General features: G+C 68.2%; 121 protein-coding genes and 1 tRNA gene (1 of these 122 only partly in view). 46 read left to right on the forward strand and 76 right to left on the reverse strand.

Features of this window, described 5'->3' with window-relative positions; all coding sequences use genetic code 11:
* From ATK30_RS23195 to ATK30_RS23245, 11 genes are all read right to left on the reverse strand, one after another.
* Positions 1-276: the 5' portion of a gamma-glutamylcyclotransferase gene (locus ATK30_RS23195; RefSeq protein ID WP_101437402.1), read on the reverse strand. The gene continues 255 nt to the left of window position 1, outside the view; 276 of the gene's 531 nt are visible here — the first part of the coding sequence; it begins with the start codon at positions 274-276; the stop codon falls past the left edge of the window.
* Between the two features lie 92 nt (positions 277-368).
* On the reverse strand, positions 369-1466 hold the full coding sequence (locus ATK30_RS23200) for an S-(hydroxymethyl)mycothiol dehydrogenase (RefSeq protein WP_101437403.1): 1098 nt from the start codon (positions 1464-1466) through the stop codon (positions 369-371).
* Between the two features lie 141 nt (positions 1467-1607).
* A complete protein-coding gene (locus tag ATK30_RS23205) occupies positions 1608-2114 on the reverse strand; it encodes a DinB family protein (protein ID WP_244194702.1) in 507 nt (168 codons plus the stop codon).
* 43 nt (positions 2115-2157) lie between these two features.
* Positions 2158-3414, reverse strand: coding sequence for a peptidase C39 family protein (locus tag ATK30_RS23210; RefSeq protein ID WP_208637404.1), 1257 nt, complete (start codon positions 3412-3414; stop codon positions 2158-2160).
* A 74-nt stretch (positions 3415-3488) separates the two neighbouring features.
* A complete protein-coding gene (locus ATK30_RS23215) occupies positions 3489-3890 on the reverse strand; it encodes a PaaI family thioesterase (protein WP_101437404.1) in 402 nt (133 codons plus the stop codon).
* Positions 3891-3942: 52 nt separating this feature from the next.
* Complete coding sequence (locus tag ATK30_RS23220) at positions 3943-5658, reverse strand: TIGR03767 family metallophosphoesterase (RefSeq protein ID WP_101437405.1); 1716 nt, start codon at positions 5656-5658, stop codon at positions 3943-3945.
* 477 nt (positions 5659-6135) lie between these two features.
* A complete protein-coding gene (locus ATK30_RS23225; RefSeq protein WP_101437406.1) occupies positions 6136-6606 on the reverse strand; it encodes a hypothetical protein in 471 nt (156 codons plus the stop codon).
* 88 nt (positions 6607-6694) lie between these two features.
* Positions 6695-7513, reverse strand: coding sequence for a carbohydrate ABC transporter permease (locus ATK30_RS23230; RefSeq protein ID WP_167441984.1), 819 nt, complete (start codon positions 7511-7513; stop codon positions 6695-6697).
* Positions 7510-8421, reverse strand: coding sequence for a carbohydrate ABC transporter permease (locus ATK30_RS23235; protein WP_101437407.1), 912 nt, complete (start codon positions 8419-8421; stop codon positions 7510-7512). Before ATK30_RS23235 ends, ATK30_RS23230 begins: the two co-directional genes overlap by 4 nt.
* Positions 8418-9722: an ABC transporter substrate-binding protein gene (locus ATK30_RS23240; RefSeq protein ID WP_101437408.1), complete on the reverse strand. Its 1305-nt coding sequence runs from the start codon at positions 9720-9722 to the stop codon at positions 8418-8420. Before ATK30_RS23240 ends, ATK30_RS23235 begins: the two co-directional genes overlap by 4 nt.
* Positions 9723-9822: 100 nt before the next feature.
* Positions 9823-11451 (reverse strand): long-chain fatty acid--CoA ligase, encoded by a 1629-nt coding sequence (locus ATK30_RS23245; protein WP_101437409.1) that lies wholly within the window; start codon positions 11449-11451, stop codon positions 9823-9825.
* A gap of 461 nt (positions 11452-11912) precedes the next feature.
* Between ATK30_RS23245 and mihF the strand changes: the two genes are divergently transcribed.
* Together mihF and ATK30_RS23255 are read left to right on the forward strand one after the other, a co-directional pair.
* Positions 11913-12224, forward strand: coding sequence for an integration host factor, actinobacterial type (gene mihF, locus ATK30_RS23250; protein WP_050788348.1), 312 nt, complete (start codon positions 11913-11915; stop codon positions 12222-12224).
* Positions 12225-12315: 91 nt separating this feature from the next.
* Positions 12316-13482 carry an isochorismate synthase gene (locus ATK30_RS23255; RefSeq protein ID WP_101437410.1) on the forward strand — a complete coding sequence of 389 codons (1167 nt, stop codon included), beginning with the start codon at positions 12316-12318 and terminating at the stop codon, positions 13480-13482.
* A gap of 3 nt (positions 13483-13485) precedes the next feature.
* On the opposite strand, the gene ATK30_RS23260 is transcribed toward ATK30_RS23255, so the two are convergent.
* The 5 genes from ATK30_RS23260 to ATK30_RS23280 all read right to left on the reverse strand — a co-directional run bounded on the left by ATK30_RS23260 (position 13486) and on the right by ATK30_RS23280 (position 17594).
* A complete protein-coding gene (locus ATK30_RS23260; RefSeq protein WP_101437411.1) occupies positions 13486-14175 on the reverse strand; it encodes a 4'-phosphopantetheinyl transferase family protein in 690 nt (229 codons plus the stop codon).
* Positions 14176-14301: 126 nt separating this feature from the next.
* Entirely contained in the window at positions 14302-14628 is a 327-nt protein-coding gene (locus ATK30_RS23265) for a hypothetical protein (protein WP_009083750.1), read from the reverse strand.
* A gap of 46 nt (positions 14629-14674) precedes the next feature.
* The gene (locus tag ATK30_RS23270; RefSeq protein WP_101437412.1) at positions 14675-15322 is read right to left on the reverse strand and encodes a TetR/AcrR family transcriptional regulator; all 648 of its coding nucleotides are present in this window, start codon (positions 15320-15322) and stop codon (positions 14675-14677) included.
* Positions 15319-16854: an ATP-dependent acyl-CoA ligase gene (locus tag ATK30_RS23275; protein WP_101437413.1), complete on the reverse strand. Its 1536-nt coding sequence runs from the start codon at positions 16852-16854 to the stop codon at positions 15319-15321. The genes ATK30_RS23270 and ATK30_RS23275 overlap by 4 nt, the downstream gene beginning before the upstream one ends.
* Complete coding sequence (locus ATK30_RS23280) at positions 16851-17594, reverse strand: enoyl-CoA hydratase/isomerase family protein (protein ID WP_101437414.1); 744 nt, start codon at positions 17592-17594, stop codon at positions 16851-16853. Before ATK30_RS23280 ends, ATK30_RS23275 begins: the two co-directional genes overlap by 4 nt.
* Before the next feature lie 47 nt (positions 17595-17641).
* Between ATK30_RS23280 and ATK30_RS23285 the strand changes: the two genes are divergently transcribed.
* Positions 17642-19219 (forward strand): amidohydrolase, encoded by a 1578-nt coding sequence (locus ATK30_RS23285; protein WP_101437415.1) that lies wholly within the window; start codon positions 17642-17644, stop codon positions 19217-19219.
* A gap of 13 nt (positions 19220-19232) precedes the next feature.
* Here the strand turns inward: ATK30_RS23285 and ATK30_RS46310 are convergent, their stop codons facing one another.
* Positions 19233-19547 (reverse strand): TfoX/Sxy family protein, encoded by a 315-nt coding sequence (locus tag ATK30_RS46310; RefSeq protein WP_244194703.1) that lies wholly within the window; start codon positions 19545-19547, stop codon positions 19233-19235.
* A 43-nt stretch (positions 19548-19590) separates the two neighbouring features.
* Here ATK30_RS46310 and ATK30_RS23295 point away from each other — a divergent pair, with 43 nt between their 5' ends.
* The 6 genes from ATK30_RS23295 (at position 19591) to ATK30_RS23320 (ending at position 24064) form a co-directional block, all read left to right on the forward strand.
* Positions 19591-20031, forward strand: a complete 441-nt coding sequence (locus ATK30_RS23295; protein WP_101437416.1) for a GNAT family N-acetyltransferase — start codon at positions 19591-19593, stop codon at positions 20029-20031.
* A 41-nt stretch (positions 20032-20072) separates the two neighbouring features.
* On the forward strand, positions 20073-20756 hold the full coding sequence (locus tag ATK30_RS23300; RefSeq protein ID WP_101437417.1) for a metal-dependent transcriptional regulator: 684 nt from the start codon (positions 20073-20075) through the stop codon (positions 20754-20756).
* A 68-nt stretch (positions 20757-20824) separates the two neighbouring features.
* Positions 20825-21643, forward strand: a complete 819-nt coding sequence (locus ATK30_RS23305) for an LLM class flavin-dependent oxidoreductase (RefSeq protein ID WP_167441985.1) — start codon at positions 20825-20827, stop codon at positions 21641-21643.
* A 72-nt stretch (positions 21644-21715) separates the two neighbouring features.
* Complete coding sequence (locus ATK30_RS23310) at positions 21716-22066, forward strand: transcriptional regulator (RefSeq protein ID WP_101437419.1); 351 nt, start codon at positions 21716-21718, stop codon at positions 22064-22066.
* Between the two features lie 154 nt (positions 22067-22220).
* On the forward strand, positions 22221-23276 hold the full coding sequence (locus ATK30_RS23315) for an alcohol dehydrogenase catalytic domain-containing protein (RefSeq protein ID WP_101437420.1): 1056 nt from the start codon (positions 22221-22223) through the stop codon (positions 23274-23276).
* A gap of 164 nt (positions 23277-23440) precedes the next feature.
* On the forward strand, positions 23441-24064 hold the full coding sequence (locus tag ATK30_RS23320; protein ID WP_416332780.1) for an alpha-ketoglutarate-dependent dioxygenase AlkB family protein: 624 nt from the start codon (positions 23441-23443) through the stop codon (positions 24062-24064).
* Here ATK30_RS23320 and ATK30_RS23325 read toward each other — a convergent pair.
* From ATK30_RS23325 to ATK30_RS23345, 5 genes are read right to left on the reverse strand one after another with little or no spacing between them, the layout of a single operon-like run.
* Positions 24033-24908 (reverse strand): 5-oxoprolinase subunit C family protein, encoded by an 876-nt coding sequence (locus tag ATK30_RS23325; RefSeq protein WP_101437422.1) that lies wholly within the window; start codon positions 24906-24908, stop codon positions 24033-24035. The two genes, ATK30_RS23320 and ATK30_RS23325, sit on opposite strands and share 32 nt — an antisense overlap.
* The gene (locus tag ATK30_RS23330) at positions 24905-25510 is read right to left on the reverse strand and encodes a 5-oxoprolinase subunit B family protein (RefSeq protein WP_101437423.1); all 606 of its coding nucleotides are present in this window, start codon (positions 25508-25510) and stop codon (positions 24905-24907) included. Before ATK30_RS23330 ends, ATK30_RS23325 begins: the two co-directional genes overlap by 4 nt.
* Positions 25507-26256, reverse strand: coding sequence for a LamB/YcsF family protein (locus tag ATK30_RS23335; protein WP_101437424.1), 750 nt, complete (start codon positions 26254-26256; stop codon positions 25507-25509). Before ATK30_RS23335 ends, ATK30_RS23330 begins: the two co-directional genes overlap by 4 nt.
* Before the next feature lies 1 nt (position 26257).
* Complete coding sequence (locus ATK30_RS23340) at positions 26258-27082, reverse strand: putative hydro-lyase (RefSeq protein ID WP_101437425.1); 825 nt, start codon at positions 27080-27082, stop codon at positions 26258-26260.
* Positions 27079-28344, reverse strand: a complete 1266-nt coding sequence (locus tag ATK30_RS23345; RefSeq protein WP_101437426.1) for an MFS transporter — start codon at positions 28342-28344, stop codon at positions 27079-27081. Before ATK30_RS23345 ends, ATK30_RS23340 begins: the two co-directional genes overlap by 4 nt.
* Positions 28345-28492: 148 nt before the next feature.
* On the opposite strand from ATK30_RS23345, the gene ATK30_RS23350 reads away from it, so the two are divergent.
* On the forward strand, positions 28493-29179 hold the full coding sequence (locus ATK30_RS23350) for a GntR family transcriptional regulator (RefSeq protein ID WP_101437427.1): 687 nt from the start codon (positions 28493-28495) through the stop codon (positions 29177-29179).
* A 287-nt stretch (positions 29180-29466) separates the two neighbouring features.
* Here ATK30_RS23350 and ATK30_RS23355 read toward each other — a convergent pair whose 3' ends face one another.
* Positions 29467-30684 (reverse strand): glycoside hydrolase family 16 protein, encoded by a 1218-nt coding sequence (locus ATK30_RS23355; protein WP_101437428.1) that lies wholly within the window; start codon positions 30682-30684, stop codon positions 29467-29469.
* A gap of 350 nt (positions 30685-31034) precedes the next feature.
* Here ATK30_RS23355 and ATK30_RS23360 point away from each other — a divergent pair, with 350 nt between their 5' ends.
* Positions 31035-31667, forward strand: coding sequence for a DUF2306 domain-containing protein (locus tag ATK30_RS23360; protein ID WP_244194704.1), 633 nt, complete (start codon positions 31035-31037; stop codon positions 31665-31667).
* Positions 31668-31711: 44 nt separating this feature from the next.
* Here ATK30_RS23360 and ATK30_RS23365 read toward each other — a convergent pair whose 3' ends face one another.
* On the reverse strand, positions 31712-32857 hold the full coding sequence (locus ATK30_RS23365; RefSeq protein ID WP_101437429.1) for an acyl-CoA dehydrogenase family protein: 1146 nt from the start codon (positions 32855-32857) through the stop codon (positions 31712-31714).
* The gene (locus ATK30_RS23370; protein WP_101437430.1) at positions 32854-35205 is read right to left on the reverse strand and encodes a bifunctional salicylyl-CoA 5-hydroxylase/oxidoreductase; all 2352 of its coding nucleotides are present in this window, start codon (positions 35203-35205) and stop codon (positions 32854-32856) included. The genes ATK30_RS23365 and ATK30_RS23370 overlap by 4 nt, the downstream gene beginning before the upstream one ends.
* A 66-nt stretch (positions 35206-35271) precedes the next feature.
* Here ATK30_RS23370 and ATK30_RS23375 point away from each other — a divergent pair, with 66 nt between their 5' ends.
* Positions 35272-35664: a RidA family protein gene (locus ATK30_RS23375; protein WP_101441019.1), complete on the forward strand. Its 393-nt coding sequence runs from the start codon at positions 35272-35274 to the stop codon at positions 35662-35664.
* Here the strand turns inward: ATK30_RS23375 and ATK30_RS23380 are convergent.
* A complete protein-coding gene (locus ATK30_RS23380; protein ID WP_101437431.1) occupies positions 35654-36502 on the reverse strand; it encodes a PaaX family transcriptional regulator in 849 nt (282 codons plus the stop codon). The two genes, ATK30_RS23375 and ATK30_RS23380, sit on opposite strands and share 11 nt — an antisense overlap.
* A 40-nt stretch (positions 36503-36542) precedes the next feature.
* On the opposite strand from ATK30_RS23380, the gene ATK30_RS23385 reads away from it, so the two are divergent.
* Positions 36543-37214 carry a GNAT family N-acetyltransferase gene (locus ATK30_RS23385; protein ID WP_101437432.1) on the forward strand — a complete coding sequence of 224 codons (672 nt, stop codon included), beginning with the start codon at positions 36543-36545 and terminating at the stop codon, positions 37212-37214.
* A gap of 32 nt (positions 37215-37246) precedes the next feature.
* On the opposite strand, the gene ATK30_RS23390 is transcribed toward ATK30_RS23385, so the two are convergent.
* Positions 37247-37696 carry a MarR family winged helix-turn-helix transcriptional regulator gene (locus tag ATK30_RS23390; protein ID WP_101437433.1) on the reverse strand — a complete coding sequence of 150 codons (450 nt, stop codon included), beginning with the start codon at positions 37694-37696 and terminating at the stop codon, positions 37247-37249.
* Between the two features lie 83 nt (positions 37697-37779).
* Between ATK30_RS23390 and ATK30_RS23395 the strand changes: the two genes are divergently transcribed.
* Positions 37780-38184, forward strand: coding sequence for a nitroreductase family deazaflavin-dependent oxidoreductase (locus ATK30_RS23395; protein ID WP_101437434.1), 405 nt, complete (start codon positions 37780-37782; stop codon positions 38182-38184).
* Between the two features lie 104 nt (positions 38185-38288).
* On the opposite strand, the gene ATK30_RS23400 is transcribed toward ATK30_RS23395, so the two are convergent.
* Entirely contained in the window at positions 38289-39431 is a 1143-nt protein-coding gene (locus ATK30_RS23400; protein WP_101437435.1) for an FAD-binding oxidoreductase, read from the reverse strand.
* A gap of 70 nt (positions 39432-39501) precedes the next feature.
* Between ATK30_RS23400 and ATK30_RS23405 the strand changes: the two genes are divergently transcribed.
* From ATK30_RS23405 to ATK30_RS23420, 5 genes are all read left to right on the forward strand, one after another.
* On the forward strand, positions 39502-40377 hold the full coding sequence (locus tag ATK30_RS23405) for a LysR family transcriptional regulator (protein ID WP_101437436.1): 876 nt from the start codon (positions 39502-39504) through the stop codon (positions 40375-40377).
* A gap of 180 nt (positions 40378-40557) precedes the next feature.
* On the forward strand, positions 40558-40635 hold the full coding sequence (locus tag ATK30_RS47300; protein ID WP_369333442.1) for a tryptorubin family RiPP precursor: 78 nt from the start codon (positions 40558-40560) through the stop codon (positions 40633-40635).
* A gap of 76 nt (positions 40636-40711) precedes the next feature.
* Complete coding sequence (locus ATK30_RS23410; protein ID WP_244194705.1) at positions 40712-41755, forward strand: cytochrome P450; 1044 nt, start codon at positions 40712-40714, stop codon at positions 41753-41755.
* Positions 41756-41797: 42 nt separating this feature from the next.
* Positions 41798-42577: an oxygenase MpaB family protein gene (locus ATK30_RS23415; protein ID WP_101437437.1), complete on the forward strand. Its 780-nt coding sequence runs from the start codon at positions 41798-41800 to the stop codon at positions 42575-42577.
* Positions 42578-42654: 77 nt separating this feature from the next.
* Positions 42655-43620 carry a DNA polymerase domain-containing protein gene (locus ATK30_RS23420; protein ID WP_101437438.1) on the forward strand — a complete coding sequence of 322 codons (966 nt, stop codon included), beginning with the start codon at positions 42655-42657 and terminating at the stop codon, positions 43618-43620.
* On the opposite strand, the gene ATK30_RS23425 is transcribed toward ATK30_RS23420, so the two are convergent.
* From ATK30_RS23425 to ATK30_RS23435, 3 genes are read right to left on the reverse strand one after another with little or no spacing between them, the layout of a single operon-like run.
* Positions 43603-44340 (reverse strand): class I SAM-dependent methyltransferase, encoded by a 738-nt coding sequence (locus tag ATK30_RS23425; protein WP_101437439.1) that lies wholly within the window; start codon positions 44338-44340, stop codon positions 43603-43605. The genes ATK30_RS23420 and ATK30_RS23425 overlap by 18 nt on opposite strands.
* The gene (locus tag ATK30_RS23430; RefSeq protein WP_037811036.1) at positions 44337-44735 is read right to left on the reverse strand and encodes a 6-pyruvoyl trahydropterin synthase family protein; all 399 of its coding nucleotides are present in this window, start codon (positions 44733-44735) and stop codon (positions 44337-44339) included. Before ATK30_RS23430 ends, ATK30_RS23425 begins: the two co-directional genes overlap by 4 nt.
* An 11-nt stretch (positions 44736-44746) precedes the next feature.
* Positions 44747-45721, reverse strand: coding sequence for a zinc-dependent alcohol dehydrogenase (locus tag ATK30_RS23435; protein ID WP_101437440.1), 975 nt, complete (start codon positions 45719-45721; stop codon positions 44747-44749).
* 33 nt (positions 45722-45754) lie between these two features.
* Between ATK30_RS23435 and ATK30_RS23440 the strand changes: the two genes are divergently transcribed.
* Entirely contained in the window at positions 45755-46471 is a 717-nt protein-coding gene (locus tag ATK30_RS23440; RefSeq protein WP_101437441.1) for a CDP-alcohol phosphatidyltransferase family protein, read from the forward strand.
* A 379-nt stretch (positions 46472-46850) separates the two neighbouring features.
* Here the strand turns inward: ATK30_RS23440 and ATK30_RS23445 are convergent, their stop codons facing one another.
* The 7 genes from ATK30_RS23445 to ATK30_RS23475 all read right to left on the reverse strand — a co-directional run bounded on the left by ATK30_RS23445 (position 46851) and on the right by ATK30_RS23475 (position 52274).
* Positions 46851-47246, reverse strand: a complete 396-nt coding sequence (locus ATK30_RS23445; protein WP_101437442.1) for a VOC family protein — start codon at positions 47244-47246, stop codon at positions 46851-46853.
* Positions 47247-47305: 59 nt separating this feature from the next.
* Positions 47306-47428, reverse strand: a complete 123-nt coding sequence (locus tag ATK30_RS46910; RefSeq protein ID WP_279630013.1) for a hypothetical protein — start codon at positions 47426-47428, stop codon at positions 47306-47308.
* Positions 47429-47859: 431 nt separating this feature from the next.
* Positions 47860-48483 carry a TetR/AcrR family transcriptional regulator gene (locus ATK30_RS23455; RefSeq protein WP_101437443.1) on the reverse strand — a complete coding sequence of 208 codons (624 nt, stop codon included), beginning with the start codon at positions 48481-48483 and terminating at the stop codon, positions 47860-47862.
* Between the two features lies 1 nt (position 48484).
* On the reverse strand, positions 48485-49687 hold the full coding sequence (locus ATK30_RS23460; protein WP_101437444.1) for an NAD(P)/FAD-dependent oxidoreductase: 1203 nt from the start codon (positions 49685-49687) through the stop codon (positions 48485-48487).
* Complete coding sequence (locus ATK30_RS23465) at positions 49684-49875, reverse strand: ferredoxin (protein ID WP_037811043.1); 192 nt, start codon at positions 49873-49875, stop codon at positions 49684-49686. The genes ATK30_RS23460 and ATK30_RS23465 overlap by 4 nt, the downstream gene beginning before the upstream one ends.
* Positions 49875-51275 carry a fatty acid desaturase gene (locus tag ATK30_RS23470; protein WP_101437445.1) on the reverse strand — a complete coding sequence of 467 codons (1401 nt, stop codon included), beginning with the start codon at positions 51273-51275 and terminating at the stop codon, positions 49875-49877. The genes ATK30_RS23465 and ATK30_RS23470 overlap by 1 nt, the downstream gene beginning before the upstream one ends.
* A 123-nt stretch (positions 51276-51398) precedes the next feature.
* A complete protein-coding gene (locus ATK30_RS23475; protein WP_101441021.1) occupies positions 51399-52274 on the reverse strand; it encodes a LysR family transcriptional regulator in 876 nt (291 codons plus the stop codon).
* A gap of 130 nt (positions 52275-52404) precedes the next feature.
* On the opposite strand from ATK30_RS23475, the gene ATK30_RS23480 reads away from it, so the two are divergent.
* Genes ATK30_RS23480 through ATK30_RS23505 form a run of 6 tightly spaced genes read left to right on the forward strand, consistent with a single transcriptional unit; the run spans position 52405 to position 59160 of the window.
* The gene (locus ATK30_RS23480; RefSeq protein WP_101437446.1) at positions 52405-53577 is read left to right on the forward strand and encodes a CaiB/BaiF CoA transferase family protein; all 1173 of its coding nucleotides are present in this window, start codon (positions 52405-52407) and stop codon (positions 53575-53577) included.
* Positions 53578-53580: 3 nt separating this feature from the next.
* Positions 53581-54753 (forward strand): acyl-CoA dehydrogenase family protein, encoded by a 1173-nt coding sequence (locus ATK30_RS23485; protein WP_101437447.1) that lies wholly within the window; start codon positions 53581-53583, stop codon positions 54751-54753.
* Between the two features lie 13 nt (positions 54754-54766).
* Positions 54767-55930, forward strand: coding sequence for an acyl-CoA dehydrogenase family protein (locus ATK30_RS23490; protein WP_101437448.1), 1164 nt, complete (start codon positions 54767-54769; stop codon positions 55928-55930).
* A gap of 14 nt (positions 55931-55944) precedes the next feature.
* On the forward strand, positions 55945-56802 hold the full coding sequence (locus ATK30_RS23495) for a 3-hydroxyacyl-CoA dehydrogenase NAD-binding domain-containing protein (RefSeq protein WP_101437449.1): 858 nt from the start codon (positions 55945-55947) through the stop codon (positions 56800-56802).
* On the forward strand, positions 56799-58280 hold the full coding sequence (locus tag ATK30_RS23500) for a CoA transferase (protein ID WP_101437450.1): 1482 nt from the start codon (positions 56799-56801) through the stop codon (positions 58278-58280). The genes ATK30_RS23495 and ATK30_RS23500 overlap by 4 nt, the downstream gene beginning before the upstream one ends.
* A 1-nt stretch (position 58281) precedes the next feature.
* On the forward strand, positions 58282-59160 hold the full coding sequence (locus ATK30_RS23505; RefSeq protein WP_101437451.1) for an SMP-30/gluconolactonase/LRE family protein: 879 nt from the start codon (positions 58282-58284) through the stop codon (positions 59158-59160).
* Positions 59161-59498: 338 nt separating this feature from the next.
* Here the strand turns inward: ATK30_RS23505 and ATK30_RS23510 are convergent, their stop codons facing one another.
* Positions 59499-60098, reverse strand: coding sequence for a TetR/AcrR family transcriptional regulator (locus ATK30_RS23510; RefSeq protein ID WP_101437452.1), 600 nt, complete (start codon positions 60096-60098; stop codon positions 59499-59501).
* Between the two features lie 125 nt (positions 60099-60223).
* Between ATK30_RS23510 and ATK30_RS23515 the strand changes: the two genes are divergently transcribed.
* Complete coding sequence (locus ATK30_RS23515) at positions 60224-61216, forward strand: fumarylacetoacetate hydrolase family protein (RefSeq protein ID WP_101437453.1); 993 nt, start codon at positions 60224-60226, stop codon at positions 61214-61216.
* Between the two features lie 9 nt (positions 61217-61225).
* Entirely contained in the window at positions 61226-62176 is a 951-nt protein-coding gene (locus ATK30_RS23520; RefSeq protein WP_101437454.1) for an MBL fold metallo-hydrolase, read from the forward strand.
* Positions 62177-62180: 4 nt separating this feature from the next.
* On the opposite strand, the gene ATK30_RS23525 is transcribed toward ATK30_RS23520, so the two are convergent.
* On the reverse strand, positions 62181-62564 hold the full coding sequence (locus ATK30_RS23525; protein ID WP_167442211.1) for a hypothetical protein: 384 nt from the start codon (positions 62562-62564) through the stop codon (positions 62181-62183).
* Positions 62565-62657: 93 nt separating this feature from the next.
* On the reverse strand, positions 62658-63845 hold the full coding sequence (locus ATK30_RS23530; RefSeq protein WP_101437456.1) for a cytochrome P450: 1188 nt from the start codon (positions 63843-63845) through the stop codon (positions 62658-62660).
* 207 nt (positions 63846-64052) lie between these two features.
* On the opposite strand from ATK30_RS23530, the gene ATK30_RS23535 reads away from it, so the two are divergent.
* Positions 64053-64403, forward strand: coding sequence for an antibiotic biosynthesis monooxygenase family protein (locus tag ATK30_RS23535; protein WP_101437457.1), 351 nt, complete (start codon positions 64053-64055; stop codon positions 64401-64403).
* A 4-nt stretch (positions 64404-64407) separates the two neighbouring features.
* Here ATK30_RS23535 and ATK30_RS23540 read toward each other — a convergent pair whose 3' ends face one another.
* The gene (locus ATK30_RS23540) at positions 64408-65004 is read right to left on the reverse strand and encodes a TetR/AcrR family transcriptional regulator (protein WP_101437458.1); all 597 of its coding nucleotides are present in this window, start codon (positions 65002-65004) and stop codon (positions 64408-64410) included.
* Positions 65005-65102: 98 nt separating this feature from the next.
* On the opposite strand from ATK30_RS23540, the gene ATK30_RS23545 reads away from it, so the two are divergent.
* Both ATK30_RS23545 and ATK30_RS23550 read left to right on the forward strand, forming a co-directional pair.
* Complete coding sequence (locus ATK30_RS23545; RefSeq protein ID WP_101437459.1) at positions 65103-66122, forward strand: hypothetical protein; 1020 nt, start codon at positions 65103-65105, stop codon at positions 66120-66122.
* Positions 66123-66154: 32 nt separating this feature from the next.
* A complete protein-coding gene (locus ATK30_RS23550; protein WP_101437460.1) occupies positions 66155-67468 on the forward strand; it encodes an MFS transporter in 1314 nt (437 codons plus the stop codon).
* On the opposite strand, the gene ATK30_RS23555 is transcribed toward ATK30_RS23550, so the two are convergent.
* Together ATK30_RS23555 and ATK30_RS44720 are read right to left on the reverse strand one after the other, a co-directional pair.
* Complete coding sequence (locus ATK30_RS23555; RefSeq protein WP_101437461.1) at positions 67469-68137, reverse strand: TetR/AcrR family transcriptional regulator; 669 nt, start codon at positions 68135-68137, stop codon at positions 67469-67471.
* Between the two features lie 55 nt (positions 68138-68192).
* Positions 68193-68825 (reverse strand): TetR/AcrR family transcriptional regulator, encoded by a 633-nt coding sequence (locus ATK30_RS44720; protein WP_101437462.1) that lies wholly within the window; start codon positions 68823-68825, stop codon positions 68193-68195.
* Between the two features lie 109 nt (positions 68826-68934).
* Here ATK30_RS44720 and ATK30_RS23565 point away from each other — a divergent pair, with 109 nt between their 5' ends.
* A complete protein-coding gene (locus ATK30_RS23565) occupies positions 68935-69948 on the forward strand; it encodes a methyltransferase (protein ID WP_416332785.1) in 1014 nt (337 codons plus the stop codon).
* Here the strand turns inward: ATK30_RS23565 and ATK30_RS23570 are convergent.
* Complete coding sequence (locus ATK30_RS23570) at positions 69945-70505, reverse strand: TIGR03086 family metal-binding protein (protein ID WP_208637406.1); 561 nt, start codon at positions 70503-70505, stop codon at positions 69945-69947. The genes ATK30_RS23565 and ATK30_RS23570 overlap by 4 nt on opposite strands.
* Positions 70506-70571: 66 nt before the next feature.
* Between ATK30_RS23570 and ATK30_RS23575 the strand changes: the two genes are divergently transcribed.
* Complete coding sequence (locus ATK30_RS23575) at positions 70572-71540, forward strand: RNA polymerase subunit sigma-70 (RefSeq protein WP_416332786.1); 969 nt, start codon at positions 70572-70574, stop codon at positions 71538-71540.
* Positions 71534-72688: an AAA family ATPase gene (locus ATK30_RS23580; protein WP_101437464.1), complete on the forward strand. Its 1155-nt coding sequence runs from the start codon at positions 71534-71536 to the stop codon at positions 72686-72688. Before ATK30_RS23575 ends, ATK30_RS23580 begins: the two co-directional genes overlap by 7 nt.
* A gap of 56 nt (positions 72689-72744) precedes the next feature.
* Here the strand turns inward: ATK30_RS23580 and ftsW are convergent, their stop codons facing one another.
* The 3 genes from ftsW to ATK30_RS23595 all read right to left on the reverse strand — a co-directional run bounded on the left by ftsW (position 72745) and on the right by ATK30_RS23595 (position 77148).
* Positions 72745-74013, reverse strand: coding sequence for a putative lipid II flippase FtsW (ftsW, locus tag ATK30_RS23585; protein WP_101437465.1), 1269 nt, complete (start codon positions 74011-74013; stop codon positions 72745-72747).
* A 112-nt stretch (positions 74014-74125) separates the two neighbouring features.
* Complete coding sequence (locus ATK30_RS23590) at positions 74126-75442, reverse strand: LCP family protein (RefSeq protein WP_101437466.1); 1317 nt, start codon at positions 75440-75442, stop codon at positions 74126-74128.
* A gap of 86 nt (positions 75443-75528) precedes the next feature.
* Positions 75529-77148 carry an NRAMP family divalent metal transporter gene (locus ATK30_RS23595; protein WP_101437467.1) on the reverse strand — a complete coding sequence of 540 codons (1620 nt, stop codon included), beginning with the start codon at positions 77146-77148 and terminating at the stop codon, positions 75529-75531.
* 373 nt (positions 77149-77521) lie between these two features.
* Here ATK30_RS23595 and ATK30_RS23600 point away from each other — a divergent pair, with 373 nt between their 5' ends.
* Positions 77522-78022, forward strand: coding sequence for a pyridoxamine 5'-phosphate oxidase family protein (locus ATK30_RS23600; RefSeq protein ID WP_101437468.1), 501 nt, complete (start codon positions 77522-77524; stop codon positions 78020-78022).
* A gap of 80 nt (positions 78023-78102) precedes the next feature.
* The gene (locus tag ATK30_RS23605; RefSeq protein WP_101437469.1) at positions 78103-78972 is read left to right on the forward strand and encodes an SDR family oxidoreductase; all 870 of its coding nucleotides are present in this window, start codon (positions 78103-78105) and stop codon (positions 78970-78972) included.
* Here the strand turns inward: ATK30_RS23605 and ATK30_RS23610 are convergent.
* The gene (locus ATK30_RS23610) at positions 78893-80242 is read right to left on the reverse strand and encodes an MFS transporter (protein ID WP_101437470.1); all 1350 of its coding nucleotides are present in this window, start codon (positions 80240-80242) and stop codon (positions 78893-78895) included. The genes ATK30_RS23605 and ATK30_RS23610 overlap by 80 nt on opposite strands.
* Positions 80243-80345: 103 nt before the next feature.
* Here ATK30_RS23610 and ATK30_RS23615 point away from each other — a divergent pair, with 103 nt between their 5' ends.
* Entirely contained in the window at positions 80346-81299 is a 954-nt protein-coding gene (locus tag ATK30_RS23615) for an Lrp/AsnC family transcriptional regulator (RefSeq protein WP_167441987.1), read from the forward strand.
* Here the strand turns inward: ATK30_RS23615 and wzt are convergent.
* A complete protein-coding gene (gene wzt / locus ATK30_RS23620; protein WP_101437472.1) occupies positions 81282-82043 on the reverse strand; it encodes a galactan export ABC transporter ATP-binding subunit Wzt/RfbE in 762 nt (253 codons plus the stop codon). The two genes, ATK30_RS23615 and wzt, sit on opposite strands and share 18 nt — an antisense overlap.
* Before the next feature lie 70 nt (positions 82044-82113).
* Here wzt and ATK30_RS23625 point away from each other — a divergent pair, with 70 nt between their 5' ends.
* Positions 82114-82728 carry a TetR/AcrR family transcriptional regulator gene (locus ATK30_RS23625; RefSeq protein ID WP_101437473.1) on the forward strand — a complete coding sequence of 205 codons (615 nt, stop codon included), beginning with the start codon at positions 82114-82116 and terminating at the stop codon, positions 82726-82728.
* A gap of 16 nt (positions 82729-82744) precedes the next feature.
* Positions 82745-82817: transfer RNA gene (locus tag ATK30_RS23630), tRNA-Arg, on the forward strand.
* A 54-nt stretch (positions 82818-82871) separates the two neighbouring features.
* Here ATK30_RS23630 and ATK30_RS23635 read toward each other — a convergent pair.
* The 9 genes from ATK30_RS23635 to ATK30_RS23675 form a co-directional block, all read right to left on the reverse strand.
* Positions 82872-84032 (reverse strand): tyrosine-type recombinase/integrase, encoded by a 1161-nt coding sequence (locus tag ATK30_RS23635; RefSeq protein WP_101437474.1) that lies wholly within the window; start codon positions 84030-84032, stop codon positions 82872-82874.
* Positions 84032-84208 carry a helix-turn-helix transcriptional regulator gene (locus tag ATK30_RS23640; RefSeq protein ID WP_101437475.1) on the reverse strand — a complete coding sequence of 59 codons (177 nt, stop codon included), beginning with the start codon at positions 84206-84208 and terminating at the stop codon, positions 84032-84034. Before ATK30_RS23640 ends, ATK30_RS23635 begins: the two co-directional genes overlap by 1 nt.
* Entirely contained in the window at positions 84180-85550 is a 1371-nt protein-coding gene (locus tag ATK30_RS23645) for a replication initiator (RefSeq protein ID WP_101437476.1), read from the reverse strand. The genes ATK30_RS23640 and ATK30_RS23645 overlap by 29 nt, the downstream gene beginning before the upstream one ends.
* 92 nt (positions 85551-85642) lie before the next feature.
* Complete coding sequence (locus ATK30_RS23650) at positions 85643-86311, reverse strand: DUF2637 domain-containing protein (RefSeq protein WP_101437477.1); 669 nt, start codon at positions 86309-86311, stop codon at positions 85643-85645.
* Between the two features lie 9 nt (positions 86312-86320).
* Positions 86321-86548 carry a hypothetical protein gene (locus tag ATK30_RS23655; RefSeq protein WP_101437478.1) on the reverse strand — a complete coding sequence of 76 codons (228 nt, stop codon included), beginning with the start codon at positions 86546-86548 and terminating at the stop codon, positions 86321-86323.
* A gap of 25 nt (positions 86549-86573) precedes the next feature.
* On the reverse strand, positions 86574-86807 hold the full coding sequence (locus tag ATK30_RS23660; protein WP_101437479.1) for a hypothetical protein: 234 nt from the start codon (positions 86805-86807) through the stop codon (positions 86574-86576).
* Positions 86804-87226 carry a hypothetical protein gene (locus ATK30_RS23665; RefSeq protein ID WP_101437480.1) on the reverse strand — a complete coding sequence of 141 codons (423 nt, stop codon included), beginning with the start codon at positions 87224-87226 and terminating at the stop codon, positions 86804-86806. Before ATK30_RS23665 ends, ATK30_RS23660 begins: the two co-directional genes overlap by 4 nt.
* Complete coding sequence (locus ATK30_RS23670; RefSeq protein WP_101437481.1) at positions 87223-87444, reverse strand: hypothetical protein; 222 nt, start codon at positions 87442-87444, stop codon at positions 87223-87225. Before ATK30_RS23670 ends, ATK30_RS23665 begins: the two co-directional genes overlap by 4 nt.
* Before the next feature lie 4 nt (positions 87445-87448).
* Positions 87449-87826: a hypothetical protein gene (locus ATK30_RS23675; RefSeq protein ID WP_101437482.1), complete on the reverse strand. Its 378-nt coding sequence runs from the start codon at positions 87824-87826 to the stop codon at positions 87449-87451.
* 230 nt (positions 87827-88056) lie between these two features.
* On the opposite strand from ATK30_RS23675, the gene ATK30_RS23680 reads away from it, so the two are divergent.
* Positions 88057-89262, forward strand: coding sequence for an IS110 family RNA-guided transposase (locus ATK30_RS23680; RefSeq protein ID WP_037366834.1), 1206 nt, complete (start codon positions 88057-88059; stop codon positions 89260-89262).
* A gap of 8 nt (positions 89263-89270) precedes the next feature.
* Here ATK30_RS23680 and ATK30_RS23685 read toward each other — a convergent pair whose 3' ends face one another.
* From ATK30_RS23685 to ATK30_RS23700, 9 genes are all read right to left on the reverse strand, one after another.
* Entirely contained in the window at positions 89271-90647 is a 1377-nt protein-coding gene (locus ATK30_RS23685) for an FtsK/SpoIIIE domain-containing protein (protein WP_101437483.1), read from the reverse strand.
* A 102-nt stretch (positions 90648-90749) separates the two neighbouring features.
* The gene (locus ATK30_RS23690) at positions 90750-90932 is read right to left on the reverse strand and encodes a hypothetical protein (protein ID WP_101437484.1); all 183 of its coding nucleotides are present in this window, start codon (positions 90930-90932) and stop codon (positions 90750-90752) included.
* 3 nt (positions 90933-90935) lie between these two features.
* The gene (locus ATK30_RS23695) at positions 90936-91199 is read right to left on the reverse strand and encodes a hypothetical protein (protein WP_101437485.1); all 264 of its coding nucleotides are present in this window, start codon (positions 91197-91199) and stop codon (positions 90936-90938) included.
* Positions 91200-91204: 5 nt separating this feature from the next.
* Positions 91205-91372 carry a hypothetical protein gene (locus tag ATK30_RS45075; protein WP_158242487.1) on the reverse strand — a complete coding sequence of 56 codons (168 nt, stop codon included), beginning with the start codon at positions 91370-91372 and terminating at the stop codon, positions 91205-91207.
* Position 91373: 1 nt separating this feature from the next.
* Positions 91374-91538: a hypothetical protein gene (locus tag ATK30_RS45080; protein WP_158242488.1), complete on the reverse strand. Its 165-nt coding sequence runs from the start codon at positions 91536-91538 to the stop codon at positions 91374-91376.
* Entirely contained in the window at positions 91535-91669 is a 135-nt protein-coding gene (locus ATK30_RS46915) for a hypothetical protein (protein ID WP_279630014.1), read from the reverse strand. The genes ATK30_RS45080 and ATK30_RS46915 overlap by 4 nt, the downstream gene beginning before the upstream one ends.
* A gap of 106 nt (positions 91670-91775) precedes the next feature.
* A complete protein-coding gene (locus ATK30_RS45085; protein WP_158242489.1) occupies positions 91776-91946 on the reverse strand; it encodes a hypothetical protein in 171 nt (56 codons plus the stop codon).
* Entirely contained in the window at positions 91946-92125 is a 180-nt protein-coding gene (locus ATK30_RS44725) for a hypothetical protein (RefSeq protein WP_143271411.1), read from the reverse strand. Before ATK30_RS44725 ends, ATK30_RS45085 begins: the two co-directional genes overlap by 1 nt.
* Before the next feature lie 162 nt (positions 92126-92287).
* Positions 92288-92674, reverse strand: coding sequence for a hypothetical protein (locus ATK30_RS23700; RefSeq protein WP_101437486.1), 387 nt, complete (start codon positions 92672-92674; stop codon positions 92288-92290).
* Between the two features lie 141 nt (positions 92675-92815).
* On the opposite strand from ATK30_RS23700, the gene ATK30_RS23705 reads away from it, so the two are divergent.
* Entirely contained in the window at positions 92816-93643 is an 828-nt protein-coding gene (locus ATK30_RS23705; protein WP_101437487.1) for a sigma-70 RNA polymerase sigma factor region 4 domain-containing protein, read from the forward strand.
* A 4-nt stretch (positions 93644-93647) separates the two neighbouring features.
* The gene (locus ATK30_RS23710; RefSeq protein WP_101437488.1) at positions 93648-94442 is read left to right on the forward strand and encodes a PP2C family serine/threonine-protein phosphatase; all 795 of its coding nucleotides are present in this window, start codon (positions 93648-93650) and stop codon (positions 94440-94442) included.
* Positions 94443-94813: 371 nt separating this feature from the next.
* Here the strand turns inward: ATK30_RS23710 and ATK30_RS23715 are convergent, their stop codons facing one another.
* A complete protein-coding gene (locus ATK30_RS23715; protein ID WP_101437489.1) occupies positions 94814-95350 on the reverse strand; it encodes an HNH endonuclease in 537 nt (178 codons plus the stop codon).
* Between the two features lie 239 nt (positions 95351-95589).
* On the reverse strand, positions 95590-96795 hold the full coding sequence (locus tag ATK30_RS23720; protein WP_208637407.1) for a restriction endonuclease: 1206 nt from the start codon (positions 96793-96795) through the stop codon (positions 95590-95592).
* Between the two features lie 927 nt (positions 96796-97722).
* Between ATK30_RS23720 and ATK30_RS46315 the strand changes: the two genes are divergently transcribed.
* Entirely contained in the window at positions 97723-97854 is a 132-nt protein-coding gene (locus tag ATK30_RS46315) for a helix-turn-helix domain-containing protein (RefSeq protein ID WP_244194706.1), read from the forward strand.
* Between the two features lie 830 nt (positions 97855-98684).
* Here ATK30_RS46315 and ATK30_RS47305 read toward each other — a convergent pair.
* Positions 98685-98873 (reverse strand): acyl-CoA carboxylase subunit epsilon, encoded by a 189-nt coding sequence (locus ATK30_RS47305; RefSeq protein ID WP_101437491.1) that lies wholly within the window; start codon positions 98871-98873, stop codon positions 98685-98687.
* Complete coding sequence (locus tag ATK30_RS23740) at positions 98870-100435, reverse strand: acyl-CoA carboxylase subunit beta (protein WP_244194947.1); 1566 nt, start codon at positions 100433-100435, stop codon at positions 98870-98872. The genes ATK30_RS47305 and ATK30_RS23740 overlap by 4 nt, the downstream gene beginning before the upstream one ends.
* Before the next feature lie 184 nt (positions 100436-100619).
* Here ATK30_RS23740 and ATK30_RS23745 point away from each other — a divergent pair, with 184 nt between their 5' ends.
* Positions 100620-101834, forward strand: coding sequence for a cation:proton antiporter domain-containing protein (locus tag ATK30_RS23745; RefSeq protein WP_101441024.1), 1215 nt, complete (start codon positions 100620-100622; stop codon positions 101832-101834).
* On the opposite strand, the gene ATK30_RS23750 is transcribed toward ATK30_RS23745, so the two are convergent.
* From ATK30_RS23750 to ATK30_RS23765, 4 genes are all read right to left on the reverse strand, one after another.
* Complete coding sequence (locus ATK30_RS23750; RefSeq protein WP_101437493.1) at positions 101824-103359, reverse strand: hypothetical protein; 1536 nt, start codon at positions 103357-103359, stop codon at positions 101824-101826. The two genes, ATK30_RS23745 and ATK30_RS23750, sit on opposite strands and share 11 nt — an antisense overlap.
* A complete protein-coding gene (locus tag ATK30_RS23755; protein ID WP_101437494.1) occupies positions 103356-104117 on the reverse strand; it encodes an ABC transporter ATP-binding protein in 762 nt (253 codons plus the stop codon). Before ATK30_RS23755 ends, ATK30_RS23750 begins: the two co-directional genes overlap by 4 nt.
* Complete coding sequence (locus tag ATK30_RS23760) at positions 104114-105658, reverse strand: MDR family MFS transporter (protein ID WP_101437495.1); 1545 nt, start codon at positions 105656-105658, stop codon at positions 104114-104116. Before ATK30_RS23760 ends, ATK30_RS23755 begins: the two co-directional genes overlap by 4 nt.
* A 135-nt stretch (positions 105659-105793) precedes the next feature.
* A complete protein-coding gene (locus tag ATK30_RS23765; RefSeq protein ID WP_101437496.1) occupies positions 105794-106012 on the reverse strand; it encodes an AsnC family protein in 219 nt (72 codons plus the stop codon).
* Between the two features lie 154 nt (positions 106013-106166).
* Between ATK30_RS23765 and ATK30_RS23770 the strand changes: the two genes are divergently transcribed.
* Together ATK30_RS23770 and ATK30_RS23775 are read left to right on the forward strand one after the other, a co-directional pair.
* Positions 106167-107192 carry a methyltransferase gene (locus ATK30_RS23770; protein WP_101437497.1) on the forward strand — a complete coding sequence of 342 codons (1026 nt, stop codon included), beginning with the start codon at positions 106167-106169 and terminating at the stop codon, positions 107190-107192.
* A 2-nt stretch (positions 107193-107194) separates the two neighbouring features.
* Positions 107195-108760, forward strand: coding sequence for an FAD-dependent monooxygenase (locus tag ATK30_RS23775; RefSeq protein ID WP_158242490.1), 1566 nt, complete (start codon positions 107195-107197; stop codon positions 108758-108760).
* The last annotated feature ends 599 nt before the right edge of the window (positions 108761-109359 follow it).

Consider the following 109359-nt stretch of genomic DNA (forward strand, 5'->3'; position numbering starts at 1 on the left):
GTCCAGCACAGCCAGCTGTTCCGGCGTCGCGAACCAGACGAAGTGGTCCTCCGTCACGCCCGGCAGCGCGGTGAGCGTTGCCGGGCGCTGGCCGTCGCGTTGGCGCAGTCCGGCGGCCCACACCGCGGCGAGGCCGGTGCACTGGACGCGAGCCGCGACCACTGGTCCGGTCAGGCCGAGCTGGGTGCGCAGCCAGGTGATCTTCGACGGGCACGCGTTCGACCCGTACGCGAGCACGGGCGTGCGCGAACGCCACCCCGGCGGCGCGGTGTCCAATGCGTGGCCAGCGCCGTCGAGGTGGACGTACGAGCAGTCCGGCCGCGTGCCCGGGTACGGGTCGGCCGGATAGTCCGCGTCGGCGAAAAGAATCAGAACTCCACCACGCTGCGCAGCACGTCGCCGTGGTGCATTCGCTCGAAAGCCTGCTCCACGCCGTCGACGCCGATCCGTTCCGTGACGAACTTGTCCAGCGGCAGCCTGCCCTGCAGGTACAGGTCGACGAGCATCGGGAAGTCCCGCGACGGCAGGCAGTCGCCGTACCACGACGACTTCAGCGAACCGCCGCGCGAGAAGAAATCGATCAGCGGCAGGTCGTTGAGCTTCATGTCCGGTGTGGGCACGCCGACCAGCACGACGGTGCCGGCGAGGTCGCGACCGTAGAACGCCTGCCGCCAGGTCTCCGGACGGCCGACCGCGTCGATCACGACGTCCGGTCCGAACGAGTTCGTCGCGTCCTGCATCGCGGCCACCACGTCCTCCTCGCTCAGGCCGCGGCTGTTGACCATGTGCGTGGCCCCGAAGTCCTTGGCCCACTGCAGTTTCCGGTCGTCGGTGTCGATCGCGACGATCGTGGTGGCCCCGGCGAGGCGCGCGCCCGCGACGGCCGCGTCGCCGACGCCGCCGCAGCCGATCACCGCGACCGAATCGCCGCGCCCGACCGCGCCGGTGTTGATCGCCGCGCCCAGTCCGGCCATCACGCCGCAGCCCAGCAGCCCGGCGACGGCGGGTTCGGCCCGCTCGTCGACCTTGGTGCACTGTCCACTGTGGACGAGGGTTTTCTCGAGGAACGCTCCGACGCCGAGCGCGGGGGACAGCTTCGTGCCGTCGGTGAGCGTCATCGGCTGTTCGGCGTTGAAAGTCGAGAAGCAGTACCAGGGCTTGCCGCGTTTGCACGCCCGGCAGGTGCCGCAGACCGCGCGCCAGTTGAGGATCACGTAGTCGCCGGGCGCGAGATCGGTGACGCCCGCGCCGACCTTGTCCACCCGGCCCGCGGCCTCGTGCCCGAGCAGGAACGGGAACTCGTCGTTGATCCCGCCCTCGCGATAGTGCAGGTCGGTGTGGCACACCCCGCACGCCTGCACCGACACGACGGCCTCGCCCGGTCCGGGATCCGGGACCACGACCGTCTCGAGCGTGACCGGCTCACCCTTGGCCCGCGACACGACACCCTGGACCTCGTACGGCATGCGCACAACCCCTTACCCGCAACAGCGTTCTCGCGCGCAGCTAGTCCCAGCTGCCGCCCCACCACCACCCGCAACGGAGCGGCTTCGCCGCACAGTTAAACATCCGTCATGCGCATGTCGCCATAGCCCGGATCGGTTCCGCTACTCACCGGTCGCCCCGTCGAGCAGCTCGCGCACCACATCCAGCTGACCGACATGCCGGGCGTACTCCTGAAGCAGATGAAAGAGGATCCAGCTCAAGGCGGGCGGCCGTGCCGGGGAATCGAAGCGGTCGCGGCCGCGGGCGATGTCCTCCAGCCGCGCGCCGGACACGATCGCGCGGGAGGCCGCGCATTCCTCCAGGAAAAGCGCCCGAATCGACTCCGCCGATTCGTCCGCGCCGACCGACCACTTTCCGGTCTCGGGATCGCTCTCGCCCCAGACCGGATCCACGTTTTCGCCCGCGAAACCCCAGCGCAGCCATCGCCGTTCCACGAACGCGAGGTGCTTGAGCAGCTCGAGCGGGGTCCAGCCCGAAGGAAGCCTGCTGGTGCGCAGCTCGTCGTCGGACAGGCCGTCCAGCTTGCGCAGCAGCGTTGCCCGGTAGTAGTCGAGGTAAGCGAGGAGCAGTTCTCGGGGGTCCGACAGCGTATCCGGCGGCTCGGTCACGAGGGGCACCGTAGCTCCGGAACGGCCTGACGAACCAGCGGTTTTACGGCGTGATGAGGTAAACGATCCCGCCCGGCCCGCCCGCCACCGCGCCGGTCTCGGTGTGCCGCTTCGTGCGCTGCCAGATCTTCTCGAACTGGTCGCGCTTGTACACCGTGCGCACGCGGCCGTCGGAGCTGGACGCCGGGTCGTTCGCGATCACGTCGCCCGCCTGGGTGAAGCCGACGACGACCATCAGGTGCCCGGCCGTGCCGTAGCCCGCGCCGTCCAACTCGCTGGCCAGGAACGACTGCGAAGTGATCACCGGGATGCCGCGCGCGATGTAGTCCTCGAGTTCGTTGAGGTCGTGCAGTCGCGTGATGTGTCCGCGCAACCCGAGCGTTGCGGCGTACGCGGTGTTGAACGGCCAGTTGCCGGTGCCGTCGTACGCGTAGTCATAGGTGCCGCGCGCGGCGTAGACGACCGACCGGTCCTGGTAGTCCGCCGGGATCCAGTCCATCTGCTCCGCGGACGGCTTGCGGCCCCAGTATTCGGCGACCATCTCCGTCGACGTCGGGCTGCACCACGCTTCGCCGCCACCGCCGTACTGCGGGAACTGTCCTTTGTGGATGTTCTGGGCGAACGGCGGCACCTTCAGCTCGATGCCGCGCGCCCGGCCGGGCTTGGTGGTCTGGACGTCGAACCGGTCCGGAACGTTCGAGGTCATCGCGCCGAGCGAGGACAGCGTCGGCGTCGTCGGCGAACCCTGTTCTCGGTACAGCGTCACGCGCAGCTGGTACGAGCGCAGCGTGATGCCCGCCTTCGTGGCGAGCGTGTCGACGTCGACCGAGGCGTTGGCGTCGTCTTGCCCGTCGACGCTGGTGCGGTGGATGTCGCCGTCCCCGCTGGCCCAGCGGCCCATCGTGTACCAGGTGGTCTCGGCCCCCGCCGAAGTCCGGCCGCGAGCCTGCACCTCCAGCCACGTCTTCGCCGGGGTGCGCGCGTTCCACGACGCGATCAGCTGCGTCGCGTCGAAGCCCTGCCGGTAGCTCGGCGACGTCCAGGTGCCGTAGTCGTAGGTGCGCGTGGTGCCGAGCCCCGGTTCAGTGTGCACGACGCTGCCCGCCGGGTGCGTGATCCGCAGGCCGCCGTAACCGAAGCCGAGCCCGTCGAGCCGGCCCGCGAAGAACGAGCCGGACGACCATTCGTGGTAGTCGATGGCTTCGTCGTTACGCGCGTGCTGCGGTTCCGCGGCGGCCTGCGCCGCACCAGCCGTGAGCATGACGATGGACAGTAACGTGACCAACCCGCGAACCTGCATTCCGGCTCCGTCCCCAGACCCCAGTGGTAGCCAAAGATTTTCGCCTTCCGGAGCGGGTAAGTAAAGAGCCGCCGCTACAACACTGCTTGCGTCTGGGTGATTTTCGCGGCGAGCTTGCCGTCGTCGTCGTGGATTTCGGTCTCGACGACCACGACGCGGCGCCCGGCATGCAGTGGTCTGGACGACGCGGTGGCGTACCCCGAACGGACGCCGCGCAGGAAGTTCGTTTTGGACTCCAGTGTCGTCGTGCCCTGCGCGCCCTCGGGCAGATTGAGGAACGCGCAGACGGCGCCGGTCGAATCCGCCAGCGCCATCAGGACGCCGCCGTGCAGCACGCCGCCGAGCGTGCACAGTGATTCGTCCCACGCGATCCGGCTGCGGACCAGGTCCGCGCCGTGCTCCAGCACCTCGATGCCGAGCCGTTCGCTGAACGGCATCGTCTTGTGGAACAGTTGCGTGCCTTCGACGTCGGTCATGCCGAGCAGTCAACCGCAACCGGGTGCGTGGCGTCGATTACCTCGGGGGTAATCAACTGAGCGGGTTAGGCAGCAGCAGCTCGGTGTTGCGGTCGCCCGCCTCGCCGACGCGGCTGAGGTTCGCGTGGATGTCGTTGTAGGAGAACTCGCGGTACATCGAGGCGAGCGCGTCGGTGGTGCGGGCGGAGTAGTCCACGGCGTACGGGGCGTCGGCCTCGATGAGCGTGGTGAACAGCGAGAGCGTGCCGTCGTGGTTGTCGGCCAGTTCGATGATCCGCGCGTGCTGCGGGAAGTCGATGTGGCTGGCGGTGTTGATCTCCCAGAAGCTCTGCGCCGGGGTCTTGCCGACGTGCGGGGTGATCTTGTTGAGGTGGGTGTGCCCGTTGACCCAGGCCACGACGTTCGGGAAGCGTTGCAGCATCGCGACGAACGTGTCTCCGTTGAGCCGCGGGTCGAGCAGGTGGCGGGCGTCGGGCAGGAGGTTGCCCATGGTGCCGCTGGTGTGGTGGCTGAAGAGGACGAACAGCTCGTCGGTGACGGAATGGGTGACCTTGCGGCCGAAGAAGTCGTAGTAGGTCGAACTGTTCCGCTTGAGCGTCGCCTCGACCCAGTTGAACTGCGCGAGCCCGATCGAACCGTCGGCGAACCCGCCCTGCGTGGTGGTGTCGAGGCTGATTCCGGTGACGCCGGGTGCGATGCGGAAGGTGTAGTAGACGTTCAGGCCGTCGGAGTTGGCGTCGGTGAAGCCGTGCCCGACCGGTCCCGGCCCGGTGTTCTTCGCGGCCAGATGCGCCTTGACGAACTCCGAGGTGCTGAACGGACGCCGTCGCGGGTCCGGCGTGACCTCGCGGACGGTGCCGCCGCCGAACAGTTCGGCGAGCGGCACGCTCTGCCCGTTCTGGATGGCGGTGCCGAGCTTCCGCGCGCTGCTCTCGTCCTTGCCGATGACCTTGTATTTGCCGGTGTACCAGGCCTCAATGCCCGGAATGCCCTCCGGCAGCGTGCCGACGACGCTGTCGTCGTGGTTGCCGAACGTGCAGTACCAGGGCAGGTTCAGCCCGGGCGCGGTGAACGGCGCGATGCCGGCCTCGAGCAGGCCGGGGATCTGCGGGAAGCCCTTTTTGGTGTAGTCGTCGGCGAGCCGGGTGCCCGGGTTCCAGAATTCCGGGTTGCCGGACGCCTGGACGCCCTCGTAGCGGTTCGGGTCGCCGGAGTTGGGCGTGATCGCGCCGCCGTTGAGCGTGGTGAGGAACCAGTCGAGTTCGAGAAGCTCGTGATTGTCGGTGTTGTCGCCGGTGGTCATGACGAAGTCGAACTGCCGCCCGGTGAACGGCCCCGCGCCGAGACTGTTGACCCGCTTGACGAGCGCGCTGGTCGCGACCGTGCCGAGCGTTTCCTGCGGCCGGTGCGCGGACCCGATGAACGGATGCAGATACTCGAACCGGGCGGGCGATTCAGTGTCGGTGATATGCAGATCGGTGAACTGCACGAACGCCCCGAGCGCGGTCCGCCGGTCGTCGCGGCCGGACTTGCCCTCGACGAGATCCGACCGGACGGAGACCGGCCAGCCAGGCCCGGCGGACAACCGCGAGTACCCGGTGGGCGCACCGGAAGCAGCCTGGTCAAGCGTGGTCCCGGCGGTCCGGACAGCCCGCCGCGCGGTCCGGTTCAACGCACGGTCCAGCGCGTTGGCCGTCGGAGTGCAGAGCAGCAACCCCACTCCGGCCACGCCCGCGGTGGTGAACGCCCGCCTGGTCAGTTCCGCCATGTCTCACTCCCCGTCTCGCCGTGCCCCAGCACGCTCCCGGACGCCCATGACGCCTCGGTGAACTACTCCGGAGCAGAACGCGAAGCTCTCTCACATTCGCCGTGACAACGCGGGAGACTCTGTCACACGACGACGGGTGCCACTACCGCCGAACGGAGGGGGAGATCACCACCCACAGCCCGTCCCTGAGGGCCACTCTCACGGACCCTGATTCCCCCCAAGAGCCCCCTCGCGACCAACCGTCCCCCAAGAAGCCGCCGCCACCGCACCCAACAATCGAGGCACCCACACCACCCCCGCACCCCGATACGAAGCCTCCTCTGCGGTTCAGGGGTGCTTGTCAAGGCATCTTTCCCGCCTTGACAAGCACCCCTGAACCGTCAGCACAATCAAGCTTCGGGGTGCCCCACGCACACCCGCATGCAATGTCGCCGCCAGGCGACGAGCAGGCCCCAAGACCCCTCGGCAGTAGACCCCTCAGCAGTAGAACGCGCAGGTAGCCCCCACCGCGGACAACGACACGAAGAACCAGATCAAGAAGATCACCGCCGGGATCGCGGCCAAAATCCCGCACACCAGTCCGGCGATCCCCATCCCCTGCCCAGTCCACCCGGGCTTCCCGGCCTGCACCATCCCGGCCCAGGACAGCCCGATCGCCGTGATCGCCGCGACCACGTCGAAGAACGGGACCCAGAAGAAGATCAGCGCGACGATCCCGACCACCATGCCGCCCACCGCGAGCCCGCTCGTCTTCAGCGGCACGGCTCCCGGGTACGGGGCGGCGTACGGCGAGCCGTACATCGGCGCTCCATAGGGCACCGGCGCGGAGGAGTAGCCCGGCGCCGGCGTAGGCCCGGACGGATATCCGGGCGCGGGCACCGGACCGGACGGATGGCCCTGCGCCGGGTCCTGGCCGGGGTAGGGCTGCTGCTGATACGGGTCCGTCATGGGTGCACTCCTGCGACTGTGGCGACGGTGAGTCGTCGGCGGCTAACGGCGAAACGTTACGCGCGGTGGCCGGGCGATGTGACGGTTTTCAGCCTTTTAACCCAGATTCGGTGACGCCGCGCACCAGATAGCGCTGGAGAAACGCGAAGAGCACCACGATCGGGAGGATCGACAGCGCCGCGGCCAGGAACAGCAGGTTGAGCTGGGGGTTCTGTGCGGTCAGCAGTCCGGACAGGGCGACCTGCACCGTCCACGAGTCCGGCGACTGCGCGATGATCAGCGGCCACAGGAACGCGTTCCAGCTGCCGATCACGGTGATCACCGCGATCGCGGCGAAGAAGCCGCGCGAGTTCGGCACCACGATCTTGCGGAAGACGCCCCACCGGGACAGGCCGTCGACGCGGCCGGCGTCTTCGAGTTCCTTCGGGAAGTCCAGGAAATACTGCCGGAACAGGAAAACGCTGAACGCGCTGAACAGGCCCGGGATGACCAGGCCGCGGAAATCCGAAAGCCAGCCCAGCGTCGACACGACCACGAAACTCGGCACGAACGTCACCGACGTCGGGATCATCAGCGTCGCCAGCACCGCGTAGAACACCGGCTTCGAGTAGCGGTAGGGCACGCGCGCCAAGCCGTAGCCGGCGAGCGAGCACACGACCAGCAGGCCGACGGTCTGCAGCACCGCGACGACCACCGAGTTCACGATGCTGCGCGCGAACGGCACGTCCTGCTGGTCGAACAGCTTCGTGAAGTTCTCCCAGTGGATCTGCTTCGGCCACAGCGTCCAGCCGGGCGCGGTGATCTCCGCACGGGACGCGAGGCCGTTGCGCAGCAACAGGTAGAACGGCAGCAGGAAGAGGATCGCGGACACCGCGAGCGCCGTCCAGCGAAACACCGCGCGGATCATGTCGCGCTCCGATCGAACCGGAAAAGCCTGCCCTGCAGGAGAGTCACCACGGCGATGAGCAGCGCCAGGATGATCGCGCCCGCGCTGCCGCGGCCCAGATCCTGGCCGCCGGAGCCGAGCGACGTGTAATAGAGGTACACCAGCGGCGGCCGCGCGAACGGCGGATAACCCCGGGAATCGCCCATGATGTTGTAGAACTCGTCGAACGCCTGATAGGCGTTGATCAGGTTCAGCAGCAGCACGGCCACCGACGTCGCGCGCAGCTGCGGCAGCGTGATGTGCCGGAAAACCTGCCAGCCCGGCTTCGCGCCGTCGAGCCACGCCGCCTCGTACAGATGTCGCGGAATCCGTTGCAGCGCAGCGAGGAACAGGATCATGTAGAAGCCGAGCTGCAGCCACAGCCGAGCGGTCACCAGCACCACCCAATACAGCGGCGGGTGCACGGTGCCGGTCCACGCCACCGGGTCGATGCCGAAGACGCCGAGCACGGTGTTCGCGAGACCGTAGCGGACGCCGGAGAACAGCGACGTCTTCCAGATCAGCGACGCCACCACGTACGAACACGCGAACGGCAGGAAGAACACCGAGCGGAAGAACGCCCGCGCGAACCGCAATTGGTTCACGCCGACCGCCAAGGCGAGCGACAGCACGTACGTCAGCGGCACGATGAACAGCGCGAACACGCTGAATGTGCCCAGGCTCGCGACGAACGGGCCGTCGGAGAGCATGTGCGCGTAGTTGTCCAGTCCGACGAAGACGCTGGGGGTGACCGTATTGCGCGCGTCGAAGAACGACAGGTACAGGCTCCACCCGATCGGCACGTAGGCGAAGATCGCCAGGCCGAGCAGGAACGGACCCACGAACCCCCAGAACGCCACCGTGTCCCGGCTTTTCCGGGACAGCTTCATCCGAACAGGCGTTTCAGCTCGGCCTGCGCGACGGTGACCGCGGCCTTCGTCTGCGCCACCGGGTCCGCGCCCTCCTTGGCGATCTTCGCGACCGCGTCCGACAGCGCGGTGTTCGAGGTCTGCGTCCACACTGGACCGCCGATGAGGTGGCTGTTCTCCTTGACGAAGTTGACCACGTCGGCGGCCGGACCGCTCTGCAGCGTCTGTGCTTTGTCGATCAGGCTCTGCCGGGCGGGCACGTGGAAGCCGTAGCGGGTGGCGAACTCCAGCTGGTTGTCGGTCTGGTCGATCCACAGCCACTTCACGAACGCCTTGGCCTCGTTGACGTGCGCGCTCTTCGCGTTGACCATCGCGCCGTACGCGCCGACCGGAACGGACGGCTTGCCGCTGTCGTCCAGCTTCGGGAACGGCAGCACGCCGAAGTCGTCGTTGAGCGCGTCGCGGATCTTCGGGACGTTCCACAGCCCGGTCCACTGCATCGCGCAGAGCCCGTCGACGAACGCGCCCGGATCCGACCAGTCGGCGGGCGCGCCGAGCAGCAGGGAACCGCTGGTGTTCAACGCGCGCAGCTTGCTGAACGCGGCGGCCGCGCGCGGATCGTCGAAGCCGACCTCGCGGTTGTTGTTCTTCAGGTAGTCCAGTCCGGCAGACCACAGCAGCGGGCCGGTGAGCGTGCCGACACCGCCGTCATTGCCCGCGAAGAAGCCCTTCACGCCGTCCTTCGACAGCTTGCCCGCGGCGTCGATCAGCTCGTCCACCGTCTGCGGCGGCTGCACGCCGGCGGCCTGCAGCATGCTCTTGCGGTAGAAGAGGACCTGCGTGTCGGTGGCCTGCGGAATGCCGTAGACCTTGCCCTCCACGGTCTGCGCGGCGAGCACGGCGGGGCTGAAGTCGTTCTTGACCGGTCCGATGATGTCGTCGAGCGCCACCACCTGGTTCTGCCGGACCCAGTCGATCTTCACCTGCGCTTCGAAGACGTCCGGCACCGGGCTGTTCTGCAGCGCGGTGACGATCTTCGAATCGTAGTCGCCGGGGTTCCACACCACGTTGACCTTCGCGCCCGGATAGCTGGCCGCGTAGTTCTTGACGGCTTCCTGCACGCCGTCCTCGCCGTAGGCGTGGTACCACTGCTGCAGCGTGACCTTCGGGGCCTGCGACGGGGTCGAGACGCCCGCCGACATCGCCGTGGACGGCGGCGGATCCCCCGGCCGCCCGGTGTTCGACCCGCACGCGGCCGCGAGGCCGCCCAGTGCCGCCGTTCCCGCCAACGACAGGAACGCCCTCCTGCTCCGCTGCTGCATCCCCAGTTCTCCTCCGACGTGCTGGGAAGGGCTCCTTGCCCCGCACCAGATTCCCTCACGGAACCCTTCCCAGGCCGACAACTCGCCGGAGATTTACCGCTCAGAGGTGTGAGATGTCGAGCTTTCCCTCGGAGTAGGACGCGCGCAGCCGCTTCTTGTCGAACTTGCCGACACTCGTCTTGGGCACCTCCTCCACGAACGTCCAGTTCTCCGGCAGCTGCCACTTCGCGACCTTGTCCGACAGGTACTCGCGCAGTTCCTCAGCGGTGGCCTGCTGGCCTTCCTTGAGCACGACGGCGACCAGCGGGCGTTCGTCCCATTTCTCGTCCGGGATGCCGACCACCGCCGCCTCGGCGACCGCCGGATGCCCCATCACCGCGTTCTCCAGGTCCACCGACGAGATCCATTCGCCGCCGGACTTGATCACGTCCTTGGCGCGGTCGGTCAGGGTCAGGAAGCCGTCCGGGCTGATCTTGCCGACGTCGCCGGTGCGCAGCCAGCCGTCGTGGAACTTCTCCGGGTCGACGTCCGATCCGCCGTGGTAGGCGCCGGCGATCCACGGACCGGACACCTCCAGCTCGCCGACCGCCTCGTTGTCCCACGGCAGCTCCTCGCCGTTGTCGCCGATCAGCCGGGCCGCCACGGACGCCGGGAAGCGGCCCTGGGTGTAGCGGTAGGCCCAGCGCTCCTCGCCGGTCGAGCTGGCGGGCGGACGCGCGACGCTGCCCAGCGGCGACGTCTCGGTCATGCCCCACGCGTGCAGGATCGGCACGTGGTAGCGCTCCTCGAAGGCGTGCATCAGCGACGGCGGCGCGGCCGACCCGCCGACGACCACCTCGCGCACGTGGCTGATGTCCTGCGGGTTCGCGTCCAGGTGCGCGAGCAGGCCCTGCCAGATCGTCGGCACCGCGGCGGCGAAGGTCGGCTTCTCCGCGGCCAGCAGCGCGGCGATCGGGGCGGGCTGCAGGAACCGGTCCGGCATCAGCAGCGACGCGCCGACCATCATCGCCGCGTACGGCAGGCCCCACGACATCGCGTGGAACATCGGCACGATCGCGAGCGCGAGGTCTTCCTGGGCGAGCCGCATGCTGTCGGTCATGCAGACCTGCATCGAGTGCAGCCAGATCGATCGGTGCGAGTAGACGACGCCCTTCGGGTCACCCGTGGTGCCGGACGTGTAACACATCGCGGCCGCCGATCGCTCGTCGATCTCCGGCCAGTCGAACTCGTCGGGCTGCGCGGCCAGCAGCTCGTCGTAGGAATGCACGGTCACGCCCTCGGGCGCGGTGAGCGCGGACGCGTCGCCGTTGGCCACGATCACGTGCTTGACCGTCTTCATCCCCGGCAGGTTGCTCGCCAGCAGCGGCACGAGCGTGCCGTCGACGATGACGACGTGGTCCTCCGCGTGGTTCGCCACGAAGACCAGCTGCTCCGGGAACAGCCGGATGTTCAGCGTGTGCAGCACCGCGCCCATGGCGGGCACTGCCAGGTAGGCCGCGAGGTGCTCGGCGTTGTTCCACATGAACGTGCCGACCCGCTGGTCGCCGGTGACGCCGAGACCGCGCAGCGCGTTCGCCAGCCGCGCGGCGTGCTTGCCAAGCTCCGCGTAGGTCTCCCGGCGGGCTTCTGAACCGGTCCAGGTGACGACTTCGCTCTTGGCGTGCACCTTCGTGCCGTGGCGCAGCAGCTTCGCGAGCGACAGCTGTCCGTCCTGCATCGTGCTCAACATGGGTGACTCCCGTGGTGCTCGTTCGCCGGTGAACTGGGGTGCGCCCGACTCTAATGCGGAACCGCCGGATCGGGCACGAACAAGTTCGGTCACGGCTTGTCGGCCGTCTCCCGCCATCGGGTGGCGGCCCCACTGTTTCATGATCCACTTCTGTCGCGGTTTCTGTTGCGGGGCAAGAAAACGCGTTGTGTTAACTGCGTTGAAATACACTCTCGTTCGGGTGAGGTAATAGGGTCGAAAATGCGCCCTTCCGGGCCGTTTCCACAGGTCGCGAGGGGTCCCCTCGCGCAGGTCCGCCGCGCCCGTCGACGGGTGATAAGTGCGTGTCGGTTGCGCGGACCGCGCGCACGTGGCGTTTACTGGGGCCGTGGTAAGTGACGGCTGGCCAGCGCTTGCAGCTGCAAGCATCGGCTGAGACCGTCGGCCGCGAAAGCGGAGACCTGAGAGGAAAGGACATTACGTTGGCTCTGCCCACGTTGACTCCGGAGCAGCGCGCCGAGGCCCTCGCCAAGGCGGCAGAGGCTCGTAAGGCGCGCTCGGAGCTGCTCGCTTCGATCAAGTCCGGCAAGGAGAGCATCGAGTCGGTGCTCAAGCAGGCCAAGGAGAACAAGACCATCGGCAAGACGAAGGTCACGCAGCTCCTCAAGGCGGTGCCCGGCCTGGGCGCGGTCAAGGTCGCCGCGCTGCTCGAGCAGGCGGGGATCGACCCCGACCGCCGGGCCGCTGGCCTGGGCGAACGGCAGCGCGAAGCGCTGATCGACGCGCTCAAGTAACGCTGATCCGGCGGCCGCGGGGAAGGTGCGCGAGGTGTTGCACCGGCGACACTTTCCCCGCGGCGCTCCCGGATCCTGAGACGCTGGTGGAGTGACGACCAGTACCGCGCCGGCGACCCCGGCCGAGACCACCGTCCGCTACCAGCGTGGCGACTTCTTGTTCGCGACCGCCCGGCGCGCCCTGCTCGCCCGCGGCGCGCTCGGGACCGTCACCGACGCCGACCCTCGCCGCCTCGCCCGCTCGGCAGCCGCTGAGCTGGACCGATCCGGCGTGCCGCTCGCCGTCGGCGTGCTGCCGTTCGACACCGGACCCGGCGCTGCCTCGCCGGGGCACCTCGTGCTGCCCCGGACGGTGCATCGCGCCCAGGCGCAAGCCGAGGCCTCTGCCGCGCCGCCCGCCGCCGACCTGCCCGCCCCCGTGGCCACGCGGCGGCTCCCGTCCGCCGACGGCCACCGCGAGAACGTGCGGGCGGCCGTCGCCGCCCTGCGCGACCGTGATCTGCGCAAAGCCGTGCTGGCGCGTGCGCTCGAGCTGGAATTCGACGCGCCGATCCCGGTCGAGGCGATCGTGCGCAACCTCGCGCGCGGCAATCCGTGCCATTTCACTTACGCCGCCGAACTGCCCGGCGGGCGCACGCTCGTCGGGGCCACCCCTGAGCTGCTGCTTTCCCGGACTGGCGACTCCGTGTACACGACCCCGCACGCCGGGTCGATGCCTCGTTCGGCTGATCCGGAGACCGACCGGGCCAACGGCGAAGCCCTCCTCGCGTCCGCGAAGGACCGGGAAGAGCATGACCTGGTGATCGACTACGTCATCGAGTCGCTGCGGCCGTTCTGCCGCAAGCTCGACGTCCCCGCCGGCCCTGAGCTGGTCTCCACGCCCGCGATCTGGCATCTCCGGACGTCCATCACTGGCGAGCTGGCGGACCGTTCGGTGACCGCCCTCGACCTCGCCGCCGCGATGCACCCGACGCCGGCGGTCTGCGGCACCCCGACCGTCGCCGCGCGCGACCTCGTGCAGGAGCTGGAGCCGTTCGATCGCGGGTACTACGCGGGCGCGGTCGGCTGGGTCGACGCCGCGGGAGACGGGGAATGGGCCGTCGCGATCCGGTGCGCCGAAGTGGCCGAGAAGTCGATGCGGCTCTTCGCGGGCGGCGGCATCGTGCCCGCCTCGGACCCGGACACCGAGTACCAGGAGACGATCGCGAAGTTCCGCACGCTGCTCGGCGCGATGGGGCTGGACGACAGCGCCTCGTGAGGCTTACGGCAGCCAGTGCTCCTCGGTGACGCTCAGGCTGTCCGCGGTCAGCGCCGCCACCGCCGCCCGGTGCCCGTCGGCCGCCTTGAGGTCGGCGAGCCGGGTGCGCGCGGGGTCGAGTGCTTCGTCGCCGGACGCCACCAGTTCGGCGGGAGCGTCGTAGCGGGAGAACGTGATGCTCTGCAGCGGGATCTTCAGGCCCTTGCCGGTGGCCTTCATCACCGCTTCCTTGCGCGTCCAGTAGATGAAGAAGGCTGCCGAGCGCTCCTCGTCCGACAGGCCCGCGACAGCTTCCCGCTCGGCCGGGCTCAGCGCGTACTCCACGAGCGAGGCGTCCGCCCTGCGGGTGGCCGTTTCGACGTCGAGGCCTACTGGCACCCCGTCGGTGACCGCGAGACCGATCAGAGTGCCCGAATGCGAAATCGACAGCACCAGGTCCGAGCCCGGCACGCGCGGACGGCCGTGCGGTTTGCCGCAGTCGTCGCAGGTCGCGTCGAAGCGCACGGACTCGGCCGCGCCCCCGAGCCGTTCCGCGACGAGGGTCTTCGCGAGCACCCGGCCGGTCAGGAAACGGCGCTGGTCGATTTCGAGCCGGTACGCGTCGTAGCGGCCTCGTTCCAGGTCGTCCAGCAGCTTCAGGTAGCGATCCTCCGCGGCCAGCGGTTCGGACCAGCGCACCACGATTTCGGTCACCGGCGTACCCTCCCTCGTCCGCCTCCGATCTTGCCGGGGCGCGCCGAGGTTTGTCATGCCCCTATCCCGGACGCGGCGAAGGCCCCCTCGGAGTCCGAGAGGGCCTTCGCGGCTGGATAACGAGTGTTACGACTTGTCTTTGTTGCGCATCGCGATGGGGACCCCGGCTAGGTCCTCCTCGTTGCACAGCAATTTCACGTCGTAGTAGGGCGAACCCTGTCGCTCGTCGTAGTCTAGGTGGATCGCGAGGACGTCGAGCGGTTCTCCCAGCCACTCCTGCGCTTGGCGCAGCCATACTGCACAGCGCTCGAGCGCGCTGGGCAGGTCGTCGTCACGAAACTCGACTGGTCGATACGGCACGTCCTGGACCTGATCGCGCGGGTTTGAGGGTGCGGGCAGGCCAGGCGAGAGTCCCGAGTCGTCCAGTTCGAGTTGGATCGTTTGCTCAGTCACCCTTCGAGCGTCCCCCACGTTCGCCGTCTGAGCAAGGCGTACAGCGCTAAAAGCCCTCTTGGACAGGCAAGTCCCACACCTGGGCGACCACTTCGAGGCATTGCCGGAGGTCCTGCGCACGCACCGCGACCGGATGCCCGAGCACCCGCAAGGCCAGTTCCGCGTAGTGCGTGGCCAGGTCTTCGAGCTTGAGCGGGCCCTTCGGGGAATACCATCTGGCCACGCCGCTGCACATTTCCAGCAATGCGAGCCGCGTCACGGTCGGCTGTGCGGTGTGGAACACATTCGCCGCGGCTCCGTCTTCGATCGCCTTGGCCCAGTACCGCTCGTATTCGTCCCGCAGCGCGACCACTCGCGCACGCGCCGGAGCCGAGAGCGCGTCGACTTCGTTGTCCACCACCCGGGTTTCGCCCGGCTGGGCGGCATGCGCGAGGACGTGCAGCGCGACCAGCGTGCGCATCCGGACCACCGGATCGTCGCTGCCCGCGGTGGCCTTCGCGACCGCGTCGATCAGGCGGAGCAGCGAGGTCGTCATGATCTCGACGAGAAGATCTTCCTTGGTGCCCATGTAGTGGTAGAGCGTCGCCGAAGAAAGTTCGGCTTCCTGGGCCAGATCCCGGATGCCTGTGCCGTGGAAACCCTTGGTGGCGAACAGTTTCACGGCCGCCGCCCGTACTCGTTCGGCGCTGCTCACTGCCACTCCCCGGTGCTGCGGTCCCAGGAGCCGGCACGGAGGTCGGCGACCTTCCGCAGCTCGCCCTTCGCGACGCGTTCAGACGGGGTGCGTGGCAGGTCGTCCGCGAAGGTCCAGAACCTCGGCACCTTGAAGTACGCCAGCTGCCGCGCGCAGAACTCCGCCAGCTCCTCGGGCGACGGCCGGCCGTCGGAGCACACGACGTACGCCTTCACTTCCTCGCCGCGCAGCTCGTCCGGCACCGCGAGCACGGCCGCGAGCTGCACTTTCGGATGTTGCAGCAGCGCGCGCTCGACCTCGTCGGCGGAGATGTTCTCGCCGCTGCGCCGGATCATGTCCTTGGTGCGGCCGAGGTAGTAGACGCGGCCCTCGGCGTCCATCCGCGCGAGGTCGCCGGTGTGGAACCAGCCGCCGGCGAAGGCGCGTGCGGTCGCTTCGGGATCTTCGTGGTAACCGTGCATCAGCCCGATGCCGCGGATCAGCAGTTCGCCGGTTTCGCCGCGCGGTAACGGTTTCCCGTCCTCTCCGGCGATCATCACCTCGCGGTCGCGGGTCGGCCGTCCGATGCAGCCGGTGCCCACCGCGGCGTCGTGATCGGCCTCGGACACCCGGAGGTCGCCGCCGGTCTCGGTCATCCCGAACGCCTCGTACCACGGCACGCCCCAGCGTTCCTCCAGCTGAGCGTGCAGGTCGGGCGGGATCGCCGACGCGCTGATCGCGCGGACGCGGTGGTTCCGGTCGTCCGGATGCCGCGGCTGGCGCAGCAGCAGCGTGGGCATCAGGCCGAGGCAGTAGAACCAGGTGACCTCGTACTCGCGGACCTTCGCCCAGAAGGTGGACGGGTGGAAGCGGTCCAGCACGACGAGCGTCGCACCGGCGGCCAGCGCGAGCGCGACGTTCCACTGTGGATCGATGTAGTGGAACGGTTGGGCGGTAAGCAGAATGTCGTCTTCGCCGACGGCGGGGAAGCCGGTGGCGAGTCCGATCGCGAGCGTGGTCCAGTACCGGTGGGGCAGCACGCAGCCCTTCGGCGCGCCGGTCGTGCCGGAGGTGTACTGGATGTTGACCGGCTGTTCGGCGACCACCGATCGCGGCTCGCAGCACGTTTCCGACTGAAGCGCGTCCGGCGTGAGGACGCGTTCCACGGCCGTTTCCGGCGCGATTTTCTCCAGCAGTTCCACGAACTCTTCGGCGGCTACCGCGAGTCGTGCGCCGGAGTGGCGCAAGACGTGCGCGCCGTCGAATTCGCGGTAGTTGATGTTGACCGGGACCAGAATGGCGCCGAGTTTGGCGAGCGCGAGCCACAGGAGCGGGAATTCCGGCTCGTTGCGGAGCATCACCGCTACGCGATCGCCTGCCTGGACGCCGTGGTCTTGGAGCGCTTTCGCCAGGCGTCCGCTGCGGTCGTCGACCTCGGCGAAGGTGAATCGGGCGCCGGTGCTGTCGAAGATCCACGCCGTGCGCTCCGGCCAGAGCTGCGCGGCCCGCGTGACCAGGGCGACCAGGGTGTCGACGTTCTGCAGCGGCGTCACGCCCGGCTCCGGAACGCTTCGGTCGACTCGCGGACGGCGGCCGAGTGCTCGGTGATCAAAGCGTGGGTGACCTCGAGTTCCAGCGCCGAATCGAAGGCGTGGTCGATCCCGGCGTCCAGCGCCCGCTTCGCCATCGTGGCGGCCTCCGGCGGGTGATGCGCGATCTTTTCCGCCCAGCCGAGCGCGAACGGCATCAGCTCGTCCGCCGGGAGCGCGGCGTTGACGAGCCCGATGTCGTGCGCGCGACGGCCGTCGATCCGCTCGCCGAGCAGCAGCAGCTCCTTGGCCTTGACCGGCCCGACCAGCAGCGGGAGCAGCCTCGACGCGGCACCGGTGACGCTCAGCCCCAGCGACACCTCGGGGAACGCGAACACCGCGTTCTCGGCGGCCAGGATCAGGTCGCAGCCCAGCGCGAACTCCGCGCCCGCGCCGATCGCGTACCCGTGCACGGCGGCGATCACCGGCTGACGCAGCGCGCGCAGCCGGCGCGTGACGTCCTGGAGCCGCTCCAGCCTCGTCCGGGAGTCCCCCTCCGGGGTGGGTTCCTTCAGGTCGTGCCCGGCGCAGAAGGCGCGGCCGTTGCCCGACAGCAGCACGACGCGGGCGTCGCTGTGCGCGACCTCCTCCAGCGCGGTCAGGAAGTCGTCCACCAGCACGGGCGCGACGGCGTTGAGCCGCTCGGGCCGGTTCAGCCGGATCTGCGCGATGCCGCCTTCGACGGCCAGGTCCACGGTGCTCATGGAGGTGAGCCTAGACGTTCGATCGATCGATCGATAGTGTCGAAGGCATGCAGGTTGACGCGGTGTACGAGAACGCCAGGCTGGTCACCGGCGACACCGCGCTCGCGGTGCTGCACGGCCGGATCGTGGCGCTGGGGGACGACGCGCGCGAACTGTCCGCCCGCCGCCGCGTCGACCTCGGCGGGGGTTTCGTCGCCCCCGGCTTCCACGACGCGCACAACCACATGGCCTGGTTCGGCATGGGCCTGGACGACGTGCCGCTCAGCGACTGCCGCACCGTCGACGAGGTGTACGACGCGGTGGCGCGGCGCGCGGCCGAGCTGCCCGCCGGGAGCTGGGTCGTCGGCAGCGGTTACGACCAGAACAAACTCGCCGGCGGCGAGCATCCCGACCGGCACGGCCTGGATCGTGCCGCGCCCGGCATGCTCGTGCGGCTCAAGCACACGTCCGGCCACATGACGCTGGTCAACTCCGCGGTGCTCGACCAGCTTGACCTCGCGAACGTCCCCGTCGGCGGCGACGTGGTCCTGTCCTCGGACGGCTCGCCGACCGGTTTGCTGCGCGAGCAGGCGCAACTGCTGCTGCGCCCGCTGACGTACCCGACGCCGCTCGAATCGGTGATCCGGGGCCTTGACCGGGCGAGCCAGCAGTACCTGTCCGAGGGCATCACCAGCGTCCAGGAAGCCGGAATCGGCGGCGGCCTGGTCGGCGAAACACCCGCCGAGCTGGCCGCGTACCAGCTCGCGCGCGAACGCGGCGTCCTGCGAGTGCGCAGCACGGTGATGGTCGCCGCGAGCGTGCTGCACGACCTGTCCGACGGCGCCGGTTTCGGCCTGGACCTGGGCCTGCGCACCGGCCTCGGCGACGAGTGGCTGCGCATCGGCCCGATGAAGCTCTTCGCCGACGGCTCGCTGGTCGGCCGCACCTGCGCGATGCACGAACCGTTCGACGGCGAACCGGACAACCGCGGCTACTTCCAGGTGCCCGAGGACGAACTGGCGCGCACCATCCGCCAAGCGCACGACGCCGGCTGGCAAATCGCGACCCACGCCATCGGCGACCGAGCCATCACGGTCGTCCTCGACGCCTACGAAGCCGCCCTGGCCGCCAGCCCGCGCGCCGACCACCGGCACCGCATCGAGCACTGCGCCGTGCTCCCGCCCGCGGAGCTGACCCGGCTGGCGTCGCTGGGCCTGATCGCGTCCCCGCAGGGCCGGTTCGTGAACGAACTGGGCGACGGCATGCGCGCGGCACTCGGCGAAGCGCGGGTGCCGTGGTGCTACCGCCTCCGCAGCCTCCTCGACGCCGGATGCGTGCTGCCCGCCAGCTCAGACCGCCCCGTCGTCGACGGCGCCCCGCTGCTCGGCCTCGCCGACATGGTCCACCGCCGGACGTCCACCGGCGAACCGTTCTCGGTGGAGGAAGCGCTGACCCCGGCGGAGGCCCTGCGCGCCTACACGTACGGCTCGGCCTACGCGACCTTCGCGGAGAGCTATCTCGGCACGCTCGAGCCGGGGAAGCTCGCGGACTTCGTGGTGCTGTCCGCGGACCCACTGTCCACAGTGGAGGACGCGCGGGTGCTCGGCACCGCGGTGGGCGGCGAGCTCCGTTACGAGGCCGGGTGATCGAAATGCCGGTTCAGCTGCCTACGAATGCCATCGCCTCCCTCGCCACCGCACTCCACTCCAGCGGAGACTCCGGATCCATCGCGAACCACTCCTTCATCGGGACGCCCTTGTTCGCGTCGAAGCGCACGCCGTGGCCGCCCTCCACCAGCTCGTCCACCCGCGCCTTCGGCAGCTTCACCACGAGTTCGCCGCGTACGAACATCGCGAAGATCCGCCCGTGCACCTTCAGCGCGTGCGAACCGAAGCCGCGCCCTGGCCGGGGCGGCGTGACGCCTGGGCAGAGCTGCAGCTCGTCGACCAGGTCTTCGAACCGCTCTTCAGTCATTCCCGCACCGTAGCCGCCACCACCGACAAGAAAGGGGCGCCCGATGCCCGTTCGCGACGCCGTCTTCGAGGACGTCGAGGAAATCTGCAGCCTCATCGAGGAACACGCGGTCTACGAGGAGAAGCACGACCTCAAACTCGACCGCGCCGAGATGAGCGGTCACCTGTTCGGTCCGGAACCCAAGGCGTGGGTGCTGATGTGCACGCCGCCCGGACGCCCGGACGTCATCGCCGGGTTCGCCTTCTGCAGCTGGAATTTCTCCACGTGGGAGGGCCGTCCGGGCATCTGGCTCGACGACCTGTTCATCCGCCCGGAGCACCGCAGGCACGGGCTGGGCCGGGAACTGCTCGACGCACTGCGCGCCCGCACGACGGGCCGGGTCGAATGGGACATGCAGGCGGGCAACGCGAAAGCGGAGGCCTTTTACGCGCAGCTCGGCGCGGAGCCGGTGCCGGGCTGGATCCGCTACCGCTGGCGGCCCTGACCGGCCGACCCCCGCGGGCTGGGCCCCGTATCGTATGCGGCATGGGAGATGGTTCCGTCCGGAGGTCGTCGTCGGTCGAGGACTACGTGCGGGTGATCTACGGGCTGGTCGAGCGGGGCGAGGCGGTCACCAACGCGTCGCTGGCCGGTCGGCTTGAGGTGAGCCCGTCGTCGGCGTCGGGCATGGTCACGAAGCTTTCGCAGCTCGGCCTGGTCGCGCACGTGCCCTACCGCGGCATCGAGCTGACCTCGGAGGGACGGCAGCTCGCGCGGTCGGTGCTGCGCAGGCACCGGCTGATCGAGACCTATCTCGTCTCCGAACTCGGCTACACCTGGGACGAGGTGCACGCCGAGGCCGACGCGCTGGAACACGCCGTCTCCGACCGGCTCGTCGAGCGCATCGCGGCCAAGCTCGGCAACCCCGTGCGCGATCCGCACGGCGATCCGATCCCGGCTCCGGACGGCAGCGTCGAGGAACTCCCGATGCGCATTCTGGACGACCTGCCGCCCGGTGCGGTCGGCGAGATCGTCCGCGTCTGGGACACCGATCCGGACCTGCTGCGCTACCTCACCGAGCACGCGATCGGCCTCGGCGAACGCATCGAGGTGGTCGAGCGGCAGCCGTTCGGCGGGCCGATGGTGGTGAAGGTCGGCCAGCCGCCGGACGCGGCCACGCACGCCATCGGCAAGGAGATCGCGCAGGCGTTGTCGGTCACCCTGCGCTGAGGGGCGTACGCGCGAGTGTCGCTGCCGGGCGGATGTGCCCGGCCGTGTGTCCGCCGACGATGGTCGGCATGACCACTACCAAGCCGTTCCGCTTCGGCATCGTCGCCGGGTACGCCCCGGATCTGGAGTCCTGGACCGCGCAGGCCCGCCGGATCGAGGAACTGGGTCTCGACACGATGTTCGCGACCGACCCGGTCGGCGGGCTCGACCCGTTGACGCTCGTTCCGGCCGCCGCCGCGGTCACGAGCAAGCTCACCGTCGGCACCTTCGTGCTGGCCGATCCGTTCCGCGACGCCCGGAACCTCGCGTGGCAGGCCGGTTCGCTGCATCAGGCGACCGGCGGCCGCTTCCTGCTGGGGCTGGGCGTCGGCCATCCCGGAGCGGGCGAGCACGCCGCGACGCTGGGCCGCGAGTTCCTTTCGCCCGGCGAACGCGTCGCCCGGCTGGCCGACACGATCGAGGTGCTCGCGCAGCGCCCCGAGCGGCCCCGGCTCATGCTCGCGGCTTCCGGGCCCAAAATGCTCGCGCTCGCCGCGCGCACCGCCGACGTCGTGACGTTCGCCTGGGGACCGCGCACCACCGAGGAGCAGGCTGACTCCATTGTGGACACTTTTCGCTCGTTCGCGGGAGACCGGGACGTCGAAGTGGCGGTGAATCTCACCGCGATCGGGGACAAGCCTTCTCCCCGGCTCGCGCGCTACACCGGGGTCGACATACCTCAGCTGGTCGAGGAAAAAGCGGTCACCGTGGTACCAGAAAACCCTGACGCCGCTGGGGAAATGCTTCTCCGCTGGCGAGAGCGGTGGGGGATTTCCTGTGTCACGGTCAATTCCGGCTATGCGGAACCGTTCGCCGCGATTGCCCGGGCACTGTCCGCACAAGGGTGAAAGCCCTTCCGATCATGCGTTGTCCGGCCTACGCTCCGAGGTTTCCCAGCGACGTGGTTCGGAGCGTGTGCGATGACCGGTCAGCGAACACCGACGATCGACCGGGGGAGGACAAGCGGACGGGAGCTCGGGCAATTGCTCGAAACCGGCCCGTTCGCCGAAGCGCTGCGCGCGGCCATCCGGGCCCGCGGGCTCGGCCTGGAACGCATCAGATATCGGCTGCGGGGAAGGGGAACGACGGTTAGTCTCGCGACCTTGAGCCATTGGCAATCCGGACGCTGCCGCCCGGAACGCCCGGAATCGTTGCGAGCCTTGCGAAATCTCGAGCAGATCCTCGGCGTCCCGGACGGGTCGCTGCGCAGGCTGCTCGGCCCGCCGCGTCCGCGCGGCCAGTTCCATCAGCCGGGCCAGCCGCTCCCCTGAGCGCGCCCGGCCGCGGCGGACGGCGAAGCGCGCCGGCGTATCCCGACGCCCGCGCGCCGCCGTCCGCCGCGTTCGCCAAGGCCCGTCCCGTGAACGCGCCGGGCTTCGGCATCGCGCGCCGAGGCCGAAACCGGCGGCTTCTACGATCAGACCCATGCGTGCGGTCGTGATCGAAAAGTTCGGGGTGCTTCCGGAAGTGCGGGAAGTACCGGATCCGGTGACCCCCGACGGCGGGGTCGTCATTGCGGTCGAGGCGACCGGGGTGTGCCGCAGCGACTGGCACACCTGGCAGGGGCACGACGAGGCGGTCCAGTTGCCGCATGTGGCCGGGCACGAACTCGCCGGGCGGATCGTCGAGGTCGGCGCGGGCGTCAAGGGCTGGGCGAAAGGCGACCGGGTGACCGTCCCGTTCGTGTGCGCATGCGGCGTTTGCGCGCAGTGCGCTAAGGGCGACCAGCAGATCTGCGACGACGAGTTCCAGCCCGGCGCGACCCACTGGGGTTCGTTCGCCGAGCTGGTCGCCATCGAGCATGCCCAGACGAACCTGGTCGCGTTGCCGGACTCGATGTCGTCGGCGGAAGCTGCCGCACTCGGTTGCCGCTTCGGGACGGCTTTCCGCGCAGTGTTGCGCCAGGGCGGCGTACGCGCGGGGCAGTGGGTGTCTGTGTACGGCTGTGGCGGCGTAGGCATCTCCGCGGTCCTGCTCGCGGCCGCTGCGGGCGCGAAGGTGGTTGCGGTCGACGTCTCGCCGCAGGCGCGTGCGTTGGCGGAGCGTTCTGGCGCCGTGCTGAGTGTCGACGCCAGCGCGTTCGATGGGCCGGAGGCGCTGGCTGCGTACGTCCGTGAGCGCACTGAAGGCGGTACGCACGTGTCGCTGGACTGTCTCGGCTCTCCGACCACCTGTGCGGCTTCGGTGGGCAGCTTGCGCAAGCGCGGCCGACACGTGCAGGCCGGGTTGATGCCGCCGAGTCAGGGAGTGCCGCCGATTCCGATGCACCGGGTGGTCGGTGGCGAGCTGGAGATCGTCGGGATCCATGGGCTGCAGGCGTACGAATACCCCGAATTGCTCGGGGTGGTGGAGCGGTCGGGCATCGATCTGGCCGGGTTGATCGGCACGCGGATCGGGCTCGACGGGGTGCCAGCGGCACTCGCCGCGATGAGCGATCCGGTGCCTGCCCGGGCCGGAGTGACCGTCGTGGAGTTCGGGTGACGAATGGCGGCCGGCAACCGAGTCCGAGTTGTAGCTGACCGAGACCTGGCGGGACCCGCTGCGGTGTGGAATTCTCCGAAGCTTGGCGGCAAGTGGCGAGGGGAAACCGCCGCAGGAGCGCCCGTCCGGGTGACTCCTGCGGCCGCCGGCCGCGGAGCGGCGTGATGGAGCTGCTGCCGCGTCCGCGCCGGGAAATCGCACCGGGTGCGGTGCACGTCCCGGATTGGCTCACCGTTCAAGAACAACGCGACCTCGTCACGGCCTGTCGCGGCTGGCGCGGTTACCGGTCGACCCGGCTGCCGAACGGCGGGGTGATGTCGGTCCGCACGGTCTGTCTCGGCTGGCAGTGGCGGCCGTACCGCTACGACCGGCTGCGCGAGGACGGTTCGCCAGTCGAGCCGTTCCCGGACTGGCTGGCCGACCTCGGCCGCCGCGCGCTCGCCGACGCCTACGGCCGGCCAGCCGAGGACTACGAGCCCGACGTGGCGCTCGTGAACTACTACGACGCCACCTCCAAAATGGGCATGCACCAGGACAAAGACGAGCATTCGACGGAGCCGGTGGTCTCGCTGAGCCTCGGTGACACGTGCGTCTTCCGCTTCGGCAACACCGAGCACCGAAACCGGCCGTACACCGACGTCGAACTGCGCTCGGGCGACCTGTTCGTGTTCGGCGGCCCGTCGCGGCTGGCGTTCCACGGGGTGCCGAAAACCCTGCCCGGCACAGCGGATCCGGATCTTGGCCTGACCGGGAGGCTCAACCTGACGCTGCGGGTGTCCGGGCGGTGAACCGGACGCGTTGCCCGGGCCGGAGCTGGGCGGCGAGGTCCAGATCGTCCTCGTCGACGACGGCGGCGACGGGGTAACCGCCGGTCACCGGATGGTCGGCGAGGAACAGGATCGGCACTCCGGACGGCGGCACCTGGAGCGCGCCGGGAACGGCGGCTTCCGGGGCCAGCTCGCCGACGCGGGCGCGGGTCAGCGCCGGTCCGTCCAGCCGGACGCCGACGCGGTCGAGGTCGCTCGTCACGGTGTAGGCGCCAGTGAGCAAAGTGGACAGTGCGGACGGGGTGAACCAGTCCAGTCGCGGTCCGGGTTCCAGGCGCAGGATGGGTTCTTCGGCAAGCCGGGGCAGCGGGGCGAGATCGACACAGGGGGCACTCTGTACCACCGAGCCGATCGGCAGCGACGTTCCCGCTGAGAGGACGGGCGGGCCGAGTTTGCCCAGAGTGTCCGTGGCCCGTGCGCCGAGCACCGGCGGCACGTCGATTCCGCCGCGCACCGCGAGGTAGCTGCGCAGACCGAGCGCCGCGACGCCGAGTTCGAGTTCGTCTCCCGGGCGCAGGATGATCGGCGCGCCGACGGCGGCAGCCCGTCCGCCAGCGCGGATCGGCAGCCGCGCGCCGGTGACCGCGACGACTGCGTGCTCGGAAACCCGCAACCGCAGGCCACCGAGGGTGACCTCCAGCGCGGCGTGCGTTTCCGGGTTGCCGACGAGCCGGTTCGCCAGCTTCAGCGAACCTCGGTCGGCTGCGCCGGACCGCCCGACGCCGACTGCCGCGTACCCGGGCCGTCCGAGGTCTTGCACCGTCGCGAACGGGCCGGTCTCGAGGATCTCGATCTTCCCGGTCACCGGATCGCCTCGAACCGCACTCGGGTGCCCGGTACCAGCAGGTTCGGCTGCTCTCGCCCGACATCCCACACATCCGCGTCGCTGTGGCCGAGCAGATTCCAGCCACCGGGCGACGGATGCGGGTAGATCGCGCTGTATTCGCCGGCGATCGCCACCGCACCCGCTGGCACGCGCGTGCGCGGCGTGCTGCGGCGCGGCAGGTGCAACGCCGGATCGAGGCCGGTCAGGTAGGCGAAACCAGGCGCGAACCCACAGAACGCCGCGACGTAGATGGCCGCTGAATGTCGTTGTACGACCTCGGAAACCGACAGCCCGGTAGCCTCGGCGACGTCCGCCAGGTCGGCACCGTCGTAGCGCACCGGCAGGGTGACGGTGTCCGCCGAGCGCTCAGAAACGTCCACTGTGGACAGCGAAGTGAGCGAACGAGTCAACGCGGCGGAATCGGTGCGGGCCGGGTCGAACCGGACCAGCAGGGTGCGTGCGGCGGGGACGAGCTCGACGACGCCCTCGGGCTGGGCGGCTTCGCAGGCCGCCTGAAACCCGAGCACGTCATCGACCTCCACCAGCAACGCGGAACGGCCGTAGCGCAGCACTGTGCTCACACGAACGACCTCAGCACTACGCCGGACTCGGTGAGCAGTTCGCGAATCCGTCGGGCCAGCTCGACCGCGCCAGGCGTATCTCCGTGCACGCAAAGGGAATCCGCCCGCAGCGTGAGCTTGCCGCCTTCGGCGTCGACGACCTCGCCCGTGGTCGCCATGGTGAGCGCCCGCGCGGCGACTTCGTCAGCGTCGTGCAGCACCGCGCCTGGCAGTTTGCGCGACACCAGTCGTCCTTCCGGCGTGTACGCGCGATCGGCGAACGCTTCCGCATACGCAGGCACGCCCGCCGCTTGAGCCGCGCGCAGCATTTCGGAGTCCGGAGGACACAGCAGTGCTAGATCGGTGTGATAGCGCCGTACGCCTTCGACAAGCGCCGCCGCCTGCTCCGGATCGACAGCTGCGGTGTTGTACAACGCGCCGTGCGCCTTCACGTACCGCACGCAGCTGTGTGCCGCGCGCGCGAAGGCGTCGAGAGCGCCGATTTGGTACAGCACTTCGTCCGCGAGGTCTTCCGGCGCGATGTCGAGCGCGCGACGGCCGAAGCCGGCCAGGTCGCGGTAGCCGACGTGCGCGCCGATGGCGACGCCGCGTTCGGCCGCGCGTTCGCACACTCGCCGCATCACGCTGGCGTCGCCCGCGTGGAAGCCGCACGCGATGTTCGCGCTGGTCACGATGTCGAGCATGGCTTCGTCGTCGCCCATGGTCCAGGCGCCGAAGCCTTCGCCGAGGTCGCTGTTGAGGTCCATGTCATCCCACCTGGTAATCGCGATCGGGTTGGTCGGTCAAGAACATGTACCCGGGGGCGTGCGTGACGGCGAACGGCGGCCGCGACGCCATCAGCGCCGCCTGCGGGGTGACGCCGCAGGCCCAGAACACCGGCACGTCACCGGGTTCGGCGTCGACCGGATCGCCGAAATCCGGCCGGGCGAGGTCGGCGACGCCCAGTTCGGCCGGGTCGCCGACGTGCACCGGGGCGCCGTGCACCGCGGGCATCGCGGCGGTGACGCGCACGGCGTCCTCGACCAGGGTTTCCGGTATTTGCCGCATCGACACCACCATCGGGCCGCTCAGCCGTCCCGCCGGTTCGCACTGCCGGTTCGTCACGTACATCGAGACGTTGCGACCCTGCTCCACGTGCCGCAGCGGGATGCCCGCGGCGCGCAGCAACGTCTCGAAGCTGAAGCTGCAGCCGATGGAGAACGCGACCAGGTCACTGCGCCACACCCCGGTGGCGTCGGTGATTTCTCTGGTCAGCGCGCCGTTGTGCCAGACCCGGTAGCGCGGCAGGTCGGTGCGCAGGTCCGCTCCGGGCGCGAGCCGGGTCGTCGGGTCGCCGGGTTCGCTGACGTCGAGCACCGGGCACGGCCGCGGGTTGCGAGCGCAGAACTCGCGTACGTCGTCGGCCCAGTCCTCCGGGACGGCGATCAGATTGGTCTGTGCATAACCAGCCGCCCAGCCGGTGGTGGGGACTTCCAGGCCGGCACGGAAGAGGGAGCGGGCCTGGGCGGGGGACGTCGTGAGTGCTGCTGACGGTTCTAACCGGGATTGCCGCTCACGAGGCGCTGAGGTCATGACGGCACCTCCACCAGTTCCTTGCCTCGCGTTTCCGGCAGCCCGAGCAGCGCCGCCGCGGCGATGGCGTAACCCACCGCGCCGAGCACGATCGCGCCGCCCGCACCCAAAAAGCCCACCACCGCGGGGAAAGCGGCACCGACGGCGCGGCCGAAGTTGTAGGTGAAGCCTTGGCCGGTGGCGCGCAACTCGGTCGGGTACAGCTCGGCGAGGTACGCGCCGAAGCCGCTGAAAATCGCCGAAGTCGAGAAGCCGAGCGGGAAACTGATCAGCAGCATCAGGCCGTTCGCGCCGTAGGGCAGCTGCACGAACAGCACGATCAGCAGCGCGGAAATGACAGAGAACAGCAGGAACGTCTTCTTCCGGCCGAGCAGGTCGGTGAGGTAGCCGCCGCAGACGTAGCCGATGAACGCACCCGGGATCAGCAGCGCGAAGTAGCCGCCGGTGTTGACCACGGACAGGCCGCGGCTGCTCTGCAGGTACTTCGGCATCCAGGTGAACAGCGTGTAGTAGCCGCCCTGGACGCCGGTCGCGAGCAGCGCGGCGAAGACGGTGGTACGCAGGAGCTTCGGCCGGAAAATCCCGGCGAGCGAGCCTTTGACCTTGGCCGAAACCCGTCGTGCCGCTGCCTCCGGGGCGTCCTCCACGCTGCGCCGGACCCACAGCACGAGCAGCGCCGGAATGACGCCGACCCAGAACAGCACGCGCCACGCGATCGCCTGGTCGAGCACGCTGAACAGCACGGTGTAGACGAGCACCAGCAGGCCCCAGCCGACCGCCCACGCGCTCTGCACGAACGCCACCGTGCGGCCGCGGTACTTGGCCGAGCAGTACTCGGCGACCAGCGCGGCGCCGACCGCCCACTCGCCGCCGAATCCGAGCCCCTGCAGACCGCGGAAGATCAGCAGCGTTTCGAAGTTCGGCGCGAAACCGCAGAGCACCGTGAAGATCGTGTACATCGCGATGGTCAGCTGCAGCGTGCGGACGCGGCCGATGCGGTCGGCGAGCACGCCGGCACCGACGCCGCCGATCGCGGACACGACCAGCGTGACGGTGCTGAGCAGACCCGCTTCGCCGGACGTGATGCCGAAGTAGGCCGTGATCGCGGCCAGGCCGAAGGGGAGGGTCTGGTAGTCGAACGAATCGAGGCCGTAGCCGCCGAACGCGCCGAGGAAGGCGCGGCGGCCTTTGCGGCCGAGCGAGCGATACCAGCCGAACGGGCGGGCCGCGTTCGCGGTGCCGTCGGCGACGTTGACGTTCATAGGGCACCTCACAAGGTGGACGTACTCATGGTGGCACGAGTCACATGGCTGCTACCGTACGGATCGTTCAACAATCCCACAAGTCCCTCATTTTATTGTTCATCGTCCGCTGGCTACGCTGGGCGACGTGGTCACCGACGGAGAGCCGATGGGCCTGGAAGCGGATCGCGGCCTGCTCGGCCGGACGAGCACCGCGGAACGAGTCGCGGGCGTGCTGCGCACGCGCGTTTCGGAGGGGTACTTCCGGCCTGGAGTGCGGCTTTCGGAGCAGGACATCGTCAACGCGCTCGGGGTCTCGCGCAACACGCTCCGTGAGGCCTTCCGGCTGCTGACGCACGAACGGCTGCTGGTGCACGAGCTGAACCGCGGGGTGTTCGTGCGGGTGCCGAGTGTCGAGGACGTGCGCGACATCTACCGCGTCCGCAAGATCATCGAGTGCGCGGCGGTTCGTGACGTGACCGAGAAGCCGGCGGCGTTCGAGAAGATCGCCAGCACCGTCGCGGACGGTGACCGGGCGGCGAAGCATGCGCAGTGGCAGGACCTGGGGACTGCGAACATCCGTTTCCACGCGGAACTCGCGGCGCTCACCGGCAGCGAGCGCATCGTCGAGCTGATGCAGGCGCTCGCCGCGGAGCTGCGGCTGGTGTTCCACGTGATGGCGGACCCGCGCCGCTTTCATGAGCGGTATCTGCCGCGGAACCACGAAATCCTGGACGTGCTCGCGACCGGCGACGGGATCCGTACGGCGGAGATGCTCGCCGTCTACCTCGACGACGCCGAAGCGCAGTTGGTCGAGGCCTACGCGGAGTTGTCCGGGCTCGCCGAGGCTCGCTGACGGGTTCGGCCGCGACCGGCCGGTTTGCCCGGGAAGGCAGCGAGAATGGCCGTTCGGCCCCTCCTGTGCCCCGGAAGGCTCCACGGCGTACGCGGTCTGGCTACCGTCGGCAGTGGGCCGTGTGAAAGCCGCCCCGGGTGCCGGGACCCCCAGCCGACGCGCGGACGGCGGCCGATGGCCGGGCGGTCGACCTTGGTTCCCGCCCGGCCCGCGCGGTGTTCGCGGCGGGCCGTAGCCACCGGGGGGAGGTTACGGCCCGCCGTCCGCTCTTCGTCCACAGTGGACGGCTACTGGTTCACCGACCATTTCTGGTTGACGTTGCCGGTGCACGTCCACAGCTGCAGTTTCGTCCCGTTGGCCGAACTGACCCCGGCGGCGTCGAGGCATTTGTTCGCGTGCGGATTGACGATGTCGTGCGCCGCGGTCACGACCCACTGCTGCGCGTCGCTGTTGTTGCAGTCGTACATCTGCACTGGTGTGCCGTCGGCGGTGCCGGAGTATTTGACGTCCATGCACTTGCCGAGCGCGCGAATGGTCCCGTCGCCGCCGACGGTCCAGTCCTGCGCGGCGTTGCCGTTGCAGTCGGTGATCTGCAGCTGCGTGAAGTTCGCCGGATTGGCCCACGGCACGTCGACGCATTTGCCGCCGATGCCGATGATCCGGCCGGTCGACCCGCCGGTGCTGCTGGTGGTCACGTGCACGTAGTCGACGACCAGCTGCTGCGGGAACTGCGTGCTGCCGTCCGGATCGCCGGGCCAGTCGCCGCCGACCGCGAGGTTCAGGATCAGGTAGAAGGGATGGTCGAAGACCCAGCGGTTTCCGTTCAGATCGGCCGGGGTGCGGGTTTCGTAAGCGTTGCCGTCGACCGACCAGACGATTTTGTTCGGCGACCAATCGACGGCGTAAGTGTGGAAATCGTCGGCGAAGACGGGGCCGTTGTACGCCGCGCCGATGCCGCCCGCGCCGGAGTAACCGGGGCCGTGAATGGTGCCGTGCACGGTGTTCGGCTCGCGGCCGATGTTCTCCATGACGTCGATTTCGCCGTCGGTGGGCCAGTTTCCGCCGCCGAGCATCCAGAAGGCGGGCCACATGCCCTGGCCGCGCGGGATCTTCATCCGGGTTTCGACGTGGCCGTAGGCCTGGCTGAATTTCCCGGCGGTGTTGAGCCGGGCGGAGGTGTACTGGCAGGCGCCGTACCAGCAGGTGTGGCCGGAATTCTCGCGTTTGGCCGTGATCACCAGATGGCCTTGGCCGTCGAGCGCGCCGTTGGCGGCGCCCGCCGTGTACCACTGGCGTTCGTGGTTGTTGCCGTTGTTGTCGCCGGTTTCGTAGGTCCATTTCGACGCGTCGGCGGCGGCTCCGGCCGGGCCGTTGAAATCGTCGGTGAAACTGTCCGCGGCGGCCGCGGTGGGCGGGGCGAGCACAGCCGGGGCGGTCTGGAGGCCGAGCGCCAGCAGCGCGGCCGCGGCCAGGACGGCGGGGAGACGTCTGAGGAAACTGGACATGCGTTGTCACCTCGGTTTCGGGGAGGAACCTGGGACGAGGATGAACGCTTTGTTGTGGCGGGCAACAAAGTACGAGAAGTATGCCTGGTCTGGACCTCTGCGGCAATGGCCACCGAGGGTGCGGGGGTCACCTGGCCGAGGGTAAGGCTGTCCCCACCGCGGTGACGCCAGCCGGCACCATGGTTCGGCGGAAGCCCGCGTCCTACGTTCGGAAGTGCCAGCCGAGACCGGACGACAGGAGAGAGGCCGACATGACGGCGGGGACGGATCTTCGACCGACGCGGGCAACGCCCGCAGCGGAGCGAACGGTACGGGTCGAGCCGCGGAAGCACTGGTGGCGGCGACCATGGGTGGGGCCGCTGGGACTGGTGGTGGTCGCGTTCCTGGCGTACTCGCTGCCGCCGTATCTGGCGTTCGACCCGGCGCGGTCGCGGGTGCCGTCGACTTTCCCCGCGCACTACCTCTTCCTGGTGGGGCACGTGGTGTTCGGGTCGATCGCGATGGTGACCGCGTTACTGCAGATCTGGCCGTGGATCCGGCGGAAGCACCCGGTGCTGCACCGCTATTCGGGCCGCGCGTACGTGTTCGCTGGTGTGCTGCCGTCCGGGTTGCTGGCGTTGACGATCGGCGCGGCGACTCCGTACGGGCCGGTGACGCGGGCCAGCGACGTGCTGCTCGCGGTGCTCTGGCTCGGTACGACGTGGGCGGGCTTCCGCGCCGCTCGCGAACGCCGGTTCGGCGATCACCGGCGCTGGATGATCCGCAGTTTCGCGCTGACGATGTCGATCATTCTCAACCGGCTCATCGGCCCGGTCGCGGCGATCTTCCTGGCACCGCAGGTCGCCACCACCTTCGGCGGCAGCGAGATCGCGCTGACGCAGTCGATCGCGGCGCTCGGGGCGTGGGTGAGCTGGACGGTCGCGCTGATCGCGGCGCAGCTGTGGCTGGACCGGAAACCGAAACGCCGCGCGAGTGTTCAGTAGTTCGCTGTCCGCGCCGCCTGCAGGTCACCACACCGGCAGGCGGCTCATCCGCGTTGCTGCAGGGAACGCGCGATGATCGTCCGCTGGATCTCGGACGCGCCCTCGTAAATGCGCGGCGCGCGGACCTCTCGGTACAGATGCTCCAGCAAATGCCCTCGCCGCAGTGCGCGGGCACCGTGCAATTGCACCGCTTGATCCACCACGTATTGCGCGGTCTCGGTCGCGAACAACTTCGCCATTGCCGCACGGCCCGCCAGGTTCTGCTCCCCGGCGTCGTAAGCGGCTGCGGCGGCGTAAACCAGCAGGCGGCCGGCTTCCGTCCGCGTCGCCATTTCGGCGAGCGTGTGTGCGACCGTTTGCTGCTTCACCAACGGGCCGCCGAATGCCTCGCGCGAAGCGGTGTACTCGACGGTCGCGTCGAGGGCGGCTTGTGCCATGCCGACGGCGAAGGCGCCGACGCTCGGGCGGAACAGGTCCAAAGTTCGCATCGCTACGGCGAAACCGCGGTTTTCCTCGCCGAGCAGTTCGTCGCGATTTACCCGGACGCCGTCGAATACCACGGTGCCGATGGGGTGTGGGCTCACCAGGTCCAGGTGTTCCCCGCTGAGCCCAGCGCGGTCGCCGGGGACGACGAAGGCGCTGACTCCGCGGGAACCGGCGTCGGGAGTCGTGCGCGCGAAAACTGTGTAGAAGTCGGCTTCCGGGGCGTTCGAGATCCACATTTTGGTGCCGGTGAGCCGCCAGCCGTCGCCGTCTGGTTCGGCGGCCAGTTGCAGCGCGGCAGCATCCGATCCCGCATCTGGTTCGGTCAGCGCGAAGGCGGCGACGGCGTCACCAGCGGCGACGGCGGGGAGCCAGCGCTGGACCTGTTCGTCCAAACCGGACTGGAGCACGGGATAGCTGCCCAAGCCCTGCAACGCCAAGGCGGTCTCGGCTTCGGTGCTTTGCGTGGCTAGAGCTTCCCGCAGCAGGCACAGATCGGTCGCGGCCGCCTGCCGGGTCGGCTGTCCACTTTCGACCCCGGGGAACAGCCGGGCGAGCAAGCCGTGTGCGCCCATGGCCTTGAGCAGCGGACGGTTTACCGCGCCTTCGGTGCCGGCGGCGGCCAACTCGACGAGCTGTTCAGCGGCGATCTTCCGGACGGAAGCGGCGTACGCGGTCTGTTCCGGAGTGAAAGCGAATGCGTTCATCGGGCGTCCTCCGGTCGCCAGCGGGCATGGGCGGTCTGGTGGCCGCCGGTGCGGACCAGGTCTAGTCGCGGTTCCGGACCGTCGGTGCGGCCGGTCTGCGGCGGGCGTTTGCCCGCTGCCCACTGCTTCGGCCACGGGACCGGATACTCCTGCGCGGCGGCCGCGTGCAAAGTCCATTGTGGATTGAACAGGTGCGTCCGGCCGAGTGCGCACAGATCGGCCCGGCCGGCGAGGATGAGCGAGTTCACGTCGTCGTAAGAGGAAATCGCACCGACGGCGATCACTGCGGTGCCATAGCGACGGCCGACTTCGTTGCGGATCCGGTCGGCGTACGGCGTTTGGTAGCTGCGCCCGAACTTCGGCTTCTCCTCGCTGACCACCTGTCCGGTCGAGACATCGATCGCCGCCGCACCGTGTTCGGCGAAAGCCTGCGCGATGGCGACGGCCTCGTCGGCGTCGTTGCCGCCCTCGAACCAGTCCGTGGCGGAGATCCGGACGGTCAGCGGACGGTCGGCTGGCCATACCGCGCGCACCGCGTCGAAGACCTCCAGCGGGAAGCGCAGCCGGTTTTCCGGTGAGCCGCCATAGGAATCGGTGCGGTGGTTGGTCAGCGGAGACAGGAAGGACGACAGGAGGTAGCCGTGCGCGCAGTGCAGTTCCAGCAGGTCGAACCCGGCGCGCGCGGCGGCTTCCGCGGCCGAAACGAACTGGTCCCGGATCTCGCCCAGTTCGGCGACGGTCAGCTCGCGCGGCGTCTGGTTGTTCGGCGAGTACGGCAGCGCGGACGGCGCGCAGACCTCCCAGTTGCCTTCCGGCAGCGGGTCGTCGATGCCTTCCCACATCAGTTTCGTGGAGCCCTTGCGGCCCGAATGTCCCAGCTGCAACCCGATTTTCGCCGGGGTTTCGCGGTGCACGAACTCGACGATCCGCTTCCACGCGGCTTCCTGCTCGGAGGTGTAAAGCCCCGGGCAACCCGGCGTGATCCGGCCCTCGGCGGACACGCAGATCATCTCGGTCATGACCAGCCCGGCCCCGCCGAGCGCCTTGCTTCCCAAGTGCACCAGGTGGAATTCGCCGGGCACGCCGTCTACCGCGGAGTACATGTCCATCGGCGAAACGATGATCCGGTTCGGCAATTCCAGCGAACCGATCCGGACCGGCTGGAACATCGGCGGCGCAACGGAAGTTCCGAGCGAATCGGCGAACCACTGATCCAGCGAGGCGGCGAATTCCTTGTCTCGCAGCTTGAGGTTGTCGTAAGTGACGCGGCGGCTGCGGGTAAGCAGGTTGAACGCGAACTGCTCCGGCTCCTGATGCGTGTACTGCGCCAGATTCTCGAACCACTCGAGGCTCGCCTGCGCCGCACGCTGCGTGGACGCGACGACCGGCCGGCGCTCTTCTTCATACGCCGCAAGGGCTTCCGGAACACTCGGCTGTTCGTGCAGGCAAGCGGCGAGCGCGAGCGCGTCCTCCATGGCGAGCTTCGTGCCCGAGCCGATCGAGAAATGCGCGGTGTGCGCCGCGTCGCCGAGCAGCACGACGTTGTCGTGGACCCAGCTTTCGCAGCGGACCGTGCCGAACGTGGTCCACTTGGAGTTGTTGGCCAGCAGCTGATATCCGTCGAAAATGTCGCCGCACAGTTCGCGGATCAGCTCGATCGACTTCTCGTCGCTTTCCCCCGGGCCGAGTCCGGTGGCGGCGATCGGGCCGAATGCCCGCTGCCACACGTCCTCGTGCATCTCCAGGATGAAGGTGCTGCCGTCCCGGCCGTACGGATAGCCGTGGACCTGCATGACGCCGTGCGGAGTCTCGAGGACGTAGAACTTGAACGCGTCGAACACGAGGTCCGTGCCGAGCCAGATGTAGCGGCACTGCCGGGTTTCGACGGACGGCCGGAACGAATCGGCGAACGCCGTGCGCACGGCGGAATTCACGCCGTCCGCCGCGACCACGAGATCAGCGGAAGCGGCCAGCTCGGCCGGATCCGGCGCCAGACTGCGGAATCGGACATCAATGCCCATTTCGCGACACCGCCGCTGCAGGATCGCGAGCAGCCGTTTGCGGCTCATCGCGGCGAATCCGTGCCCGCCCGAGGTCGACACCGTGCCGCGGTAGTGCACGTCGATGTCGTCCCAGCGCGCGAACTCCCGGCTCATCGCCTCGTGCACGGCCGGGTCGGCGTGCTCGATGCCGCCGAGCGTCTCGTCGGAGAAGACGACCCCGAAGCCGAACGTGTCATCAGGCGCGTTGCGCTCCCAGACCGTGATCTCGTGGTCCGGGCCGAGTTGTTTCGCGAGCACGGCGAAGTAGAGACCCGCGGGTCCGCCGCCGACTACTGAAATCCGCACGCGACCCAGAGTATGTTGCCCGTCCTACGGTCGTCAAGAAGACGATAGATGGGTTACGCTCCCGGCATGGAGCGGATCAATCCCCCCGAGCTGGGCAAGCCGTCGGGGTTCTCGCACGCGGTGGCGGCGCAGGGCCGGCTGGTGTTCCTCGCCGGGCAGACCGCGCTGGACGGGGACAACCGGATCGTCGGCGACGGTGTCGTGGAGCAGTTCGAGCGCGCGCTCGGCAACCTGCTCACCGCTTTGCGCGCGGCCGGTGGTGAACCCGCGGACCTGTGCAGCTTGACCGTCTACATCGTCGACATGGACGACTACAAGGCGCACGCGCGCGAGATCGGCCGCGTGTGGAAGCGGCTGGTGGGCGCGGATTACCCGGCGATGGCGGGCATCGGCGTGAACCGGCTGTGGGACGTCGAGGCGCTGGTGGAAGTGCAGGGCTACGCGGTGGTCAACCGCTGAGCACCTGCCGCAGGTGCGTGCGCGCGGCTTCCTCGAGCCGGTCGTGCAGCGTGAAGAACACCTCCGCGGCCCGGATGCCGGACCAGCCCTCGGGCAGCAATTCCGCGGGCAGGCACGGGTCGAGGTACGGCATCCGCCGCCAGCCGGTGAGCACGCGCAGGTAATCGGCGAACGCTTCGTCCGTGGGCGTGGTGCGGCGGCGCTGCCACCGGCGCAGCGCCGGTTCGTGCTCTTCGAGGAACGCCGTGTACAGCTCGTCCAGCTGGTCGAGGTCCCACCACTCGCGCACCTTCTCGCGCGGGTCGCCGAAAGCGAGATGCTCGGCGCGGAACACGTCGGCGTACTCGGCCAGCCCGAGGCGCTCCAGCGTGCCAACGGTCGCCTCGTACAGGTGCGCCGGCGCGATCCACACGCCCGAAGAGGCGGTGCCGAAACCAAGCCGCGACAACTGCGTCCGCAGCACATGCCGCTTGTGCCGTTCGGCTTCCGGCACCGAAAACACCGCGAGCAGCCAGCCGTCGGCGAGCTTCGCGCGGTCGCGGCGGAAGATCCGTTCGTCGCCCTCGCGCAGCAAATCCAGTGCGGTACCGGACAATTCGTACCCGGCGGCTCCGTCGCGGCGCACCGCGTCGAGGACCCCGCGTCGTTTGAGCCGGGAAATCGACGACCGCACGGCGGGCTCGTCGACGCCGACCGCGGCGAGCAGATCGATCAGCGAGGCGACTGAAAGCCATTCGCCGCCCGCCTGGTGGTGGACGCCGTAGACCGACACAATGAGGTGCCGGGGCTGGGCCGCGCGCCCGTTGTCGGCATCGGCTGCTTCCGGTACGGCCGTCACCCGATCACCATAACAAGCGAGGGGTAGCATTTCCGGCGCGATGGCGTTTGTGAGCACTGCACCGTTGGTGAGCCGGCTGACCCGCCGCGGACGGCTGATGGCGAAACGCACCTGCGACCGCCGGGGACACGCCTTCGCGTTCGGCCGGTTCCTTTTCCGCACTCCCACCGCCTGGGAGTACGCGGCGGCGGTCGCGGGCGGCAGCGACGCGGCCGCGCAGCGCTGGCTCGGCTGGCTTCCCGAGTCCGTGGTGGCCGAGCCGATGCGCGGCGAGGCGTTGCGCGTGATTCCCGGCACCGGACCGGACTGGACCACGCCGGATCCGCATTCGGTGGACGTCGTCGCGATCGATCTCGTGGCGGGCCGCTGCGCCGGTCTCGTCAGCGTGCACGCGGGCGAGGACGGCGGCCCGGAGACCGGCGGTTATCTCGCGCCGGAGTATCGCGGACACGGATTCGGCCGCGACCTGTTCGCCGCCGGCCTGGTGCTGGCGCACGAGCATCTCGGGCTTTCGCGGGTGCGCGCGGGCGCGGAGGTCGGCAACGTCGCCAGCGGCCGTTCGCTGGAAGCCGCCGGCTTGCGCCGGGTGCCGGGACCGCCGCGGTACACCCTGCCGGACGGGCGGGGCTGCGAAGCCTGGTGGTATCAGCACGACGCGGCGTGGCCGCGGAAATGCGCGGGCCCGCAGGCACAGTGGCTAGTCCCCTCGTGAGTGGCGATCACGGTGAGAACCGTGATCGCCACTCACGAGCCATACTCCTCAAACACCCTCAACGTCCTGATCACCAGCGCCCGCTCGCTCGGACTCAACGGCGACAACGCCGCTTCCCACGCCTTCGCCCCCCGAGCGAGCCACGCGTCCACCGCCGGTCGCTTGTCCGCGTGGATGCTCACGATGGTGCGCCGCCGGTCGTCCGGGTCCTCGGTACGTTCCAGCACGCCTTGCCGGGACAGGTCGCCGATCATCAGACTCGCTGTGGTGGGCGCGATTTCGAGCCGTCCGGCGAGTTCGTTGACCGTCATCGGGCCGTCGAACAACAGATAGGCCAGCAGGGACAGATGCCGCGGCGCGAGCGCGACGTCGTCGAGTTCCGGAGGCGGCGGCGTTCGCTTCGCCCGGCCGACGATGCGGGGCATGAGCAGCAGCAGTTCGCGAACCCCGTCCTCGACGGTCGGGCCGGACTCGGTGGCCATGCCGCGACAGTACCCGCGCGTGTGTTGACAGCCCGAGGCGCGCGACTAGGTTTGTTGTTACATCATCAAACAGGGAGTCTCCGATGTCGGACTGGAACCAGCAGATCATCGACGAGTTCCGCGCGAACGCGGGCAAGGTCGGCGGCATGTTCGAGGGCAGGAACATGCTGCTGCTCACGCACACCGGCGCGAAAAGCGGCAAACAGCGGGTGAGCCCGCTGGTGTACACCACCGACGGCGACCGGATCGTGATCGCCGCGTCCAAGGGCGGCGCCGACACCAACCCGGACTGGTACCACAACCTCGTCGCGAACCCGTCCGTCACGGTCGAGATCGGCACCGAGAAGTTCCCGGCGACGGCGAAGCTCGTGGCCGATCGCGCCGAACGCGACCGGCTGTACGCCGGGATGGTCGCGCACGCCGAGGGTTTCGCGGATTACGAGAAGAAGACCGAGCGCGTGATCCCGGTCTTCGTTCTCGAGCGCTGAGTTGCTAATCCGGCCAAAAGCAGGCCGCCCCCACCTCGGCGCGTAACCGTTGCCAGGAAGTCATTAGGCCGTGACTGCGGTCGGATGAGCAATGATCGGCACAGTCAGCCCAGCGGCTGTCCGTAGACGAAGCTCCGCAACCGTCCAGTCGACATCGGATCCAGCGGAGCGAACAGCTTGGCGTGGGCGGCCCGCACGGTCGCCGCGTCCGGCTCGATCAGCGACAGCGCGCGCACGGTGTAGCGCGAATCGGCGGTGAAATCCGGCGTGGAGGAATGCTGGTACGCGCCGCCGAGCAGGTCGATGATCAGCACAGGCGGAATCGGGGCGTCCGGGCCGGCGTGGTCGAGCACAATGGTCAGCACGTCGTCCCGGAGCGTCGGCAGCACGCGGTTGTCGCCGAGGTACGAGTGCGGATGCGGCGGTTCCGCGGCGATCTGACCGGAGTCGGTGAACGGCATCGTGGTGAGGGTGTCCTGCAGCGGGCCGAGTGCGCGCAGCGGCGCGACGAGCTCGTCGCCGTCCGTGCCGAGGTAGGCCACGCGGATGTGTGCGATGTGCTTGCCCCGCAACGGTTCCGGCACCATCGGCAGGTCCGGGTAGGGCACCATCGCGACCGAGGTGCCGACGGTGTCCGGCAGGTCGGCGGTCCAGTCGCGCCAGGTGCGCAGGACGTCCGGGATCTTGGCGGTGTCGAAGTACAGTCCGCCGCCGTACAGCGTGGTCACCGGGACGAGGTCGAACTCCAGCGCCGTCACGATCCCGGCGTCGATCGGGCCGGTGGCGCGCGTGCCGTCGGGCCGGACGATCTCGGCGGAGCGGACGCGGTCCGAGGCCGGGCCGAAGTGCCGGCCGAGCAGGCCGAAACCGCCGCCGAGGGTGTAGCCGACCACGCCGACGCCCGGGGCCGAACCGCTCAGCGGCGCGAGTCCGTGCTCCGCGGCGGCGGTGATGACGCTGCCCCAGGTCGTTCCGGCTTCGACCCGAGCCACGGCGCGGTCCGGGTCGATGGTCACGCCGGTCATCCGGCGGGTCGAGATCAGCACGCCCTCGGCCGGTGCGCGCAGTCCGTGTCCGGTGGCTTGCACGGAAACCGGCAGGTCGCGTTCGGCGGCGAGGCGGACCGCGGCGGCGACGTCGTCCGCGCTGGTGGCGGCGACGACCAGCTGCGGGGCGGAGGTGATGCCGGTCTGGAACCCGGCGATCTCTTCGCGGTAACCGGCTTGCTCACGGGTGAACGTCTGCATGCCTTCAGCGTGCTTGCTGATCGGTGATAAGTCCAAGAGATACTAGTTCCGGTAGCTAGAATTACTGGTTATGGAACTGCACCAGCTCGAGTACTTCGTCGCGGTCGCTGAGGAAGCCAACTTCACGCGCGCGGCGGCGCGGATGCATGTCGCGCAGCCCGGGGTCAGCGCGCAGATCCGCCGGTTGGAACGCGAGCTGGGGCAGCCGTTGTTCGACCGGTCCGGCCGCACGGTACGGCTCACCGACGTCGGCGAGGCAGCTCTGCCGCACGCTCGGGCCGCGCTGGCGGCGGTCGCGGCGGTGCGCGAGACGGTCGCGGAGCACGAAGGGCTGGTGCGCGGCCAGGTCGCGATGGGGATGGTGACGTCCGCTGGACCCGTGGCGCTGCCGGAGTTCCTGGCCGGGTTCGCCGAGCGCTACCCGGGAGTGGAAATCACGCTCAGCGAAGCGAATTCCGACCTGATGGTCGAGGCGTTGCGCGAAGGACGGCTGGACGTCGCGGTGATCGGCCTGGCCGACGGAGTGCCCGCCGGGCTGACCACTCAGATCGTGCTCGACGAGGAGCTGGTCGCGGTCACCGCGCTGGGCGACGAATTCGCCGACCGCGCCTCGCTCACCCTGGCTGAGCTGGCCGAACGGTCACTGATCTGCCTGCCGAAGGGCACCGGCATGCGCGGCGTGCTGGACCGCGGGTTCGCCGCGGCCGGGCTGCACTCGCGGGTGACGATCGAAGCGAGCGACCCGAACGTGCTGGCGAAGCTCGCGATCCGCGGCCTTGGCGTCGCGCTGGTCCCGGAGTCGTTGGCGCGCTATTACGCCGAGGAGCTGCACAAGCTGCGGCTGCGGCCGGAGCTGCGCGGACAACTAGCGCTGGCGTGGCGGTCCGACGGTCCGTCCGGACCCGCGGCCCGCGCGCTGATCGAGTTCGCGCGGTCGACGCTTTAAGGCGGCAAAGCTTACTGATGCGGCCTCGGGCTCGCAAATGAATTCCCGCCGGAATTCCCGAACGGATCGGCCGGAGTAGGCCGTTCAGGTCGTTGTTGCGGCGTATTCGAGAAACTCGCCGTACTGTCGGCGGCGGCCGCGAGTGCGGTCGGCAGTGTTCGAGAATACGGAGGAATTTCCGTGAAGCTTGTTCGTCTCGTGCGCAAGGCCCTTCCGGGCAAGAGCCTGAAGTCTTACGCCTGGTACGGCTGGATCTGACGGTCTCGTCCGAAGTGGACCGGCCGGTTCCGGAATGTCCGGGACCGGCCGCCCGGCGTCGCAGAGGAGCTTCGCGGTGACTATTCCCGCTGAACGGAACAAAGTGCGCCAAGTGGTATTCGCGCCGCGTCTTCAGGAACTGCTGGACCGTTATCGGGGGAAATCCTTCTTTCGGCTGGAACCGGACACGGTCGGCGTCGCCGGGGCCGATCTGATGGACGCTCTGCTGCGCAGCCGGCCCGCGAACGCCGAGGAACGGCCGACGTTCAAACCAGTGCGCGGCAGGGCTGTCACGCGGCCGGAATCGTCGGCGCTGATGCGTGCGGTCGGTGCGGACGTGCGCGCCGCGCTCAAGAAGCCGCTCGGCGAACCTGCACTCACCGGGACCTGGCCCGCCGTACCGCACAACTACCTGCGAGACCTGGTGTTCGGGCACGAACAGCGGCGGTTTCGGGTCCTCGTCGACCGTCGGCTGGAGCTGACGCCGAAGATCACCTGGGCCGCGGTCGCCGCCGGAGCCGCGCTGTGGGGACGGCCCGCACCGGAGGTCGCGCTGTCCACTTTGGCGCGGATGGTGCTGGAGGCGGACACCTACGAGCAACGCCGCTTCGCGATGTACCTCTACCGGCGTGTGGCCGGGCCGGTCTGTTTCACCGTCGCAGCGCTGGTCACGAACGCGTTGTGGCTCAGCTCGCCGCTGGACGACGAGGTGCCGACCGAGTACGTGCTCAACGAAACGCTGCGCCTGCTGCCGCCGTCGTGGAACATCCTGCGCGTGCGTTCGCCGGAGTTCGCCGAGGTGGACGCCCGGATCGGCCCGGGCGACGACGTCCTGTTGCTGCCGCTGCTCAGCCATCGCGACCCGGAGCTGCGGGACGCGCCCGACGAATTCCGGCCGAGCCGCTGGGCCGCGCTCGACCCGGACACTCACCCCGGCTACCTCCCGTTCGGGCACGCCAGCGAACGCTGCTGGGGACGGCACCTGGTGCTGCCGCTGGCGGAACGCGTCCTCGACCTGGTCCGCCGCGACGGGCTCGTGGCCGATCCGGCGCAGACGCGCGCCCGGGTGCACCTGGACGGGCTGCTGGAGGTGTCGGACGTGCGGGTCGTGCGCGCCTAGCGGCTCTTGACAACGTGTCAACGGAGGCGTTCCACTGGACGGATGCTCCAGGACGGCGTGCTCGGCGTCAGCCTGCTCGCGGGCGGCGCGAACGTGATCATGCAGCTGGGCCGGCCCGAGGTCGGGTACGGCGTGATGGAAAGCCGGGTCGATTCGGGGAATCTGTTCAAGCATCCGCTGAAACGCACCCGCACGACCGTCACCTACCTTGCCGTCGCCGTGCTGGGCACCGACGCTGACCGGGAGGCGTACCGGCGGGCGGTGAACGCGGTGCACGCGCAGGTGGTCTCGACCGAAGCGAGTCCGGTGCAGTACCACGCTTTCGACCGGGAGCTGCAACTGTGGGTCGCCGCCTGTCTGTGCCGTGGCGTCGAGGACGTGCACCGCGCGTTTCTCGGTCGGCCCGCTCCGGAATCGTGGTACGCCGAGGCCGCGGTGCTGGGCACGACGCTGCAGGTGTGTCCGGAAGACTGGCCGGAGGACTTCGCCGCGTATTGGGAGGACGGGCTGGCGCGAGTGGACATCGACGACCGGCTCCGCGAATACCTCACCGCCATCGCGAATCTGGAATTCCTGCCGCGGCCGTTCTCGTTCCTCTTCGGACGGTTCCACCGCTTCGTGACGACGGGATTCCTGCCGGAGGTGTTCCGCGAGCAGATGCGGCTGCCGTGGTCGGCCGCGGACCAGTGCCGGTTCGATCGGCTGATGCGCGCGATCGGCCGAATGGTCGAACCGCTTCCGCTGCGCGTACGGCGTTTTCCCTATGACGCGTGCCTCGCGGACTTCCGGCGGCGGTTGCGCAAAGGGAAACCGCTCGTCTAAGCGGTTGACCCGAATGCGCTGGTCGGCAAGGGTTGACCTATGGCCACTGCCGACGTACTTCCTGCCCCGGAGGCAGCATGAGCAGAGCGGATGAGGTGCGCGAAGGGGTTTCCCTGACCAACCTCGACCAGGAGCTGTTCGTCGACGCCGGGGTGACGAAGCGCGACCTCGTCGACTACTTCGACGCCGTTTCGGACCGGTTGCTGCCGGTGCTGCGCGACCGTCCGCTGTCGGTGATGCGCGTGCTGCGCGGGCAGGACGCGTTCATGCAGAAGAACCTGCCGAAGTACACGCCGGAGTGGGTGCCTCGGGCGAAACCGTGGGCGGAGAGTTCACAACGGACGGTCACCTACGGCCTGTGCAACGACCGCCGGACGCTGCTGTGGTTCGGCAACCAGCGCGCGGTCGAACTGCATCCGGCGCTGACCAGGGTGGATCCGATCGGCCAGACCGACCTGATCATGGACCTCGACCCGCCGGAGGGCGCGGACTTCAGCGTCGCGGTCGCGGCGGCCCGGCTGGTGCGGCAGGCGCTGGCCGACGTCGGGCTCGCCGGTGCGTTGAAGACGAGCGGGTCCAAGGGCGTGCATGTGTTCGTGCCGCTCGTCCCGGGTCTGTCCTTTGAGGACGTCGCGGCGGCGACCCGGGCGGTCGGCGCGCGGGCGGAACGGGTCGATCCGGAGCTGGCGACCACCGCGTTCATCCGGGAAGACCGGCAGGGCAAGGTGTTTCTCGACTCGACCCGCGCGGGCGGGGCTACCGTGGCGGCCGTGTACAGTCCGCGGATCCGGCCAGGTGCGCCGGTGTCGTTCCCGGTTCGCTGGGCGGACGCGGACAACGTCAGGCCGGCGGATTTCACGGTGAAGACCGCGGTGGGGCTGCTGGGCAACGCTGATCCGTGGGCGGAGGAATTGCCGGAGCCGCAGGAACTTCCTGCGGAACTCGTAGCCGAGGGGCATACGATCCCGGTCGCCCGGGTCGCGGCGATGCACGAGGGCAAACGCCGGGCCCGGGCGCGACGGGCGTCAGGGGAGAGCGAGTAAGTCCTGATGGTGCACGGTGACTTCGGTGATCCGCCGATCCTCGGGCGCCGCCAGGTCCGGCCGTTGTTCTCGTGCTGCGGCAACGAATCCGCGATACCAGCTGTCGATGAGTTCGCGGTGTTCCGGACCGAGCCGCCACGGTGACGGTCTGGTGTGGACAGTCCAGCCGTGTCGGGTGAACTCCGCCGCGGTGAAGGCGGCGGCTTCGGGGCCCAGCTTTCCGTCTCGGCGTTGGTGGTCGTTGAACGCGGTGTTGAGCGCTTCGTCTAGCTCGTCCGGTGGCGTGATCTGAGCCGACCCGGTCACGGACAACGTGAACAATGCCGGGCTTTGCGCGTCCACACAGGACTTCACTAAGCGCTGGATCTCCTCCTTGGTAAGGAGATCCAGCAAAGCGGAAGCTGTGACTAGAGACGTGCCGCTGATGTTCAGCCGAGTCACGTCGGCTTGTTCCGTCTCGACACTGATCTCCGGCGGAAGACTGCGCGCGGCGATCTCCAGCAGCCGCGGATCCTGGTCGTGCAGGATCCATCGCTGCGGCTTCGGAAGGCGACCGCTCAGCCAGCGACCCATCGCCCCGGTGCCGCAGCCGAGATCGCGGATGACTGCCGGGCCGGCCGGGAGCAGGGTGACGAGATCGGCCGCCCGGGCCGCGGTGTCGGCTGGCTCCCGGAGCCGCAGCCATTCCGGCGCGTAACCGGAAGAGTCCACTGTGGTCACAAGGAACGCTCGTATCCGGCCGAAGCGGCATGGGATTCGTGCAGGGTCACCGAAATCTGCGCCAGTCCGCGCGCGTTTTCACCGAGTTCCCCGGCGTGGATCCGGTCCGCGAGCCGGTCGGCGATCACCTTGGCGAGATATTCGGTCGACGTGTTGATCCCCGCGAAATCGGGCTCGTCGTCCAGGTTCCGGTAGTTCAGGTCAGCGAGCACCGCACCGAGCTGCTGGGTGGCGAGCCCGATGTCGACGACGATGTTGTCCGAGTCCAATTCGGACCGCCGGAACGTCGCGTCGACCACGAACGTCGCGCCGTGCAAGCGTTGCGCCGGGCCGAAAACCTCGCCGCGGAAACTGTGGGCGACCATGATGTGATCGCGCACGGTGACACTGAACAACGCGTTCTCCTTTACGGGTAGGTGATCCGGTGAGCCAGTCCGCGCAAAGTTCCGTCCGCCAACCGCACCGCGACGGCCGGCAGTTCGGCGAACGTGGATTCGCTGGTGATCAGCGCGTCGAACGCCGGGTCCGCGAGCAGCCGCAACGCCAGCGCCATCCGGTCGCCGTAACCGCGCCGCGCCGCGCGAGCCGGCGAGACCGTGCCGACCTGGCTGCCGCGCACGGTGAGCCGCCGCGAATGGAAGTTCTCGCCGAGCGGCACCGACACCTGACGGTCGCCGTACCAGCTCAGCTCGACCACCGTGCCCTCGCGGCCGAGCAGGTCCAGCGAACGCGCGAGCCCGGAGTCGGTCGCGCTGGCGTGCACCACGAGGTCGAGGTCGCCGCTCGCGGTCTCCGGGGTGGCGTACCGAATGCCGAACGCGTCCGCGACCTCCGCGCGATCCGGGTCGGGGTCGACGAGCTGGACGTCGACTCCGGGAAACCGGGACAGCAGGCGAGCGACACAGCAGCCGACCATCCCCGCCCCGACCACCGCGATCCGGTCGCCGACCAGCGGAGCCGCGTCCCAGAGCGCGTTCACCGCGGTCTCGACGGTCCCGGCGAGCACCGCCCGCGCCGCGGGGACGTCGTCCGGCACCACCGTGACCGCCGACGCGGGCACGACGTACTCGGTCTGATGCGGATACAGGCAGAACACCGTGGCCCCGGTCAGCTCCGGCGGTCCGGAAAGGACCTCGCCGACGTTCAGGTAGCCGTATTTGACCGGCCACGGAAAGTCGCCCTCCTGATACGGCGCGCGCATGACCTCGTGCTGGCTCTCCGGCACTCCGCCGCGCAGCACGAGACTTTCCGTGCCGCGGCTCAACGCCGAAAAACGCGTTCGGACCAGCACTTCGCCGTCCTGCGGAGCAGCCACCTCGGCCGATCGGACCTCCCCGCCCGCGGCCGAAGTGAACCAGAAGGCCTGCGCCGCCCGTGTCAAGGTTGTCCTCCGTTGCTGCCGGATCGAGGAGAAATGGCTGTCTCCACGTGTACACGAACCCCGGCCGAGCTGGGTTCAACCGTCGTCCAGCAGGCCCCCGCGCTGCTGGCGCAACTCGCGCTGCTGACCCTGCTGGCGGTCACGACCGGCCTCGGCCTCGCCGGATGGGGGGTGGGCGTGGCCTACCTGCTCGGCCTGTTGGTGCTGCTCACCCAAGGCGCCTGGCGGATCCGGGTGTACCGGCTGGGCCCCGCCGACCAGGTGACGCTCGCCCGAGCGGCCCTGATCGGCAGCGTGACCGCCCTGGTCGCCGACCACCTGGGCGGGCACCCGCCGCTGACCTTGCTCGTCCCCATCGCAGCGGTCGCCCTGGCCCTGGACGCACTAGACGGCTACGTCGCGCGCCGCACCAGAACGGTCTCCGCGCTGGGCGCCCGGTTCGACATGGAAGCGGACGCCTTCCTGATCCTGGTGCTGAGCGTCCTGGTCGCAACCTCGGTCGGCCCGTGGGTCCTGGCGATCGGCCTGATGCGCTACGCCTTCGTGGCCGCGGCCCGGCTGGTGCCGTGGCTTCGCGCCCCGCTGCGCCCCAGCCGGGCGCGAAAGGCAGTGGCGGCGTTGCAGGGAATCGCCCTGACCGTCGCGGCGGCGGGACTCGCCCCAGCGGTCCTGGCGGGGGCTGCGGTAGCGACGCTGAGCTGGTCCTTCGGCCGGGACGTGTGGTGGCTGTACCGGAACCGTGCCGTCTAGGCACCGCGAATTGATTCTTCATCGCCGGGTTTCGAGGGCTGAAAGCGCGGCTCCCGGACCGTCGTGGCTCTTGATTCCGCACTGCGGCAAAAGGGCCAGCCGCTTGCCTCGATCAGCACCGCCTCGGCGGACTACTGCGGGCAAAACGGCTGGCCCCGGGATGCGGTATCGGCCCCCCTCAGGCTGATCTCCAACCTCCCAATGCTCACTCTAGCGGTGCCGGAATACCTTCGCTTAACCCGTCCGTGGGTAACCTGCCCGCATTCCTTTTCCGGACATCTGGCACCCGGTCAATAGCGTCGGGAATTGCTCTCGAGCTGCGGATCCGTCGTGATTAGCGATCGCAAAAAGAAACCGTACGCGTATCCTGTTGTGCGGTTCAGCCCTTTGCGCTCAACTGCCACGACACACCCCACCGGTCGTTCACCCAGGCGAACGGGCCGAAGCCGTAGTCGTCCAGCGGCATCAGCGTTCCGCCGCCCTCGCCGAGTGCCTCGTAGAGCCGCTTGAGTTCGTCGGTCGAGTCGACGGTGACGAACAGCGAGGTCGACGGCGTGAAGTCGAAGCCGTGTTTGACGAAGCTGTCGCTGCACCGCACCCGCTGCCCGGCGACGGTGAACTCGGCCATCACGATCGTTCCCTCCGGGCCGGGGCCGTCGGCTCCGTAGCGCTCCTCCGAGAGCACGGAATCACCGGGGAACAGCGAGGTGTAGAAGGCCATCGCCTCGGCGGCGTCGCGCTTCTGGAACATCAGGAACGGCACGAGGTCGGTCATCGAACTGCCCTTTCGCGGGTTGGGGTCAGGTCCGAACGTGGCATTGACAAGAAGTTTTGTCAAGCGCGCAGCACGACGCACGCGAAGCCGCACGAGTGGCGGTAATCCCGGAGCCACTCGTCCCGGTGGGCGGCCGCGGCGGCGAGGGCTTCGGCTTGGTCGGGGTCTTCCGGGTGGTCCACGACCATTCGTAAGTGTCCAGATCAGCGCGGGTGCTCGGGTGGCCGTGGGTCGGCGTCCAGCCGGCGGCGGTCATCTGGCCGAGGAGTTCAGGCAGGTCTGGCAGATCGCCGAAGATCTTGGCGGGGGCGGCTCGCGACACCTCGTTCAGCTGCGGCGGCGCGGGCACGGGAGAGGGCGAATTCCGAGGTGTCGACGCCGACTGCTCGGAGTCTCGGGTAGGGGGCGAGGGCGCGGATCAGCCACTCGGCACTGCCGCAGTCCAGGTCTAGAACAGCAGAGTCCTCGCGCGGGATGCCGCGGTCGAGCAGGCGCTGGACCTCGTCGTGGCTGACCGGAGCGGCGATGGGTGCTGGACGTGGGCGAGTGCGGAAAGTCGTTCACGGTCCACGCGCGGCAGGCTGGTACGCAGGGCGTCGGCCGCGCGTCTCGTTTACGACCGGGTGCGCATCGAGGTCGACGGGGCGGTGCCGAGTACGCGAGCGGCGACCCAGGCCAGGCCGTCGGCGGTCTCGGCGGGGGTGCCGGACGGCTGCATCACGTGGCTCAGCACGGTGCGCACGACCAGGTCCATGACCACGGTGAGCTGGCCGTCGTCGAGTGGCGGCGAGTAGCGGAGGACCCGGGCGCGCAGGACTGTTTTCGCTTCGGTGAGCAGACTGCCTGCGCGAGTGGTCAGCAGCGGGAGGAATTCGTTGTCGGTGCCGTGCGTCGCGGAGGCGATGGCGCGCAGCAGGATGTTGTCGTCGGCCAGTTCGAGCACCGCGCGGACGGCGTCGTAGATCGCCTCGACCAGGTCGTCCGGATGCCGGTCGAACGCGGTGCTCACGACGGCGAGGAACCGCTGCAGCTCGTGCGAGATCATCGCCTCGGCCAGGGCGGTTTTCGAGCCGATCTCGTTGTAGACGGTCTGCCTGCTCACCCCGACCAGTTCGGCAAGCCGCGCCATGGTGACCGCTGGCCAGCCGGATTTGGCGGTGAGTTCGATGGCGGCGGTGATGATGGGCTGCCGGTACTGGCCGCCCGCGGGCACCGGAAGCACGCTCATGGCCGTCATTCTAAGCGGCCCTTTCCTGCGCGAAAGCGACTGCCTCGAACCACGGCGCCCGCGCGGCGATCCGCTTGCGGTACTTCATGATGTCGCGCGGCCGGTCGACAGTGAACGCGCCGACAAGCCGGTCGCCGCGCCGGTACAGCGCGGTGAAGCCGTGCTCAGCCGGGACCGCGACGACCACCTCGTCCGCGCGCGATGTTCCGACGAACTGGATGCGGTGGGAGTACCAATCGGACCAGAAATACGGCACGGCGCTGAACACGCGTGCGCTCGCGGGGTCCAGCGCGTGCCGAGCCGCGGCCGCACCCTGCTCGGCCGCGTTCGTCCAGTGCTCCAGCCGCATCAGCTCGTCGTCGAACAGCGCGTTCGCCACGTGCGCGACGTCTCCGGCCGCGTAGACGCCGTGTGCGGCGGCGAGCGTGCCGTCGCACACGATGCCGCCGTCGCGTTCGTGCAGCAAGAGTCCGCTGTCGCGCAACCAAGCGGTGGCCGGGGCGGCGCCGATTCCCGCGACGACGAGGTCGGCTGGGAGGATTTCGCCGGTGGACAGCCGGACCCCGGTGACCGCGCCGTCGGCGGTTTCGAATCCGGTGACGGTTGTGCCCAGGTGGAGATCGGTGCCTGCGGCGCGATGGAGATCCGCGCAGACGTCGCCGACTTCGGGTCCGATCGCGCGTACCAAAGGAGTATCCAGAGCTTCCACAATGGACACTGAAAGGCCGCGTTTGCGGGCGGCTGAAGCGACTTCGGAGCCGATGAATCCGGCACCGATCACCACTGTCCTCGCCCCGCTGTCCAATGCGGACCGGATGGCGAGCGCGTCGTCGGCCGTGCGCAGCGAGTGAATGCCGGAAATCTCCGCGGTACCGGGCAGAACTCGGGCGGCGGCTCCGGTGGCGAGGACGGCCGCGTCGTACGGGACGGTCGTGTCGCCGAGGTGAATCTCCCGGGCGATCGGATCGAGTCCGGTCGCGGGAGTGCCCAGCCGGAGTTCCACGCCGAGGTCGCGCAGATCGTCCTCGCTGAGAAACGGTTCCACCGCAACCGGTCCGTCCACCGCGAGGAAAGCCTTCGACAGCGGCGGCCGGTCGTAGGGAAGGCGGTCCTCCGCGCCGATCAGCACGATCCGCCCGTCGTATCCGGTCCGCCGTGCCGATTCCACCGCTCGCAACCCCGCCAGCGACGCGCCGACCACCGCGAGCGTCATGACACCAGCTTCAGCGCGAGCACCGGGCAGGCATCGACCGCCGCGGCGAGGTCGGTCCGGTGCTCCTCGCCGGGGTTCTCGTCGAGCACGACGACCGTGCCCTCGTCACCCACCTCGAAGAAGTCCGGCGCCATCGCTTCGCACATGCCCAGGCCGTCACATTTGTTCAAATCCGCTTCGATCCGCATCACACACTCATCCTTCCGGGAGCAACGAAGTCCAGCTTTTCCCTTACGCCGCAGTCGGGGCAGCACCAACTGTCCGGAATGGACGACCACGGCGTCCCGGCCGGGAAGCCTTCGCGCGGGTCGCCGCGCTGCTCGTCGTAGACGTATCCGCAGCCGGGGCACATTCCGCCTTCGCGGGCATCGCCGCGCACGTCCTCCGGCACGGCAACCGGCTTCACAGCAGAAGATCCATACTGGGCAAGGATTTTCTCGCGCTTGGACGGCTGGATGTTCGCCCGGCTCATATCGCCGTCGAAGTGGTTGAGCACCCGCTTGTCCATGACGCGACGCCACAGCGGCGGGAACAGTGCCAGCACGATCATCCCGGCGTACCCGGTCGGCAGCACCGGAGATTCGGCGAAGTCGCGCAGGGTCTGGTAGCGGCGGGTCGGGTTGGCGTGGTGATCGCTGTGCCGCTGCAGGTGATACAGCAGGACGTTGGTGGCGATGTTGTTGGAATTCCAGCTGTGGCTGGGATCCACGCGCTCGTACCGGCGGCGCTCCGGCGGCCCGACCTTCTGCCGCAACATCCCGTAGTGCTCCATGTAGTTCACGACTTCCAGCAGCGAGAACCCGATCACCGCCTGGATCACCAGGTACGGCAGGATTCCGACGCCGAGCCACGCCACCATCGCGACCCACAGCACCGCGGACATCAGCCACGCGTTGAGCACGTCGTTGCCGATCCGGAACGGATGCTTGTTCCGGCGGGCGTAACGCTTGCGCTCCAGTCCCCACGCGGATTTCAGCGAACCGAACACAGTGCGCGGCCAGAACCGGTAGAAGCTCTCGCCGACGCGGCTCGACGCCGGGTCCTCCGGAGTCGCGACGCGCACGTGGTGCCCGCGGTTGTGCTCGATGTAGAAGTGCCCGTAAAAGCTTTGCGCCAGCGCGATCTTCGACAGCCAGCGCTCGTGGCTTTCCTTCTTGTGGCCCAGTTCGTGCGCGGTGTTGATGCCGATTCCGCCGATGCAGCCGATCGAGACGGCCAGTCCGACCTTGTCCGCGATGGACAGTTCACCGCGCGCGATCAGCCAGAACGCGAAGACGAATCCGACGTACTGGATCGGCAGGAACAGGTAGGTGATCCACCGGTAGTACCGGTCCTGTTCGAGCCGCTCGATCACGTCGTCCGGCGGATTGCTCCGGTCGAGCCCGGCGACCAGGTCGATCGCGGGCACGATCGCCAGGATCACGATCGGCCCGATCCAGAGCCAGACGCCCCATCCGGTCGCGGCGTGCAGGCCGATCGCGAGGAACGCCAGCGACGGCACGACCAGTCCGATCAGCCACAGGTACCGCTTCTTGTCGGTCCATCCTTCGGTCGACCCCAGCGGCACGGTGCCGGTCATCTCGCTCATCACGCCCTCCTCCGTTGGCTGGCTTTACACGAAGGTAAGACATGTACAGCACGATTGACAAGAGGTATCCTAATGTAAAGTTGACACGGAGGAGTGAACCCGCGGGTCGGGCGTCGGTCGAAGTCAGCCGGGGACGCGGGCGTGCCGCAGCACCTCAACCACCGGGTCCAGCCGGGTGTCGGCGGTGCGCCGGATCAGGAACGTGGTCAGCGTGGCGACGAGATCGTCGATCGGGAGGACCGCGCATTCGTTCGGGTCCAGTGCCAGCGCGGTCGCGGATTCGACCGGCGCGAGGGTGAAGCTTTTGGTGCTGCGCAAGAAGATCAGCAGTCCGCTGACGTCGGAGAACTGCGCCTCCGGATCGACCAGCACGCCCTTGGCGGCGAGCTGCTCGGCCCGCCGCGAACCGAGGTCCCAGTGTCGCGGACCCTGCAGATACTGGAATCCGCGCAGGTCAGCCAGGGTCAGCGAGGTGCGTCCGGGGAAGCGCGACGCGTCGACCACAGCGCCGAGCGGCTCGCGGTAAAGCACGATCGTGGACAGCCGGTCATCGGAAGTGCCCAGGTGTGACACCGCGAGGTCGATCGAGTTGCTCCGCAGCGCTGATTCCATTTCGAGCGACGGCATCTGCCGCAGCGTGAACCGGTAGGAGCCGTCCAGGGCCCGGATCGATTCGCTGAGCTGGCGGCGGTGCGCGGGGTTGAGCACGTCGGGGATGGCAAGGCGGATGTCGGTGCGCTGGTCGCGGTTGCGCATTTTCGCCGGAATGGCGTCGAAGCCCGAAACGACCGCTTCGGCGAGCGGCAGCAGAGCTTCGCCCGCCTCGGACAGCCGGGTGTGGTGGGTGGAGCGGTCGAACAGCGGTTCGCCCAGCTCGCGTTCGAGGTCGCGAATCCGCTGGCTGAGCGGCGGCACCGACATGTTCAGCGACCGCGCGGCGCGGGTGAAGTTCAGCTCGCGCGCGACCGCGAGGAAGTACCGCAGGTGGTGGATCTCCACGCAGTGCAGCGTACCCACGGTGTTATCAGCGTGGTCATACCGATCTGATGCACTCGGTCATTCCCTTCCGGTGAGCAAGCGCTTAGCGTCAAGAGCGAAGCCAAAGATCGTCAACGGGAGGACCGCGAAGATGCCCGACGAAGCCACCGGACCGCTTTCCGGGGTGAAGGTGCTCGACCTGTCGTCCGCGGTGATGGGCCCGTACGCCACGCAGATCCTCGGCGACTTCGGCGCCGACGTGATCCGGGTCGAACCGCTGCGCGACGTCGCCCGGCACTCGCCGGCCAACACCGGCCGCACGCCGGGGATGGCCCCGCTGTACATGCAGGTCAACCAGAACAAACGCAGTATCGAACTCGACCTCAAGGACCCCGCCGGCCGCGAAGACCTCTTCGCCCTGCTCGCCGACGCCGACGTCCTCGTCACCAACATGCGCGCCGCCGCCCTCGACCGGCTCGGCCTCGGCTACGAGCAGCTGCGCGAACGCTTCCCGCGCCTCGTCTACGCCCACGCGCAGGGCTTCGCGCCCCACTCGTCGCGCGCCAACCGCCCCGCCTACGACGAGGTCATCCAGGCCACGTCCGGCCTGGTCAGCCTGCAGGACCGGGCGGGCGGCACGCTGCAGTTCGTCCCGACCTTCATCGCCGACAAGACCGCCGCGCTGTACCTGCTGGGCGGCGTGCTCGCCGCGCTCTTCGACCAGCAGCGCACCGGCAAGGGCCAGCAGGTCGAACTGGCGATGGCCGACGCGATGATCGCGGTCAACCTGGTCGAGCACCTGGCGGGCGACGTCTTCGTCCCGGCCGCCGGCGACATCGGCAACCCGCTTTCGCTCAGCGACACGCACGCCGCCATGCGCACGGCCGACGGCGGCGCGATCGCCGCGGTGCCCTACACCAACGACGCCGTGCGGACGCTGCTGATCGGCGCCGGCCTCGAAGACGCCGCGGCCGATCCGGCCTGGGACTCCCCGGTGATCGACCGGGAGATTTTCACCGCGGGAGTGGAGAAGGTACTGGCCAATTCCACCAACCGCACCACTGCGGAGTGGGAGGAGTACCTGACCGCCCACGACGTTCCGTACGCGGTCGTCGTCGACATCGCCGACCTGCCGACCGACCCGTACGTTCAGGAAGTCGGGCTGATCACCGAGCGGGAACACCCGACCGAGGGCACGATCCGCGTAGTGGAGAGCCCGCTGCATTTCTCGCGGACCCCGGCCGGGTTCCGCAGGCACGCCGAACGCGCCGGAGCGAGCACCGCCGAAGTCGTCGGAGCCGTACGCACCACTGAAGGGGTTTGATCGATGGATCTCGAACTGTCTCAAGAGGACCTCGCGTTCCGGGACGAATTGCGGGAGGTGTTCCTCGGCGCGATTCCGGAGGAAATTCGCAAGCGCAGCGCGCTCGGCCAGATCACCCGCGACGACATCGTCACGAGCCAGCGGATCCTGAACGAGCACGGCCTCGCCGTGCCGCACTGGCCGGTCGAATGGGGCGGCCGCGATTGGACGCCGACCCAGTCCCACATCTACGCCTCCGAACTGCAGCGCAACGCGGTGCCGCAGCCGCTCGCCTTCAACGCGAGCATGGTCGGCCCGATCATCGCCGAGTTCGGCAGCGAGGAACAGAAGAAGAAGTTCCTCCCGGCCACCGCGAATCTCGACATCTGGTGGTCACAGGGCTTCTCCGAGCCGGAGGCCGGTTCGGACCTGGCCGGGCTGCGCACCACCGCGAAACGCGACGGCGACCACTACGTCCTCAATGGACAGAAGACCTGGACCACGCTCGGCCAGTACGGCGACTGGATGTTCGTGCTCGCGCGGACCGACCCGGACGCGCCGCGCAAGCAGCAGGGCCTGTCCTTCCTGCTGCTCGACCTGAACACGCCGGGCATCGAGCGTCGTCCGATCAAGCTGGTCGACGGGTCCGCCGAGGTCAACGAGTTCTTCTTCGACAACGTGCTCATCCCGGCGGAGAACCTGGTCGGCGAGGAGAACAAGGGCTGGACGTACGCGAAGTTCCTGCTCGGCAACGAGCGCAACGGCATCGCCCAGGTCGGCACCGGTCAGCGGATCTTCGCCGACCTCGCCGCCGCGGCCGCGGATCTGCCCACTGAGGACGGTCCGCTCGCGGACGACCACGAATTCCGCGCGGCCATGCACACCGCGAAGACCACACTGCTCGCCCTGGAGGCGACCCAGATGCGGGTCACCGCCGCTTCGGAGAACGGCCAGCCGAGCCCGGTGTCGTCGCTGCTCAAGATGGAGGGCACGCAGGCCCTGCAGGCGCTCACGAAGCTGCGCATGCGCGCGGCCGGTTCCGACGGCATGCTGCTGGACACCGAGTCGCCGGTCCAGGCCGACGAGGCCGCGGTGGTGGCCGCGGCGCAGTACCTGAACCAGCGGAAGCTGTCGATTTTCGGTGGCTCCAACGAAATCCAGCGCGGCGTCATCGCGAAGACGATCCTCGGTCTGTAAGGGACGGCGACTCATGAACCTCGAATTCAACGAAGACCAGAAGCTGCTGTTCGAGACCGTCGACACGGCGGTCGGCCGCGGCTACCCGGCAGGCGGCCGCGCGGCCGCGACGAGCAGCGAACTCGGCTGGAACGACCAGGTCTGGAGCACCCTCGGCGAGCTGGGTCTCGCCGGTCTCCCGATCTCCGCGGACCACGACGGCGCGGGCGCGGGCCCGGTCGAGGTCTACGCGACGCTGGAGGCGATGGGCAAGCACGCGGCGGCCGAACCGCTGCTCGACGGCGTGTTCCTGCCGTCGTGGATCATCGCCGAGCTGGGCACCGACGACCAGGTCAAGGAGCTGCTGCCGGCGCTGGCCGGCGGCGGCACCACGATCGCGGTCGCGCACTCCGAGCCGGGGCGTCCGTGGGGTGTCGCACCGACGGTGTCGGCAGCCGGTTCCGTGCTTACCGGCGTGAAGTCGCCGGTGCGCAACGCCGACCAGGCCGACAAGTTCCTGGTCACCGCCGTGGACGAGAACGGCCGCACCGGGGTGTACCTGGTCGAGGCGACCGCTGAAGGCATCACTCGCGTCGACGGCCGGGCCGCGGACTGGGGCCACACGTCGCAGGTCGAATTCGCTGGTACGCCGGCGGTTCTGCTCGGCACCGCGGACTCCGACGTGGCCGCCGGGTTGCGTCGCGCGTTCTCGCGGGCCCGCGTCGCGGTCACCGGCGAGGCCATCGGCCTGATGGAAACCGGGCTCGCGATGACCGTCGAATACCTCAAGACGCGCAAGCAGTTCGGCGTTCCGCTGGCGGCGTTCCAGGCGCTCGTGCACCGTGCTGCCGACCTGTACGCGAAGGTCGAGCTGGCTCGTTCGCTGGCGCTGTGGGCCACCGCGACGGTCGAGGCGTACGACAACGGCGCGTCCACTGTGGACCTCGATGGCGCGGCTGACGACGCGTTCGTGTTCGTGTGCGACGCGGCGACCGCGACCGCCGAGGAAATCGTTCAGCTGCACGGCGGCATCGGAATGACTTACGAATCAGAGGTCGCGCACCACGCGGCGCGCCTCATCGCCATTACGGAGAGTTACGGCGGAGTGAGCGCGGCCCGTCGCCGCGCGCTAGCGTCGGACGCGTTGCTGACGCCGCCGAGCGCGCTGCTGAACAACGCGGACGCGGTCACCGCCTGAGAAAGGAGCGCGTCATGCCGGTCGTCGCGATCGTCGGCGCTGGGGTCATCGGAGTGTCGTGGGCTCGGCTGTTCGCTGAGGCGGGCTGGACGGTGCGGGTCACCGATCCGCGTCCGGACCTGGGGGACATAGTCACCCGGGAGCTCGCCGGGCTGCCCGTCACGGCAGTCGCGGACCTCGCGGAAGCCGCTGCCGGGGCCGACTTCGTGCAGGAGTCGGGGCCGGAGCGGATCGAGCTGAAGCGGGAAATGTTCGCGACGCTCGCCGCCGCCACGCGCGACGACGCAGTGCTGGCTTCCTCCTCGTCGTCGCTGTTGCCCTCGGTGATCGCCGAGGGCAACGCGGCGGCCTCGCGGATCGTGGTCGGGCACCCGTTCAACCCGCCCGAGCTGATGCCGCTGGTCGAGGTGGTGCCCGGGGTATCGACCTCAGAGGAGACCGTGAAGAAGGCCGTCGAGGTCTACCGCGGGCTGGGCAAGAAGCCGATCACGCTGAAGAAGGAAGTGCCCGGCTTCGTCGGGAACCGGCTGCAGAAGGTCTTCAACGACCAGGCGATGTACCTCGTGCAGCAGGGTGTCGTGTCCGCGGCGGACCTGGACGAGCTGGTCAAGGCGTCGCTCGGCCCGCGGTGGGCGACCATCGGGCCGTTCGAGAGCATGCACCTCGGCGGCGGGCCGGACGGGATCCGGCACCTCGTGAGCCACGTCGGTTCGCAGATGAAGTTCGAGATCGGCCGTCCGGACCGGGAACACCTCGATGCGGTGATCGACGAGGTCGAGCAGACCTACGGCGCCGCGGACACTTACGCCGCGCGGGTCGAGGCGCGAGACAGCCGTACTCGCGCGGTGCTGGACGCGCTGGAGAAGGAATGAGCCTCACCGAACACCTCGAGGCCGCGCTCGCCAAGCCAGCCACCACCGACGAATACGATCTGCACCAGCCGCTGGCCGATTTGCTCGGCTCGGTCGGGCTGCAAGAGTCCGACGCCGGCGGCCGGATCGAGTTCACCGGAGCCGACCCGGTGCTGCCGGGCGCGCTGCGGCTGGCCGGGGCGACGTCGATCGCGCTTGCGGCGAAATCCGTCGCGGTGGCGAAGATCTGGCAGCTGCGCGGCGGACGCGGGCAGGACATCTCGATGGACCTGCGGACCGCGCCGCACCGGCTGTGCCCGTTTTACGACAGGAAATGGGAGCTGCTCGACGGCTACCCGCAGGGAGACCCGGCGCGGGTCGATCCCGCGTTCGGCACGGATCGCTTCTACTCCACCGCGGACGGCCGCTGGGTGCACCCGATCGGCCCGTATCCGAAGCTGCGCAACGACGCGGCCGCGCTGCTCGGCGTTCCCGAGCGGGATGCCTTGGTGCGGCAAGCGATCTCGCGGTGGAATTCGTTCGAGCTGGAGGACGCCGCCGAGGCCGCGGGCGTCATCATGCCGGTGGTGCGGACGACCGAAGAGCTGATGGCCACCGAGCAGTACCAGTCGGTGCTGTCGACGATGCCGCCGGTGATCGTCGAGCGGATCGGTGACAGCCCGCCGGAACCGTTGCCTCCCAACCCTTCCACGCCACTCGAAGGGGTCCGTGCCCTCGGCCGGGCGCACATCATCGCGGGCGCTGGCTGCGGGCGTGCCTTGGCGCTGCACGGCGCGGACGTGCTGAACGTGTGGGATCCGGGCGAATACGAACTGCCGGTGCTGTACGCGACGTCCAATGTGGGCGTTCGCTCCACGCGGCTCGACTTCCGTCGTGCTGAGGACCAGGAGCGGATGCACGGGTTGCTGGCCGGCGCGGACGTCTTCTACGCCAACCGCCGCCCCGGATACCTCGCGCGACACGGTCTTGACGCGGAAACCGCCGCCGAGATCCGTCCCGGCATCATCCACGCCGAGGTGACGCTCAACGGTGCGACTGGCCCGTGGTCCGGCCGCGTCGGCTTCGACCAGACGGCTGGCTGCCTGTCCGGCGTCATGCTGCTCGAAGGCGAGGGCGGGGTCCCGTCGCTGCCCGCGGTGCCGGTGGTGAACGACTACATCACGTCCTGGTTCCTGCAACTGGGAATCCTGCGCGCCCTCATGCTCCGCGCCGAATGGGGCGGTTCCTATCGGGTGCAGGTTTCGCTCACGCGCGTTGCCTTGTGGCTGCTGAGCCTGGGCATCTTCGACAAGGGTTACTCCGCGGAGGTCGCCGGTGTTGCTCCCGGGCACGAATACTTCGATCCCGAGACGTTCACCGCGGACACTCCGCTTGGCCGCTACCGCGGGGTCACCGAGCAAATCCGGATGTCGGAAACTCCGGGCTATTACACGAATCCGCTGATCCCCCGAGGATCGCACCGTCCAGAGTGGAGGTGACATGTTCAGCGAGCTCGTGGTGCTGGGCATTCGCACCGGGACGATTTACCGTGTCGGGCTTCCCGACGGGCAGGTTACCCCGCTGTACAAAGAGGCTGGCGTTTCGCCGGACGGCGTCGTCGTCGACGGTGACACTGTTTATTGGACCACCATGGGCATGCCCTCGCGCGACCCGTCGGTGCCGGGCGAGGCTGGCCTCGACTACTCGGCGCGCAACGGCGGCCTGCACGCGATTTCGTTTGACGGCACCGGTGCGCGCGATGTAGTCCCGAATGGAACGTTGACGACCGGGAAACAGTTGGCCTACAACGGTTCTCTGTATTGGGGGGACCGGGAGGGCTGTCGGATCACGCGGGTGCGTCCGGATGGCTCTGGGCTGACGGATCTGATCGTGAACGAGCCGGACGACAGCGGGACGCAGGAATGCGTTGGCGTTACGGTGGACGCTACGCATCTGTACTGGACGCAGAAGGGCCCGGCCAAGGGCGGCCTCGGCCGGATTTTCCGTGCTGGACTGGAGATTCCAGCTGGTGAAACCGCGCGCGATCGGTCTGACGTCGAGACCCTGTGGGATCACCTGCCGGAGCCGATCGATCTGGAAATCCACGGTGGGTTTCTGTATTGGACTGATCGAGGTGCCGCTCCGAAGGGCAATACGCTGAACCGTGCGCCGATCCCTGGCCCGGGGGAGAAGGGCGCCGAGCCGGAGATCCTGGCGAGCGGGTTCGCCGAGGCGATCGGCCTGGCGGTGGACGACGAGGTCGCTTACGTGTCCGACCTCGGCGGCCGGATCACCGCGGTGCCGTTGGCCGGTGGCGAGCCGCGGGTGGTGGTGGACATGGGCGAGCTGCTGTCCGGGATCGCGGGGATTCAGCGTTAGTCTCTGGGCTGGTGGACGAACACCCGATCACGCAGGCTCAGCAGTACTTCGAAGCAGCCTGGCGCGAGCCGGTACAGGTCTCCGGGATGGGGGCCGGGTCACTCGGCTCGCGGCGGGACCGTCGAGGCAAACGTGACCGCGCTGCGCAAGGGGACGGCCCGGCGGGTGTCTTGCGAAGATCGGGGAGTTCTTCGTCGAGGTGTTCTCCGCCCTGACCTGCGGAGCCGACAGTCGTGGGGGGTGGCCGAGGTTCTGATCGTCCACAGTGGAAGGTGGCTCTGCCAACTCTGTACTGGGAAGACGGCTCGATGTTGCTGCCTCCCGAGAACTGACGGTTTTCAGTCCGCCGCGATCCCGCGCAAAATCATCTCCACCAGGTTCAGCAAATGCTCCTGCAGATCGAACGGCGCGGCCTCGCTCTCGATCCACGAGCTGAGCGTCCCGAAGTAGCCCGTAGCAAGCAATAACCCAGCCTGCGCCGGATCAACGTCCGCGCGGATCTCCCCGGCCTCCTGGGCCCGGGCGACGAATGTGGCGAACTCGCGCGCCAGTTCCGGATTGCCGAAGACGTTGGTGGAGTGGATCGCCGCGCCCATGCAGGCGATGGTTTCCGCTCGGGAGTCGAGGCTGTTGCGCACCAATTCGGTCAGGTACCGGTTCAGCACCTCGCGCAGCGGCCGGTCCTCCAGATGTTCGGCGCGCACCGCGGTCATCGCGCGTTCCCGCCGACGCAGGCTCCACTCGTCCAGGAAGGCCGTCTTGCGCTGGAAGTGGTTGAAGACGGTGGCGCGCGCGGTGTCGGCTCGTTCGGCGATGTCCTCCATCGTGGTGTTCTCGTAGCCGCGTTCCACGAACAGCTCCACGGCCGCCTGGAACAGCCGGTCCCGGCGTTCGTGTCGCTGCCTGGTCCGCCGATCGCTCGTCGCTTCTGCCGTCATGCCTCGCAGTCAACCATCATTTCTTCCCGGTGCCCGCCGAACGGTGCCCTTGACGCTGCCGCCGCCGCGGCTTAGCTTAACTTGGACTCAAGTCCAAAGTTATACTCCAGTTCAAGGAGGCGGCGATGCGGCTGGTCACCTATGAATCCGCGGGCACGGGCCGGCTCGGGGTGCTGCATGGAGACGCCGTGGTGGATCCGGCGCGGGTCCTGCGGGCTTCGCGGCAAGGGGAAACCGAGGTACCGACCGAGATGGTCGCCTTCTTCGAGGGCGGTGCCGAGGCGCGCGGCAGGGTTGAACAGGCGCTTCTGCTCGCAGACACCGCGGCCGAAAGAGGCGACTCCCTCATCGACGACGGTCATCCGGCAGTGCTTCCGCGAGACGAGATCCGGCTGCTCGCCCCGGTGCCGAGGCCGCGGCGGATCCGCGACTATCTGACCTACACCCAGCACGCCAAAGGCTCCGGCCTCGCCGTTCCGCCTGCCTTCGCGGCGATGCCGATCTGCTACCAGTGCAACGTCGAGACGGTCATCGGCCCGGACGAGCCCCTGCTGTGGCCGTCCTACACCGCGCAGCTCGACTTCGAACTCGAACTCGGCTTCTTCACCTCCGGCGGCGGCAAAAACCTGACCCCGGCCGAGGCCGCCGGGCGCATCGCCGGGGTCACGATTTTCAACGACGTCAGCGCGCGCGACATCCAGATGTTCGAAATGAGCATGACCATCGGTCCGTCCAAAGGAAAACACTTCTGCACCGCGATGGGTCCGTGCGTGCTCACCATGGACGAGGTCGACGAATGGGCGGTCCAGATGACGGCGTCAGTCAACGGCGACGTCTGGGCGTCCGGATCCACAAAGGACCGGCAGTTCTCCTTCGCCGAGGTGCTCGCCTGGGCTTCGCTGGACGAAGACGTGTACCCAGGCGAGTTTTTCGGGCTCGGCACGGTCGGCGGCGGATGCGGGCTGGAGCTGGACCGCTGGATCCAGCCGGGCGACGTGGTGGAACTCGCCGCGTCAGGCGTCGGGGTGCTGCGAAACCCGGTGGGGCAACGGCAGATCGCGCCGGACGGCGCGGGATTGGCTTCGTATCAAGGTGCACCCGAGGTGCACGTCTCTTAGGAGGTAGGTATGCCGCGCACGCCCAAAGACGTTCCCTACACCAAAGGACACCACCGGCTCACCGAACACTGCTCGGCCTGGCTGGTCCCGGACGGCACGTGGGGCTGGAGCAACGCCGGACTGATCGCCGGCACCGGAGAATCCCTCCTGGTCGACACGCTCTTCGACGTGCCGATGACGCGGGAAATGCTCGTCGGCCTTCAGGGCACCACAGTAGACAGTCCAATCAAGACAGTCGTGAACACGCACGCGAACGGAGACCACTGGTTCGGCAACGAACTGGTCGCCGACGCTTCCATCATCGCCTCCGAAGCCACCGCGGAAGAGACGCGCACCAACGGCCCCGACCTCATGCGCGGGCTGGTGCGTCAGGAAGGTCCGGTAGGCCGCTTCGCCCAGCACATCCTCCACCCGTTCGACTTCGACTCCATCACCGCGACGCCGGCGAACCGGACGTTCGCCGAACAGCTGAAGCTCGACATCGGTGGCGTAGCAGTGGAAATCCGCTGCCTCGGCCCCGCGCACACCGAAGGCGACAGCGTCGTGCTGGTCCCCGACGAAGGCGTGCTGTACGCAGGTGACCTGCTGTTCATCGGAGGCACCCCGATTACCTGGGCGGGCCCGGTGTCGAACTGGATCGCCGCCTGCGACACGATGCTGGCGATGGACGCCGACTTCGTCGTTCCCGGCCACGGTCCGGTCACCGACGCTGACGGCATCCGCTCGGTTCTCGACTACCTGCAGTGGGTGCGAGCCGAGGCCGCCGACCGTCATCGCCGGGGAATGACGTCGGAGGAGGCGATGCGGGACATCTCGCTGGGCCGGTTCGCGGACCTCGACGAACGCGGCCGTCTCGCGCAGAACGTGCTTGCGGTGTACTACGAACTCGATCCGGAGATGGAGCGCGTGGACACCCGGGAGGTGTTCCGCCGCATCGCGGAACTGGAAGGGTTCGCGTGAGCCGCTAACCCGCCACAGTCAGGATCCCGAGCGCCAGCAACACGAGCACCTTCACGGTTTCCGTGGCGAGGTAAACGAAATGCGCCCGGGATCGCGGCAACTCCACGCCTTCCGGCGCGGCGAGGACGCGGTCCGTCCGTCGGTTCAACGCCGGGCGGACCGCCCCCAGTTGCACGATCAGCACCACTGCCGCCACCGCTGCCAGCACCGTCACCGCGGTGCTCGGCCGCCCGGCCACGACGGTGACCACTACCCCGATCACGAGCAGGATTTCGGCGATGTTCAAGGCCCGGAACACGATCCGGCCGATGCCGAGGCCGATCGGGATGGTGACGCCCGGCGCGCGAAACTTCAGCGGGGCTTCCAGGAACGAGATGGCGAACACCATCCCGAACCAGACGAACGTGAAGGCGCCAATCAGAGCGATATCGTGCACAGCGCGGAAAACCTCGATTCCGGTATTCGATCCGCCGCTGCCAGGCTACTCCCGCTGCCAGGTCACCGGGAGCCGCACCGGACCGTAGATCGACGCGACGTGCGGCAGCTCCACTTCAGCGAACGGAACCGCGAGCCGCAGGCCCGGGAACCGCGCGAACAGCCGGAACAACGCGATCCGCATCTCGACCCTCGCCAGCTGCTGCCCGAGGCACTGGTGCACGCCGTGGCCGAAACCGAGCTGCCCGCTCGCCTTCCGCGTGACGTCCAGCACGTCCGGGTCCGGGAACCTCTCCGGATCCCGATTCGCGACCGGCAGCGACATGACGATCGGGTCGCCCGCCTTGATCGTCACGCCGCCGACCTCGACGTCCTCGAGCGCGGTGCGGATCGGTCCGATGTGGATCACACTGAGGTAGCGCATCAATTCCTCGACCGTGCCCGCGGTGAGCTGCGGGTCGGCCTTGAACTTCGCCAGCTGCTCCGGGTTCTCCAGCAGCGCCAGCGTGCCGAGCGCGATCATGTTGCGCGTCGTCTCGAATCCGGCGACCAGCAGCATCATGCCGATGTTGGCGAGTTCCTCGTCGGTCAGGTCGCCGTCGCGGACCAGATCGGACAGCAGATCGTCGCCCGGCTTCGCCCGCTTCTCCTTGATCTGCCCGGCGATGAACGCGACGACCCCCTGCGTGGCGTCGATCCGCTCGGCGATCGGAACGTCCTTGGAGAACATGGTGGTGGTGTAGCCGTCGAACTCGGCGCGGCGTTCGTAGGGAGCGCCGAGCAGTTCGCAGATCACCAGCGACGGCACCGGTCGCGCAAACGCTTCCACCAGGTCGACCGGACCGCCCGCCGCGGCCATCGCGTCGAGGTGGTCGTCGACGATCTCCGCTACCCGGTCCTCCAGCGTGTGCATCCGGTGCACGGTGAACGCCCCGGTCAGCAGCTTGCGGTAGCGGTGGTGATCCGGGTCGTCCATCCTGCTGAACACCCCCGGATCAGCAGGTTTCGGCGGCGGCAGCGGACCGAAGTCGAGCGGAATCTTCGTCAGTTCCGCTCGCGCGGACATCCGCTTGTCCGAGAGGACTGCCCGCACCTCCTGGTATCCGGTGACGAGCCAGCCTTGCGTGCCGTCCGGATACGTCATCGGCTCGACCGGAGCCTGTGTGCGCTGGGCCGGCACCGGATCGAACGGACACGCGCCCCTTTCGAGCGGGAGTCCTGCCTGACGGATCATCGTCGCTCCTTCCCCTCTGAATAGTTCATAAGGTACACAGCATTCATAAATTTGTGAAGAGAATGTCAGAGCTGAACGCAAGGGGTGCAGGGATTCACCGTCTTGGCCGATCGCTAGCGTTGCTAGACAACCGAGCGGTGACACTGCTAGCGTCGAACCACTATCTAGCAACGCTAGATTCAGTCAACCGCAAGGAGAAATCCCGAAATGGCCAAACTGCGGAGCCTCGACCCGCGCACGCCGATGTTCGCTCAGTTCAAGCAGAAAACCGGACCGATCGTCCTGGCGAATACCTTCGTCGTGCCGGAAGGGGAGACCGAAGCGTTCCTGGCCACCTTCCGGAGGCAGGCCGAGTACATGAAGGCCCAGCCCGGATTCGTCTCGCTGCGGATGCACCGGGGAACGGCGGGCAGTCAGCTGCTGATGAATGTCGCGGTCTGGGAGTCGACCGAGGCGCTCGCCGCCGCGTTCGGCAGCCCGGAGTTCCAGCGGCTGGCGGCGGAGACTTCCGACGACGTCGAGTCGTACCCGCACATCTTCGAGCAGATCGACGTCTGAGTCCTCAGGCCTCCGCGGCGTCGAGGGCGGGGGTGAGCGGCTCGAGCGTTCGCCGCAACAGATCGGGCAGTGAGCCGGACACCACGACCAGGCCGTTGCCCGCCGGTTGCGTCCACTGCTCCAACGCGACCCGCACCGCCGCCGCGACCGAGGCGGCCAGTACGCGCGCGGTCTGCTGGTCGCCGACCCGGGTCGCGATCACTTCCTGAAGCGGGTCTTCCAATGCGGCCGGGGCGTCGAGAAACGCTGTGCGCAGGCCGGGATTCGTGGTGATCAGCAGCAGTGCGTCGCGGCTCTGCTCGTCGGGATCGGTGTACTGCTCGGTGATCGCGTCGATGATCGCCTCGGCCAGCCGGGTGTCCGGCAAGCGTTCGGCGACAGCGGCGGCAATCCGGTTTTCGCGGTCCGCGGTGACCGCGGCGACGATCGCTTCCTCGCGGCTGGAGAAGTAGTTGTTGTAGGTCCGCGGCGAAACTCCGGCCGCCTCGGCGATGTCGTCAACGCGCACGTTCGCCGGCCCGTGTTCGATCGCCAGTCGCAGGGCCGCTTCACGCAAGGCGATGCGGGTGGCCTGCTTCTTCCGTTCGCGCAATCCGGTCACGGCTCCAGTCTCCCAGGGATCATGCGCCTACGCAAACTTGCGTGCACGCAAGTTTGCTGCGTAAGGTGGGCGGCGTCCCCGAACGAAAGGAAACCGCCATGCGCGGCAAGGGAATGACGTACGACACCGGGTTCGTCCGCAATGGACGGTCGTCGCGGGAGAGCTTCGAACCGGAGGTGGTGAAGCGCGAACTGGCGATCATCCGCGACGACCTGCACTGCACCGTGGTGCACGTCGTCGGCGGCGATCCGGACCGGCTGGAACAGGCCGCACAGTGGGCGGCTGACCTGGGGTTGGAGGTCTGGTACTCGCCGTATCCGCTCGAGCGGACCCAGGAAGAGATGCTCGCTCTTTTCTCCGACTGCGCCACCCGCGCGGAACGGCTGCGCGCGACCGGGGCGAACGTCGTGTTCGTGACCGGCGTCGAGCTGAGCGTGATGAACCACGGCTTCTTGCCCGGCAACGAGACCGCGGAACGGGTCAGCCTGCTGTTCGCCGAGCCCGAGCGCCGGGCCGAGCGACTCGCCGAGGTCGCCACACGGATCGACACGTTCCTCGACGCCGCCGTCAAGACCGTGCGGGAGCGGTTCCACGGACCGGTCACCTACGCGTGCATCCAGTTCGAGCAGGTGGACTGGAGCCGGTTCGACTTCGTCACGGTGGAGCTGATCCGCTCCGCCGAGGTCGCCGACATCTTCCAGGAGGGCGTGCGAACCCTGGTGGCGCAAGGCAAACCGGTCGCGATCACCGGATTCGGCACGGCGACCTGGCGCGGGTCCGGCGACGTGGCGACGCGGAGCATGGAGATCGTCGAGTACGACAAGGAAACCGGCGACCCGCTCCGCCTCGACGGCGAGTACGAGCGGGACGAAGCCGGGCAGGCCGCGTATCTGCGCGAGCTGCTGGAGATCTTCGACGCGGAGGGAGTGGACAGCGCGTTCGTGTTCCTCTTCGCGCTCTACAGCCATCCGCACCGGTCCGGTCGCGACGATCTTGATCTCGCCAGCTTCGGCCTGGTGAAAGTCCTGGAGGACCGCTCGGGCACGGCGTACCCGGGGCTGAACTGGGAGCCGAAGGAGGCGTTCGCCGCGGTCGCCGAGCTTTACGCGAAGCCTTGACTCGGCGGGGTCCGGGCAGGTGAGATCCGGACATGTCGACGAAGACGAGCGCACTGGGCAACCGGGTCATGGCCAAGGCGGCGGTGCGGGTCATGCCGCTGTTGATGCTGCTGTACTTCGTCAACTACCTGGACCGGGTCAACATCGGGTTCGCCGGTCCGAACGGGATGAACAAAGAACTCGGCCTCACCGCGACCGCGTTCGGGCTCGCGTCGGGGATCTTCTTCATCGGCTACCTGATCCTCGAGGTGCCGAGCAATCTCGCGCTGCACCGGTTCGGCGCGCGCCGCTGGATCGCGCGGATCATGATCACCTGGGGCGCGGTGGCCGTCGCGATGGCGTTCGTGCCGAACGCCGCGACGCTGGTGGTGCTGCGGTTCGTGCTCGGCGTCGCCGAAGCGGGGTTCTTCCCCGGCATCATTCTGTATCTGACGTACTGGTTTCCGGCGGCGCAGCGGGCGAAGGCGGTCGCGCTGTTCATGTGCGCGGTGCCGGTGTCGAGCGCGATCGGCTCGACCGTCTCCAGCCTGCTGATCAGCGGCGGGCACGGCGTGTTCGGCCTGTCCGGCTGGCGGTTCATGTTCCTCGTGGAAGGCATTCCGGCGATCCTGCTCGCGGTCGTCACGTGGTTCTGCCTGAGCGACCGGCCGGAAAACGCGAAATGGCTGTCGGCCGAGGAGCGCGACTGGCTCACCAGCGAACTCGACGCCGAACGCCGCGCCACCGAAGCCGAACACCACTGGCCGCTGCGAAAAGCGCTCACGCACCCGCGGATCCTCGGCCTGGCGTTCGTGTACTTCGCGGTCGTCTACGGCCTGTACGCGCTGGGCTTCTTCCTGCCGACGATCATCGCCGGGTTCGGCGAGGATTTCGGCACCAAACTCAGCGTGCTGCAGGCGGGTTTGGTGAACGCGATCCCGTACGTCGCGGGCGCGCTGGTGATGGTCCCGTGGGCGCGCCACGGCGACCGGACCGGGGAACGGAAGTGGCACGTCGCGCTGCCGATGCTCGTCGGCGGCGCGGCGATCCCGGTCGCGCTGTACCTCGGAAATCCTTACGCCACCATGACCGCGGTGACGATCTGCGCGGTGGGCGTGTGCGCGGCGCTGCCGACCTTCTGGGCGCTGCCGTCGAACTTCCTGTCCGGCGCGGCAGCCGCCGGCGGGATCGCGCTGATCAACGCGCTGGGCAACCTGAGCGGATTCGTCGCGCCGTATGTGACGGGCTGGCTGCGCGACCTGACCGGTACACAGCGGGCCGGTTTGTGGGTGGTCGGCGCGTGCATGATCGCGGGAGCCGCGCTGGCGGTGGCGTTGGGGGCGAAGCCGCGCGCGTCTCGCCGGTGATCAGGCGGCGCGGCGGACCCGGTCCGTCAGCACTTGTACTTCGGTCTCGAACAACGCGTCGGTGTCGAGGCCCATCGCGGTGAAGCCGCCGCCGATTTCGAGGCTGACAAAGCCATGCAGCCGCGACCACAACGCGACCGCCAGCTGGTGGTTCTCGGTGTTCGCGCGTCGGGCGTCGAGCACTTCCGCGTTCTCGTACGCAGTCGGCTTTTCCGTGGTTTCGGCGTGGTGCAGCACCCCCAGCACCACGCCCATCAGCGACCGGGCCGCTTCGACGAGCGGTTGGGCATGGGCGTCGTAGCCGGGGAACGGTGCCTTGAACAGCAATTCGTACCGGTGCGGCTCTTTCCGCGCCCACGCCCGGTACGCGGCGGCCAGCAGCCGGATCCGCGCTTCCGCGTCGGGCGCGTCGGCGTCGAGCGCCTTCGCCATGGCCTCGCGGAGGTCGTGGTAGGCGTCGATGACCAGGACGTTCAGCAGCTCGTCGCGGCTGGAGAAGTAGCGGTACAACGCCGGCCCGGACACGCCGAGCTGCTTGGCGATGGCGTTGATGGAGATCGCCTGCGGGCCCCCGGTCGCGAGCTGGCCGAGTGCGACGAGTTTGACCTCCTCGCGCACTTGCTCGCGGAGCCGTTCGCGCATCGGTTTGCGGGTGCCTGCTGCGGGCATCCCCACCTCCTTGACGACGCCCGACGGTAACACGGCCGATTGTTCGGAAGACCTTCTAACTGCTCGCCTGAGTCTTGAAGGCCTGCTCGACGTCGTCGCGTTCGACGGCGGGGCCAGGCACTTCCCTCGGTCCCTCGGTCGCGAGGCCGTTGAGGAAATGCGCGATCTGCCGTCTCGCCAGATGGGTCCAGTCGACGGCCGACGCCTTCGGCTGGGTGAGCAGGGTGCTGAACGCGATGAGATCGGTGGCGTTGACCGGACCGCGGATGCTGCCGTCTTCGCGGCCGTTCGCGAGGAAGAAATCGAGCCGTCGGTAGATCGACTTCCGGGCCGCTACCGCTTCCGGCGTGACGAGCGGGCGCACGCCGTGCAGCGGGAGGACGATCTGGTCGGCCAGCTCCACGGTGCCTTCGAGGTAGCGACGGACCTGGTCGAGGCCAGTGCTGTCTTCGTCGATCTGGTCGAGCAGGTTGTTGAGCAGGCCGTATGCGCGGTACTCCAGAGCCTGCAGCAACGCGTCGCGGTCGGCGTAGCTGCGATAGAGCGTGCCGATCCCGAGGCCAGCCTCGGCGGCGACAGTGGCCAGCGGGACGTGCCGGCCTTCGCGGAGCACCGCCGCGGCAGCCGCGGCGAGCAGTCGTTCGCGGTTGGCCTCCGCGTCCTTGCGAACCTTGCGCGGGCGGGACATCGGTTCTCCTCGCGGTGCCTGGACACTGTCCGCCAGCCCAGGATAGTCCGCATAAGCGGACGGAATGTCCGCCGCCTTGCGCTGTCCATTAAGGACTGTGGAAAGCCGGTTGACCAGGCTGGCAACATTGAGCCACGTGAGTGATGACGCGAACCACCTCCTCCGTGCCGCCAGTCTGGCGACCCCCATGGCGTTGCGGGTCGCGGTAACGCTGGGCCTGCCCGACCGGCTGCGCGCGCCCGGCACTGTCGAGGACGTCGCCGCGGAACTGGACCTCTCGCCGATCGCGCTCGACGTCCTGCTCGGCCACCTGGTCACGCTCGGCGTGGTCGAACGCACCGACAAGGGCTACCTGACCACCGCCTATGGTGAGAATCTCCGCCAGGACAAGGAAAACGGCGTGGCCAACCTCCTGCATCTGGACCGTGCGGCAGGCCGCGCCGAACTCGCTTTCGTTGAGCTGGCGCACAGCATCCGGACCGGCGAGGCCGCCTACTCCCGTCGCTATGGCAAGGATTTCTGGACCGATTTGGCCGAACAGCCGCACTTGCGGCAATCCTTCGACCAGCAGATGACGCACCGATTTCGCACCGAGATTCCCCAGGTGGTCGCCGGAATCGACTGGTCTTCGTTCAGTACGGTAGTCGACGTAGGCGGCGGCCGAGGAGATTTGCTCGCCGCAATTCTCGAAGCGAATCCAAAACTGCGTGCCCATCTGATCGACCTCGAGCCGACCGCCAGCGAGGCCCGCGCCGCCTTCGCCGCCCGCGGCCTCGCCGACCGAGTCGAGGTGCGCGGTGGCAGCTTCTTCGATCCGCTCCCAGCAAAAGCGGATGCCTATGTCCTGGTGGACATCCTCCACAACTGGGACGACGAGAACGCCCGCCGCATCCTGGAGCGGTGTGCGGAAGCAGCAGGCCGGTCCGGACGGATTCTCGCCATCGAAGCGGTCAGCGGAATTCACGCGCGCACCGAAATGGACCTGGTCATGCTGGTGCATTTCGGCGGTCGCGAACGGCGCGTGGAAGAATTCCGCACCCTCGCCGATTCCGCGGGGCTAGTCTTGGAATCGGCAGTGCCCTTGACCGACCAGCGTGGTCTCGCGGAATTCCGCGTCGCTTAACTCGGCGACCGGCCGAGCAGTGCGACCAGCCGGTCCAACGGCGGCGCGTCCTCGGCGACCGGCACCGGCGGCGCGAACGGATTCCGCTCCGCCGGAAGATCAGCGAGTTTCGCCGTACTGAACGCGATTTCCCGTTCCACGAGCGCGTCCTCGAACTTCGGCTCCTGACCAGTGGCGCGAGCGAGGTCCCAGCCGTGCGCGAGTTCCTCGACGATCCGCAGATGCACCGCGGCGATCCCCGGAACCGTCCCGGCCGGGACCTCGAAAACCCGCTCCAGCACCCCCGGCTGCCGGAAGGCGGAGACCAGACCGCGCACCGCGTCCCGATAGGCAGCGACCGGGTCGGCGCCCAGCGCATCGGACGTACGAGGGTCGAGCGAGCCGCACTCCTCGCCGTGGAGGACGGCGGTGAACAGCCGATGCCCGAGGACCAGATGGTTCACCAGTTCGCGGACAGTCCACTCCGGGCACGGTGTCGGCGCGTCCCAGCGAGACACGCCAGCGACCAGCGCGCTGGTGGAATCGAGGACCGCGGCTAGATCGTCGACAGGGTTCATCGTTTCGCCTTTCTCAGGGGGCACCAGTACAGACACCGCCCGCTCCGGAAACGGAACGGTGGCAGGATGCGACAGGTGGGCCAGGACATCCTCGATCGGGCACGCGCCGGAGACGCGCACGCCTTCCGCGAGCTGGTCGAGCCCTATCGGCACGAGCTGCAGGTGCACTGTTACCGCCTCCTCGGCTCGCTCACCGACGCCGAGGACCTGCTGCAAGAGACGCTCCTCGCCGCCTGGCGCGGACTGGACGGTTACGCCGGTCGAGCCTCGGTCCGCTCCTGGCTGTACCGCATCGCCACCAACCGCTGCCTCAACGCCCGCCGCGACGCCGGCCGTCGCGTCCCGGCGGAACCGTCGCCGCCGTTCACCCCGACCGAGCCGACCCGCCGCACCGAAGTGACGTGGCTGCAGCCTGCACCGGACGACCCCGCCGCGCGGTACAGCGCCAAGGAAACCTTCGAACTGGCGTTCGTCGCGGCCCTGCAGAGACTCCCGCCGCGCCAGGCCGCCGTCCTCGTGCTCCGGGACGTCCTCGACTACTCCACCGACGAGGTCGCGGACCTGCTCGACACCAGCTCCACCACGGTCAAAGGCGCTCTGCAACGCGCCCGGGCCCAGCTGCGGCAGACCGTCGAACCCGCCCCGCCAGCACCTCGCGAACGCGAGATCGCGCAACGATTCGCCGACGCCTTCAGCGAGGGAGACGTCGAAGGCGTGGTCGCGCTCCTGACCGATGACGGCTGGCTCGCCATGCCGCCCGCGCCGCACGAATACGTCGGCCGGGAATCCGTCACCGCATTCCTGACCAGGTTCGGCCAGTGGCGCGGCACCCGGAGGTTCTGCCTTCTCCCGACGTGCGCCAACACCCACCCGGCCTTCGCCTGCTATCTCACCGAACCCGGCGGAACTGTGGGGCGTCCCGCCGGAATCCTCGTACTCGCCCCGTGGGGCGACCGAATCCGCACTGTCACCTGGTTCCTTGCAGCCGAGTTATTCCCCCGCTTCGGCCTGCCCGCGGAGGTTTCGGCGTGCTGACCACCCTCGCGATCCAGAACTACCGCTCGCTGCGTGACCTGGTGCTGCCGTTGTCGCAGCTCACCGTGATCGTCGGCGCGAACGGCACCGGCAAGTCCAGCCTGTACCGCGCGCTGCGCCTGCTCGCCGACGCAGGCCGCAACGGCGCGGTCGCGGCCCTCGCCGGAGAAGGCGGCTTGCCGTCGACGCTGTGGGCAGGCCCGGAGACCATGAGCCGAGCGGTGCGGGAAGGCCGTGCCCCGGTGCAACCGTTGCGGCGAACCAAATCGGTGGGTTTGCGACTCGGCTACTCCGGCGACGAGTTCGGTTACGCACTCGACTTCGGCCTCCCGATCCCCAGCGAGACGGCCTTCAACCTGGACCCGGAATACAAACGCGAGTGCGTCTGGCACGGCCCAGTACTGCGCCCGTCCGCGTTGCTGGCCGACCGCTCCGGTACGAGAGTCCGCATCCGCGACGAGGCAGGCTCCTGGATCGAGAGCGGCCACTCGATCGCTCTCACCGACAGCATGCTGGGCGAATTCGCCGACCCGCGCTTGTGCCCGGAACTCCTGATCGTCCGCGACCGAGTCCGCGGCTGGCGGTTCTACGACCACTTCCGCACCGACGCCGACGCCCCGGCGAGACAAAGCCGCATCGGCACCCGAACCTGGGCCCTGGACCACGACGGCGGCGACCTGGCCGCGGCCTTGCGCACCATCCAGGAATCCACCGACGCCGACGCCCTGGCCACCGCGATCGACGACGCCTTCCCCGGCTCGTCCATCGAAGTGACCGCTGCCGACGGCAGGTTCGACCTCCGCTTCCACCAGCACGGTCTGCTGCGCCCCCTGAGCGCCGCCGAACTCTCCGACGGCACCCTGCGTTACCTGCTGTGGGCCGCGGCGTTGCTCAGCCCGCGCCCACCGGAGCTGCTGGTCTTGAACGAACCGGAAACCAGCCTGCACCCGGACCTGCTTCCAGCGCTGGCCGCGTTGATCACCGCCGCGGCGAAGAAGACGCAACTGCTGGTGGTGTCGCACTCCCAGCTGCTGGTGCGGTTTCTCGAGGACGCCTCGGTACTGGAACTGGAAAAGGACTTCGGCGCGACGGTGGTGGCTGGGCCGGGGAGGCTGGACCAGCCGTCGTGGCATTGGCCGAAACGGTGAAGTCCGGCAGCGCGAACGGACCCGCGCGAACTCTCACGCGGAACTCGCCATAAGCGTCAGCGAGGCCGCACCGGACGTCGTACGCGAGTCGTCTTCGTCGGCGTCCGAACCGGCCGGTACGGCTCCGGCACCGGCAACCGCAGAAGCCGGCCGATCTTCCCCGGCCCGAGATGGTTCAAATCCGCTACCGCGGCGGGCTCGTGCCGGGCACAGCTGGCGAGCACGCCGAACAGGAACATCGTCACGATCAGCGACGTCCCGCCGTACGACACCAACGGCAGCGTCACCCCGGTGACCGGCAGCGCGTTCACCACGTACCCGATGTTGACCGCGGCCTGCGCCACGAGCAGCACGGTGATCGTCGCCGCGACGACGCGGATCCACGGGTCCAGGTTGCGCGTCGCGATCCGCAGGCCGACCAGCGCGAGCCCGCCGAACAGCAGCAGCACCACCGCGCAGCCGAGGAACCCGAGTTCCTCGCCGATCAACGCGAAGATGAAGTCGTTCTGCACGTTCGGCAGGTACTTCCACTTCGACGCGCCCTGTCCGAGCCCGACGCCGAACAGCCCGCCCTCGGCGAGTGCGTACTGCGCCTGCACGGCCTGGTACCCGGCACCGGAGGTGTCCGCGTCGGGGGAGAGGAACGACAGCACGCGCGCGAGCCGGTAGTCCGCGACCAGCGCGAGCACCACGAACCCGCCCACGCCGCCGGCCAGCAGCGCGGCGAACAGCCGTCCTGGCGCCCCTGAGAACCACAGCAGCGACAGCAGCACGATGCCGAGCGAGATCGTCCCGCTGAGGTTCGGCTGCGCCATCACCAGGGCGAACATCAGCAGCGCGACCGGCACCAGCGGCACCAGCAAATGCCGCCAATGGTGCAGCAGCCGGGCTTTCACCACGAGAATGTGCGCGCCCCACAAGGTCAACGCCACTTTCGCGAGCTCGACCGGCTGCAACGTCAGCGGGCCGAGCGTGAACCACCGCTGCGCCCCGTTCACCTTCGCGCCGAGCGGGGTGAGCACCAGCGCGAGCAGCACCAGCGTCACGAGCATCAGCATCGGCGAGAGGGACCTGATCCGCCGCAACGGAACCCGCAGCCCGGCCCACAGCGCGACCAGGCCGATGAGGACGAAAATGATGTGCTTCTGGAACGTGCTGTACACGCCGCCCGGCTGCGCCGAAGACGCCGACAGCACCATGATGACGCCGAGCAGCGTGAGCAGACCGCACAGCGCGAGCACGAGGTGGAACGACGCCAGCGGCCGGGACAGCCAGCCGACGATCGCGACCGGACCCCGGCTTCGTCTGTTCCGTGTCGTAGCCACTCGCGCACCGCCGTCCGCCGAACTTCCGGCGCGGGGAAGGACCGCGCCGGGCCGATTATGCCTTAACCGTCCTGATAGGACATTAAGACGCGCGGAGCTTCCGTCGTCGAAGTTATTTCACACAAGGGATTCCGCCTCCGCTCAGCACCGACGGCGGCGCTTGCTGTGCCGCGGGCGCGGCCGACGTGGTGCTCGGGTCGCTGCTGGTGCTGCTGCTACTGCTACTGCTGCTTCGGTGCTTGTGTGTCGGTTCCGTGGTCGGCGTCGCGTAGGCGGCAGGGCTCGGCATCGGAGCGCCGCTGAGCAGTTGCGCGACCAAGGACTGGATTTGCGCGGTATTGACGAAGTTGACGTCCTCGCCGGACGGGCTCTTGCCGAAGTGATCGACCGGAAGCGTCACGAAGCTGACATTCCCGCCGGTCAGGCTGGACGCCTGCTTCGCGAGCGCGAGCAGGTCCAGCGAACTGTCGACCGCGGTGTTCTGCTTCGCGACATCCATGATCCCTTGGAGTTTCGCCGGATTCGTGAAGGCGCCGCCCTGTTTGAGCTGATAGGCCAGCGAAGCGATGAACGCCTGCTGCCTGCGTTCGCGGTCGAGGTCGGTGAAGTTGAGCGCGGGATGCACGTTGTCGCGGCGCTGCCGGACGAACTCGACGGCCTGCTCGGCGCTGATCTCCTGCTGGCCGGCGTGGAAGTTCGCGCCCGAATAGCTGTCCTGGGTGTCCTCGTTGAGGCACACCGTGATCGGCTGGACGACCTGGGCGATCTCGAAGAACGCCACGAGGGTGACCTCGACGAAATGGTCGATCGGGACGTCGCCGAGGAATCTCCGCACGGTGTCGATTTCCGCCCGGCGGCCCGCGTCGCGTGCCTGCTGCTCGCGCTGCGATTTGTCGGTGACGTTCTGCGAGATGAGCTGTTTGGCCTTCTCGTCGAACGCCAGCCCGTAGGCCTGTTTGATCTTGCCCTTGCACACGTTGTCCGGACAGCCCGCCAGCGGAACGTAATCGTCGCGCGGAATCGAGATCGACGTCGCCTTGCTGCCGTCGCCGGGGACGTGCAGGAGCATCAGCACATTGGCGTTGTAGCCGCCGTCCTGCTGGTCCCCGGCGTGCAGCGAGTTGTAGATGTCCTTCGGCAGCGGGTTGCCGTTCTCGTCGAGCCGCGAATCGAGGCCCATGATCAGGATGTTGGTGTCGCCGCCGCTGGAGGTCGACTGCCCGTCGAGCACGTCGGAAACCTGCAGGCCCGACACCACGCCGTTGTAGGCGGCCCAGCCGTAACCGGTCAGCGCGAGCGTCAACGCGGCCGCGAGGGCCAGCGCGACCCGGCCGGTGAGCCGCCTGCGCCGGGCCGCGGCACGGGCGGCGACACCGCGTGCCGCCGCCCCGCGGGACGCGGCGACACGTCTGTCGTGGGGGTCGGTCATCGGGCCTTCCGGTGCCGGGACGTCATGGTGACCTCACTGTTCTGGACACTCGCTGTGTACACGCTGAGAAGGAAGCTGACACAGAGTTAACCCATAGCCAGCTGGACGAGCTTCACGATGACAAGGGCCATCGCCAGGAACAGATACGTGCGCAGTGCGGTCAACCCGATCTTGCGCCCGATCGACAGCTCCGGCGGCGGCAAGTACTGCAGCGGAGGCATCCGCCACTCCGCGCGTCCGGTGCGATCGATCGGCGCGGCGCTGCGGTGGCGAAGGAGCGCGTACCCGGCGGTCAGCACGCCGATTCCGCCGCTGACCGCCATGATCAGGAAGATCTGGTCCGCGCTGATGTCCGGGAACAGCACCGCCGCGGTGAGGATCACCGACAGCACCACCAGCACACCGACGACCACGGAGGTGAACAGGTTGGTGAGCCGTCCGTTGACCCACGGCCCGAGCACCGCCTTGTCGTTGCACAGCAGCAAGAGGAACACTGTCGCCGACGGCAGCAGCACTCCCGCCAGCGTCTGCACCCCGGTGGTGAGCAGGCCCAGCGGCGAGCCCGGGATGACCACGAGGGTGGCCGACAGTCCGACGAGACCGGCGTACACCGCGTAGAAGCCCTTCGCGTGCCGTGCCCCGCGATGCAGCGAGTGCTTCATCCCGAAGACGTCACCGATCGCGTACGCGCTCGACAGCGACACTGCGAACGCCCCGACGATCGACGCGTCCAGCAACGCGACGGCGAACAGCGCGCCCGCCGTACGTCCCGCGTAAGCCTCGATGCCGTTCGTGACAGCAGCTGTGTCGGAGAACGGTGTGCCGGTGCCCGCGAAGGCCGCCGCCGCGATTCCCATGATCGCGGCCGCGCCGACCATCACCACGGCCAGGCCGATCCACAGATCCGCCTTCTCGTAGCGCATGAACCGCGGCGTGATGCGCTTGTCGATCACGTAGGACTGCTGGAAGAACAGCTGCCACGGCGCGACCGTGGTGCCGACGATCGCGATGATCAGCAGCATCAGCTCAGCCATCCCGCCAGGTCCGGCCGGCATTGTCGGCACGAGGCCGCCGAGCATTTCCGCTGGTGCCGGGTGCGCGAAAACGTAGACCGGGATCAGCGTCAGCGAACCGAGGCAGAAGAAGATCGCGATCCGCTCGAACCGCCGGAAGCTGCCGGTGAACGCGGCTCCGACGATGACGGCCGCGGCCAGCACGACCGACGGAACCGTCGGCAGGCCGAGGTAGCGGGTCGCCATCGTGATGCCGATGAACTCGGTGACCAGCGTCAACGCGTTGAGCAGGAACAGGTCGAGTACCGAGAACGCGCCCCAGAACTTGCCGAAGCGTTCGAGGATCAGCCGGGCGTGCCCGACGCCGGTGACCGCGCCGAGGCGGAGCACCATTTCCTGGTTCACGTACAGCACGGGCACCAGAAGCAGCAGGGTCCACAGCAGCTTCGGGCCGTAGTTCTGCCCGGCCTGGCTGTAGGTGGCGAACGCGCCGGCGTCGTTGTCGCCGACCAGCACGATCAACCCCGGTCCGACGATCGCGAGCAGGGTCTTGAGCTTGGCGCTGAGGCCGGTCCGCGGCGCGGAGTCGCCCGCTTTGATGGTGCCGAGCGCGCCGCGGATGTCGCCGACGTGGTGGTCGTCGAGGACCGCGGTGGTGCGCCGGTCGATGTGCACGGCTGTGTCAGTGGTCATGACGAGCACTCCCTTCGGCCTCTGGCGGGCCGATCGGGGCACCCGGGTTCCGCGCACTCCGAAGACCCGTCCGGCGCGGGCCGGACGGGCGGGGAAGCGGGATCAACCGGGGATGCCGGAAGACGGGGACAAGTCGGGGTCCGAGGGCGTACTTCGCCCTGGGCTCGTGTCGTGCATCGCCCTCACCTCCCCGCTTTTCCGGCTCCTGAAGTACTCAACGCCATCCTCCGGAGAACTGTCAAGCGCTTGTACAAGTGTTGTAGTCATCAATGTGACTCAGGTCACTGTCGAGGTAATGTCGAGAACGCCGTCCCGGCTCCGTCCCCGCAGCACCTGGCCGAGCACGAGGCCGCAGACCGAGAAGGAGACCGTCATGGAACCGCAGGAAATCGCCGAGGTCCTGAACCGCCCGCTCAGCCGCGAACTGCTCGCCCGCGACATCACCCGGCTGGCCTATGTCGCGAAGGACGGCACGCCGCGCAGCGTCCCGATCGCGTTCAGCTGGAACGGTACCGAGATCGTCTTGTGCACCACCAAGAACGCCCCGAAACTGCCCGCGCTGCGGGCGAACCCGATGGTCGCGCTGACCATTGACACCGAGTCGCACCCGCCGAAGATCCTGCTCCTGCGCGGTCGCGCCGAGCTCGACTACGTCGACCACATCCCGGAGGAGTTCCTCGAGATGAACGGCACCTACGAGATGACGCCGGAACAGCGCGTCGAATGGGAGGCCGAGGTCCGCTCCCTGTACGTCGACGGCATGGTCCGCATCGTCGTGACTCCGACCTGGGCGAAGCTCATCGACTTCGAAACCACGCTGCCGTCGGCGGTCGAGGAACTGGCGCAGCGCCGGGCACAAGCCGCGGGCGCGTGACTCGAAAACCCCGTCGCCATCCACTGATCCACTACACTCGCTCGTCTGCGTAGTTTCCTCGACGCGCGAAGGCGGAGCGCATGATCCTGGTGACGGGTGCGAGCGGCAACCTGGGATCAGCGCTGGTCGACCAGTTGCGCGCGGCCGAGGTGCCCTTCCGTGCCGCTTACCATTCCCCGGAGAAGACAGAGAAAGCCGCCGCTGAGGGAATCGACGCGGTCACCGTCGAAATGTCCGATCCGGCCAGCCTGCAACCGGCGTTGGCCGGAGTGTCGAAGGTGTTCCTGCTGGGTGCGACGAGCCCCGGACAGACCGGCAACGAGTCCAATGTGGTCGAAGCTGCCGTGTCCGCCGGGGTCTCGCACGTGGTGAAACAGTCGCTGTGGCGGGCGGACGAGGAACTCACGCCGATCGCCCGGCTGCACCGCCCGATCGAGCGGATGCTGGAGACGTCGCCGCTGTCCTGGACGTTCCTCCGGGCGAACTTCTACCTCCAAGCCTTTTCGGGAAACTGGGCCGGAACCATCCGGTCCGGGAACTTCTTCGCCAGCCCGCTGATCCGCGGTCCGATTGCCTTCGTGGACGCCGAAGACATTGCCCGCGTAGCGTTTCGGGTCCTGACCGAGGACGGTCACGCAGGCAAGGCGTACGCACTGACCGGCCCCGAGGCGCTGACGTACGACGAAGCCGCGGCAGTGCTGTCCGAGGTGCTCGGCCGGCCGATCGCGTACCGCGGAATGTCGAACGAGCAAGCACTTTCCGCATTGGCCAAAGCCGGAATGTCCTCGTTTCATGCCAAAGCGCTGGTCGAGGTATGCAACACGTACCTGGACGGCGGCGCGGAAACCGTGACGTCCGCAGTCGAGGACGTCACCGGCCAACGGCCGCGGAGCTTCCGCGAGTTCGCGACGGCGCACCGGCATTGTTTCGAGCAAGCACAAGGCAACTGAGCGCGGCGGCGACGAGGCTGAGCCCGGCGGTCACCAGGAAGACGTCGCCGAGGTCCGCGGTGTTGGCGTACACCAGCCCCAGCACGGCGACTCCGATGGTTTGGCCGAGTTGGCGGAAAGTGGCCATCGCACCGGATGCCATCCCGGTGCGGTCTGGGGGCACCGCGCTGAGGAGCGCGGTACTGGTCGCTGGCCCGGCGATCCCCATTCCGGCACCGGTCACGACCAGCCCAGGAAGGAGGCTGAGCCAGGTCGAGTCGCGGTCGAGCATAATCCACTCCAGCCCGCAGCCCGCCGTTGCCAGCAGAGCGCCGATTCCCAGGACGATGCCCGGTGGAATGGTATGCAGCCGCTTACCGATCAGCATTGACGCAACGAAAGACGTTGCCGCCAAAGGGATCAGCGCGAGGCCTGCCGCAGTCGGATTGAGGTGCAGCACTGATTGCAGCCAGATCGAGGCGTAAATCAGGCAGGCGAACACGGACGAACTCGCGACGACCACGATCAGCACAGTCACGAAGGACGCCTGCCGGAACAGTGCGAGGTCGAGCATCGGATGCTGTACCCGCCGTTCTATCGCGACGAAAACGACCAGCGCCACGGCCGCGAGGGCGAATACCGGCAAGGAAACGTGGATCAACCCGAAGACCAGCGCACCAGAACAGGCGCCGAAAGCCACCATGCCGCCGAAGTCGATCCGGGTGCCAGCCGGCCTTCTCGGCGATTCGGCCAGGTATTTGCTGGTCAGGAGCAACGTCAGCACGCTCAACGGCAGGTTGAGGAAGAAGATCGCCTGCCAGCCAGCCCATTGCGTCAAAACGCCGCCGAGAAACGGCCCCGCCGCACCAGCGCCGCCGAGCACCGACGTCCAAATCCCGAACGCGGTTCCTCGTTCTTTGCGCGCATAACTGGCTCCCAGCAGCGACATCGCAGTCACCATCATCGCCGCGCCGCCGATCCCTTGAATCGCCCGCGCACCGATCAACACGCCGGCATTCGGCGCGAGCGCGCAGCCCAGCGAGGCCACGGCGAACAACGCCACCGAGCCGACGAAAACCCTGCGTTGCCCGAATAGATCACCGATCGCGCCCGCGCTCAACGCGAGAACGGCGAGCACCAAGGTGTAGCTGTTGACCACCCATTGCAAGCTGGTCAGCGATGCTCCCAGCCCGCGAGCCATCTCCGGCAACGCCACTGTCACCACGGTGGTGTCGAGGATCAACATGAACGACCCGAGGCAGATCGTCGCCAACGGCCCCCATTTGCGCATAACAGCCCCTTTCACTCTCCCTCGAAGAGTGATCGAGCCTCAGCGGGTACCTCAAGCGAACTGGCTTCCAGTGGCGGATCCCGTCATCAGCTACCGTGAAGTGATGAAACCCGTCACACTGGACTCCGTGGACCGGCAGCTGATCCACGCCCTGGACCTCGACGGACGTGCCCCTTTCGCGCGGATCGCCGACGTGCTCGGCGTTTCGGAAAACACCATCGGGCGGCGGTACCGGCGGCTGCGGCAGGCCGGAGTGCTCCGGGTGGTCGGCGCGGTCGCGAGCGCGAGGCTGGGGTACGAGCTGTGGACGGTCCGGTTCGCCTGCGCACCCGCGTCCAGCATCCCGATCGCGGCGGCTCTGGCCAAGCGTCCGGACACGTTTTGGATCCATTTGCTTTCCGGCGGCACGGAAATCGCGTGTACAACGCAGTCGTCCATTGAGCAGGAACCCGACGTGCTGCTGCTGGACAAACTCCCGCGAAGCAGCCGGATCACGTCCGTGTCCGCGCATCAGATGCTGCACGGCTTCACGCGCCTTGGCGGTTGGCCGGCGTTGTCCGAGGAGCAGGTCGCCGCCCTGCAAGTACCGGTTGACCCGGCCGAAGAGATCACCTTCGACGAGGCAGACCGTCGCATCGTGCAAGTCCTGGCAGAAGATGGTCGCGCAAGCTACGGCGAACTAGCCGCAGCGTCCGGCCTGTCCGAGTCGACCGTGAAACGCCGAATCGAAACCCTGCGTCAATCGGGAGTGTTGACTTACCAGCTAGACATTTCTTTGCGCGCCTTAGGTTTCCACTCGGAAGCGCGACTGTGGATGGCTGTGCGTCCCTCGTCTGTCGTGGCGGTCGCGGCTGCCTTGGCGGAACACGAGGAAGTGCAATTCGCCGCTGTCACCACCGGCCCGACGAACCTGGTCGCCGCGATCGCCTGCCGCAACGCGGCGCACCTGTACGAATACCTCACCGAACGCGTCGGATCTCTCGACGGGATCCAGCAAATGGAAACCGCACCCGTCGTGCGCACGGTGAAACGCAGCGGATCACTGCTCCCGCTCTGAAACCGCCGGCCTCCCGCTGTAGGCAGTAAGAACGGCGGACAACGAGCCGTGCTGCCGAACCTGGCCCTCGTCCATCCACAGCGCGGCGTCGCACAGCTCCGCGAGCAATTCGTCGGAGTGATTCGCGAACACCAGAATCCCCGACCGTTTCACCAGGTCCTTGAGCCGATCGCGCGCCTTGGCGAGAAACGCCGCATCGACCGTGCCGAGCCCTTCGTCGAGCAGCAGAATCTCCGGATCGATCGTCGTGACGACCCCGAGCGCGAGCCGCACCCGCATGCCGGCCGAGTACGTGCGCAACGGCAGCTGCAGATAGTCGCCCAGCTCAGTGAACTCCGCGATGTCCTCGACGCGCTTCGCCATCTGCCGGCGGCTCATCCCGAGAAACAAGCCCTGGACCAGGATGTTCTCGCGCCCGGACAGCTCCGGATCCAGCCCGACCCCAAGATCGAACACCGGCGCGACGCGCCCCGCGACGCTCCGGACGCCGCGCGTCGGCTCATAGATCCCGGACAGCAAGCGCAACAACGTGGACTTCCCAGCCCCGTTATGCCCCACCAATCCAACGCGGTCGCCCTCGTCGAGCCGGAACGACACGTCCCGCAACGCCTCGATCACCGGCACCCTAGCTCCGCTGGCGATCCTGCCTCCGACCTTCCCGAGCACACGCTTCTTCAACGACCGCGTCTTGGCGTCGAAGATCGGAAAGTCGACGTAGGCGTTGCGCACCTCGATGCTGACCATGGCCCCTCCCCTAGATGCGAACAGAAATTACCATTCGCATCTATCCGACGCTACCGGTAACGTGCCGCGAGTGAGCCAGACCAGCGAGGGCTTCCGCCCGCCGCAACAAGCGCGCAGCCGTGCTTCGCTGCAGAAAGTGCTGACCGCCGCCGAACACGTCCTGGCCGAGCAAGGCTTGGAGTCCTTCACCGTCGCCGCGGTGGCTTCGCAGGCGGGGATGTCGGTCGGCACGATCTACCGCCGCTTCGACGGCAAGGAACAGCTGCTGCACGCCGTCAAGGACCGGCTGTTGACCCAGCTGGAAACGAACGTCCGAGACGCCCTCCGCTCAGCGTCGCCAGACCTCCGCTCCCTCTTCACCGCCTTCGTGGCGGCCCTGGCGCAGACGTTTGCCGACCACGACCGGATCTTCCCGGAACTCCTGGACGCCCAACGCTCCGACGCCCGAGACCGCGGTCTGGCCGCACTGTCCGCGATCCAAGACGCCCTGCTGGAAGCCCTGCCCCCGGATGATGCCTCCGACGTGAAAATGGCGGCCCGAACGATCATCGGCGCCTGCGTCCACCGCGCCGCGACCTGCCGATTCTGGCCAGACGGCCGGTCATGGAAGACCTGGGCAAAGGAGGCGACGGAGATGGCGCTGACGTACCTGACTTCTCCAGCCGCACCCCCCGCTAGGATGTAGCCAGCAGCACGCGACTGCCCTCGTAGCTCAGGGGATAGAGCACGGCTCTCCTAAAGCCGGTGTCGCAGGTTCGAATCCTGCCGGGGGCACAAAACCCCAGGTCACCGAGGTGGCCAGGGGTTTTGCTCCCGCCGCGCCCATGCTTAACCCTCTTCTTTGGGCGGCTCGATGTCCGGCCGTTCTCCGAGCGCGGGACCGGCATCCTCGCCGACGACGCCGCGTTCCATGTAGTCCTCCTGCGTCGTGCTGATGCGCTCGTGGCCGAGGTAGTCCGCGATCTCCCGCGCCGTCAGCCCGGCGGCGTCGAGCACGGCGGCGACGTAGTGCCGGAAATCGTGCGGATGCAGGCCCTTGAACGGCGTCTCCGCGACCACCCGCCGGATCTGGGCGCGGGTGTTGTCCGGGTCCCTCAGCGTGCCTGCACCCGACGGGAATACCCACTTCGACTCCGAGGCCGCATGGCGTGCTTTCAGGATCAGCATGACCCAGGCGGGCGGGCGGACTGTGCGCATCCCGGCCCGGCTCTTCGTGTGGTCCTGGACGAACAGCCCTTGCCCGGTCACCCTGATCACGGTGCCGTGGAACCGCACCGTCCCCTTGTCGAAATCGATCGAGGTTTCCCAGTCCAGCGCGAGCAGTTCGCCGATGCGGCAGCCGAGACCCGAGAGCACGTCGACCATGTCGACCAGGTCCCACCGCTTCGCAGCCTTGGACGCGTGGAACACGCCGAGGACTCGGCCGATCGTGCGGGCGTTGACCATGCGCTCTTTCTTGCGCTTCTTCGCGCCCAGGCTTTCGATCTCCCGCACCGGGTTCTTGTCGATCGCGTCATGTCGGACGACCAAGGCGAAGATCCCGGACAGAACCACCTTTGCGTGCGAAGCTGCCCCGCGGCCGTGCCGGTCCCGAATCTCAGTGATCACCCGGTTGGCCGTGGAGACCAGGACGTCGCCGACGCGTCGTTCTCCGACCGCGTTGACGAGGTAGCGGTTCCACGTGTCGCGGTACTCGCGCTTGGTCCGGGCGGCCTTGCTCGATTCGTCGACCTCCTTGAGCCACATCGCTGCCGCGACACAGACTTTGGTCTCCGGCTTGATCTCGCCGTCGCCGTTGCGCCGCTTGCGGTCGCGCAGCGCTTCGAGCAAGTTGCTGGTGGCCTTGGCTTTCGAGTCGCCGACCCGTTCCACCGGACGCGTAACGCCGTCGTAGTCCTTGTAATTCGCCACCGCTCGGCATTTGCCGTTCGGCAGGTCGTGCGTGCGGATCTTGCCCCAGGTCCCGAGCGGCAGCGACGGCCGGGCCATCAGGCGCTCGCCTGTTCTGCGATCCAGGCGTCGACCTCGTCGGCGCGGAAGCGGATGTATTTGCCGATGCGGTAGCCGTTCGGGCCTTTGCCGGTCTTGCGCCATTGGTAGACGGTGTTGACCGGGACGCTGAGGTAGTCGGCGAGGTCAGTCACGGTGAGCAGTTTGTTGTCCATGGTCGTTTTCCTTGCTGTATTTGTGTTTGCGGTCGTCTCGGATGCGGTGGGCGATGGCGGCGGCGAGTTCGCGTTCGGCGTCGTCGCGGTAGCCCGCGCCGTCGAAGGTCCAGTTGTTGACCACGGCGATGGTGTCGGCGCGGTCGGCGAGGCCGAGGCGTTCGAGGGTTTCCTCGAGCCGGAAGCGGCGGCGGTCGCCGCGGATGTCCTTGAAGGTGGTGGAGTAGGCGCGGGACTTGGTGAGGAAGTGGCCGCGGAAGGCGAGCATGTGCGCCCAGCGGCGCAGGTTCAGGTCCTCGTAGCGTTCGAGGCTGCCGAGGTCCCAGGCGGTCTGGATGATGCGGCGGTGGTGGTCGGAGACCCGCAGGTGCGCGATGTCGCGTTCGGAGCGGATCGGCCGGTCCGCGGCTTCGCTTTTGCCGGTGCCTTTGGTGGCGTACTTGGCGATGTAGGCGGCGAGGCGAGCCTCGCTGATTCGGCCGGCGTTGTCCTCCAGCTCCGCGGAGCCCAGGGGTTCGATGCGGCGGACGTCGACCTGGTCGCCCCAGGTCAGCACCAGCGGGGTTCCGTCGGGGAGCGCGGTGGCGGCGTAGGCGGCAGCGGCGGCGGCGTAGATCGCGTCTTCCAGCAGGTCCGGGTGGGCCCAGGCCGGGGCGGGGTCGGCTGCGCCGTCGGGGCCGTCGAGGCGGACCACGGCGTGGAAGTGCACGAGTCCGCGCCGCTGGTACTCGGCGACCTTCCCGTAGGACAGGCGCGCTTGGTCGGCGAACTCGCGGGCTTTGAGCCCGGCGCGTTTGGCGATCTCGCGGCGCAGCCGGGTCACGAACCGCTGCCACAGCACCCCGGCGTGCGCTTGCCACAGCACCGAGCCGGTGTAGTCGTAGCTGTCGGGGTCGAGCGGGGTGCCGACGCGCGGGTCGGCGTCGAGGTGGTAGTCCCCGCAGCCGCACGGGATGCGTTTGCCGCGCGCGCTGGTCCGGGCGTGGTGCACCGGCCCGAAGGACGGGGCGGTGAGGGTGACGAACGCGCGGGGCCGGTCGGTGACATGCTCCGGGACGCCTTTGTGGCCGCCGACGAGTCCGGCGCGGACGAGGTGGAAGGCGTCGGCGGCGTAGCGGTCGGAGCAGGCGGGGCAGACCGATTCGCGGCGGTTGCCGCAGGGGACGAAGATGTCGCCGCCGTGGTGGTGCAGCACCTGGCCGGTGGCGGCGTCCTGGAGCTGGTGGGCTCCGCCGAGGCGGACGGGGCGGGCGCAGCCGTTGACGGCGTGCACTTTGGCACGCCATTGGTCGTAGTCGCGCATCCGGACCCGGTAGGCGATGCGGTCGTCCAGCGTGTGCATGTCGGTGGCCCTTTCGTTCGCGGGCATGGAAAACGGGCGCGGGAACCAGCCGGTGCGGCCAGCTCCCGCGCCGTCGGTCGGTGCGGGGCGGTTCAGGCGGTGACGGGGTGTCCGTTGTGGCCGGTCAGGTCGGCGGCGATGCGTGCGGCCATGGCGTCGGGGACGCGGGCGGCGCGGCGGATGTCGTCGGCGGTGAGGTCGCGGCCTTCGTCGCGGGCGGCGTCGGCGGCGGCGTGGATCTTGCTGGCGATCTCCGGCGGGAGTTTGAGCCGGGGAGCCGTGCGCGCGGCCGGTGCGGGGGCCTGCGGTTCGGGCGGCGTTGCCGCCGGGACCGGTGCAGGGGCAGGCGTGGGGGGAGTGTCGGCCGGGGCGCGGCGCATGAGGAGCTTGACGACCACGAGGAACCCGAGTGCGGGCATCGCGGCGACGAGCCATCCGGCCGGGGTGGGTTCGGCGAGGGCGACTTGTGCGGTCATCTGGACGCCGAACCCGGCGACCAGGACGCCGAGGGGGAAGCTGAAGCGGCGGTGTCGGCCGGTGCGGTGGTCGCGCTGGACTTCGAACCCGGCCACGATCACGATGCCCTCGATCACGACCGCATCGGCCCAGGCGATCCAGCCGGTCTGTCCGTGGTGGACGGCCCAGTCGTGGGTGTGGGTGAACCCGGCCGCCGCGCCGATCAGGCCGAGGGTGGCGGCGACCAGCAGGCGAACGATGTCCACCAGCCGACGAGTCGCGCGTGCACTGTCCGCAGTGGACATGGGTTCCTCCTATTCGTGGCCGGTGCGGAAGCGTTCCGCGGAGCGGCGGAACACCCCGGCGTAGGTGTCGAGCCAGCGGGCGAGCTCGTCGGACAGGTCGGCCAGGCGGGGCTGGACGAACCACGGTTCGCCGTCGTGCATGCCGCGTTCGAGCGCGTACAGCTCGTGGAATTCGTCGACGACCGCCTGTATCTGGCGGAACGCGTCGGCGACGTTCTCGCCGAAGTGGTGTTCCATCGCGCTGGTTTCCTTCCGTGAGGGGTCAGGACGGGCCCGGCAGGTGCAGGGCGTCCTCGTTGTCTGCGAGATCGGCGCGGAAGACGTCGACGAGGCGTTCGCACTCGCGGATGATCCGCACGTCCAGGTCGATCAGCTCCAGCACGGTCGACGAGGTGTCGTCGCCGGTGTGGTGTTCGAGGCCGCGTGCGGCGGCGTCTTCGTATTCGTCGACGAGCGCGACCAGCGGCCAGACGATGCCGCTGATGTCGCCGGTCACGACGGCGTCCCGCCGGTGAGGTTGCTCCAGCGCTGGAGCATGGTGCGGCCGCGTGCGGTGAGCTTGAGCGGCGTGACCGGCCGCCGTATCGCGCCGTGCATCGCCGAGACGGTGTCGCGGCTCCCGCCCTGGGTGACGTAGCCGATGGACATCAGGTGCAGCACGACCTCCTCGTCCAGGGCGGCGCGGACGCGGTCGGTGTCCTCGAACACCAGCACCCGGTCGGTGTCGTCCAGCAGCGCGAACCGCCCTTCGCGAACCTCGGCGAGCACGTCCTTGGCGACCGACGGGTTCGCGCCCTGCCCGGTGTCTTTGCGGCGATTGACCCGCGCGGGCGGGCACTGGCGGCCGGACTGCGGCGCGGGAGCGGCGTCGACGGTGCCGAAGAGCCCGAGCTGCGCCGGGTCGCGGCGGGTCACCGGACACGCTCCCGGCCGACCGGCCCGAACTCGCGGCTGCGGAAGTCCGCGAGCGCGATCCCGACGCCGAGTCCGATGCACCCGAACACCGCCGTCGCGGCCCAGAACAGCGCCGACGGCCCTTGTGCGGCGTAGATGAGGATCAGGACGAGCAGGGCGGGCGCGCCGAGCTTGAGCCACAGCCACGCCCGCCACACGTAAAAACCGATGCGCCACATGGGTTTACTCCTCTGCGTCTTCAGGTCGGTGGTGCGGGCAGAACACGAGCTGTTCGGACGTGGCCAGCCAGGCGGGCTCGAAATAGACCACGTGCAGAACCGCGTCCCAGGACAGTTCCGGCCGCGTCGCCGCGGCTGCGTACGGGCGCTCGCCGCACACCCCGCAGCGCGGGAAGAACACCTCGTCGTAGCGCGACAGCTCCGGGGACTGTCCGTCGTCGGCGTGCCGGTCGAACGCGGCGCGCGCCTCGCCCTCGTCGGTGGTGCACGCGACGATCTGCGTGAAGGTCCGCCGCCGGGGTCCACTGCCGCCGGTGCGTTCGCAGGCGACCACCCAGTACGTCTCGCGCACCAGGCACGGGTAGTAGACGAGCTGCCCCATCACGCCCTACCTTCATGACGTGCCGCCGGTCGTCCGGAATGATCGGTGGGCGCGGGCGGGATCGGCATGGCTTTCATCACGCTGCTCCCCGATGGCTCAGGTGGCTCCGCCACCGGTCCCGCCACCTTGTTCTGACCGCTGATTAGGCGCTGCGGACCATCGCTATGTAGGGCGTTGACGGCGGAATGAGGTTGCCGCGCCAAGCCGTTCGCTGAAGGACCGGAGGAGCCGTGACGCTGGTGGCGGGCATCGACATCGCCAAGGAATTCCATTGGGCCGCAATCGTTGTGGCTGAAACCGGGCGGGAGCTTGTATCGCGGCGAGTGGACAATGCGCCCGACGCCATCGGCGAGTTCATTGCCGAGCTCGCCCAGGCCGCCGCCGAGCACGGTCCGGCGACAGTGGGCATCGACGTGCTGGGCGGAATCGCGGGCCTGGTCACCGCGATGCTGCTGGACACCGAACACCGCTTGGTGCACGTGCCCGGCCTGACCGTGAACCGCTCCCGCCACGGCACCCGCGGCGGCGAGCACAAATCCGACCCCCGCGACGCCCGGGTCATCGCCGACCAGCTGCGGCTGCGCGAGGACTGGCGGCCGGTCACCGGCGACGACGAGCTGACCCTCGACCTGCGCCTGCTGGTCTCGCGCCGCAGCGACCTGGTGACCGAGCAAACCCGCCGCATCAACCGGACACGCGACATGCTGACCGGCATCTTCCCCGGCCTGGAGCGAGCTCTGGACCTGACCAACCTCGGGGACCTGCGCCTGCTGACGCGCTACACCACACCGGCCGAGATCCGCCGGGCCGGACGAGCCCGGATCACCGCCTACCTGCACCGCAACGGGGTCCGCAGCGACCGCGCCGACCGACTTGCCGCTGCCGCGCTCGAGGCCGCCGGACACCAACGCGTGCGGGTGCCCGGCGAAACGCGCACCGCGCAGTTCGTGCGCGAGCTGGCCAACGATGCGCTCACCACGCGCGCTCGTCTGTCCGCCGTGGATTCCGAGATCGCCGAGGTTCTTGACCAGCACCCTGACGCGGCCCTCGTCCGGAGCCTGCCCGGAATGGGGGCCACCCTCACCGCCGAATTCCTGGCCGAAGCAGGCGACCTGGCCCGATTCGCCGGCGCTGACGCGCTCGCTGCCGCCTCGGGCCTGGCTCCTGTGCTGCAACAGTCCGGGAAGATGCACTACCTGCGCAGAGCCACCGGCGGCGGCAAGAACCTCAAACGCGTCTTCTACCACTCCGCGTTCTGCGCTATCCAAGCCGACCCGGCCAGCAAGGCGTTCTACGCGCGCAAACGAGCCGAAGGCAAACGACACCAACAAGCCCTCATCGCACTCGCACGCCGCCGCGTGACGGTTCTCTACGCGATCCTGCGCACCCGCCAGCCGTACCAGGCCAACCACACCACAGTCACCCCTGCCGCTTGACAAAAGCATTAGACAGCCACCACCGACAGGGCCGGACCGGCGTGGTAGCCGCGGAGAATGAACGCGACCATCTCGTCCAGCTCCCGGTCGGACACGTACGCGGCGCGGACGCGCTGGGGGACCCGCGAGCGCGGCCGGATGACGAACCCGATCCCGGCGGTGTCCTCGCTTTCGGGGATCTCGTCGGCGAGAGCGCCGCGCAGCCGTGCGCCGTCGCCGAGGACCATGTCCACATGCGACTGCGAGGTCACCCGCAGGCAGATCCGGACCGGGAACAGGTCGCGGACCGGGACGGTGTCCTTGGTCGGTTCCTGCACCAGCGCCATCGTCGCGTGCCCGGTCGCGCGGCCCTGGGACACCGCGATCGCGAGGTCCTTGCGCAGCGTGCGGGCGATGGTGCCGTCGCCGTAGGCGAGCAGCGCGCCGATCTCGTCGACGATCAGCAGGTTCAGCGGCGTCTCGCGCGACATCGTGATTTTGCGCTTGCCGGTCGCGGCGAAGTCCCGCTGCACCCGGCGCAGGTCCTCGATGAACTCCCGCACCAGCTCCGCGCAGGCGGCCTCGTCGTGCTCGTAGCGGTGCGCGACGCCTTGCAGTTTGCGGAACTCCATCTGCTTCGGGTCGCAGATCCACAGCCGGACCAGCCCGTCCCGGATCAGCGGGGCCAGCCCGCGCAGCAGCGACAGCGGGATCGAGTTCTTGCCCGCCCCGGTCGCCCCGGCGATGAAGGTGTGCTTGCCCAGCACCGACAGCCGCCAGTCGGTGCCGTACTCGGTGTCGCCGACGTAGATGTCGCCCGGGTCGACGGCGCCGGATTCCTCGGGCATGTCCGGGGCCGGGATGGTCTCGGTGAACGGCTCGCGGCGTTCGATGATCAGCGACACCTGGCCGGGCTTGACCCGTTCCAGCGCGATCCGCTCCACCCGCAGCGTGTCGGCGAGGTCTTCGAGCTTGTCGTTGAACGCGCGACGCCCCATGCCCGGCGGCAGCAGCAGCGTCACCGTGTCCACCGAGGGGGAGAACGACTGCACCCGCACCACCCGGGGGAACTCGGCCCGCCCGGTGCGCCGGTTGGTGACGTACAGGTCGCACGCCTGCAACGCCTTGTTCAGCTTCGGCCCGCAGTACTTCGACCAGCGGCGACGCCACGCACGGATCCGCGGGGCGGCGTAGTGGTCGAACGTGTCCGGGTGCGCCCGGTACCAGGTGCACAGCCCCAGCGTCGTCCCGCCGACGATCCCGCCGGTCGCGGTCCACCCCAGCTCCAGCCCGGAGGCGGCCAGTCCGGCCGGCATGAGCACCGACCCGGGGTGGCGGGCGGTCCACTTGAGGCCCCGGAACTCGAACCCCGCCCGGCGGTCCGACTTCGGAATGCGGTTCTTCATCGCGGTACTCCCTTCCGGCAGCACGAAAACGGCCCCGCTCGCCTCGTCCGGTCAGGACAAAGGGGGCGGGGCCGATCCGTGCGACGTTCGTCTGTCGTGTTCTCAGTTCGCCAGCGCGGGGCGTGCGTCCAGCAGTTCCGTGGACAGCGTGCCCATCGCGCGGGCGGCTTTGTCGTGCGCGGCCTTGAACCCGTTGCGGTGCACCGGCATCCCGCGCATCGCGTCCTTGAGCGTGCTCATCGCCGAGTGCAGGTCGTCCACGACCCGGTCAACCTGATGCGCCATGGCTCAGAGCCTCCAATCCCGCGAGACGAGTTCCGCCTCGTGCTTCTTGCCCAGCGTCCGCAACCGGTCCAGCTCGTCGAACGCCTTGGTGCGGAACGCTTTCAGCTCGTCCCGCGTCGAGATCGTCCACGACTCCGAGGCGTGCCCGTCGTCGTAGGAATCGATCAGCTTGTCCACCTCCGCCAGCACCTCCGCCACGAGGTCCAGCGCCGCGGTGAACGTGCCGTAGCGCTCCTGCGCCCGGCGATTCAGGTAACCCACCTGCATCCTGCCTACCCTTCCCGAGTTGCGGCGGTCAGCTGCACCGCCGTGGTGAGATCAGCGGTCAAAAACCCGACCGCGTTGCCGACCGCGACCCGGATGTCCCGGTCAGGTTCCGCCGCGACGAACCGCCGGTAGGCGTCCTGCGCGGCCTCGATGATGGCGACGATCTCCGGCATGTCAGGAGTCCTTCCGGATCACGTGCTGCGCCTCCCGCAGCCCCTCGCAGTAGCCCGCCTGCCACGCCAGATCGTCCGCCGGTTCGGCCAGCGCCAGTTTCCGTTCGGCCTCCAGCCGGGCCGCGAGCATCCGGATCACCACTCCCACGCGCACCGGGCGGCTCATCGCTTGACCTCCCGCACCAGCACCACGATGCCCGCGAACACCGCGAGCCCCGCCATCACCGGCGACGCGAAACCCAGGCAGACCACGAGCGCCAGCCAGAACACAAACGGACTGAAATTCGCCACCATCACCAAACCTCCTAGTCTCCGAAGTACTGCCACTGCCGGGAACAGACCTCACAGGTCGCGATTCCCGTTGCCGACAAGAAAAAATTCGCTGTGCAGTCGTGCGCGGCCATCAGCAGCCCCGCTCGTCGATCCGGATGCAGTCCTGGCAGCGGGGCACGCCCCACGCGAAGAACCACACCCGCTCGTGCTCGCCGGGCCCGAACACCAGCCCGCACAAACTCGTCCGGACACCCTTCAACCACTGGTGTTCCGCTTGGATGTGCACCATGTCCTCGGACATCACAGGCCCCGCTTCGGGCCGTACGGGTCGAACGTCGACAGCCCGTCCCGTGCCGTGAAAACCGTGTGCATGCCGTTCTCCCTTCCGCAATGCGAATCCGTGGTGAAACCCCAGGACTCCCGGACGAGAAACACCCGGGAATCGAGGCGCGCCACCACAAACAGGCGCGTTTTAGGCATGGATCGGCCCACTCTGTATTTGTCAATCAACGGAAAGCGCCCTTGCCCGACTCGAAAACGGGCAGCCAACCGACTTGGGAAGGGCTCCAGGGTGGTGGTATCCGCGCACGGCCGGGGAGGAAGCCGCCGCGAGACCGGGCACCCGCCGGTCAGGAAACCGGGCTAGGCAGCGTCGCGAACCGCGCCAGCACCGGCAGGCTTCAACCCCTCCGCCTTGAACCACAGGCCCGACCCCGTGATCCGGCCCTCGTCGTTCGTCGTCTGGTAGGTGTTCAGCACCGGGTCGATCAGCTCCACATAGGTGCCCTCGTCGAACCCCTCGCCCGGGTCCGTCGCCAGCGTCACCTTGATCTCCTCGCCCTTGCCGATCCGGCCATTGCGGCCCGCCTCCCGCGGCTTCGCGAACAGCATCACCACGAACGACGCCTCGCCCGTCCGCCGATCCACCGCCGGGACCATCTCCCCGTCCCTGCCCTCCCGCATCTTCATCACGGGCGCTTCGGTGACCATGAACTTGTAACCGCCGCTGTAGAACGGGATGTCCTGCATCGCGAACCTCCTGGTCAGACCTTCCGGTGTAGACCCCCTAAACACCGGAAGCGAGCTGTTGTCGGTCGTCGTTGAGGGGGTCTAAACGAGAAGGTACGCCGTCCTCGCTTCGGGTGTCAAGGGGGTCTAAACTTCGAGTGCATGGAGGCCGAAAGCGAGTTCGAGAGCGTCCGCAGTGACCCGGACCCGATCAGACGAGGGCAGCGCGCGTCCTCGCTGCTCGTCGTCTACCAGCAGCGGGCCACCGAGCTTGCGCGGCTCCGGAAAGAGGCCATCGAGGAAGCGCACCGATTGCGCGGGATGAGCTACACGGAGATCGCTTCGGCTCTCGGGATCACCAAGGGTCGCGTCACTCAGATCCGGTCGACTGCTCCGCGGCCGGAGCGTGCGTTCTTCGGAGTCGGTCCGGTCGCCATCGGAGTTCCGTGGCGCTACCAGACTACGGATCGCGAGCGTCCACTCATCGCCGCCGAAGATGCGGAGACCGGTGAACAGCTCGAAAGGCTGGTCGATGGCTTGTCGCTGGCCGTGACGCGCTTCCAGATCGAGCCGGACCGTGACGCCCTGCCCGAAGGTGACGCGGTTGTCGTCTGTGGGCCGAAGTCGGCACCCGTCGCCGCGAAGCTCATGGAACGCGATCCAGTGCTCAGCATGGTGGAGGATGACGGTCGCTGGTGGATCCGGCATGAGCAGACTGGTGAGCGGGTGGGCTCGCCTACTGACGACGACCCGAAGGAATCGGCCGACGTCGCCTACGTTGCACGTCACCAAGTTGACGGACGGGCCGTTTTGCACATCGCTGGCATCCACGGGATCGGTTCGCTCGGCGCAACGCACTACCTGACCAGCCATCTTGCCGAGTTGTTCAGCGAGATACGCACGCACGAGTGCTCGCTGATCGTTCGCGCCAGCTACGACGGCCTGACTATCACCGGCAGCGAACTCGCGGCCGGTCCCTTCCAGTGGTGATCCCATGCATGTAACGACAGCCCAGCTTCCGCCTGCCCATGCCAGCGACGACAAGATCTTCGCCACTCCCGACGCAGTGATCGTCCTCGATGGGGCTTCGGCGTTCCGCCCGGTTCCCGTCCCTGCATCTGACTACGCCGACAAGCTAGGACGCCACATAGTAGTCAGCCTGGAACGTGATCCGTCCGTCGATCTCCGTGCGGCGTTACGGAGTGCCATCGAGAAGACCGCAGAGGAACTCAGTCTCACCCCGGGTGACTCGCCGTCCAGCACGGTAACGATCCTGCGGCGCAAAGGGCCATCCGTCGATGTGCTTGCGCTCGGCGACAGCGTGATCGTGCTGCCGGACGAAGTCGTCACCGACGACCGCATCGACGATCTCAATCTCGAACCGCGACGCCTGTACCGGGAGCGGCTTGCTTCGGGAAAGGGGTACGACGACACCCATCGACGATTGCTGCGCGAGCTTCAGGAGCAGCAAGCAGTCCGCAGAAACGCAGAAGGCGGCTATTGGATCGCCGAAGCAGTCCCAGACGCGGCGGATCACGCAGTGACGGCCTCTTTCTCTGTCGAGGCAGTGCCATGGGCAGTTCTCGCGACGGACGGTGCTTACGACGTCATGACCCACCTCGGTCTCGATGACTGGCCCGTGCTGTCCAAGGCGGACGGTGCCGAACTCTCCGCGCTTCTTGAGCGGTGCCAATCCTGGGAGGACGAAGTCGATCCGGCTGCCGTCTCGCTCCCGCGCGCCAAGCGGCACGACGACAAGGCCATCGCTGTGGTCGACGTCTGGTCCTAGCACCGGCGACCGTTGTGTTCAGAGTTTCTTTTCTTGTTCAAGGCGGCCCCTCCGGGGCCGCGCCGCTCCGGATCCGGGCACGCGGGGCCCGCCTCCGGCACCCACGCACCCGGCCCGGGCGGCAGCGCCGGGGGAGCGAGTTCAAGAAGAAAGAATGTCCTCGCCGGACGGGCAGGTCTCCGAGATGGCCGGGACCGCGCGCACGTTGCGTCCGTGAGTGACCTGCCGCCATCCCGCCGACCTCCCCGAGGGCTATCACGCCGCGTCAAGGGGGCAGTTCGGCCGGCACGCTGCGGACCGCGGGAAGGTGCCCCCTTGACCCGACGTGATCGGGCTGCGCCAGGTCGACGAGATGGCGGAGAGGCCACCCACTATTCTTCATCAAACGTAAGTACCGTGTTGTCAATCGGGCGAGCGCTCATCCATTTTGCAACAAAATCACGCCCCTTGACTGTAAGCCTGTAGCCCTGGCGCGCGGCCACTCCTGCTATTATCATATTCGCACCTCCAAGATTGACCTTCTCCAGCAGCCCATCTCGAAACAAGTACCAAAGCTGCAGGTCAAGCCATCCTGGGAGCTCGATATGGCCTAGCTCCGGCGATGTGGCAAATACCTCGAGCACGCGCTTCTCAAGGTCACCGTAGCGGTCATTTAAGACCGATAGGTTCGCCTTATACATTTGCATTGACTTTCGATCAATGTCGCCTGATGTCTTACGGGCATGACAGTTGGCGCAGAGAACGATCATATTTGAGAACTCGTGCTTGCGCACCTTTGCCCACTCGTCAATGTGATCGATTTGGAGTGGAGTTGCTTGCCGACAAGTCGGGATCGCGCACCGGTGTCCCGCCTCCACAAGCAGCGCTCGCTTGAGCTGAGCAGGGATTGCAGGTCGATCATTAGCCATGGCACGCCACTCCGCTCTGAACCGACGACGCCCGCAAGTGTGACACGACACGCTGGCACCAGAACGATCGCCAACGTCGAACTCGTCGAGCGCAGCGTGCGAGCGCAGCGTGCAACATTCGTCCAATACGGCACCAGTCAACGTCGACCAGTGACCGCCGATTTTTGCAGCTCAGACGCGTGTTGCGGCCGAGCGCCCCTGGTCACCAGCGCGACGGAGGAGGTCAAGGGGACGCCGGTTCAAGGTGTGCTTGCGGAGGCTGGCTCGAATTGCTTGAGCCATCGCTGAACTGACGCGAGGTCGCCGTACCCCGCCGCTCGAAGGGCCTCCACGATGTCTCGTCCGCTGATCAGGGCGATTGGATGCCCGTCGGAGCGGACCTCGCCGTATGCCTGGTAGTGGAAGTACGAGGTCGTCACGAACACGCCGAACTGGCGATGCCGCAACCGTGAGATCAGGCGGGAGACCTCGCGGACGCCGACCGAGTTGGTGTCGCTGTAGCACTTCGCTTCCAGTGCGAACTCGATCGCGATCGGGTCGGAAGACGGGCCGATCACGTACTCGCCGATTGCGTCGCGGCCTCCGTCGCGGCTGCGCTGCGTGACTTCGCAATTGCCGGTAGCGGGTGCGATGAGTCGCCACAGTTCGACCGCGCAGTGCTCGAAGTCGTGTTCGCGATCGCGGAACGTCTCGCGGATCTCGGCGAGGATTGCGAGCCCGGCCGGGTCGGCCGGCATTTGCTCCGCCCGCGTCCGGACGACCGTTGTGGACGGTGCCAGGAGCGGTGAGTACTTCCGCCCCTCGATCCATGCGGCCCAAGCTGCTGGAACGTGTGGACTGTCGGCGGCGCGTCCGTCGAGGACGTCGTTGATCCACTGCCGCTCGATACGGGAGACGTCGAGGACGGTGAACCGAGCGCGGTAGTTCTGGAACCGCTGTCCGCGGGTGCTGCGCCAGATCGCTTGCAGCTCGTCGTCGGAGGACAAACCCGGTCCGCCAGGCACGAGCAGGCCGCGGAACATAATCCTTCGGCCGGGGGCGGACTTCTCGAACAGGAGGAACGGGGGGACGCGACGGCGGGCCTCGGCTGACTCGTGGCTCCAGTCGAAGGAGTCCCGCAGCAGGACGTTGCCGCGGCGACGCGTGTCGTGAAGCTCGTGGCCAGGGCTGCGGTTGTCTCCGTAGTAGGTGAAGAGCCCAGTCTGCGGGTCGAGTGTGTCGGGCCAGTCGGGTTCGCCGCCGGTCGTGTACAGGACACCGAGTCGCACGGTGCCCTTGGCCGGGGAACCGGCGTAACGGAACCCGCCCTGGTTGCCCACCGGCAGCAGGCGGGCAAGTGGGTCATCTGCCATAGTCCCGCTCTGGCCACCGGCATACACCTGGTCGACGATCAGGTCAGCGTCGGCGAGCTGGCCGAACGGTACGACTCCATCCCCAGATGTCACCATTGCAGGATAGCGATCAACGCTCGAGGACCCATGTCAACGGGACTGGATCGCCGCTCGGCGCACCTCCCCATGCTTTACCCTCGCCAAACGACGGCCAATGACCGCCGATTCCCCCTCGTGATGCCCAGTTGCCTTTGCGAACAGTGCAGGCAGTGACCCATATCGATCATCAACACCCAACGCCGCCCATCATGATCCACAAAAGCCGGTGTCGCAGGTTCGAATCCTGCCGGGGGCACGCAAAACATGGGCAACATCAACAGGCGAGCGGCTGGTACTCGAAGACACCTTCAAGGTGTGAGCACCAGCCGCTCGTCTTGTTCCTGCTGGTCGGCTCGACAGGTACAACCACACCCGGGCTGACCAGCAGGTTCTCTGAATGTCGCCGACTCCAACCGCCGGCCCGGCCCGCTCGCGACGATGGGCGAGCGGGCCGGATCTTGGGCAGAAGTCGGAGTCGGCTGTGGCCTGCTGGGCGAGCTGCTGTCAGTGCCGGCGGCCGTCGCTGTCCGTTCTTTCCGCGCCGACTGGACTCCAACGCTGAGCCTGTCCACGGAGCCGTCATTAGCCGCGATGCGCCACTCAGTGGGGAGAAGGCACAGCCGCCGAAGTGGGTCGACCTGAACGAATCGTGGGAGAGTGTGTTCCCAGAGGATCGCGACCGAATCCGCGCGTATGTGCGCAGGCTCGCGGCAGAGCACGTGGTCGAGGCGCGCTGATCCTGCCGGCGGGGCTTTTGGTTGGTGGCGGCCCCGGCGAACGAGCACAGACCGTCCCAAACGCCATCCCGCCCTGGCGCTTTCACCGGCGGTCTGGGTCGCACGTCCGGACGTGAGCGTCCGCCGTTTCGTCGTTGACATGGCCGCTGATCAGGTCCGATCAACGCCGGGTAGCGTGGGTGAGCTAGCGAGTCTGGGAGTGATCATGGCGATACGACGAGATGCCCTCGCAGCACGGCGCGAGGCTCTCGGCTTCACCCAGGAAACCCTCGCCCAAGAGCTTGGGGTGGAGCTCTCGACTGCCGGGCGGTGGGAGCGCGGAACGCTGACGCCCTAGCCCTGGAGGCGTCCGGATCTGGCCAAATTGCTCAAAGTGTCCCTGGATGAACTGGACATCCTGTTCAATCCGCCGCGGACAACGACGGCGACCGGCCGCTCGTCGGCGACGCGGCGCGAGGTCATGGTGGACGCGGCCCTTCTCGCCGGCGTGATCGCCGCCGACCACATGCTGAGCACCCACAGCGAGGAGCCTCTGCGCCATGGCTCCTTGACCCGTGATCGGGTTACGCCAGGTCGACGAGCTGGCAGAAAGGCCACTCGCTTGGGGCCGATTTCGCTTGTGCCCGATTGCTTGTTGCGGCCGACCTCTGCCTAGGCTAACCGCATCAGCGATCGAGTCCTGCAGCGCGCTGTATTTGCCATTTTTTGCCATCGCAATAATTCAATCCATCTGCGGTGGAAATAGCAAGAAGAACAGGGTCGGTGGCGAGTCGGATGCAGAGAGTTCTGCACGTAGCTGCCATCTTCATGGCAGTCGCTTCAGCAAAGGTCGAGCACTCTTGTCAGAGTAATCCGTTGTTTCATCGTCAAAATAGACGTGATCGCCGCAGCAAGCATTACCAGGGGCTGAGCAATTACTGCTGATCACGATCGAAGCCGATCACTGTCGCCCGCGGTGATCACAATGCCGGTGTCGCAGGTCGGATCCTGCCGGGGGTCGTCAAGCGACACAACGGCCGCGTCGTGGGCGGTGCGGCTGGCGCCGGAGGGTGGGAACAGGTCAGGGAGACCTGCCAGGTAGCAGTATTGGTGTTGCGGTCGTAGCGGAGCTCCGACTGGCGGGCTTCGAACCGGGAAGGTGAATTCCTCGGCGTGGCAGCGTAGCGGTCAACCAGGTGCCCGGCGTATCCACGCGCCTGGGGGTGTGAACACATCTGCCTCCCAGCCGGGCAATCTCCTCCGGGCCGGCCGGTCCGGAGGCCCCGTGCGCAACGCGGCGAGGATGGCTATGGTCACTGCCGCGATTTCCTCGTCGTCGGGCGCACCACGGACGACGTGCAGCCATGGCTCCGTCATGTCGGTGGGTTTCCGTGCTTGCGAGACGGAAGGCGCATATGCTTGGACCGCAGCATCGCCAATGCATCGATCAGGACCGTGCGGGTGTCCGCCGGATCGATTACGTCGTCGACCAGCCCGCGTTCGGCCGCGTAGTAGGGATGCATCAGCTGCTGCCGGTATTCCTTTACCCGCTGGGCCTGTGCGGCGGCAGGATTCGGAGCGGCGGCGATCTCCCGGCGGAAAACTACGTTCGCCGCCCCTTCCGCACCCATGACCGCGATCTCGTTGATGGGCCACGCAAAAGACAGATCCGCGCCGATCGACCGGGAATCCATGACGATGTACGCACCGCCGTAGGCCTTGCGCACTATGAGCTGCACGCGAGGCACGGAAGCGTTGCAGTAAGCATAGAGCAGTTTCGCGCCGTGCCGAATGATTCCGCCGTGCTCCTGGTCCCGGCCAGGCAGAAAACCGGGCACGTCAACAATCGTCACCAGCGGAATGCTGAACGCGTCACAGGTCTGCACGAACCTCGCGGCCTTCTCTGCGGCATGGATGTCCAGCACGCCCGCGAACGATGCTGGCTGGTTCGCCACGATGCCGATCACGTGTCCGTCCAACCGGGCGAGGCCGCAGATCACGTTCGGAGCCCACCCTGAATGCACTTCGAACAGGTCGCCGTCGTCGACGATCCGTTCAATCACTGCGAGCATGTCGTACGCCCGGTTCGGGTCAGCCGGAACCAGATCGAGCAGATCCTCACAACGCCGCTCCGGCACGTCGGTCGCGACTACCTCCGGTGGCAACTCCCGGTTGTTCGACGGCAGCAACGAGATCAGGTGTCGGACATCTTCGAGACAGTCCGGTTCGTTGTCGTACACGAAGCCGGCCGCACCCGACACCGAGCCGTGGACTTCGGCGCCACCCAGCTGTTCGTGCGTGATGTTCTCACCGGTCACCGACCGAGCTACGTCCGGCCCGGTGATGTACATCTGCGCGATCTCCCGGACCATGAACACGAAGTCGGTCAGGGCAGGCGAGTACGTGGCACCACCAGCGCACGGCCCAAGCATCACGCTGATCTGCGGGATCACTCCTGACGCCCTTACATTGCGGCTGAAGATCCCGCCGTAGCCGGCCAGCGCGGTGACCCCTTCCTGGATGCGCGCGCCTGCACCGTCCGACAACGACACCAGGGGAGCGCCCGCGGTTTCCGCCAGGTCCATCAGCTTGTGGATCTTCTCCGCATGCGCCTCGCCCAGCGAGCCACCGAAAATGCGGAAGTCGTGCGCGTAGGCGAACACTGTGCGGCCGTGCACTGTGCCCCACCCGGTCACGACGCCGTCGGTATACGGCCGCCGATCTTCCAGCCCGAAACCGCTGGCACGATGTCGCCTGAACCCCTCGATCTCGCGGAAGCTGCCCGGGTCGAAGAGCAGGTCGAGCCTTTCGCGAACGGTCAGCTTTCCTTTGGCCCGTTGTGCTTCGGTGGCACGCGCCGACGGGCCGTCGTACAGGCTCTTGCGTGCGGCCGCGAGTTCTTCGACCCGCAGCTGCAGCTGGGCATGTTCTTCCCGCATTGCCGTCATCTGGTTCACCTCTCGCTAACGCCGAACAGTGAACCGGTCTCCGGACGAATATCGCTGGTGAGTCAGGCGACTGGTCGTCCGTATTCGCGGGCCGCCGGTACCGGACGGGACCAGGCTGCGTCGAGCGCAAATGGTGACGATCAGGGAAACCTCGCCCCGACTCGCTGGAGTGACGATGACCTCTCACCAGACGACGTTCTTGCTGTTCGAGCTGAGCGTGATCGTCCTGCTCGCGCGGTTGCTCGGGTGCGCAGCGAGACGACTCGGCCAGCCCCCGGTGATCGGCGAGGTGCTGGCTGGAATTCTGCTGGGACCGACGCTGTTCCACGGCGAGATCGCGAATACGGTCTTCCCGCTGGACACGAGACCGTTGCTCACAGCGGCGGCCGACATGGGCGTCGCAGTGTTCATGTTCCTGATCGGGCTGGAGCTGGATCACCAGCTGACGCGCGCCGTCGGCCGGATGGCGGCGACGGTGGCGCTCGCCTCGATCCTGGTGCCGTTCGCGCTCGGTATCGCGGTCGCGTTCGTGGTCGCAAGCAATCATCCCGTCGGACATCGGACCGGATTCATCCTCTTCCTGGGCACGGCTATGGCCATCACCGCGTTTCCGGTGCTGGCGAGGATCCTCGCCGACCGCGGGATGTCCCGCACCCGGCTGGGCGGACTGGCCCTGACAGCCGCGGCGATCGGCGACCTGGTGGCATGGATGCTGCTGGCGGTCGTGCTGACCGTGGCCGCAAACGGCACGGACCAGTGGCGCATACTGCTGATCGTCCCGTTCCTCGCCCTGATGCGGTGGGGCGTCCGCCCGCTGCTCCGTCGCCTGGTCGCCGACGACCGGCTGTCGTCCGCTCTGCCGGCAGTGGCGGTAGCCGGCCTGCTCGCCTCCGGCGCGTTGACCGAGTGGATCGGCCTCCATTTCATCTTCGGCGCGTTCCTCTTCGGTGTGGTGATGCCCCGTACGGACGCTGAACATGTCCGCACGAAACTGGTCAGCCGGTTGAGCGAGCTCAATACGGTACTGTTCCTGCCGGTTTTCTTCGTGATCGCGGGCTTCAACGTCGACCTGTCCTCGCTGAGTCTTCCAGGGCTGGCCGAGCTCGGGCTGATCCTGCTGGTCGCGGTCGGCGGGAAATTCGGTGCCGTGTTCGCCGTCGCGCGGCTGCACGGTCTCCCCGCGCGGGACGCGTCGGTGCTGGGCACGTTGATGAACACCCGCGGTCTGACCGAGCTGATCATTCTCGGGGTGGGACTGTCGTACGGCATGCTGGACCAGCGCTTGTACATTCTGATGGTCGCGATGGCAGTGCTGACCACGATGATGACCGGGCCACTGATCTCCGTCATCGGGCGGGAACGGACCAGCCAACCGACGCTCAGCCGCTGAGCTGAGCGAGCAATTCCGGGCCGCGACTAACCAGCATCCGGATTGCCGATCGCCCGCAGCACCAGGCACCTGCGATGCCCGTCAACACGGCAACCAGCACACCGAGCCATGGCAACCCCGCGTAGGCGATCGCCGCGGCGGGAGCGGCGGTCACCAGCAGCACTGCCACCCCGCCGAGCGGGAACACCAATCCGGCCAACCCAGGATTGTCCCGCCCCGCCAGCGGATTGTCCTCCCTCGGATTGGATACCGGATTCGCGGCGAGGATCGAAACGGCGACGACCACTCCTGATCCGGTTCCGAGCATCGCGGGCAATGCCGCCGCCACCGCCCAGCCCAGCCGGTCCGGCGTCGTCACCACCAGCAGCACCGTGGCGAGTACGGCAAGCGGCGGCGTGATCACCGCCAGCCAGGCCAGCTGCCGCCCGCGTACGTCCGGTCGCTCGGCGCCGGGCGTGACCAGCTCCAGCCACCCGGCGGTTCCGTCGAAACCGTAGAGATTTCCTCCAATCAGGCAAGCCGCGGCCAGCGCCAGTGCGGGTGCGCAGATCGCGAGCCCGCTGCTGCCTGACCCGACGAGCAGGAGCGCGGTGACCGTGCCGGCGACCAGCGGCACCAGCACCGCCATGGCACGAGTGCTGGAACGCAGCCAGGTATGGAGTTCCTTGCCCAGCACGGCGTTGACCGGCGTTGCCGGCAGCACGTCCAGTGCCCACCTGACAAACCGCGACGGCAAGGACTTCGAGCGGCCCGCCGACGCCGTCCCGGAGGTCGGGGGCAATCGAATCAACGCGGCCCAAAGCTGAAGCAGCGCAAGGCAAAGTCCAAGTAGCGCGGCGATCAGGGCGACCGCGATCAGCGGCCGCTCCGGGGCCGAGGTGATCGCGGATACGCCCCAGCCGGGGGGAAGCCACCAGAGCGCGGCGGGCAGCCCGCCGGTGTCCGAACGCAATTCCGACAGGATCGATCTGTACGCCGATCTCGCCGTCAGGCCGGACGCACCGAGCGCGAGCACCAGCGTGATACCCGCGTACCGGCCGCGGCGGGACCGCATTGCCGCACCGAGCGCCGCGATCAGTACCTTTGCCAGGAGCACCACGAAAGCGGTCTGGAGGGGCACGGCTGCCACTGCGGTGACGACAGCGGCCGGGCCCAGGAAGGTGGCACGTGCCACCAGTGCCGAGAACGCGGCAAGCAAGAGCAGGGGACCGATCCCCGCCAGCGATCCGACCAGCAATCCGGCCGCGAGGCGTCGCGGAGAAATCGGAACCATGGCGAAGTACCCGATCTTCAGGGGATCCTCGCCACCACCGCCCAGCACTGGGCCGAGCACCCAACCCACTGTCCACACTGCGAACATGAACGAGAGCAGTTCCGGGGAGGCGGAGGAATCCGCCGCCACCGACATCGTGAACCCGGCCGCGGCAATCCCGAGCAAAGCGCCGAGCAGCAAGGTGGACATCCTGCGGCCGGTCAGGCCGTGCCGGAACACGGCCAGTTTCATGCCGATCAGCGCGGCGATCACGGCACCAGCCAGGCGAGTTCGTCATCGGCCAGCGTCGTGCTGCCGGTCTCGCGCAGGAACGCCTCTTCCAGGGAGGATCCGCCACGCACCACGTCCAGCGGACCGGAGGCCACCACCCGGCCATCGACGATCATGCCGACGTCACTGCAGATCTGCTCCACCAGAGCCATGCCGTGGCTGGAGATGATCACCGAACCGCCGGCTGCGGTGAATCGCCGCAAAAGGGCACGGATGGTGATCGCGGAAACCGGGTCGACCGCCTCGAACGGCTCGTCGAGTACCAGCAGTCTCGGCGTGTGCAGCAGTGCCGCGGCCAATGCGATCTTCTTGCGCATCCCGGCCGAGTAATCGGCGACGAGTGTGTCCCGGCTGCCGTCGAGACCTAATGCGGTCAGCAGGTCCTCGACTCGGCGAGCAACCTCTTGGCGAGCCAGGCCGCGCAGCCGTCCGAGGTAGGTCAGCAGTTCCGGACCGGTCAGCCGCTCCGGAAGAGCGAAACCTTCGGCCGCGACGCCCAGCATCGCCTTCGCGGTGATCGGATCGGTCCAGACATCGGTACCGAAAACCTCGGACTGGCCCCGGTCGGGCCGGAGCAACCCGACCGCCATCGCTAGTGTCGTCGACTTGCCTGCTCCGTTCGGCCCGACCAGACCGAACAATGCACCGGGCGGGACCACCAGGTCGAGATCGTCCACCGCGACCGCGGACCCGAACTGCTTGCGAAGCCTGGTCAAGCGCAACGCGGGTGCCGTGGTCAAGGAGTCGAGCTCTTGGCGGCCGGCTCGGGCTCCGGGGCCGGTGCGGGCGGGCCGTTGCGCCGGGGGGCGAGCGGGATGTTCTTCATGAACAACGCCACGGCGAGCGCCACCAGCAGGATCGGGATGCCGGTCAGGAACACGCCGGTCAGCGCGTGGGAAAACGCCAGCTCATAGGCGTGCCGGGCCCGCTCCGGCATCTTGCTGACAGCCTCGGGGGTGACCGAAATCCCCTGGCTCAGGCCGCTTTGCCCGGCCAGGCCGCTGTTCAGGATCGCGCCGAAGATCGACGCGCCCAGCAGCGTGCCGAGCATCCGGGTGAACGTGACCGTCGACGTCGCGGCTCCGAGGTCGGCGCGCGGCGTGGTGTTCTGTGCCGCGATCACCACGGTCTGCTGCGACAGACCGCCACCGAGGCCGAGGATCGCGAGGTATCCGCAAATGACCACGAGCCCGCTGTCGACGGACAAGGTGGCCAGCAGGACGAAGGCCAACGCTGCGACCGCCATGCTGGCTGCTGGGAACCACTTGTAGCTGCCGGTGCGGAACATGATCTGGCCGCTGACCGTGGTCGCGATCAGCAGGCCCGCGGTGAGCGGGAGCATCAGCAGCCCGGCGCTTTGCGGACTGACGCCGGTGACCATCTGCAGATACAACGCGACATAGGTCAATGCGCCCATGGTGACGAATCCGGCGACGAACGCCACAACGTTCGCGATAGTGAAGGTCGAGTCGCGGAACAGCCGTAACGGGATGATCGGCTGCGCCGCCTTGCTCTCCACGACCAGCCAGGCAGCGATCAACACAACCGCGCCGGCGATGAGGCCGATGATCACCGGCGACGACCACGGATAGGAATGTCCCGCCCAGCTCGACAGCAACGCCACGGCGGTGGAGGCCGTCGCGAGCAGGACGATGCCGCCGTAGTCGATCCGGGCCCGGCGTGCCTCGGCGGACGGCAGTCGCAGGAATACCGCGACCAGCGTCAACGCGACCACGCCGAGCGGCATGTTGAGGTAGAAGATCCATCGCCAGCTCAAGTGGTCGGTGATGACGCCGCCTAGCAGGGGGCCGCTGACGCTGGACACGCCGAACACGGCGGTCGCGTAGCTCTGGTAGCGAGCACCCTCACGCGGGTCGAACAAGTCGCCGAGGATCGCGAAGATGGAGACGGTCAGCCCGCCGCCGCCGATGCCCTGCAGCGCACGGAAGATGATCAGCATGGTCATCGAATCCGCAGCTCCGCAGAGTGCGGAGCCGACCAGGAAGATCACGATCGCCACCAGGAACACTCGGCGCCTTCCGAACAGGTCGCCGAGCTTTCCGTACAGCGGGGACACCGCAGTGAAGGTCAGCAGGTAGGCGGTGGTCACCCAGGCGAACTGGTTCAGCCCGCCCAGATCTCCCGCGATGGTGGGCAGCGCGGTGGCGACGACCTGTGTGTCAAGGGTCGCCAGCAACATGGCAACCATCAGGCCGGCGAACACCAGTACGGGGCGGCTGCGGGAAACGGCCGGCACACCTGCCCCGGGACGATCAGTCATAAATACCCCTTCGTCAATGTATGTTGACGAATCGAGGGTATAGCGGCACCTGCGGGCTGTCAACAAACATTGACGCCACTGCCAGGCGGGCGACACGCGCCGGTGGTGTGCCGGTGGGACTCGGCGCGGCGAGTATTACGCGTTGCGGTGCTTCGCGTGCTTGCGGTGCACCGCTTGCTTGGACACGCCGAGCTCTTCGGCGATCTCTCCCCACGACCATCCCTGGGAGCGGGCGTTGCGCACGTGGATGACCTCGAGTTCGTTGATGAGCTTGCGCAAGTTCGCGATGGCCCGCAGCGCTTCCGCGGTCTCGCCGGCCTCCGCCGCCGCCAGCCAGGTCCTCGGTGTGGTCATCTTGCACAGCCTCTTGTCTATTTCACCCTCGAAACTATCAGCGTACTAGGCAGGTGCGAACTTCTCCGGAAAGGGTTGTCCCGGACCGGCGTGACGGTCCGCTGTCGGACCGGTCACACGCCGCGAATCGAGTCGATGGACGAGGAGAAGCCCAATGACGTCACGTGCCAAGGCGCCGCAGCTGCCGGACGAGCCCCCCGAGACGATCATGCGCCTCAGTACGATCTTCTGCCAGGCGGAGGTGGTGCGGTGCGCCGTCGAGCTCGGCGTGTTCACGATGCTGGCCGGAAAGTCGGCCACCGAACAGCAGATCAGGCAGGAGCTCTCCCTCGACGCGCATCGCACCGGTGATTTCCTCGATGTGCTGGCGGCACTGGGTTTGCTCGAGCGTATCGGCGAGTTGTACACCGACAGCCCGGTCGCGCGGTCCTATTTGGACGAGAACAGCTCCACGTATCTCGGCGAGTTCCTGCCGCTGCTCGGCGAATCCTGGCGCACCGCGTGGGACCAGCTCGGTCCGGCACTGCGCACCGGTACGGTGAACACGCAGAGTCGCGGCGGATTCGTCGCGAAATCGCACACGGACAAACAGCGGTTCATCCCTTTCGTCGACGTGATGGACAACATCAACGTCCGGATCGGAGCCGAGCTGGCCCGCCGCGTCGACTTCAGCGCGGCTAAGGTCGTCGGCGACCTGGGCGGCGGACGGGGCGAACTGGTAGCGGCGCTGGTCAGGGCGCATGCACACCTGCAGGGCTACAATTACGAATTGCCGTCGGCAAAGGAGTTCGTAGTCGATCACTTGCGGGACATCGGCATGGCGGACACGATCGAGTTCGTTGGCGGAGATCTTTTCACCGATCCGATTCCCGAAGCCGATATCTTGATCTACGGCCAAGTGCTGCACGGCTGGGCCGACGACAAGCGCATCGCCCTGGTCCGACGTGCATACGAGGCACTGCGGCCGGGCGGGCTGTTGCTGGTGCACGACCGGATGATCGACGACGATCGGCGTGACTTGCAGCGTGTCCTGTACAGCTTGTACATGCGCCTGGTCAGCCCCGAAGGCTCGGAGTACCGGCCGGCCGATTGCCAGGACTGGTTGCGTGCGGCCGGGTTCGCCGAGGTGCGCGCCGAGCCGCTGCTCAACACGCACACCCTTGTTGTGGGGCGGAAATGAAGGTGCCTGAGCAAACTCCGGTGCTGATCGTCGGCGGTAGCCTGGTCGGGCTGTCGCTGAGCCTGTTCCTCGGCCAGTTCGACGTCCCGTGCATCGTCGTCGAACGGCACCGCGGCACCGCCATCCACCCGAGAGCACGGGGGATCACCGCGCGCTCGATGGAGCTGTACGGCAAGGCCGGTCTCACCGAGCGGATCCACGACGCGGGTGCCGAGCAGGTCGGCACGTTCGTGCGCGCACGCACCCTGTCCGACGAGAATCTTGTCGAAATCGGTACTCCGGACATGCGTACTCCGCCCGGCATCAGCCCGGCCCGGTTGTGCGCCTGCGACCAGGATCGGCTCGAGCCGATATTGCTCGACCAGGCCACGAGATTCGGGGCGGACGTCCGGTTCGGCACCGAACTGGTTGAATTCGACGAGGGTCCAGACGCCGTGACCGCGACCGTCCTGGACCGGGCGTCCGGGACGAGTCGCCGGATCAGGGCCCGGTACCTGGTCGGAGCCGACGGCACGCACAGCGGTGTGCGGGAACGGCTCGGAATCGCCCGGCACGGGCCCGGGGTCTTCGAGGACGTGATCAGCATGTTGTTCAAAGCCGACCTGGAACCCGCGTTACGCGGTCGAACAGTGTTCGCGTGCTTCCTCGCCTCGGTGGGCGGGGTGCTGGTCCGGCGCGATTCGGACGTGTGGCAGCTGGGCGTGCAGTACCACCCGGAGAAGGGAGAGCGTCCGGAGGACTTCACTCCCGCCGAGTGCGTCCGACGGATTCGGTCCGCCACTGGCCTGCCGGAGCTGGACGTCGATCTGGTCGCTGAGCCCGCCGCATGGCAGGTCGCCGGCCTGGTGGCGGAGAAGTTCCAGAGCGACCGGGTGTTCCTGGCCGGCGATGCGGCGCACGTCTCGTCCCCCCGCGGCGGTCTCGGTGGCAACACGGGCATCCAGGACGCGCACAACCTCGCGTGGAAGCTCAGCTACGTCCTGCGGGGACTGAGCGAGCCCAGCTTGCTGAGCAGCTACACGGCTGAACGACGGCCGATCGCCGAGCTCAACCTGCACTACTCGGTGGCAAGGCTGCGGGGTGAATTGTTCGAAGAGGACTACACTACTGTCTCGATGGGCCACCGGTATCATTCTGACCTCATCACCGGTGCGGATCCGGGGCAGGACGTGCTGGAGGACCCGCGCAAACCTACTGGAGAACCTGGTACCAGGGCTGCTCATCTGCCGCTCGACCGGGCGGGCGATGCACTGTCCACTCAGGATCTATTCGGAACGGACTTCGTCCTGCTCACCGGATCCGGGCGCTGGGCAGGCGCCGCCGGCACAGTGAGCGAGCAGACCGGGATCCCCGTCGCGGCACACCGGCTTGGTGCTCCGGGCGAACTGCGGGATACCTCCGGGCGGTGGCCCGAGGCATACGGCATCGCACCTGAAGGCGCCGTGCTGGTCCGCCCGGACGGCTTCATCGCCTGGCGCTCGCTCGGACCGGCGGGCGATCCCGCTACCGTGCTGGCCGAAGCGCTGGCCCGAGCCGCCCGTCCTGCGCACCGAATTTCGCGCAGATGAAGGGGAGCTGAGGCTCACCCGCGCTGATTTCCCGGGTGGTGGACCGGAGTTGAGGTCAGGTTAGGGGGTGGGGTCTGGTCCCGGTGTCCGGCTGGGCTCAGGCCTTTGACGCGCGGTGGAGACGCGGGTGGTGTTCTACCGGTCAAAGCAGTCGTGCAGGGCTGCGGTGAACTGGGTGCCGGGGTCGTAGTCGCTGTGGTGGAACAGTTCTTTTGCGGTGGCCGAAGAAGGCCTCGCCGATCGCGTTGTCCAGGCAGGTGGCTCGTCGCGACCTGGGTCAGGCCGGCGTCGTCGAGCAGGGCGCGCCAGGACGCGTGCCGGTATCGGAAGCCCTGGACGGAGTGCACCAGCGACGGCCCGCCAGAGCAGCCGATGACAGACCGGCCGAACAAGTCGATCACCGGTGAGAGGTAGCGCTTGCGGTCGCCGACGCGGAACTCGGGTCACGACGGCGACCATGCGGGGTTGTCTGGGCCGGTGCCGCCGCGGCCACCGGACGTTGCAGACGAGGCCGAGAGGGTTCATCAGCTTGCGTGCCCGCAAGCGCCCGGAAGGCCTCGGTGGTCACGATCTATTAGGACAGTGCGCGGGCTGGCCTT

It is taken from the genome of Amycolatopsis echigonensis (assembly GCF_002846615.1).
Lineage (GTDB): Bacteria > Actinomycetota > Actinomycetes > Mycobacteriales > Pseudonocardiaceae > Amycolatopsis > Amycolatopsis echigonensis.

Coding starts and splice junctions, on each gene's coding strand:
- ATK30_RS23200 (WP_101437403.1), bottom strand. CDS start 1,466: ATGCCGTACGAGGTCCAGGGTGTCGTGTCGCGGGCCAAGGGTGAGCCG.
- ATK30_RS23210 (WP_208637404.1), bottom strand. CDS start 3,414: ATGCAGGTTCGCGGGTTGGTCACGTTACTGTCCATCGTCATGCTCACG.
- ATK30_RS23215 (WP_101437404.1), bottom strand. CDS start 3,890: ATGACCGACGTCGAAGGCACGCAACTGTTCCACAAGACGATGCCGTTC.
- ATK30_RS23220 (WP_101437405.1), bottom strand. CDS start 5,658: ATGGCGGAACTGACCAGGCGGGCGTTCACCACCGCGGGCGTGGCCGGA.
- ATK30_RS23225 (WP_101437406.1), bottom strand. CDS start 6,606: ATGACGGACCCGTATCAGCAGCAGCCCTACCCCGGCCAGGACCCGGCG.
- ATK30_RS23230 (WP_167441984.1), bottom strand. CDS start 7,513: ATGATCCGCGCGGTGTTTCGCTGGACGGCGCTCGCGGTGTCCGCGATC.
- ATK30_RS23235 (WP_101437407.1), bottom strand. CDS start 8,421: ATGAAGCTGTCCCGGAAAAGCCGGGACACGGTGGCGTTCTGGGGGTTC.
- ATK30_RS23240 (WP_101437408.1), bottom strand. CDS start 9,722: ATGCAGCAGCGGAGCAGGAGGGCGTTCCTGTCGTTGGCGGGAACGGCG.
- ATK30_RS23245 (WP_101437409.1), bottom strand. CDS start 11,451: ATGTTGAGCACGATGCAGGACGGACAGCTGTCGCTCGCGAAGCTGCTG.
- ATK30_RS23280 (WP_101437414.1), bottom strand. CDS start 17,594: ATGAGCACCGTGGACCTGGCCGTCGAAGGCGGCATCGCGCAGATCCGG.
- ATK30_RS23285 (WP_101437415.1), top strand. CDS start 17,642: ATGCAGGTTGACGCGGTGTACGAGAACGCCAGGCTGGTCACCGGCGAC.
- ATK30_RS46310 (WP_244194703.1), bottom strand. CDS start 19,547: ATGACTGAAGAGCGGTTCGAAGACCTGGTCGACGAGCTGCAGCTCTGC.
- ATK30_RS23295 (WP_101437416.1), top strand. CDS start 19,591: ATGCCCGTTCGCGACGCCGTCTTCGAGGACGTCGAGGAAATCTGCAGC.
- ATK30_RS23300 (WP_101437417.1), top strand. CDS start 20,073: ATGGGAGATGGTTCCGTCCGGAGGTCGTCGTCGGTCGAGGACTACGTG.
- ATK30_RS23305 (WP_167441985.1), top strand. CDS start 20,825: ATGACCACTACCAAGCCGTTCCGCTTCGGCATCGTCGCCGGGTACGCC.
- ATK30_RS23310 (WP_101437419.1), top strand. CDS start 21,716: ATGACCGGTCAGCGAACACCGACGATCGACCGGGGGAGGACAAGCGGA.
- ATK30_RS23315 (WP_101437420.1), top strand. CDS start 22,221: ATGCGTGCGGTCGTGATCGAAAAGTTCGGGGTGCTTCCGGAAGTGCGG.
- ATK30_RS23320 (WP_416332780.1), top strand. CDS start 23,441: ATGGAGCTGCTGCCGCGTCCGCGCCGGGAAATCGCACCGGGTGCGGTG.
- ATK30_RS23335 (WP_101437424.1), bottom strand. CDS start 26,256: ATGGACCTCAACAGCGACCTCGGCGAAGGCTTCGGCGCCTGGACCATG.
- ATK30_RS23340 (WP_101437425.1), bottom strand. CDS start 27,082: ATGACCTCAGCGCCTCGTGAGCGGCAATCCCGGTTAGAACCGTCAGCA.
- ATK30_RS23345 (WP_101437426.1), bottom strand. CDS start 28,344: ATGAACGTCAACGTCGCCGACGGCACCGCGAACGCGGCCCGCCCGTTC.
- ATK30_RS23350 (WP_101437427.1), top strand. CDS start 28,493: ATGGGCCTGGAAGCGGATCGCGGCCTGCTCGGCCGGACGAGCACCGCG.
- ATK30_RS23355 (WP_101437428.1), bottom strand. CDS start 30,684: ATGTCCAGTTTCCTCAGACGTCTCCCCGCCGTCCTGGCCGCGGCCGCG.
- ATK30_RS23365 (WP_101437429.1), bottom strand. CDS start 32,857: ATGAACGCATTCGCTTTCACTCCGGAACAGACCGCGTACGCCGCTTCC.
- ATK30_RS23375 (WP_101441019.1), top strand. CDS start 35,272: ATGGAGCGGATCAATCCCCCCGAGCTGGGCAAGCCGTCGGGGTTCTCG.
- ATK30_RS23385 (WP_101437432.1), top strand. CDS start 36,543: ATGGCGTTTGTGAGCACTGCACCGTTGGTGAGCCGGCTGACCCGCCGC.
- ATK30_RS23390 (WP_101437433.1), bottom strand. CDS start 37,696: ATGGCCACCGAGTCCGGCCCGACCGTCGAGGACGGGGTTCGCGAACTG.
- ATK30_RS23395 (WP_101437434.1), top strand. CDS start 37,780: ATGTCGGACTGGAACCAGCAGATCATCGACGAGTTCCGCGCGAACGCG.
- ATK30_RS23400 (WP_101437435.1), bottom strand. CDS start 39,431: ATGCAGACGTTCACCCGTGAGCAAGCCGGTTACCGCGAAGAGATCGCC.
- ATK30_RS23405 (WP_101437436.1), top strand. CDS start 39,502: ATGGAACTGCACCAGCTCGAGTACTTCGTCGCGGTCGCTGAGGAAGCC.
- ATK30_RS23415 (WP_101437437.1), top strand. CDS start 41,798: ATGCTCCAGGACGGCGTGCTCGGCGTCAGCCTGCTCGCGGGCGGCGCG.
- ATK30_RS23420 (WP_101437438.1), top strand. CDS start 42,655: ATGAGCAGAGCGGATGAGGTGCGCGAAGGGGTTTCCCTGACCAACCTC.
- ATK30_RS23440 (WP_101437441.1), top strand. CDS start 45,755: ATGGCTGTCTCCACGTGTACACGAACCCCGGCCGAGCTGGGTTCAACC.
- ATK30_RS23445 (WP_101437442.1), bottom strand. CDS start 47,246: ATGACCGACCTCGTGCCGTTCCTGATGTTCCAGAAGCGCGACGCCGCC.
- ATK30_RS23455 (WP_101437443.1), bottom strand. CDS start 48,483: ATGACGGCCATGAGCGTGCTTCCGGTGCCCGCGGGCGGCCAGTACCGG.
- ATK30_RS23460 (WP_101437444.1), bottom strand. CDS start 49,687: ATGACGCTCGCGGTGGTCGGCGCGTCGCTGGCGGGGTTGCGAGCGGTG.
- ATK30_RS23465 (WP_037811043.1), bottom strand. CDS start 49,875: ATGCGGATCGAAGCGGATTTGAACAAATGTGACGGCCTGGGCATGTGC.
- ATK30_RS23470 (WP_101437445.1), bottom strand. CDS start 51,275: ATGAGCGAGATGACCGGCACCGTGCCGCTGGGGTCGACCGAAGGATGG.
- ATK30_RS23480 (WP_101437446.1), top strand. CDS start 52,405: ATGCCCGACGAAGCCACCGGACCGCTTTCCGGGGTGAAGGTGCTCGAC.
- ATK30_RS23485 (WP_101437447.1), top strand. CDS start 53,581: ATGGATCTCGAACTGTCTCAAGAGGACCTCGCGTTCCGGGACGAATTG.
- ATK30_RS23490 (WP_101437448.1), top strand. CDS start 54,767: ATGAACCTCGAATTCAACGAAGACCAGAAGCTGCTGTTCGAGACCGTC.
- ATK30_RS23495 (WP_101437449.1), top strand. CDS start 55,945: ATGCCGGTCGTCGCGATCGTCGGCGCTGGGGTCATCGGAGTGTCGTGG.
- ATK30_RS23500 (WP_101437450.1), top strand. CDS start 56,799: ATGAGCCTCACCGAACACCTCGAGGCCGCGCTCGCCAAGCCAGCCACC.
- ATK30_RS23505 (WP_101437451.1), top strand. CDS start 58,282: ATGTTCAGCGAGCTCGTGGTGCTGGGCATTCGCACCGGGACGATTTAC.
- ATK30_RS23510 (WP_101437452.1), bottom strand. CDS start 60,098: ATGACGGCAGAAGCGACGAGCGATCGGCGGACCAGGCAGCGACACGAA.
- ATK30_RS23515 (WP_101437453.1), top strand. CDS start 60,224: ATGCGGCTGGTCACCTATGAATCCGCGGGCACGGGCCGGCTCGGGGTG.
- ATK30_RS23520 (WP_101437454.1), top strand. CDS start 61,226: ATGCCGCGCACGCCCAAAGACGTTCCCTACACCAAAGGACACCACCGG.
- ATK30_RS23525 (WP_167442211.1), bottom strand. CDS start 62,564: ATGGTGTTCGCCATCTCGTTCCTGGAAGCCCCGCTGAAGTTTCGCGCG.
- ATK30_RS23530 (WP_101437456.1), bottom strand. CDS start 63,845: ATGATCCGTCAGGCAGGACTCCCGCTCGAAAGGGGCGCGTGTCCGTTC.
- ATK30_RS23535 (WP_101437457.1), top strand. CDS start 64,053: ATGGCCAAACTGCGGAGCCTCGACCCGCGCACGCCGATGTTCGCTCAG.
- ATK30_RS23545 (WP_101437459.1), top strand. CDS start 65,103: ATGCGCGGCAAGGGAATGACGTACGACACCGGGTTCGTCCGCAATGGA.
- ATK30_RS23550 (WP_101437460.1), top strand. CDS start 66,155: ATGTCGACGAAGACGAGCGCACTGGGCAACCGGGTCATGGCCAAGGCG.
- ATK30_RS23555 (WP_101437461.1), bottom strand. CDS start 68,137: ATGCCCGCAGCAGGCACCCGCAAACCGATGCGCGAACGGCTCCGCGAG.
- ATK30_RS44720 (WP_101437462.1), bottom strand. CDS start 68,825: ATGTCCCGCCCGCGCAAGGTTCGCAAGGACGCGGAGGCCAACCGCGAA.
- ATK30_RS23570 (WP_208637406.1), bottom strand. CDS start 70,505: ATGAACCCTGTCGACGATCTAGCCGCGGTCCTCGATTCCACCAGCGCG.
- ATK30_RS23575 (WP_416332786.1), top strand. CDS start 70,572: ATGCGACAGGTGGGCCAGGACATCCTCGATCGGGCACGCGCCGGAGAC.
- ATK30_RS23590 (WP_101437466.1), bottom strand. CDS start 75,442: ATGACCGACCCCCACGACAGACGTGTCGCCGCGTCCCGCGGGGCGGCG.
- ATK30_RS23595 (WP_101437467.1), bottom strand. CDS start 77,148: ATGACCACTGACACAGCCGTGCACATCGACCGGCGCACCACCGCGGTC.
- ATK30_RS23600 (WP_101437468.1), top strand. CDS start 77,522: ATGGAACCGCAGGAAATCGCCGAGGTCCTGAACCGCCCGCTCAGCCGC.
- ATK30_RS23605 (WP_101437469.1), top strand. CDS start 78,103: ATGATCCTGGTGACGGGTGCGAGCGGCAACCTGGGATCAGCGCTGGTC.
- ATK30_RS23610 (WP_101437470.1), bottom strand. CDS start 80,242: ATGCGCAAATGGGGGCCGTTGGCGACGATCTGCCTCGGGTCGTTCATG.
- ATK30_RS23615 (WP_167441987.1), top strand. CDS start 80,346: ATGAAACCCGTCACACTGGACTCCGTGGACCGGCAGCTGATCCACGCC.
- wzt (WP_101437472.1), bottom strand. CDS start 82,043: ATGGTCAGCATCGAGGTGCGCAACGCCTACGTCGACTTTCCGATCTTC.
- ATK30_RS23635 (WP_101437474.1), bottom strand. CDS start 84,032: ATGGCCCGGCCGTCGCTGCCGCTCGGGACCTGGGGCAAGATCCGCACG.
- ATK30_RS23640 (WP_101437475.1), bottom strand. CDS start 84,208: ATGGACAACAAACTGCTCACCGTGACTGACCTCGCCGACTACCTCAGC.
- ATK30_RS23645 (WP_101437476.1), bottom strand. CDS start 85,550: ATGCACACGCTGGACGACCGCATCGCCTACCGGGTCCGGATGCGCGAC.
- ATK30_RS23650 (WP_101437477.1), bottom strand. CDS start 86,311: ATGTCCACTGCGGACAGTGCACGCGCGACTCGTCGGCTGGTGGACATC.
- ATK30_RS23655 (WP_101437478.1), bottom strand. CDS start 86,548: ATGGAACACCACTTCGGCGAGAACGTCGCCGACGCGTTCCGCCAGATA.
- ATK30_RS23670 (WP_101437481.1), bottom strand. CDS start 87,444: ATGTGGCGCATCGGTTTTTACGTGTGGCGGGCGTGGCTGTGGCTCAAG.
- ATK30_RS23675 (WP_101437482.1), bottom strand. CDS start 87,826: ATGGGGCAGCTCGTCTACTACCCGTGCCTGGTGCGCGAGACGTACTGG.
- ATK30_RS23685 (WP_101437483.1), bottom strand. CDS start 90,647: ATGAAGAACCGCATTCCGAAGTCGGACCGCCGGGCGGGGTTCGAGTTC.
- ATK30_RS23690 (WP_101437484.1), bottom strand. CDS start 90,932: ATGGCGCATCAGGTTGACCGGGTCGTGGACGACCTGCACTCGGCGATG.
- ATK30_RS23695 (WP_101437485.1), bottom strand. CDS start 91,199: ATGCAGGTGGGTTACCTGAATCGCCGGGCGCAGGAGCGCTACGGCACG.
- ATK30_RS45075 (WP_158242487.1), bottom strand. CDS start 91,372: ATGCCGGAGATCGTCGCCATCATCGAGGCCGCGCAGGACGCCTACCGG.
- ATK30_RS45080 (WP_158242488.1), bottom strand. CDS start 91,538: ATGAGCCGCCCGGTGCGCGTGGGAGTGGTGATCCGGATGCTCGCGGCC.
- ATK30_RS45085 (WP_158242489.1), bottom strand. CDS start 91,946: ATGTCCGAGGACATGGTGCACATCCAAGCGGAACACCAGTGGTTGAAG.
- ATK30_RS44725 (WP_143271411.1), bottom strand. CDS start 92,125: ATGCCTAAAACGCGCCTGTTTGTGGTGGCGCGCCTCGATTCCCGGGTG.
- ATK30_RS23700 (WP_101437486.1), bottom strand. CDS start 92,674: ATGCAGGACATCCCGTTCTACAGCGGCGGTTACAAGTTCATGGTCACC.
- ATK30_RS23705 (WP_101437487.1), top strand. CDS start 92,816: ATGGAGGCCGAAAGCGAGTTCGAGAGCGTCCGCAGTGACCCGGACCCG.
- ATK30_RS23710 (WP_101437488.1), top strand. CDS start 93,648: ATGCATGTAACGACAGCCCAGCTTCCGCCTGCCCATGCCAGCGACGAC.
- ATK30_RS23715 (WP_101437489.1), bottom strand. CDS start 95,350: ATGGCTAATGATCGACCTGCAATCCCTGCTCAGCTCAAGCGAGCGCTG.
- ATK30_RS46315 (WP_244194706.1), top strand. CDS start 97,723: ATGGCGATACGACGAGATGCCCTCGCAGCACGGCGCGAGGCTCTCGGC.
- ATK30_RS47305 (WP_101437491.1), bottom strand. CDS start 98,873: ATGACGGAGCCATGGCTGCACGTCGTCCGTGGTGCGCCCGACGACGAG.
- ATK30_RS23740 (WP_244194947.1), bottom strand. CDS start 100,435: ATGCGGGAAGAACATGCCCAGCTGCAGCTGCGGGTCGAAGAACTCGCG.
- ATK30_RS23745 (WP_101441024.1), top strand. CDS start 100,620: ATGACCTCTCACCAGACGACGTTCTTGCTGTTCGAGCTGAGCGTGATC.
- ATK30_RS23760 (WP_101437495.1), bottom strand. CDS start 105,658: ATGACTGATCGTCCCGGGGCAGGTGTGCCGGCCGTTTCCCGCAGCCGC.
- ATK30_RS23765 (WP_101437496.1), bottom strand. CDS start 106,012: ATGACCACACCGAGGACCTGGCTGGCGGCGGCGGAGGCCGGCGAGACC.
- ATK30_RS23770 (WP_101437497.1), top strand. CDS start 106,167: ATGACGTCACGTGCCAAGGCGCCGCAGCTGCCGGACGAGCCCCCCGAG.